The organism is Geodermatophilus sp. URMC 61 (assembly GCF_052931555.1).
The window spans coordinates 3,766,641-3,881,983 of record NZ_JBRFHZ010000002.1 but is presented as its reverse complement, the minus strand read 5'-3'; the positions used below and the strand labels follow the sequence as shown (position 1 = coordinate 3,881,983).

Sequence of the window (115,343 nt, the reverse complement as noted above, 5' to 3'; positions counted from 1 at the left end):
CGGGACGTGACCTGATCGTGTCATGGCCGACCAGGGAGAACGCACCCGATCGACCGGTCGTGCAGCCCGGAGGCGGAAGAGCGGGTGACGAGAATCGAACTCGCACTGTCAGCTTGGGAAGCTGATGTTCTGCCATTGAACTACACCCGCGGAGTGCGGCCCCGAGCTTACCGGAGCGCCCCGTCGGAGGGGAGCGGGGGGCCGCCGACGCGGATGACGACGGTGGTGCCGGCGGGGCTGGGCGTCGCGGTGATCTCCCCGACGGCGCTCATCAGCATCGAGCCGCGGCCACGGTCCATGCTCGGCACCCGCTCCCGCCACCGGCCGTAGTCACGGACCGCGACCTCCACCCGGCCGCCCACGACCTCGGCGCCGACGTCGATGACCCGCTCGGCGGGGTCCTGGGCGTGCTCGATGGCGTTCGTGGCCGCCTCGCAGGCGGCCAGGACCAGGTCGTAGGCGAGGTCCTCGTCCAGGCCGGCCTCGACGAACAGTGCCCGCAGCCGCCGGCGCAGCGCCGGGACGGACCGGGGGTCGGACGGGAAGCGCCAGTGTCGGCGGACGGCGGTGCCCACGGGGGCGACCGGGTCCGGCGTCGCCTGGCCCCCGGTGGACGGCGCGGTCGCGGGCGGGGTCGCCGGCGAGCGCGGGCGGGGCGGCACCACGGGAGCGGCGTCCCCGCCGGCCGCGGCGGTGCCGGGCTGCGGAGCGGGGGGCGCGGGACGGGTGCCCCCGGCCGTGCGCCCGGCGGCGCGCTCCAGGACCGCGCGCAGGCGCCCGAGGAGCTCGGCGGACTCGAACGGCTTGGCCAGGTAGTCGTCCACCCCGGCGTCGAAGCCCTCGACCGCGGCCTCCTGGCCGGCCCGGGCGGTGAGCATGACCACCGGGACGTCCCGCACGGCAGGGTCGGCCCGCAGGGCGCGCAGCAGGTCGAAGCCGTCGAGCCCCGGCATCATCACGTCGGTCACGACGACGTCGGGCCGCGCGGCCGCGATGCTCTCCAGCGCCTCCTGGCCGTTGGTCGCCGTCCGGACCGTCCAGACCGGGGACAACAGCCGGGTCAGGTAGGCGCGCATGTCGGCGTTGTCGTCGACGACCAGCACGCTGGTGCCGGGGGTGGTGGCCGGCGTCCGCGGGCCCGCGGCGTCCGGGACGTCGTCCCACGGTGTGACCACCCCGCCGCGCGAGGACGCCGACGGGACGGCGGGGGCGCCGGTCGGGGCGTCCGGCGCGCCGAAGGGCACCCGCACCGTGAAGGTGCTGCCGGTGCCCGGCTCGCTGGTGGCGCTGACCTCGCCGCCGTGGAGGGTGACCAGCTCGCGGACGAGGGCCAGGCCCAGCCCACTGCCCTCCCGGCTGCGCGCGGCGGTGCTTCCCCCGCGGTGGAACCGCTCGAACAGGTGCGGCACCTCCGCGGCGGGTATGCCCACGCCGGTGTCGGCCACCGTCAGCACCAGGTCGTCGCCGTCGGCCCGCAGGGCGACGTCGATGCCGCCGACGAAGGTGTACTTCAGCGCGTTGGCGACCAGGTTGAGGACGACCTTCTCCCACATCCGCGGGTCGACGTAGGCCGGCCGGTCCAGCGGCGGGCAGTCGACGGTGAGCCGCAGGCCGGCGCGCTCGGCGGCGGCCCGCAGCACCCCGGCCAGCTCGGCGGTGAAGGCGGCGACGTCGGTCTCCACCCGCGCCGCGGAGGCGCGGCCGGCCTCGATGCTGACGAACTCCAGCAGGTCGTTGACCAGCCGCTGCAGGCGCTGGCCGTTGCGCTGCGCCAGGTCCAGCGACTCGCGGACGCCGGAGGGCAGCGCGGGCCCGTGCTCGGCGAGGGTGTCGGCGATCGGGCCGAGCAGCAGGGTCAGCGGGGTGCGCAGTTCGTGGCTGACGTTGGCGAAGAACGCCGTCTTTGCCTGGTCCAGCTCCGCCAGCGCCTCGGCCCGGGCGCGCTCCTCGGCATAGGCGCGGGCGTTGCGGACGGCGGCGGCGAACTGGCCGGCGAGCAGCTCGTGGAAGGAGCGGTGCTCCTCGTCGAGCGCGCGGTTGGGGTTCACGCCGACCACGAGCGCGCCCACGCCGTCGCCGTCCGGGCCGCCGAGCGGGAGGACGACGGCCTCGGTGACGGTGTCCCCGAAGGGCCCGCCGGGAACGCCCAGGCCGACGACGGGCAGGGGGCGCAGCTCGTCGGGCGAGGCGGCGACCTCGGGCAGCTGTCCGGGCGCGCACCCGACGACCGCGGCGCGGCGGAGCCCGGGTGTGCCGGGGGTGGTGAGGTAGACGGCGGCGAACGGCACGTCGAGCGGGTCGCCGGCCAGCGCGGTGGTCATCGCCGCCACCGTCGCGGTCTCGTCGAGCAGTTCACCGGTCGACGTCGCGACGTCGTGCAGCAGCCGCTGCCGACGCTCGGCCAGCACCTGGCGGGTCACCTCGGTGCAGACCGCGTGCATGCCCGCGACGCGGCCGTCGTCGCCGTAGGCGGGCGCGTGGGAGACGGTGAAGTAGGTCTCCTCGCGGTAGCCGGCGCGCTCGAGCAGCAGGAGCAGCTGCGGGAGCCAGGACGCCTCGCGGGCGGCCATCGCGTGCTCCACCGGCTCCTGCAGCGCCGCCCATCCCTCGGCGAGGGTCACCCGCAGGTCGTCGCCGATTGCGCCGGGGTGCTTGGTGCCGATCAGCGTCGCGTAGGCGTCGTTGTAGAACTGCGTGTAGCCCGGCCCCCAGGCCAGGATCATCGGGAACCGCGAGACCAGCACCGTGCGGACGGCGTGCCGCAGGCTGGCCGGCCAGGCCTCGACCGGGCCCACCGGCGTGGTGGACCAGTCGAAGGCGGCCATCAGCCGGCCGTTCTCGCCGCCGTCACCGAAGAGCTCGTCGTCCGCGTGGGCCGGGGACGGACGGGCGACTGTGCTCACGTAGCGGCGCACCTCCCCGTGCTGGTCTTCTGCCCCCGCCGACGCGGCCCGGACACGCGTCGGTCCCGGTCCTCGGCCGAGCCGGGCGCCGGGACCGAACGGTACCCCGCGGTTCAGCGGCGCATCGCCCCGAGGAAGCCGGTCGCCTCCGAGCGCAACCGCTCGGCGAGCTGGGACAACCCGGTGACGTCCTGACCGCCGGGGCCCAGGGACGCCGAGCCGTCGACCGCGGCGGCGATGCCGTCGACCACGCCGTTCATCTCGGTGACCGTCGTCCCCACCCGCGTCATGACCGCGGCGACCTCCTCGCAGGCGGCCCGGATCTGCTCGACCTGGGCGGTGACCCGCTCGGTGGCCCGGCCGGTCTGGTCGGCGAGGTCCTTGACCTCCGAGGCCACGACGGCGAAGCCCTTGCCCGCCTCGCCGGCCCGGGCCGCCTCGATGGTCGCGTTGAGCGCCAGCAGCCGGGTCTGGGCGGCGACGGAGTCGATCAGCGCGATGACCTCCCGGATCTCGGCCGCCGACCGGGTGAGCGCGCTCATCGTCTCCTGCGCCGTGGACGCCTGGGCGCTCGCCGCCGAGGCCGCCTGGGCCAGCCCGGACGCGGACGCGCTCATCTCCGTCGACGCGGTGGCCACCTGCTCCGACGTCGAGAGGACGACGGTCTCGAACTCGTCGGCCAGCCGCAGGCGGGCGCTGGTGGCCTCGGTGACCCGGCCCGCGGTCTCTCGCATCGCGTCCCGGGCGGCATTGATGTCGGTCGCGCCCTTGCGGTAGGCACCGGCCAGGCCGCCGGTGAGCACCGAGCGGTGGAAGCGTCCCGCCGCGGCCGACGTCAGCGCGGCCGAGGACTCCCGCACGAAGGCGTCGGAGACGTCGAGCACGTGGTTCACGGCGTCGTTGAGCGCCTGCAGCTCCGGCACGTCGGCCGCGCCCGCCGTCGGGCGGCTGCGGGCCTCCAGGTCGCCCCGGGCGGCCGCCTGGCAGGTCCGGGTCAGCTGCTGCACGAAGGTGCGGTATGCCGCCAGCTCCTCGGCGTCGCCGAGCCGCCCGCCCTCGGACCGTCTGCGGATGCCCACGTCAGCGCTCCTCTCGCGCGATGACCGACCAGACGAACTCCTCGTACGAGCCGGCCTCCGCCGCGACCAGCTCGTCGAGCAGCCGGGAGGAGGCGGCCACGGCGGCCTTGGCCGTGGGGTGGCGTCGCTCCTCCTCGACCAGCCGCTGGTACAGCGGGGTGATCGTGCGGATCGCGCCGGGTGAGGGACGGCGCCGGTTGGAGTGGTAGCCGACGACCGCGCCGTCGGGGGAGTAGGACGGCGTGACGTGTGCGAGCACCCAGTAGTGCGCGCCGTCGGCAGCCAGGTTGTCGATGTAGGCGAACAGCTCCCGCCCCTCGGAGAGGGTCTGCCACAGCAGCGCGAAGACCGCGCGGGGCATCTCCGGATGACGGATCAGGTTGTGCGGCCGGCCGATCACGTCGTCCAGCTCGTACCGGCTGATCCGCAGGAAGACGTCGTTGGCGTACGTGATCACGCCACGGAGGTCGGTCTTGGAGACGATCAGCTCGTCCGGGGCGAACGTGCGCGCCTCCCCGGTCGGTACGACGCCCCGGCCGGCTCCCCGTGGGGCCGCCCGGTCCTGGATCTCGAGCAAGGGTCCTCCGCGCTTCCCGACGGTCTCGTCCTCCTCTCATCGGCAGGAGGAGAGCGTGGTCCAGTCGGGCGGCACCGGGTCCTGCGTCACCTCCGGCGGCGCCCGCCGGCCGGTTCGCCCGGAGTGGTGAGCGGGCGCGGTCCCTAGACTCCGCCGCATGCTGCTGTCCGACCGCGACATCACGGCCGCGATCTCCGAGGGTCGCCTGGGCATCGAGCCCTACGACAAGGCGCTGGTGCAGCCCTCGAGCATCGACGTCCGGCTGGACCGCTTCTTCCGCGTCTTCAACAACGCGCGCTACACCCACATCGACCCCGCGCAGCAGCAGGACGACCTCACCACGCTGGTCGAGCCCGACGGCGACGAGCCGTTCGTGCTGCACCCGGGTGAGTTCGTCCTCGGCTCGACGCTCGAGGTCGTCACCATCCCCGACGACATGGCAGCGAGGCTGGAGGGGAAATCGAGTCTAGGGCGTCTCGGACTGCTCACCCACTCGACGGCCGGTTTCGTCGACCCGGGCTTCTCCGGGCACATCACGCTCGAGCTGTCCAACGTGGCGAACCTGCCGATCACGCTGTGGCCTGGCATGAAGATCGGCCAGCTGTGCCTGTTCCGGCTGACCACCCCGGCCGAGCACCCGTACGGCTCGGCGATCTACGGCTCCCGCTACCAGGACCAGCGCGGCCCGACGCCCTCGCGGTCGTTCCGCAACTTCACCCGCGCGGAGACGCGGCGTCCGGCTCCCTGACCGCTCCGGCCGCCTCACGGGCGGCCACCTCGTCGTCGACGAAGCGCTGCCGGGTGGCCAGCCAGCCGGTGGCCGTGAGCGCCACGACGCCGGCGAGCGCGACCACGAACATGCCGGCGTAGCTGCCGGTGGCACCGAGCAGGACGCCGACCAACAGCGGTCCGGTCCCGGCGAGCACGTACCCCCACCCCTGGACGACGGTGGACAGGGCCGCGGTGGTCTCCGGCGTGCGGGCGCGCAGGCCGATGAGCGCGAGCACCATCGCGAAGGTGCTCATGCCGATCGCGAGCAGGCTCATCCACAGCCACGGCACGGTCCGCGGGGCCAGCATCAGCCCGAGCCAGCCGGCGACGTAGCAGGTGGCGAAGAGGAGCAGCAGCGGCCGCTGCAGGCGCGAGCGCACCGACAGCGGCGGGACGACGGCGTTGAGCGGCACGACGACCACCGTGTTCACCCCGAGCAGCAGCCCGGCCGTCGCGGCGTCCAGCCCCGAGCCGCGCAGGTACTGCGCGGTCCAGCCGAGGATGACGTAGGCCTGCATCGCCTGGAAGCCGAAGAAGGCCGCGAGTGCGACCGCCGTGGGGCTGCGCACCAGCGAGCGCATCGGCAGCGCCGTGTGCGCCGTCCGCGAGGCACCCGGCCGTGGCCGCACCGCCAGCCACGGCAGCGCCGCCACCAGTGCGGGCACCGCCCAGATCGCGAGGCTCCAGCGCCAGCCGTCGGCCCCGGCGGCCTGCGCGATCGGCGCGGCCGACACCGAGGCCACCGCCCCGCCGGTGGCCATGGCCGTGCTGTAGGCGCCCACGAGCAACCCGGTGCGCGACGGGAAGTGCCGCTTCACCAGGCTGGGCAGCAGCACGTTGCCCAGGGCGCCGCCGACCATCGCGAGCACGGTGCCGGCGACGAAGAGCCAGAACGCCCCGGCCACCGCTCGCAGGACCAGGCCCGCGGCCATCGCCAGCAGCGCGCCGGCCAGCACGTGCCCGTCGCGGAACCGCGCGGCCAGCGGGGGCCCGGCGAAGCCGATGACGGCGAAGCAGATCACCGGCAGGCTGGTCACCAGCCCGGTGAGGCCGCTGGAGATGCCCAGCCCGGACTGGATCTCCTGCAGCACCGGACCGATGCTGTTGACCGCCGTCCGCAGGTTCAGCCCGGTGAGGACGATCGCCGTCCCGACGAGCAGCAGCCCCCGGCGGGGGGAGGCGGGGACGTCGGAGCTGGCCACCCGACGATGGTCCCTCTCCCGTGCGCGCCGGCCGGCCCCGGGGTCGGCCCGCCGGCCGTTGCCCGCCCCCGCGACGACGACGGCGCGTGCCCCCGGGGAGGGGACACGCGCCGTCGTCGACGGGGTCCTCTGCTACTGCGCGCCGTGCTCCGTCGCCGCGGAGCCGGTGCCGGCCACGTCGTCGTCCTTGCGGCCGACGTCCGCGCCGTGCTCGGTGCCCGGCGTGCCGACCGGGGCGAGCGAGCGCAGCAGGATCTGGCTGACGTCGAGGACCTCGACGTGCTCGCCGGCCTCACCGTTCTGCTTCTTGGTCGTCAGCGCGTCGCTGAGCATCGTGATGCAGAACGGGCAGGCGGTGGAGATGACGTCCGGATCGAGGTCGAGCGCCTCCTCGGTGCGCTCCATGTTGATCCGCTTGCCGATCTTCTCCTCCATCCACATGCGGGCACCGCCGGCGCCGCAGCAGAAGCCGCGGTCCTTGCAGCGGTGCATCTCCTGGGTGGAGAGGCCCTGGACGGACTCGAGGATCTCCCGCGGCGGCGTGTAGACCTTGTTGTGCCGGCCGAGGAAGCACGGGTCGTGGTAGGTGACCTTGCGGTCGACCGGCGTGACCGGGGTCAGCCGGCCCTCCTCCACCAACTGGTTGAGCAGCTGGGTGTGGTGGACGACCTCGTACTCACCGCCGACCTGCGGGTACTCCCGGCCCAGCGAGTTGAAGCAGTGCGGGCAGGTGGTGACGATCTTGCGCATGCCCGGCACGCGGCCCTCGAAGACGCCGTTGAGGGTCTCGACGTTCTCCTGGGCCAGCATCTGGAAGACGAACTCGTTGCCCATCCGGCGGGCCGGGTCGCCGGAGCAGGTCTCCCCGGAACCCAGGACGGCGAACTCGACCCCGGCGGTGTGCAGCAGCTCCGCGACGGCCTTGGTGACCTTCTTGGCACGGTCGTCGATGGCGCCGGCGCAGCCGACCCAGAACAGGTACTCGACGTCGAGCGGCAGCGGGCCGTCGGCCTGCCGGACCTCGAAGTCCAGCTCCTTCATCCAGTCCTCGCGGGTGCTGGGGCTGACGCCCCAGGGGTTGCCGCGGTTCTCCAGGTTGCGCAGCATCACGCCGGCCTCGGAGGGGAAGTTGGACTCGATGAGCACCTGGTAGCGGCGCATGTCGTCGATGTGGTCGATGTGCTCGATGTCGACCGGGCACTGCTCGACGCAGGCACCGCAGTTGGTGCAACTCCACAGCACGTCGGGGTCGATGACCCCGCCCTCCTCGAGGGTGCCGACGAGCGGGCGGTGGGCCTGTGCGTCGTTGGTGCCCTCGATGCGGGCGTAACCCGAGGCCCAGACCTGCTCGTCGCTCGGCTTGAGGATGTCGTAGTCGGGTGCGGTCTCCGACGCGGTCTTCTCGCCGAGCAGGTAGGGGGCCTTGGCGTACAGGTGGTCCCGCAGGTCCATGATCACCATCTTGGGGCTGAGCGGCTTGCCCGTGTTCCACGCCGGGCACTGGCTCTGGCACCGCCCGCACTCGGTGCAGGTGGTGAAGTCGAGCATCCCCTTCCAGGTGAAGTCCTCGATCTTGCCGCGGCCGAAGATGGCGTCCTCGTCGGGGTCCTCGAAGTCGATCGGCTCGCCGCCCGAGGTCATCGGCGGCAGCGGGCCCAGGGCGGGGGCGCCGCTCGTGCCCTCGCGCTTGAAGTAGATGTTGAAGAAGGCGCTGAACCGGTGCCACGCGACGCCCATGTTGAGCAGCCGCGAGACCACGACCAGCCAGACCAGCGACGCAACGATCTTGACGAAGGCGATGACGCTGACCAGGTCGGGGTTGGCCGGGAACAGGTTCGACAGCGCGCTCGAGGCCGGGTGCGACCAGGTCGGGGCCTCGACCAGGCCCGCCGAGATCTTGGCCGCGCGGATGCTCAGGATGCAGACGCCGACGATGAGGACGATCGCCTCGACGAAGTAGCCGCGGCCCTCGTTCGAGCCGGCGAAGCGGCTCTTGCGGCCCTGGCGGCGCGGGTGGTCGAGCTGGCGGCGGACGATCAGGTACAGGATGCCCAGCACCGTGCCGGTGCCGATGACGTCGACGAACAGGTTCCACAGCCCCCACTCGCCGATCAGCGGCAGGTGGAAGGCGGGGTTCCACACCTCACCGAAGGCCTCGACGAGGGTGAGGAACAGGCCGTAGAAGCCCAGGAACACGAACCAGTGCGCGACCCCGATCGACGACCACTTCAGCATCCGGGTGTGCCCGAGCGACTCCACGACCAGCGTCTTCAGCCGCGGGCCGACCGGCCGGGTGCGCGTGCTGTCCGGCTGACCGGTCCTGATGATGCGGATCATGGCCCGCACCGCCCGGTAGGCGAACACCACGGACACGATCAGGAAGAGCACGCTGATCGTCCCGAGGACGATCTGCAAGGGGCCCATCGAACATCCCTCCCGGACGCCACGGGGCGTCGGTTGATCCCCCGCCCGCCACGACGGCGGGTGGACTCGCCGCCGTCGCGCGGACCGCGCGTGGGCACCTGTGCCCGCGCGCGTCGGACGATAGCTGTCGGGCGCACAGGCTACTCGTCGGTAACCACCTTGCCGCGGCGCCCGCGCGCCCGCCGTCCGCGGAAGGAGAGGGCGCCCGTCCCCGTCACCGCGGACCCCTCCGTGCGTCTGCCGACCCGCTGCTGCAGCACGAGGACGGCGATCCGACGGGCAGGGCGGCGATGACCTCAGCGGGTGCGCGCGGTCCCGCGTGCCCGCGGGATCGCCGTGAAGGACCGGGACGCTGGTCCGGGTACGGCGAGCGCTGCGCGCAGTCGCCGCTCCATCGTCGGCCAGCGGTCCTGGAGGTCGGGGTCGGCGATCCGGACGACCCGGATGTCGAGCGCACGCAGCTCGTCCTCGCGGCGCTTCTCCCCCACAGCACCTGTTCCGGGGTACGGCCGCGCCAGGAGGTCGCGTACTTCACCTGCCCGTCGAACTCGACGGCGACGGCCGCGTCGTCGAACCATGCGTCGACCACCGCGACCAGGTGCCCCGCCGTCCGGATCTACACCTGCAGCTCCGGTCTCGGGAGGCCAGCGCCCATGATGCGCAACCGGCCGCGGGTCTCCAGCGGCGACTCCGCCCGCCCGTCGGCCAGCTCCACCGCCCGCTGCGCCCGGGGCGCACCGGGCCAGTGGCGGACGGCGTCGACGGCCCGCTGGAGGTCGGCCAGCATCGTCCGCTCGGTCAGCAGTCCGGCGTCCATTGCGACGACGGCGTCCTCGACACTCCCCTCGCGCGCGCAGTCGACCAGGGTGCGCGTCGCCGAGGTCACCGGCACCGGGCCGGCACGCCAGTGGTCGGTCGGCGCGACGGGGGCGCAGGTCATGAGGTAGCCCTGTCCGCGTCGCCACTGGTGTGGATCGGTGAGCCGGACGGTCTGATCCGCCGTCCGAGGTGTCGGCAACTCCCAGAGCCGGGCCGCGGAGCTGTGGCTCACCAGCGCCGTCGGCCGGGCCAGGCTCGCCAGTACGGCGAGGCAGTCGACGTCGAAGCGGCGTCCCGCCCGTTCGCTGGCTGCGAGATCCCCTGCGGTGACCAGCACGCCCCGCCGCAGGCGCACCCACGAGCCCGACCGGCAGAGGGCGGATCTCGCCGTGGTCGTAGCCGGCACGCCGCGCTTCAGCGGTGGTGACTACGCCCAGGCGGGTCTCGGCACGGGCGCGGAGGGTCGGGTGCACGCGACGATGCTGCGGGCCGGGTGGTCACGACGGTCGGCTCGTCGCTGGGGTGGGGACGGTGCCGCTCTTTGTGGATGCCGGCGTCAACGCGTGTCGGCGGACCCGTGTTGGAGCGTGGGACGGCGACCCGGTGCCGAGCTGATCATCAACGACGAGACCGGACACCCGGGAACACTTCCGCCGGGGGTGCCGTTAGGGTGGGCAGGAAAGTTGAGTGGACCCCGCGCAAGGCGGACACCGACTCCCCGCACAGACAAGTACACCCCGGAACACACGGAAGAGAGGCCAGCTCCATGGCTCGAGCGGTCGGTATCGACCTCGGCACCACGAACTCCGTCGTCACCGTCCTCGAGGGCGGCGAGCCGACGGTCATCGCCAACTCCGAGGGCTCACGCACCACGCCGTCGGTCGTCGCGTTCGCCAAGAACGGTGAGGTCCTCGTCGGCCAGTCGGCGAAGAACCAGGCGGTCACCAACGTCGACCGCACCATCCGGTCGGTCAAGCGCCACATGGGCACCGACTGGAAGTCGCCCGAGATCGACGGCAAGCGCTACACCCCGCAGGAGATCAGCGCCCGCATCCTGCAGAAGCTGAAGCGGGACGCCGAGACCTACCTGGGCGAGCCGGTGACCGACGCGGTCATCACCGTCCCCGCCTACTTCGAGGACGCGCAGCGCCAGGCCACCAAGGAGGCCGGCGAGATCGCGGGCCTCAACGTCCTGCGCATCGTCAACGAGCCGACCGCGGCCGCGCTGGCCTACGGCCTGGACAAGGGCGAGACCGAGCAGACGATCCTCGTCTTCGACCTCGGTGGTGGCACCTTCGACGTCTCGCTGCTGGAGATCGGCGAGGGCGTCATCGAGGTGAAGGCCACCGCCGGTGACAACCACCTCGGTGGTGACGACTGGGACGAGCGGGTCGTCAAGCACCTGGTGCAGACGTTCAACGCGCAGAACGGCATCGACCTGTCGAAGGACAAGCTGGCCATGCAGCGGCTCCGCGAGGCCGCCGAGAAGGCCAAGATCGAGCTGTCCGGCGCGCAGTCGACCAACGTCAACCTGCCCTACATCACCGCCGGCGCCGAGGGCCCGCTGCACCTGGACGTCACGATCACCCGTGCCGAGTTCCAGCGGCTGACCCAGGACCTGCTCGACCGCGCCCGCGCGCCGTTCAACCAGGCGATCCGCGACGCCGGCATCTCCGTCGGCCAGATCAACCACGTCGTCCTGGTGGGTGGCTCGACCCGCATGCCGGCCGTCACCGACCTGGTCCGCGAGCTGACCGGCGGCAAGGAGCCGAACAAGGGAGTCAACCCCGACGAGGTCGTCGCCGTCGGTGCCGCGCTGCAGGCCGGCGTCCTGCGCGGTGAGGTCAAGGACGTCCTGCTGCTCGACGTCACCCCGCTGTCCCTCGGCATCGAGACCAAGGGCGGGATCATGACCAAGCTCATCGAGCGCAACACCACGATCCCGACCAAGCGCTCGGAGATCTTCACGACGGCCGACGACAACCAGCCGTCCGTGCAGATCCAGGTCTTCCAGGGCGAGCGCGAGATGGCGGCCTACAACAAGAAGCTCGGCATGTTCGAGCTGACCGGTCTGCCGCCGGCGCCGCGCGGCGTCCCGCAGATCGAGGTGGCCTTCGACATCGATGCGAACGGCATCGTGCACGTGTCCGCCAAGGACCTCGGCACGGGCAAGGAGCAGTCGATGACCATCACCGGTGGCTCGGCCCTCCCCAAGGAGGACATCGAGCGGATGATGAAGGACGCCGAGGCGCACGCCGAGGAGGACAAGCGCCGCCGCGAGGAGGCCGAGACCCGCAACCTCGCCGAGTCGCTGCAGTACCAGACCGAGAAGTTCCTGGCCGAGAACGGTGACAAGATCCCGGCCGACAAGAAGGAGGAGCTCGGCGAGGCCCTCACCGAGCTGCGCTCGGCCCTCGGCGGCTCGGACATCTCGGCGATCAAGTCGGCCCAGGAGAAGGTCGCCCGGGTCTCCCAGGAGGTCGGCGGGGCGCTCTACGCCCAGCAGGCCGAGGCGGGAGCCGGCGCCGCGGGTGCCGGTGCTCCCGGTGACGCCGGCACGCCCGGTGGTGCGACCGGTGCCACCGCGTCGGACGACGACGTGGTCGACGCCGAGATCATCGACGAGGACAACGATCGCCGATGACGGACAGGGAAGAGGAGCCGCAGGTCGTCATCCGCGACAAGCGGCGCATCGACCCGACCAGTGGCACCGTGCGGGTGCCGGCCGGTGAGCAGCCGGCCGGCGCCCGCCCGGGCGTACACCCAGCAGGGGAGCAGATGAGCGAGCACGAGGCCACCGTCGACGGCGGACAGCCGACGGTGGTGGACGACGACCTGTCCCGCCAGCTGGCGGAGCGGACCGAGGACCTCCAGCGGGTCACCGCCGAGTACGCGAACTACCGGCGGCGGGTGGACCGGGACCGTCAGCTCGTGGTGGACCAGGCCGCCGAGCGGTTCGCCACCCAGCTGTTCCCGATCGTCGACGACATCGAGCGGGCCCGGGACCACGGCGACCTGACCGGCGCGTTCAAGGTCGTGGCCGACCGCGTCCTGGGGCTGCTCGACGGCCTGGGCGTGGAGGCCTTCGGCGTGGCCGGTGACCCGTTCGACCCGGCGCTGCACGAGGCGGTCATCCACGACACCTCGGCCGAGGTCGACGTCCCCACCGCGACGACGGTGCTGCGGCAGGGCTTCCGCCGCGGCGACCGCGTGCTGCGGACGGCGATGGTCGCGGTCACCGACCCGGAGAGCCCGCTCGCGGCCGCGCCCGCCGAGGGCGTGACCGACGGGACCGCTCCCGCGCAGCCGGGCGAGGGCCCGGCGGCCGACTGAGCCGGAGAGGGGGCGCCCGATGAGCACCCGGGACTTCATCGAGAAGGACTACTACGCCGCTCTGGGCGTCGCCCAGGACGCCGACGCGGCGGCCATCAAGAAGGCCTACCGCCAGCTGGCCCGTGACCTGCACCCGGACAAGAACCCGGGCAACACGGACGCGGAGGCCCGGTTCAAGGAGGTCTCCGAGGCCTACGACGTCCTCTCCGACCCCAAGCGGCGGGCCGAGTACGACGAGGCCCGCCGGCTGTTCGGGTCCGGAGGAGCGGGCGCCCGGGCCGGCTTCCCCGGCGGGTTCCCCGGTGGGGCGGGCGGCGGCCAGGCGTTCGACCTCGGCGACCTCTTCGGCACCGCCACCGGCGGGCGCGCCGGTGGCGGCGCCGGTGGGCTCGGTGACCTGTTCGGCGGCCTCTTCGGGGGTGGCGGGGCCGGTGCCGGCTCGGCGCGGGCGCGCAGCCAGGCCGCGTCCGGCCCGGCCCGCGGGCAGGACGTCGAGACCGAGGCGACCCTCTCGTTCGAGGAGGCCGTCCTCGGCGTGACGGTGCCGCTGCGGATGCAGAGCCCGGGTACCTGCCCGACCTGCCACGGCAGCGGCGCCCGGCCCGGCACCGCCCCGCACACCTGCCCGGTGTGCCAGGGCGCCGGGGTGACCAGCCGCAGCCAGGGGGCGTTCGCCTTCTCCGAGCCGTGCCGCAACTGCCGCGGCACCGGCCAGGTCGTCGACGACCCCTGCCCGACCTGCGCGGGCAACGGCGTCACCACCCAGACCCGCACGATCACCGTGCGGATCCCGGCCGGCGTCAAGGACGGCCAGCGCATCCGGCTGGCCGGCAAGGGTGCCCCCGGGCGGCGCGGCGGCCCGGCCGGCGACCTGTTCGTCGTCGTCCACGTGTCCGAGCACGAGCTGTTCGGCCGCAAGGGCAACGACCTGACGCTCACCGTGCCGATCACCTTCGCCGAGGCCGCCCTCGGGGCCACGCTGACCGTGCCCACGCTCGACGGCAACGTCACGCTCAAGGTCCCCGCGGGGACGGCGAGCGGCCAGACGCTGCGGGTCCGTGGGCGCGGAGTCCCGGGCAAGGGCCGGTCCGGTGACCTGCTGGTGACCGTCGAGGTGGCGGTGCCCAAGCGGCTCACACCCGCCGCGCAGGACGCCGTCAAGGTGCTCGAGGCCGAGCTCGGCGACCCGCGGCCGCGGATCACCGCCGCGGTGCAGCAGGGAGGCGCGCGGTGAGTCTCCCGACCGACGGCCTCCGCGAGCAGGCCGACTCGGGGCGCGCCGTCGCCGACGACGCGCCGGTCTTCGTCATCTCGGTCGCCGCCGAGCTGGCCGGCATGCACGCCCAGACGCTGCGGCAGTACGACCGGCTGGGGCTGGTCAGCCCCGGCCGGACCCGCGGCGGTGGCCGGCGGTACAGCCCGCGCGACGTCGCGCTGCTCCGCGAGGTGCAGCGGCTCTCCCAGGAGGACGGCGTCAACCTGGCCGGCATCAAGCGGATCATCGACCTGGAGTCGCAGGTCGAGGCGCTGCAGCAGCGGGTGCAGGAGCTCCTCACCGAGCTCGAGCTCGCCGAGAGCCGGGCGGTGGCGGCCGAGTCCGCCGTGCGGGCCGGCTACGGCCGCGACCTGGTGCCGCTGCGCCCCTCCACCTCGGCGCTGGTCGTCTGGCGGCCCCGGGACGCGAGGTGACCGAGCGTGCGAGGACGCCCATGAGCAGAGCACCCCACGGCAGAGAACCGACGAGCGCCGGCGAGGAGGTGCCGTGACGCAGGTGGACACGCACGAGGCCTACGTGCGGGTGGAGCGGGAGATCGGCCTGCTGCTGCGCCGCTCCCGCGCCATCTCCGCCCGCCTGTCCCGGGAGCTGCACCCCGACCTGGACGGCGCCGCCTACGGGCTCCTGGCGCTGCTGCAGGACGCCGGGCCGCTGCGCGCCAGCGACCTGGTGGCGCGGCTGGGGCTCGACAAGAGCACCGTCAGCCGCCAGGTCTCCACGCTGGTCGAGCTGGGCCTGGTCACCCGCGAGGCCGACCCGGCCGACGGCCGCGCCCAGGTGCTGAGCACCTCCCCGGAGGGTGCGGCCCGGCTCTCCCGCATCCGTGACGCCCGGCGGGCCCGCTGGGAGGCCGACCTCGCGGACTGGCCGGCCGAGGACGTCGCCATGCTGGGTGAGCTCCTGGCCCGGTTCAACCGGCTCGGCGAGGCACGCGAGGCCGAGACGGACCGCTGAGAAAGGACCCCCTGCCCCCCGCCACTCGCGCGCTCGCGGCGGGACCCTGCAGGGGAGCCGCCGTTCTCCCCGCGCCGTACACGGCAGCGCCCCCGTACCCGGCCGGGTACGGGGGCGCTGCCGTGTCAGCGGGTCAGGTCACGGTCCCGGGACCATCCAACTGAGCACCGGGGAGGCCTGCAGGACCACGATCAGGCACATGAGCAGCAGGAGCAGCATGCTCCAGCCGAAGACCTTCCGGAACAGCTCGCCCTCCCGGCCGGCCATGCCCACCGCCGCGGCCGCGATGGCCAGGTTCTGCGGGCTGACCATCTTGCCCATGACGCCGCCGGAGGAGTTGGCCGCGGCCAGCAGCACCGGGTCGAGACCGGCGTTGGTCGCCGCCTGCACCTGCAGCGCGCCGAACAGCGCGTTGGCAGAGGTGTCCGAGCCGGTCACCGCGACGCCGATCCAGCCCAGGATGGGGGAGAGGAAGGCGAAGAAGGCGCCGGTCTCGGCCAGCAGCCGACCCATGTGGCTGGTCATGCCGGACTGGTTGAGCACGTAGGCCAGCGCGAGCACCGCCATGACGGTGACGATGGCCCACTTGAGCTCGCGGTAGGTGTCGACGTAGGCCTTCAGCGCCCGGCCCGGCGAGATGCGCAGCACCAGCATGGTGAGGATGCCGGCGAAGATCATCAGGGTGCCGGCGGCGGGCAGCCAGTTGAACGAGAACGTCGTCGAGGACAGCTCGGTGTCCGAGCCCGCCGCGAACACGTTCAGCCCCGGCCAGGCGAAGGACGTCGTCCACGGCGCCTGGCCCAGCGCCGACTTGACCGGGCCGAGGTTGGCCAGCGCGAAGATCACGATGATGATCCCGTACGGCGCGTAGGCCTTGACGACCTCGGCCCGGCTGTCCTCCACCACGGGCCGGTCGCCGCCGACGGCCGGGGCGTGCGGGTCCCGCGCGTCCTGCCGGCCGGGGGCGTCGCCGAGCTCCTCACCGGCGGTGGCGCCGACGCCGCCCCGCTCGCGCCCGCCGGGCCCGGAGGCCACGGTGCCCGCACCGCCGCCGGCAAGGGTCGCCGCGGTCACCGGCTCGTAGGTGGTCTTGCGCATCCGGACGACGGCCACGACGGCGGCCGCGGCCACGAGCGCGGCGATGATGTCGGTCAGCGGCACCGAGATGTAGTTCGCGGCGACGAACTGGGCGATCCCGAATGCGAAACCGGCGACCAGGGCCTCGAACCAGGTGTCCTTCAGGCCGCGCTTGCCGTCGACGACCAGCACGAGCACCAGCGGCACGAAAGCGGCCAGGATCGGCGTCTGACGGCCGGCCATCGCACCCAGGGTGTCGACGGTGAGCCGGGCGTCGTCGCTCACGCCCGAGGTCACCGTGGCGAGCGTGACGATCGGCGTGGCCAGCGCACCGAAGGCGACCGGGGCGGTGTTGGCGATCAGCGCCACCGCGGCGGCCTTCATCGGCTGGAAGCCCAGCGCCATGAGCATGACGACGCTGATGGCGACCGGCGTCCCGAAGCCGGCCAGCGCCTCGAGGAGGGCGCCGAAGCAGAAGGCGATGATGATCGCCTGGATCCGCTGGTCGGGGCTGACCTTCTCGAACGAGCGTCGCAGCACGTCGAAGTGCCCGGTGGCGACCGTGAGGTTGTAGACCCAGATCGCGTTGATGACGATCCACAGGATCGGGAAGAAGCCGAACGCGGCACCCTCGGTCGCCGACAGGACGGCCTGTCCGACCGGCATCCGGAACGCCAGGATGGCCAGGACGATCGCGACGGCCAGCGAGATCAGCCCGGCCATCCACGCCTTGACCTTCAGCGCACCCAGGAGCACGAACAGCGTGAGCAGCGGTATGGCTGCCACCAGGGCGCTCAGTGCGAGTGACCCACCGACGGGGTCGACGACCTGCTCGAACAACGGGGCTCCTTCCCTCGGCGGTGAGGGGCGCGTGGTTGTGTGGAGATGGTGCGGTCGTGCGGTGGTTCGGGGAAGGGGTGGCAGGTCAGGCAGGCCCCCTGTGGGGTCCCGCCGGGGGCGAGCCCCCGGCGGGACCCCACAGGGGGCCCTGTCTCACCGATCCGCGCCGGCGGGCCGGGCCAGGGCGGTGCCGGGGCCGTTGAGCGCCCGGTCGAGCAGGTCCTCGACGTGCACCCCGCGGATCGAGGCGTCCAGCACCTGGACCGTGTGCGCGACCGGCATCCGCTTGCCCATGCGGGCCAGCGTCGTCGCGACCTGCATCCAGCAGCCGGGGTTCGCGGTCACCATCAGGTCCGCCCCGGTGGCGAGGACGGCGGCCGCCTTGCGCTCGCCGAGTTCCCGTGCCGGTTCGGGCTGCAGCATGTTGTAGGTGCCGGCGCTGCCGCAGCACAGCTCCGCCTCGGTGAGCTGCTTGAGCTCGATGCCCGGGATCCCGCGCAGCAGCTTCCGCGGCTCCTCGCGGATGCCCTGCGCGTGGGCCAGGTGGCAGGCGTCCTGGTAGGCCACGGTCATCGGCAGCGGGTGCCGCTCGGCGACCGGTCCCATCTCGACGATGAACTCGCTGATGTCCCGGGACCTCCTGGCCAGCGCCTCGGCGCGCTCCGCCCACTCCGGCTCGTCGCGCAGCTGGTGCCCGTACTCCTTGATGTTCGAGCCGCAGCCCGCCGCGTTCACGACGACGTAGTCGACCCCGGCCTGCTCGAACGTCTCGATGGTCCGCTTGGCGAAGCCGAGGGCCTGCTCCTCCCGGCCACCGTGTCCGGGCAGCGCCCCGCAGCAGCCCTGGCTCCGCGGCACGATGACGTCGCAGCCCTCGGCGGCCAGGACGCGCACGGTCGCGGCGTTCACGTCGGGGAAGAAGGTCCCCTGCACGCAGCCGGCCAGCAGCCCGACGACCGCCCGCCGCTGGCCCACGGCCGGCGTCCGCTCGGGGACGCGCTCCACCGGGCCGAGCTTCGGCGCGAGCGACTCCATGGCCTGCAGCGGTGCCGGGAGCTTGCCCATGAGTCCCGCGCGGGTCAGCAGGCTGCCGAGCCGACTGGCCTGGTAGGCGCGCAGCGGCCCGCGCAGCGCACGCAGCCGCCGCGGGTAGGGGAACAGGTTGTAGATCAGGTCGCGGTAGAGCTTCTCCGACCGAGGCCGCCGGTACCGCCGCTCGATCTGCGGGCGGGTGGCCTCGATCAGCTTGTCGTACTGGACGCCGGACGGACAGGCCGTCACGCAGGCCATGCAGCCGAGGCACTGGTCGAAGTGGCGGACCATCGAGTCGTCGAGCGGCTCGCCCTCCAGCGCCTCCTTCATGAGGTAGACGCGTCCCCGGGGGCTGTCCATCTCCTCGCCCCAGAGCACGTACGTCGGGCAGGTCGGTAGGCAGAACCCGCAGTGCACGCAGTCACCGATGAGCGCGGGGTCCGGCGGGTGGTGGTCGTCGAAGGCCGGCTGGACGGCCTGCCGCGTCGTGGGCAGGCCGAGCAGGGCCGGGGTGCCCACGGTGGCGGCGCCGGTGCCGGCCGGCAGGTCGATGTCCTGACCGATGTCGAGCGGGCGGCGCGCCCCGACGACCGCGGAGGGGGCCTCGTCGGTCGCCCGGACGGCGCCGGTGGGTGAGCCGGGCGGCAGGTCGGCGACCGTGTCCCGCACGGGACCGACGTTCGGGGAGGCGCCGGGGGACCCGGTCGGGGGCGAGTCGCCCCGGTCTCGACTGCCCGGCGTGATCTCCGTCATCTACAACCCTCCGACGAACCGGCCCGGCGACATCCGCCGCTCGGGGTCGAACCTCTCCTTGACCCGCCGCATCAGGTCCAGCGAGTCGCCGATCGGACCCCAGTGGTCCAGTCGCCCGCGGACGGCGTCGGGCGCACGCAGGACCACCGCGGTCCCGTCGTGCGGTGCGAGCGCGGCACGCAGCCGGGGCAGCACCTCGACGGCCTCCCCGGCCGCGACGGCCGCGTAGGACACCCCCGTCGCGGCGTGCGCGGCCACCGCCGTCCCGGCGGGGAGCGCGCCCAGCACCGCCGAGAGGGACGCCGGTGCGTAGGCCAGCCGCAGCAGCACGTCGTCCGCACCACCGGGCCGACGGCCGAAGTCCTCCGGGAGGTCCTCGGACTCCTCGCCGCCCCCGAGCAGGGCGACGGCGGCTCGGGCCTGCCCCTCCACCGACTCCGCGATCGACTCGAACAGCACGACCAGCCGCGCGCTGCCGTCCGTCCTGCCGATCAGCTCCACGGCCGAGGGGGTGAGCGTCGAGCGGGCCAGCGCGATCGACAGGGGACCGGCAGCCGCGGCGTCCGGCAGCTCGAGCGTGACCACCCGCCGCGCCGGCGGCACGGGGTGCAGCCGCCAGGTGGTGGAGACGACGACGCCGAGCGTCCCGTGGGCGCCGGCGAACACCTTGCCGAGGTCGTACCCGGCGACGTTCTTGACGACCTTGCCGCCCGCGTGCGCCACGGTGCCGTCGGCGAGGACGACGGCGATGCCGATGAGCAGGTCGCGGGTGGTGCCGTACCGCAGCCGGCGTGGCCCCGACGCGTTCGCGCTCACCACGCCGCCCAGCGTGGCGCCGTCCTCGGGCGGGTCCAGGGCGAGCAGCTGCCCCGCCCGGCCCACCTGCGCCTGCAGGTCGGCCAGGCGTACCCCCGCCTCGGCCACGACCGTGAGGTCGCCCGCCACGTGCTCGACGATCCGGTCGAGGCCGGTGAGGTCCAGCAGGAGGTCGCAGGACTCCGGCGGCGGAGCCCAGGTCAGCTTGCTGCGGCCGCCGACGGGCACGACGGTGCGCCCGTCGGCCGCCGCGGCCCGCAGGACGTCGGCGACCTGGTCGACCGTGGTCGGCCGGACCACCTCGCGCGGGACCACGCCACCGACCGCGTCGTCGGCGCCGCCGGCCCGTCGGGTGTCGGTGACCGTGCTCATCAGCGGGCCCTGCCCATCAGAAGACCTCGCCCAGGCCGGCGGCCTGCACCGGGTGCTCGCCCTTCCGGACACCGGGCCGCTCGCCGCACAACCGCGGGGTCGGGAAGACCTTGCCCGGGTTGGCGATGCCCTCGGGATCGAAGGCGCACCGCAGCAGCTGCATGGTGTCGAGGTCCTCGGCGGTGAACTGCTTGGCCATCTTCATGCGCTTCTCGCTGCCCACCCCGTGCTCGCCGGTGATGGAGCCACCGGAGGTGACGCAGAGCTCGAGGATGTCGCCGGCCAGCTCCTCGGCCTCGTGCGCCTGGCCCTCGACCGCGTCGTCGAACAGCACGAGCGGGTGCAGGTTGCCGTCGCCGGCGTGGAACACGTTGGCCACGCGCAGGCCCCGCTCGTCGGCCATGCGCTCGATCTCGGCGAGCACCTCGGGCAGCTTCGTGCGCGGGATGACGCCGTCCTGCACGAAGTAGCTCGGGCTGATCCGGCCGACCGCCGCGAACGCCGACTTGCGGCCCTTCCACATCAGCGCCCGTTCCGCGTCGTCCGCCGCGATGCGGGTCTCGAAGGCGTTGCGGGCCCGGGCGATCTCCTCGACCTGCTTGAACTGGGCCTCGACCTCGACCCTCGGACCGTCGAGCTCGATGACCAGCACCGCCACCGCGCCCTCGGGGTAGCCGCAGCTCACCGCGGCCTCGGCGGCCTCGATGGCCAGCGCGTCCATCATCTCGACGGCGGCCGGCACGATCCCGGCCGCGATGATGTCGCTGACCGTGCCGGCCGCGTCCTCGACCGAGTGGTAGCCGACCAGCATGGTCTGCACCGCCTCCGGCACCCGGACCAACCGCAGCGTGAGCTCGGTGGCCACACCGAGGGTGCCCTCGCTGCCGATGAACGCGCCCAGCAGGTCGTAGCCGGGGTGCTCGGGGGCGCGCCCGCCGAGGTGCACGACCTCGCCGTCCGGCAGCACCACCTCGGCGCCGAGGACGTGGTTGACCGTGAAGCCGTACTTCAGGCAGTGGGCGCCACCGGCGTTCTCGGCCACGTTGCCGCCGATCGAGCAGACCAGCTGGGAGGACGGGTCGGGGGCGTAGGCCAGGTCGTGGGGCGCCGCGTCGCGGGTGACCCACAGGTTGATGACCCCGGGCTCGACGGTGACCTGGCGGTTGTCCGCGTCCACGGGGGACAGCCGGCGCAGCCGGGACAGCACGAGCAGGACGCCGTCGGCACTGGGGAGCGCGCCACCGGACAGGCCGGTGCCCGAGCCGCGCGCCACGAACGGGACGCCCGCCTCGGAGCACAGCCGGACCGTGTCGACGACGTGCTGCCGGCTCTCGGCCAGCACCACGATCGCCGGGGTGACCTTGAAGTTGGCCAACCCGTCGCACTCGTACGTGCGCACCTGCGTGCGGTCGGTGAGCACCCGCTCGGTGCCGACCGCGGCCCGCAGCCGATCGGCCAGCGCGGCGGTGCGGTCGGAGACGACGGGCTCGGCGGTGGCGGTCATGGCGTCCTCACGGCATGCGCTCGTAGGCCGGCAGGGTCAGGAAGTCGCTGTACTCGTCGGAGACCGCCATCTCCAGGAACAGCGCCCGGGCGTCGTCCCAGCGGCCGGAGGCGAAGGAGTCGCCGCGGGCCTCGCCGATGGCCTTCATCTCCTCGTCGGTGATGCGCTCGACCAGCTCCCGGGTGACCGTCTCGCCGTTCGAGAGCTGCACCCCGTTGTGCAGCCACTGCCAGACCTGGCTGCGGGAGATCTCGGCGGTGGCCGCGTCCTCCATGAGGTTGTTGATGCCGACCGCGCCGGAGCCCCGCAGCCACGACTCGATGTACTGGATGCCGACGCTGATGTTGCTGCGCAGCCCCGCCTCGGTGATCTCCCCGGGGGTGGACCTGACGTCGAGCAGCTGCTCGGCCGTGACGTGCACGTCCTCGCGCTTCTTGTCCAGCTGGTTCGGGCGGTCCCCGAGGACGGCGGTGAAGACCTCCTTGCAGAGCTCCACCATGCCCGGGTGGGCCACCCAGGAGCCGTCGAAGCCGTCGTTGGCCTCACGCTCCTTGTCGGCCCGGACCTTGGCGAAGGCCTGCTCGTTGACCGCCGGGTCCTTCGACGGGATGAAGGCCGCCATGCCGCCGATGGCGTGCGCGCCGCGCTTGTGGCAGGTGCGCACCAGCAGCTCGGTGTAGGCCCGCATGAACGGCACGGTCATCGTGACGGAGTTGCGGTCGGGGAGGAGGAAGTCCTCGCCCCGGGTCCGGAACGTCTTGACGACGCTGAACATGTAGTCCCAGCGGCCCGCGTTGAGGCCGGCGGAGTGGTCGCGGAGCTCGTAGAGGATCTCCTCCATCTCGAACGCCGCGGGGTAGGTCTCGATGAGCACGGTCGCGCGGATGGTGCCCCGCGGGATCCCCAGGTGGTCCTGCGCCAGGTTGAAGGCGTCGTTCCAGAGCCGCGCCTCGAGGTGGCTCTCCATCTTGGGCAGGTAGAAGTACGGGCCCTGGCCGCGGTCGACCTGCTTCTGGCCACAGCTGGCCAGGTACAGCGCGAAGTCGACCAGGCTGCCGGAGGTCTGCTCGCCGTCGACGGTGATGTGCTTCTCGGGGAGGTGCCAGCCGCGCGGGCGCACGATGATCGTGGGCAGCTCCACGTCGTCGCGGACGCGGTACTCCTTGCCCTCCGGGCTGGTGAACTCCAGCTTCCCGTCGATGGAGTCCATCAGGTTCAGCGGGCCGTTGACCACGTTGGTCCACAGCGGGGAGTTCGCGTCCTCCTGGTCGGCCAGCCAGCACTTCGCGCCGGAGTTCAGCGCGTTGATCGTCATCTTCCGGTCCGTGGGTCCGGTCATCTCGACGCGGCGGTCGATCAGGCCGGGCGCGGGCGGGGCCACCTGCCAGGAGTCGTCCTCGCGGATCGACCGGGTCTCCTCGAGGAAGCCCAGGCTGGCGCCGTCGGCCAGCGCGCGGACCCGCTCCTTCCGGGCGGCGAGCAGCTCGAGCCGGCGACCGTTGAGCTCGCGGTGGAGGAGGGCGACGAGCTCGAGCGCCCGGGGGGTGAGGATCTCGTCGAACCGGTCCTCCATGGGGCCGGTGACCTCGACGCCGTCCACGCCGGTGGTGCTGCTCATGGTTCTCCCTGGGAGTCGCTGGGATGGGACGCCGGCCGGCTCCCGCTGAGCGGCCAGCGGCGCTATCGTTCTTTCCGTATCGCGGAAGTCGAAGTCTGGGTACTGGAAAAGTAGTGTTCGCCATCACCTCGGTCAACCTGAGGGACCCTGGAGCGACCGGACACGTTTCGCTTTGGGGAAGAGCCTGGTGGGGTCCGGCGTGGTAGCGCAAGCGGGAGGGTGGCGATGGCTGCGGGAGTGGTGGCCCCGGGGGGGACGGCCGATGGCGTCCAGTCGCTCGAGCGGGCGTTCCTGCTTCTCGAGTTGATGGCCGACGCGGGGGGCGAGGTCGCGATCAGCCGGCTCGCCGCCGAGAGCGGACTGCCGGTCTCGACCATCCACCGGCTGGTGCGCACGCTCATGGCCCGTGGCTACGTGCGCCAGCTGCCCTCCCGGCGCTACGTCCTCGGCCCCCGGCTGATCCACCTCGGGGAGTTCGCGTCGCGCATGCTGGCCACGTGGGCCCAGCCCCACCTCACCTGGCTGGTCGACACGATCGGGGAGACGGCGAACCTGGCCATGCTCGACGGCGACCGGGTCGTCTACGCCGCGCAGGTCCCCTCGCGGCACTCCATGCGGATGTTCACCGAGGTCGGCCGGCGGGTGCACCTGCACTGCACCGGCGTCGGGAAGGTGCTGCTGGCGCAGCTGTCCCCCGAGACCGCCCGCGAGCTGCTGGTCCGGGGCGGCATGCCCGCCCGCACGGACCTCACCGTCACCGACCCCGACGAGCTGATGACCCAGCTGCCCGCGATCGCCGCCCAGGGCTACGCGGTCGACGACGGCGAGCAGGAGGCCGGGGTGCGCTGCGTGGCCGTCCCGGTGCCCGGGGGCCCCTCGGCCGGGGCCATCTCGGTGTCGGGCCCCGCGGGACGGCTGACCATGGACGCCGTCCCGCGGGTGGTCCCCCTGCTGCAGTCGGCCGCCGCCGCCCTGGCCGCGGAGCTGCGGGAGGACGGCGCCGCGTCGATCAGCGCCCCGTCCAGCTGACCGGCTCCCGGGCCACGAAGGCGGCGACGCCGGCGCGGAAGTCCTCGCTGCCGTAGACGGTGCGCAGCAGGTCGGCGTCGTCGGGGAGGCCGGCGCGGCGCAGCCGGGTCACCGCGCGCTTGGCCGCCCACATGCTCAGCGGGGCGTGGCCGAGCAACGTCGTGGTCAGCTCCTGCAGCGCGGCGTCCAGCTCGCCGTCGGCGCAGAGCTCTCCCACGAAGCCGGCCGCGGAGGCCTCCTCCGCACTCAGGAGCCGCGCCCGCAGCAGCAGGTCCAGCGTCCGCCCGGGGCCCAGGTGGTGCACCAGCAGGGACACGCTGTTCACCGACAGGCAGTTGCCCAGCGTGCGGGCCACCGGTACCCCGAACCGCGAGGACGCGGTGGCCACCCGCAGGTCGCAGGCGGCCGCGAGCGCGAGCCCGCCGCCGACGCAGGCACCCTCGATGGCCGCGACCGTGGGCACCGCGACGTCCTCGAGCCGGTTGACCACCCGCTCGATCGTCTGCTCGTAGGCGATGCCGTCGTCCCCGCCGGTGAACTCCAGGAACTGGGCGATGTCGGTGCCGGCGACGAACGCCCGGCCGCCGGCACCGCGCAGCACGAGCACGCGTACCGAGTCGTCGGCGTCGGCCCGTTCGCAGGCCTGCTCCAGACCCTCGTACATCGCGAAGGTCATCGCGTTGCGCTGCCCGGGCCGGTCGAACAGGACGGTCAGGACCGCGCCGTCCTGGCTGACCGTCAGGTCGCCGGTCACGCTCCCTCCCCCGGGGCGACGGGAGCCGGAGCCGGCACCTGCACGGGACCGGCGACCGCGTCGACGACGTCGGCCGGCACCCCGGCCCGGGTCAGCACCGCCCGGGTGTCGGCGCCGAGCGGTGGCCCGGCGTGGTCGCGGACGGTGGGGCTGGCCGACAGCCGCATGGGCGAGCCGAGCTGCCGCTGCGGCGGCAACGACGGGTGCGGCGCGTCCCAGAAGAAGTCGCGGGCGTGCAGGTGCTCGTCGGTGAAGACCTGGCCGTAGTCGGAGATCGGGGCGCAGGGCACTCCGGCTGCACCGAGGGCGGCGACCAGGTCGGCCGTCGTCCGGGCGGCGGTGCGGACCTCGACGGTCCGCGCCAGCTCGTCGCGGTGGGCGTGGCGGCGGGAGGCGTCGGCGTAGCGCTCGTCGGCCAGCTCGGCCGTCATCCCCAGCGTCCGGCACAGCCCGGTCCAGGTGTTGGGGGTGTTCGCCCCGATCGTGATCCAGCCGTCGGCCGTGCGGAACGCCTGGTACGGCGCCTGGCTCTGGTGTGCCGAGCCGAGCGGCCCGCCGACCTCGCCGGTGGCGAAGTACTTGCCGGCCTCCCAGACGGCGAGACTCACGCCGGCCTCGAACAACGAGACGTCGATGGACTGGCCCACGCCGGAGCGGTCCCGCTCGCGCAGCGCCGCGGTGACGGCGAGGGCGAGGTAGAGGCCGCAGACGAGGTCGCACACCGGGACGCCGACCTTGACCGGCTCGCCCCCGGGGGTGCCGGTGATGCTCATGATCCCGCTGCGGGCCTGCGCCATGATGTCGAGCCCCGGCAGCGGGGCGAGCGGCCCGTCCTGCCCCCAGCCCGAGCCGGAGGCGTACACCACCCGGGGGTTGACCGCCTGCACGCTCGCCGCGTCGAGGCCGAGCCGCGCCATGGCGCCGGGTCGGAGGTTCTCGATCACGACGTCGGCGGTCTCGACCAGCGCGAGGAAGGCCCGCTTGCCGGCCTCGGACTTCAGGTCCAGCGCGATCGCCTCCTTGTTGCGGTTGAGCCGCAGGTACGGCGAGCTCTCGCCGTCGACGAAGGGCCCACTGGCCCGGACGGGGTCGCCCGAGCGCGGGTCCTCCACCTTGACGACCCGGGCGCCCAGGTCGGCCAGTTGCATGGCGGCGTAGGGCGCGGCCATGAAGACGCCGACCTCCAGCACCGTGATCCCGCTGAGGGGCGGCTGGGGGGTCGGTGGGGTCGGTCCGGTCGCGGTCACGTCTGCCTCCGCGTGCTGGGTCGGTTCGTCGGGTGGTCGGCCGGGGGGCGGGCTCATCCTGGCCCGCACGCGGCTGCGCCCCGGCGGCGGGTGCCGGCCGGGGCGCAGTCGGGGAGAGCGGTCAGTGCGGCGGTGGCGTCACAGCCAGCCGGGGACGACGAGGACCAGCCAGGTGACCGGCGGGATGAGGGCCACCATCGAGAAGCCCCAGATCATCAGGGTGCGGAAGACCCGGTCCCGGTCCTCGGGGTTGGAGTTGGCGACGACGAGGGCCCCGCTGGTCGAGAAGGGGCTCGAGTCGACGATGGACGACGACAGGGCGAGGGCGGTGATCAGGCCGACCGCGCCGATGGCGTCGCTGCCGAGCAGGAACGGCACCGCCAGCGGGATGAGCGCGCCCAGGATGCCGGTCGTCGACGCGAAGGCGGAGACGACGGCACCGATGTAGCAGATCAGCAGGGCGGCGATCATCGGGACGCCCAGGGAGGCGACGTTGTCACCGAGCCAGCCGGGGGTGTCCAGCTCCTGCAGCAGGCCGACGTAGGTGACGATCCCGCAGATCAGCAGCACGGTGGGCCAGGCGACCTGACCCACGGCGCCCTTGGCGCCGGCCGGGGCGACCAGGGAGAGCACCGCGGCGATGGTCAGGGCCATCAGGCCGATCTCGAGCTGGAAGACCAGCGCCCCGACCACCAGGAGCACCAGCCCGATCAGGGTCAGCGTGCGGTCGCGGTCCAGGGTGGTGACCGGGGCCTCGCGCTCGGGGGTCTTCAGCGCGGTGGTCTGCACGGAGGTCCTGTCGGCGCGCTCCCCCGCGGTGGACCCGCCGTGCGCCGCGGCGACGCCACCGGGGCCCGTGCCGCCGGGGCCGGCCGTGCCCGCGGTCCCGGAGCTGCCGACGGGGACCGGCTCCGCACTCCCACCGTCGCGGCCGTCCAGGTCGACGCGGGTGGCGTTGCCCAGCAGCTTGCGCCCGCCGAAGAGGAAGAAGACGACGACGCTGAGCAGCACGTTGGCGACGATCGAGGCGGCCCAGAGGAACGCCGGGCTCCCGGGCAGGCCGTTGTCCGCCACGACGGTGTTGGTGATGACGCCGAAGATGGACAGCGGGGAGAAACCCCCGGCCGTGGCCCCGTTGATGATGAACAGACCCATCAGCAGCGGGTTGATCTGGTAGCGGCGGGCGAAGGCCATGCCGACCGGGGCGATGATCGCCACGCAGGCCGGCACGACACCGCCGATGGCGGTCAGCACCCCGGTGACGGTGAACATGACCCACGGGATGGCCCACAGGCGCCCGCCGGAGGCCTTCACCGACGCGCTGACCAGCCAGTCCACCGTGCCGTTGTTCTTGGCGATGGCGAACAGGAACGTGACGCCGACCAGGACGATGAACAGCTCGCCCGGGAAGAAGCCGTAGATGGTGTCGGCGTACTCCTCGGTCCCGAAGATGAAGTAGCCGGCCACGAAGGTGGCGACGAACGCCAGTACGCCCATGTGGACGGGCAGCACCGTGGAGATCAGGAAGATCGCCAACAGCACGAGGATCGACAACAACTGCACGGACATCGATGTCCCCTGACGGTCGGGACGGGACGCCGTCGGCGCCGTCCGGGTCTTCCACGATGCGGGATCGGTGTCCCGCGCTTCGGGCATTCAAGGTTCCCGAGGCGGGCGTGTCAAGCATCACAGGGGAGGCGGGCCTGCTCGACACGAGTCCGGGATGCGGTAGTAGCGTCCCGCATCGTGGAGCACGGGCAGGTTGCCCGGTTCATCGGCGAGAGGGCGATGCAGTGCCAACGACGACGACGGGTACGGGTGGACGTCACTTCCTGCAGATCCCGGGACCCACCAACGTGCCCGACCGGGTGCTGCGGGCCATGGACATGCCGACGATCGACCACCGCGGCCCGGAGTTCGCCGCCCTCGGCACCGAGGTGCTGGAGGCGGTCAAGGCGCCGTTCGGCACCACCAACCCCGTGGTGATCTACCCGGCGTCCGGCACCGGCGCGTGGGAGGCGGCGCTGACCAACACGCTGTCCCCGGGCGACCGCGTGCTCTGCTTCGAGACCGGCCACTTCGCCACCCTGTGGCAGGAGATGGCCCGCCGGCTCGCCCTGGAGGTCGAGTTCGTCCCCGGTGACTGGCGGCACGGCGTGCCGCCCGAGGCGGTGCACGAGCGGCTGGCGGCCGACACCGGTCACGAGATCAAGGCCGTCATGGTGGTGCACAACGAGACCTCGACGGGCGTCACCAGCCGGGTCGGGGAGATCCGCGCGGCCATCGACGCCGCGCAGCACCCGGCGCTCTACCTCGTCGACACCATCTCCTCGCTCGGCAGCATCGACTACCGGCACGACGAGTGGGGGGTCGACGTCACGATCTCCGGCTCGCAGAAGGGGCTCATGCTCCCGCCGGGCATCAGCTTCAACGCCGTCAGCGACAAGGCGCTGGAGGCCTCGCGGACGGCGCGGCTGCCGCGCAGCTACTGGGACTGGGAGCCGATCCTGGCCGCCAACGAGCGCGGGTTCTGGCCCTACACCCCCGCCACGAACATCCTCTACGGCCTGCGCGAGGCGCTGCGGATGCTCGAGGAGGAGGGGCTGCCGAACGTCTACGCCCGCCACCAGCGGCACGCCGCCGCCACCCGCGCCGCGGTGCGCGGGTGGGGCCTGGAGGTGCTGGCCCTCGACGAGCGGGAGTACTCCGGCTCGCTCACCGCGATCCTCCTGGCGGACGAGTACGACGCCGACGAGGTCCGCCGGGTGATCCTCGCGAACTACGACATGTCCCTCGGCGCGGGTCTGGGCAAGCTGGCCGGCAAGGTGTTCCGGATCGGCCACCTCGGCCACTTCAACGACCTGATGCTCGCGGGCACGCTCGCCGGCGTGCAGATGGGCCTGGTCCGCAGCGGGGTCAAGGTCAACACCGACGGCCTGCAGGCGGCTCTCGACCTGCTCGCCCAGCCGTGACCGCCGCACCACCCCGGCCGTCCACGGCTGGAGTCGCCTCCGACCTCGCCGCGGAGCTGACGCGCGCGCTGGACGGCGAGGTCGCTTTCGACGACTACTCGCGACACCTGTTCAGCCAGGACGCGAGCATGTACGCGATGACGCCGGCCGGCGTCGTCTACCCGCGGCACGCGGACGACGTCATCGCGACCGTGCGGCTCGCCGGGGAGGCCGGGCTGCCGGTGCTCGCCCGCGGTGCCGGCACGAGCCTGGTCGGCCAGACGATCACCCCGGGCATCGTCATGGACCTGTCCCGGCACATGTACGAGATCTCCGAGCTCGACCCGGGGACGCGGACGGCGCGGGTCCAGCCCGGTGTCGTGCAGGACGACCTCAACCGGGCGGCGGCGAAGCACGGGCTGATGTTCGGCCCCGACACCTCCACGTCGAACCGGGCGACGATCGGCGGGATGATCGGCAACAACTCGGCCGGCAGCGGCTCGCTGCGGTTCGGGATGACGATCGACCACGTCCTCGAGATGGACCTCGTGCTCGGCGACGCCTCCACCACCCGGTGGGGCGTGCTCGACGAGGCCGAGCGTGCCCGCCGGGCGCAGGGCGACTCGCTCGAGGCGCGCATCCTGCGCGGCCTGCCCGACATCCTGCGGGACAACGCCGACGCCATCGCCGGCGGTTTCCCCGAGTACTGGCGGCGGGCCGGCGGCTACCGGCTCGACCGGCTGGCCGGGGCGCCACCGTACGACCTGGCCAAGTTCCTGGTCGGCTCCGAGGGCACGCTCGCGGTCGCCACCTCGGCGCTGGTCGGCCTGGTGCCCAAGCCGGCGAAGCAGGTGTTCGCGGTCGGCCACTTCCGGTCGGTGATCGAGGCCACGGCGGCCACCGAGGACGCGCTGTCGCTGGACCCGGCCGGCGTCGAGATGATCGACAAGACCATCCTCGACCTGTCCCGCCAGAAGATCGAGTACGCCGGCCTGGGGCGGATCCTGGAGGGCGACCCCGCGGCGCTGGTCTTCGTCTCCTTCACCGGTGACGACGAGGCCGGGCTGGTCGACTCGCTCGACAAGCTCGCCGCCCTGTGGGCGGGGAACGGCCACGGCTACGCCACCCTGCGCGCGGTCACGCCGGCCCAGCAGGCGGACCTCCTCAAGGTGCGCAAGTCGGCGCTCGGCCTGCTCATGGCCGCCTCCGAGGGCGCCCGCCGGCCGCTGGCCTTCGTCGAGGACACCGCCGTCCCGCCGCAGCACCTCGCGGAGTACACAGCACGGTTCCGCGACGTGCTGCAGCGGCACGGCCTGGAGGCCGGCTTCTACGGGCACTGCTCGGTCGGCTGCCTGCACATCCGTCCGTTCGTCGACCTGACCAAGCCCGGCCAGGTCGAGACCATGCGGACCGTCGCCGAGGAGATCAAGGACCTCGTCAAGGAGTACGGCGGCGCCAACTCCAGCGAGCACGGTGACGGCCTGGCCCGCAGCGAGTTCAACCGCGAGCTGTTCGGCGACGAGCTGTACGAGGCGATGCGCCAGGTCAAGCAGCTGTTCGACCCGTCGGACGTGCTCAATCCGGGCAAGATCGTCGACGCCCCGAAGATGACCGAGCACCTGCGCGACGCGAACCCGCCACAGCCGGGCCCGTTGCGCACCCGGCTGACCTTCGACGTCGTCGGCGGCATGTTCGGTGCGGCCGACCGGTGCATGAACATCGGCCTGTGCCGCAAGTCCACCACCGGCACGATGTGCCCGAGCTACATCGCCACCCGCATGGAGGAGCACTCCACCCGGGGTCGGGCCGGCGCGCTGGTCAAGGCGCTGTCCGAGGGCGACCCGCACGAGGCGCTGTCCGACGACCGGCTGCACGAGGCGCTCGACCTCTGCCTGTCGTGCAAGGCGTGCAAGGCCGAGTGCCCGCTGGGCGTCGACATGGCCTCGCTCAAGGCCGAGGCGCTGGCCGCCAAGTACGACAAGACCGGGGTGCCGTTGCGCTCCCGGGTCTTCGGGGCCATCCGCACGCTCAACCGGCTCGGCTCGGCCACCGCGCCGCTGTCGAACATCCCGGGCCGGATCAAGCCGTTGCGCTCGTTCATGGACCGCCGGATGGGCATCGCCCGGCAGCGGCCCCTGCCCCGCTTCGAGCGTGAGAACCTGCCCCGCTGGTTCAAGCGGCACCGGCCGGTCGGCACGCCGACGCAGGGCCGGGTCACGATGCTGGCCGACTCGTTCACCAGCTTCAGCGAGCCGGGCATCGGCAAGGCCGTCGTCCAGCTGCTCGAGCGGGCCGGGTACGACGTCCGGCTGGAGAGCAAGGGCTGCTGCGGCCGGCCGGCCATCTCCAAGGGCCTGCTGGACGACGCCCGGAAGAAGGCCGAGCACCTCGCCGCCTCGCTGTGCGCGAGCGGCGCGGCCGACGGGCCCATCGTCGGCTGCGAGCCGTCCTGCATCCTCACGCTGCGCGCCGAGCACGTGTCGCTGCTGCCCGACGACCCGAACGTGCGCGCGGTCGCCGAGCGGGTTCGGTTGCCCGAGGAGCTGCTGGTCGAGGCCATCGACGCCGGACGCCTGGAGCTGCGTGAGGACAGCTGGCTGGCCGGGCGCACGGTCGTCTTCCACGGCCACTGCCACCAGAAGGCCGAGGCCGGGACGGCGGCCACCGTCGCGCTGCTCAAGCGCATCCCCGGGGTCACGGTGCAGGAACTCGACGCCGGGTGCTGCGGCATGGCCGGGTCCTTCGGCTACGAGACCGAGCACTACGACATCTCCCTGCGCGTGGGGGAGGACCGGCTGTTCCCGGCTGTCCGCGCGGCCGCGCCGGACGCCGTGATCGCGGCGACCGGGACCTCGTGCCGGGAGCAGATCCACCACGGCACGCATCGCACCGCCCGGCACCCGATCGAGCTCCTGCTGGAGGCGCTCGCCTGAAGAAGGACCCCGTCCTCCCCCCCTCGCGCAGCGGGGCGGGGGTCCGGGACGGGTCGGCGGCCGCGTCGCCCCCACAGGGGGCGGCGCGGCCGCGGTCGTTCCCGGGCGCAGGGGCGAGGCTGGTTGCCTGCAGCAACCAAATAGCGGTATGGTTGCAGTACGCAAGCAACCTCTGCCGAGGACGGCGACGTGCCCATCACCCCCGAGACCCGTGACCGGCTGACCTCCGGCCTGGCCCGTGTCATCCGCAGCGGACGCCACCTGAGCGTCCGTGCCGCGGACGCCCTCTACGGCGACCTGCCCTCGTTCGGCTGGGCGCTGCTCGTGCCCCTCGAACAGGACGGCGAGCAGCGCTGCAGCGCCCTGGCGGCGCGGGCCGGCGTCGACGTCTCCGTCGCGAGCCGCCAGCTGGCCGCCCTCGAGCGGTCCGGCTACGTCGAGCGCCGACCCGACCCGCGCGACGGGCGGGCCAGCCTCATGCACCTCACCGACGCGGGCGCCCGTGCCCTGGCCGTCACCCGCGCGCTGCGCGCCCAGTGGGCCGGCACCGCGCTGGCCGACTGGGACGAGGACGACGCGCGGCTGCTGTCCGGGCTGCTGGAGCGGCTCGCGACCGATCTCGACCGGGCGTCCACCGCCGTCGCGTGACCCGCGGCTCCTCGCACCGCCTCCCGCCCCGCACCCGCCAGACCAGGAGAACCGTGGCCACCACCACCCGCGACGACCGCACCGCGGCCGTCCCCACCTCGGCGCCTGCCGACAGCCTCCCCGCAGACACCGCCCCTGCCGAGCAGCAGGGGCGGATGACCCACCGGCAGATCCTCTCGGCACTGTCGGGGATGTTGCTGGCGATGTTCGTGGCGTTCCTGTCCTCGACCGTCGTCTCCAACGCCCTGCCGACGATCATCACCGAGCTGCGCGGCACCCAGGGCCAGTACACCTGGGTGGTCACCGCGACGCTGCTGGCCTCGACCGCCTCGACCCCGATCTGGGGCAAGCTCTCCGACCTCTACAGCAAGAAGCTGCTGATCCAGGTCTCGATCGTGGTGTTCATCGTCGGCTCGATGCTGGCCGGCCTGGCCCAGTCGGTCGAGACGCTGATCGCCTGGCGGGTGCTGCAGGGCCTCGGCCTCGGCGGCGTCCAGGCGCTCATGCAGATCGCGATGGCCGCGATGATCAGCCCGCGTGAGCGCGGCCGGTACTCCGGTCTCATCGGTGCGGTCATGGCGGTGGCCACGGTCGGCGGCCCGCTCATCGGCGGCCTGCTCGTCGACACCAGCTGGCTGGGCTGGCGCTGGTGCTTCTACGTCGGTGTGCCCTTCGCCGTCGTCGCCCTGGTGCTGCTGCAGCGCACGCTGCACCTGCCGGTGACCAAGCGGGACGTCCGCATCGACTACCTCGGTGCGGCCTTCCTCACCGCCGGCGTCTCCGCGCTGCTCATCTGGGTCACCCTGGCCGGTGACACCTTCGCCTGGGCGTCCCTCGAGACGGCGCTGCTCGTCGGTGGCGGGCTGCTGGCCGGGGCCGCGTTCGTCGTCACCGAGCTGCGCGCCGCCGAGCCGATCGTCCCGCTGCGGCTGTTCGGCGACCGGACGACGACGCTGTCGATCCTGGCCAGCATCGCGATCGGTGTGGCGATGTTCGGCTCGTCGGTCTTCCTCGGCCAGTACCTGCAGATCTCCCGCGGCTACTCGCCGACCGCGGCCGGCCTGCTGACGCTCCCGATGGTCGGCGGGCTCCTGCTCTCCTCCACGGTGTCGGGCATCCTCATCACCCGCTCCGGGCGGTGGAAGGGCTACCTGGTCGCCGGCTCGCTGCTCGTCGTCCTCGGCTTCGCGCTGCTCGGCACGATCGACCACGAGACCGACATGGTGCTGCTCGGCGCCTTCCTGTTCGTCCTCGGCGTCGGCATCGGCATGACGATGCAGAACCTGGTCCTCGCCGTGCAGAACACCGTCGCCGCCCGCGACCTGGGTGCGGCGAGCTCGGCGGTCGCCTTCTTCCGCAGCCTCGGCGGCACCATCGGCGTCGCCGTCCTCGGCGCCGTGCTCGACTCCCGTGTCAGCGAGCTGATCGCGCGGGCCCTGGCCGGCGTGCCCGGCGCCGCGCAGGGCGCCGACGGGGCGGGGCTGGCCGACCTGGCGGACGCGCCGCCGGCCGTCCGGGCGATGATCGCAACCGCCTACGGCGACGCGACCGGGCGCGTCTTCGCCGTCTCCGCCGCGGTGGCGGTGGTCGCGGTGGTGGCCGTCCTCTTCATCCGCGAGGTGGCCCTGCGGACCGAGACCGGCGACGAGCGGCTGCGCACGGAGTCCGTCGGCTGAGAGAGGACCCCGTCCTCCTCGCCCTGCGCGGGCTCGGGCGCCGAGGGGAGGGCCGGGCTACGGTGCGGCGGTGAGCGGGACGCCTCGACTGCTGCTGCTGGCCAACCGGGCCGCGGGCACGGCGGAGGACGACGCGGTCGAGGCCGTGGTGCGGACGCTGCGCGCCGGGGCCGACACCGAGGTGGTCGCGACCGGGTCGGCGGCCGAGCTGGACGCCGCGGTCGCCGCCCGGGACGGCCGCCGGGTCGTGGTGCTCGGCGGGGACGGGTCGGTGCACGCGGTCGCCAGAGCGCTGGACCGGGCGGGCGCCCTCGACCCGGCCGAGCCGGTCGGCATCGTCGCGCGGGGCACCGGCAACGACCTCGCCCGGACCCTGGGCCTGCCGCTGGAGCCGGAGGCGGGGGCGGCCGCCGTCCTCGCCGGGCGGCCCCGGCCGCTGGACCTGCTCGACGACGACGCCGGTGGCCTGGTGGTCAACGCGGTGCACGCGGGCGTCGGGGCGCGGGCCGGCGCGCAGGCCGACCGGCTGAAGGAGCGGATCGGCGTGGCCGCCTACCCGGTGGGCGCGGCCCTGGCCGGCGTGAGCAGCCCCGGCTGGCCGCTCCGGGTCGAGGTCGACGGGCGGGTCGCGACGCACCCGGGCGAGGGGTGGGCGGCCGACGGCACCCGCGAGCTGCTGATGCTGGGCGTCTGCACGGGCCGCTCGATCGGCGGCGGGACGCTGCTGGCGCCGTCCGCCGAGCCCGACGACGGACTGGTCGACGTCGTGGTCTCGATCGCGACCGGACCGGTCGCCCGGGCCGCCTTCGCCACGGCCCTGACCAGCGGCGACCACGTCGACCGGCCCGACGTGCTGGTGCTGCGGGGGCGCCGGGTGGCGGTCACGGGGGGCCCGGTCGACCTCGACGCGGACGGCGAGGTGGAGGAGGACGTCCCGGCCCGGACCTGGCGGGTGCGACGACACGGCTGGTCGGTGCTGGTGCCGTCGCGGTGACCCCGGCGCGACGGCGGCGGCCCGCCACCTCCGCCGGAGGCGACGGGCCGCCGCCGGAGCCCGGCGAGGTGCCGGAACGGCCACCCTCCAGGGGTCCGCTGCTCCCGCCCCTGGCCCCGTCCCGACGCTCGCGCCGAACCTGCGAGGCGTGAGGAGGACGGGTCCTCCTGCTGAGCCTGCGAGGGGGACGGCGTCCTCCCACGAGGCGCGGGGGAGGGTGGTCCTCCTACTCCAGAGCGGCGTCCAGGCTGATCTCGTCGACGCCGGCCAGTGCCTTGCTCACCGGGCAGCCGGCCTTGGCCGCCTGGGCGGCCTGCTCGAACCCCGCGGCATCGAGCCCGTCGACCTCGCCGCGGACGGTGATCTTGATCTTCGTGATGTGCGGACCGCCGTCCTTCTGGCCGAGCGTGACGTCCGCCTGGACCTCGAGGGACTGCGGGGTGCCGCCGGCCTTGCCGATCTCGTTGGACAGCGCCATCGCGAAGCAGGACGAGTGCGCCGCCGCGATGAGCTCCTCGGGGCTGGTCGTGCCGTCGGCCTCCTCGGCCGCGCGCTTGGGGAACGACACCTCGTAGGTGCCGACCTTCGAGCTGGACAGCTCGACCTGGCCCGAACCCTCCTGCAGGGTGCCGTTCCAGGCGGTGCGAGCGGTACGGGTGGGCATGGGGCCTCCTCTTCGAACGGGATGTCGCGGCTGCGCTACCCCGGTCCGTCGCGGGCAACCCGTCGCCGGGTCAGTTGGTGGTGACCCGCTCGGTGACCAGGTTGAGCTTGGCCTTCAGGTCGGCGAACTCCTCCCGGTCGAGGTCGAGCGCGCAGATGATCTCGCCGGAGATCGCGTGCGCCCTGTCCTGCAGCGCCCGGCCGGCGTCCGTCAGCGCGATGGAGACCGAGCGCTCGTCCTCGACGCGGCGGTGGCGGGTGACCAGGCCGGCGGTGGTGAGCCGCTTCAGCAGCGGGGAGAGCGTGCCGCTGTCCAGGGAGAGGCGGGCGCCCAGCTGGCCGACCGTCTGGTTGTCCTGCTCCCACAGCAGCATCATCACGAGGTACTGGGGATAGGTGAGGCCGATGGCGTCGAGCAGCGGGCGGTAGCGCGCAGTCATCGCCCGGGAGGCGGCGTAGAGCGCGAAGCACAGCTGGTCCTCGAGGACCGCGCTCGGTGCCGGGAGACGCGTCATCCTCCAAGTCTAGGGCCCGGGTCACCCGCGGTACCCGGGGTCGCTTGCCCTGGCGGTGCCCCTCGGTGGTCACGCGGCGCGTCCCTGCGGGAAGGGACGCAGCGAGGTTGAGTGGAACAGACTCAACCCCTGCGTCGTTGGACTCCTCGACAGCACCTGGCCGGCGCACCCGGCCCCACCCGAGAGGACCGATCCCCCAGACCATGCAGAGCAAGCTGACCACCCGTTCGCAGGAGGCGATCACCGCCGCCCAGCGGCTCGCGGTCGACCGCGGCCAGGCCGCGCTCGAGCCCCTGCACCTGCTCGCCGGGCTGCTCGAGCAGACCGACGGCATCGCCGGCCCGCTGCTCAAGGCCGTGGGAGCCGACGTCGCCGACGTCCGGGCCAAGACCGACGCCGCCATCCGGCGGATGCCCAGCGTCAGCGGCGCGACCGTGCCGGCTCCCTCGCCGTCCCGCGAGCTGCTCCGGGTGCTCAACGCCGCCGGCGAGCAGGCCAGCGCCCTGGGTGACGAGTACGTCTCCACCGAGCACCTCCTGGTCGGTCTGGCCGACGTCGGCGGGGAGGCCGCCACCGTGCTGACGAGCGCCGGGGCCACCCGCGACGCGCTCCTGGCCGCCTTCCGCAGCGTGCGCGGCAACCGCAAGGTGACCACCGCCGACCCGGAGAGCACCTTCCAGGCGCTGGAGAAGTACGCCGTCGACCTCACCGAGCGCGCCCGCGAGGGGAAGATCGACCCGGTCGTCGGCCGGGACACCGAGATCCGCCGCGTCGTGCAGGTGCTCTCCCGCCGCACCAAGAACAACCCGGTGCTCATCGGCGAGCCCGGCGTCGGCAAGACGGCGATCGTCGAGGGCCTGGCCCAGCGGATCGTGGCCGGCGACGTCCCCGAGAGCCTCAAGGGCAAGCGGCTCATGGCGCTCGACCTGGCCTCGATGGTGGCCGGCGCGAAGTACCGCGGTGAGTTCGAGGAACGCCTCAAGGCGGTGCTGCAGGAGATCGCCGAGTCCGAGGGTGAGGTCATCACCTTCATCGACGAGCTGCACACCATCGTCGGCGCCGGTGCCACCGGCGACTCGGCCATGGACGCCGGCAACATGATCAAGCCGATGCTGGCCCGCGGTGAGCTGCGCATGGTCGGCGCGACCACGCTGGACGAGTACCGCGAGCACATCGAGAAGGACCCGGCGCTGGAGCGCCGCTTCCAGCAGGTCTTCGTGGGCGAGCCCTCGGTCGAGGACACGATCGGCATCCTGCGCGGCCTCAAGGAGCGCTACGAGGTCCACCACGGAGTCCGGATCACCGACGCGGCCATCGTCGCCGCCGCCACCCTGTCGGACCGCTACGTCACCGCCCGGTTCCTGCCGGACAAGGCGATCGACCTGGTCGACGAGGCGGCCAGCCGGCTGCGGATGGAGATCGACAGCCGGCCGGTCGAGGTCGACGAGGTCGAGCGCGCCGTCCGCCGGCTGGAGATCGAGGAGATGGCGCTGTCCAAGGAGGACGACCCGTCGTCGGTCGAGCGGCTGGCCGCGCTGCGCGCCGACCTGGCCGACAAGCGCCAGCAGCTCGACGAGCTGACCGCCCGCTGGCAGCAGGACAAGGGCGCGATCGTCCGCATCCAGCAGATCAAGGAGGAGCTGGAGCGGGCCCGCCTGGAGGCGGAGCGCGCCGAGCGGGACGGCGAGCTGGCCAAGGTCGCCGAGCTCCGCTACGGCCGGCTGCCCCAGCTGGAGAAGGCGCTGGCCGACGCCGAGGCCTCGGTCGCGAGCACCGACTCCATGCTCAAGGAGGAGGTCGGCCCCGACGACATCGCCGAGGTCGTGCAGGCCTGGACCGGCATCCCCGCCGGGCGGCTGCTCGAGGGGGAGACCCAGAAGCTGCTGCGGATGGAGGAGGAGCTCGGTCGGCGCGTCGTCGGCCAGCCCGACGCCGTCCGTGCGGTCTCCGACGCCGTCCGCCGGGCGCGCTCCGGCGTCGCCGACCCGAACCGGCCCACCGGGTCCTTCCTGTTCCTGGGCCCCACCGGTGTCGGCAAGACCGAGCTGGCCAAGGCGCTGGCGGAGTTCCTGTTCGACGACGAGCGGGCGATGGTCCGCATCGACATGAGCGAGTACTCCGAGAAGCACTCGGTGGCCCGGCTGGTCGGCGCCCCGCCCGGCTACGTCGGCTACGAGTCCGGCGGCCAGCTCACCGAGGCGGTGCGGCGGCGGCCCTACACCGTCGTGCTGTTCGACGAGGTCGAGAAGGCCCACCAGGACGTCTTCGACATCCTGCTCCAGGTGCTCGACGACGGCCGGCTGACCGACGGCCAGGGCCGCACGGTGGACTTCCGGAACACCATCCTGATCCTGACGTCGAACCTCGGCTCGCACCTGATCGCCGACCAGTCGATCGACGAGGAACGGCGCCGGTCGGCGGTCATGGACGTGGTCCGGCAGCACTTCAAGCCGGAGTTCCTCAACCGGCTGGACGACGTCGTCGTGTTCCACGCCCTCGGCAGCGAGGAGCTGGCCGGCATCGTCGACATCCAGGTGGGCGTCCTCGCCCACCGGCTGGCGGCCCGCCGGCTCACGCTGCAGGTCACCGAGGCCGCGCGCGAGTGGCTGGCGCTCAACGGGTTCGACCCGGTCTACGGCGCCCGCCCGCTGCGCCGGCTGGTGCAGTCGGCGATCGGCGACCAGCTGGCCAAGGCGCTGCTGGCGGGTGACATCCGGGACGGCGACGTGGTCGTCGTCGACGCCCCGGAGGACCTCGCCGAGGAGGGCCTGACCGTCCGCCGCGGCTGATGGAAGGACCCCGTCCCTCGGGGACCGCAGGGCCCGTCATCCCACCCGGGACGGTGGGCCCTCGCGCGTCTGCGGTCGCCGAGACGTGCGTCGTGGCGGTCACCGCGGTGTCCGGAACAGCCGCCGGCCGCCGCTGGGCAACGCGAGCCGGGGACGGCCTGGCCGGGGTGGACCGGTCGCGGGGCCCGGAGGGTCTCCCGACCGGGACGCGGGCAGCGGCTCGGCGTGGCCGGGGACGGCGGACGGCACCTGGCCGCGGTGCGGTCCGGAGGACCGGTGTCATCGATCCGGTCTCGATCGCCCATCGGCACTGGCCGCGCACGGGAGGGCTCCGTGATCATCGGCGGAGACAGCCGGAGGACGACCAGGGAGCGAGCGATGACGTCAGGGCAGGGCGGACAGGACCCCCAGCAGGGGCAGCCGCCGCAGGGCCAGCCCGGCTGGCAGGCGCCGCCGGGACAGGGCTGGCAGAACCCGCCGCCTCCGCAGGGTGGCTGGCAGAACCCGCCGCCTCCGCAGCAGGGGTGGCAGAACCCGCAGCAGGGTGGCTGGCAGAACCCACCGCAGGGCTGGCAGGACCCGCAGCAGAACTGGCAGGGGCTGCCCTACGGCTACGCCGCCGCTCCGTCGGCGCCCGGCTACCAGCTCCCGCAGGAGGCGCCTGAGCGGCCGACGACCGTTCGCGTGGGGATCGTGGCCTTCCTGGCCACGCTCATCCTCGGGCTCATCGCGTCGCTGGTGCAGTTCTCCGACATCGACAGCCTGGTCGCGCAGGCCACGGCGGTCGCCGACGACCCCGTGGTCACCGAGGACGTCGTCCGGGCCGGGATCGTCGTCGGTGCGGTGATCGGTCTGCTGCTGACCGCCCTCCAGGCGCTGTTCATCTGGTTCGCCTGGAAGGGGCGCAACTGGGCCCGCATCGTGCTCCTGGTGCTCGGCGGCATCAGCGCGGTCTTCGGCCTGAGCGCCCTGGCCGGTGCCGGCGGGGGCGTCGCGGGCTCCGGGTTCCTCGACGCGCTGTCGGTCTTCTCGCTGCTCCTGACGATCGTCGGGGTCGTCGCGCTGGCGCTGCGACCGTCCACCGAGTGGTACCGGGCGATGACCGCCCGCCGGCAGGCCGGACTGCGCTGACGGCTCGTCACGGAACCGTGAACCGGCAGGGCGGTTGGTCCCGGAGACCTGTGGTGACCACCACCGAACAGGCCCGGCCGCGGCGAGCGTGCCGGACGTGTCGCCCCTCGGGCGCCGTCCGCCGGCCGCCGTGGCCGGGCTGCTGTCCGCCGGGGTCGCGCCGTTCGACGACCAGGAGATGGACGTGAAGCGCACCCTCACCCGCACCGCCCTGCTGGCCGGTGTCGCGGCCCTCGTGTGGGGCACGGCCGCCTGCGGCGCCGAGGGCACCGCGTCCGACAGCGGGAGCAGTGCGGTCAGCAGCACCGGCGGGGACGCCGTGGGCGGTGTCGGCTCGTCGGTCTCCAGCGACAACGGCACGTCGTCCGAGGAGCCGTTCGGTGAGGACTGCGCCGCCGTACCGGCGAACGGCGAGGGCTCCTCCACCGGCATGACCGACGACCCGGTCGCGACCGCCGCCGGCAACACCCCGGCGCTGTCGACGCTGGTCCGGGCCGTCCTGCAGGCCAACCTGGTGGACACCCTCAACAGCGCCCAGGACGTCACCGTGCTGGCCCCGGCGAACCCGGCCTTCGAGGCCGTCCCGCCGGACGCGCTGCAGGCGGTGCTCGCCGACGACGCCCAGCTCGCCGCGCTCCTGAGCCACCACGTCATCGAGGGCCGCCTGGCCCCCGACGAGCTGGCCGGCACGCATCCCACCCTGGGCGGCGACCAGGTCACCATCGAGGGCGCCGGCGAGGTCTTCACCGTCGCTGGGACCATGACCGGTACCCCGGCCTCGGTCGTCTGCGGCAACGTCCAGACGTCGAACGCGACCGTCTACGTCGTCGACCAGGTGCTCACACCGGCCCGGGGCTGAGTCGGCCGCGTCCCAGGAGGGCCCGCGCGCGATCGCACACCGGACCGCTGTCGTGCCGTTACCCGCTGTGGCGCTCCGCGCCGGGGATGATGGCGGCGCACCCGACGAAGGAGCCCCACCCCGTGACGCGCACCCCGACCCGCCGCGCCCTGTTCGCCGCCGCGACCGTGCTGGCGCTGCCGCTGGCCGGCTGCGGCTCCGACGGGCCGGCGGACGACGTCGCCGCGGCGAGCAGTGCTCCCACGGCGACGTCCGCAGCGCAGCCCGCCCCGCCCGCGCCGACCGGCCACTTCGGCCCCGGCTGTGCCGCACTCCCGCCCGAGGGCCCCGGCAGCCCGGCCGCCCTCGCCGCCGCCCCGGCCGCGACCGCGATGTCGACCGTCCCCGGGCTCACCAGGACGATGGACACCGTGCACGCGGCCGCGCTCGCCGCGTCCCTCGACGCCACCCAGGACCTCACCGTGCTGGCCCCCGTCAACGAGGCCTTCGCCGCCGTCCCGCCCGCCACGCTCGACCCGCTGCTGGCCGACACCCCGCGGCTGACCGCCCTGGTCACCCACCACGTCATCGCCGGCCGGCTGGAGCCCGGCGAGCTGGCCGGCACGCACACCACCCTCGACGGCGGTCAGGTCACCGTCGACGGCACCGACGAGGTCTTCACGATCAGCGCCGACCAGACCCTGCTGGGCGCCGCCGACGCGACCGTCATCTGCGGCAACCTGCCCACCCTGAACGCCACGGTGTACGTCCTCGACCAGGTGCTGACCCCGCCGGCCTAGGGCCCGCTCCCAGGTCCCGCCCCGGGCCTGCGACGGTGCGGCGGAGCGGGCGGCTCCTCTGCAGGGTCCTCTCCCGGTGGGGGGCAGAGGGGTCCTAATAGGGTCGGCGGCATGAGACAGGACCCCCTCCCTCCCCACCCCTCGTCCCTCGGGGCGGGGCCCTGGGACGGGGCCGCGCGCCCCGACCGTGACCGGCTGCTCGAGCTGGTCGTCGACCTCGCCGTCGTCCACGGGCGGGTGACGCTGTCCTCCGGGCAGGAGGCCGACTGGTACATCGACATGCGCCGCCTGACGCTGCACCACGAGGGCGCTCCCCTGGTCGGCCGGGTCATGCGCCAGCTCACCCGCGATCTGCGCTACGACGTCGTCGGCGGGCTGACCCTGGGCGCCGACCCGGTGGCGACGGCGATGCTGCACGCCGCGGCGGCCGGGGAGGGCTTCCTCGACGCGTGCGTCGTCCGCAAGACCGGCAAGGCGCACGGGCTGCAGCGGCGGATCGAGGGACCCGACGTCGCCGGCCGCGCCGTCCTCGTGGTCGAGGACGTCTCCACCACCGGTTCGAGCCCCCTGACCGCTGTCGAGGCGTTGCGCGAGGCCGGCGCGGAGCCGGTCGCGGTGGCGGTCGTCGTGGACCGCGGCGGGCGGGCTGCGGTGGAGGCGGCGGGCCTGGAGTACCGGGCCGTGTTCACCCTCGCCGACCTCGGCCTGGCGTGATGAGGGACCCCGTCCCCCCCACCCCTCGCAGGCTCGGCAGAAGGACCCTCCTGCCCCCCGCCCCTCGCAGGCTCGCGGCGGGCCCCTGCAGGAGGGCCTCCGGACGGGGCCGGCGGGACCCTGCAGGAGGCCATGTCAGGGGCGCGATCGCCGATCTCGCCGGGGAGAGGCGTGGTGGTGCGGCGGGGTGACACTGACCCCATGAGCTCAGCGCGCCTGCTCGTCGTCGGAGGGGACGCCGCCGGCATGTCCGCGGCCGCGGTGGCCCGTCGGCTGCGGCCGGTCGAGGACCTCGCCATCACCGTCCTCGAGCAGGGCCCGGAGGTCTCCTACTCCGCCTGCGGCATCCCCTACTGGGTGGGTGACCTCGTCGAGGGCCGCGACCGGCTGATCGCCCGCACGCCGCGGGATCTCGCCGCCCGCGACATCGAGGTGCGCACCGGCACCCGCGCCGAGGAACTCGACCTGGACGCCGGCACGGTCCGCACCAGCACCGGCGAGACCCTCGGCTTCGACCGGCTGGTGGTCGCCACCGGGGGCCGTCCACTGCGCCCGGACGTCCCCGGCCTGGACGCGCCCGGCGTCCACGGGGTGCAGCGGCTGGCCGACGGCGCCGACATCCGCGCCGCGGTCGCCGCCGGTGCCCGCCGGGCGGTCGTGCTGGGCGGGGGCTACATCGGCCTGGAGATGGCCGAGGCGCTGCAGGCCCGCGGGCTCGAGGTGACCGTCGTGCTCGCCGACGACCTGCCGATGTCGCTGCTCGACCCGGACATGGGCGAGCGGGTCTGCAAGGCGATGGGCGACATGGGCATCGACGTGCAGCCGGGGCAGCCGGTGCGCGCGGTCGAGACCGGTGCGGACGGCGCGGCGCGGGCGGTCACCACCGACGCCGGCAGCTACCCCTGCGACCTCGTCGTCCTCGGGCTGGGCATGGGCCCCGAGGTCGAGCTGGCCCGCGCCGCCGGCCTGTGGATCGGCGAGACCGGGGCCGTCGAGGTCGACCGCACCCAGCGCAGCCGCTCGCACGAGGCGGTCTACGCCGCCGGCGACTGCAGCCAGACCTTCCACCGGCTGACCGGCGAGGCGGTGCACGTCGCGCTGGGCACGCACGCCAACAAGCAGGGCCGGGTGGCCGGGGCGGTGATCGGCGGGCAGGCGGCTCGCTTCGCCGGTGTCCTGGGCACCGCGCTGACCAGGGTGGGCGACCTGGAGATCGGGCGCACCGGGCTGTGCAGCGGGCAGGCGGAGGCCGCCGGGTACGACTTCCGCGCCGAGACCATCGAGGGGACGACGCGGGCCGGCTACTTCCCGGGCGCGGCGCAGATCACGGTCAAGCTGGTCAGCGAGAGCGGCTCCGGCCGGCTGCTCGGCGGGCAGGTCGTCGGCGGGCCGGGCTCCGGCAAGCGGATCGACGTCCTGGCGACCGCCATCTGGGCGGGGCTGACCGCCGAGGAGTTCGCCGGCTCGGACCTCTCCTACGCGCCGCCGTTCTCGCCGGTGTACGACCCCGTGGTGGTCGCCGCACGGGTGGCCAGCCGCGTCCAGCAGGGGTGAGCACCGCAGCTGGGGGCGGAGCCGACGTCCGCGACGAGGACTGGTACGGCGACGACCTCTCCGGGCAGGAGCACACCGGGGTCACCTTCAGCCGGGTGGACCTGTCCGAGACCACGGACGACGGCGCGGTCTTCACCGACTGCGTCTTCCGGGACTGCCGGTTCACCCTCAGCCGGCACACCCACGCCGCCTTCCTGAACTGCACCTTCACCGGTTGCTCGTTCGCCCAGGCCGTCTTCACCGACTGCAAGCTGGTCGGCAGCACCTTCGACCGCTGCACGTTCGAGCTGGCCACCGTCGAGGGCGGCGACTGGTCCTTCGTCGTCCTCCGCCGCGCGGACCTGTCGCGGACGAGGTTCACCGGTGCGCGGATGCGCGAGGCGGACCTCACGGAGGTGCGGGCGGCCGGGGCGACGCTGCGGGACCTGGACCTCTCGGCCGCGCTGCTGTCCGGTGCCGACCTCTCCGGTACCGACCTGCGCGGCAGCGACCTGAGCGCGCTGGACCCGCGGGAGGTCGAGCTGACCGGTGCCCGGGTCGACGGTGGGCAGGCCGTGGTGCTCGTGACCGCTCTGGGCCTGCAGGTCGGACCGGACGACGACCGGTAGCGACCGGTAGCGGGGTGTCGCAGCCGTCGGGCCGGGCGCGATACTGACCGCCGGACCAGCGCCGCCATCGACGCAAGGAGTGCCCCGCATGCCCATCGCGACCCCTGAGGTCTACGCCGACATGATCAACCGGGCCAAGGAGGGCGGCTTCGCCTACCCGGCGATCAACTGCACCTCGTCGGAGACGATCAACGCCGCGCTGCGTGGTTTCGCCGACGCCGGCAGCGACGGGATCATCCAGTTCTCCACCGGCGGCGCCGAGTTCGGCTCGGGCACCCGCGTGAAGGACATGGTCACCGGTGCCGTCGCGCTGGCCGAGTTCGCGCACGTCGTCGCCGAGAAGTACCCGGTCAACGTCGCGCTGCACACCGACCACTGCCCCAAGGACAAGCTCGACGCCTACGTCCGCCCGCTGATCGCCGTGTCGCAGGACCGGGTCGACGCCGGTCAGGCGCCGCTGTTCCAGTCGCACATGTGGGACGGCTCGGCCATCGACCTCGCCGAGAACCTGCAGATCGCCGCGGAGCTCATCGAGAAGTGCGCCGCCGCCAAGATCGTGCTCGAGGTGGAGATCGGCGTCGTCGGCGGCGAGGAGGACGGCGTCTCGCACGACATCAACGAGAAGCTCTACACCGCCCCCGGCGACTTCGTGGCCACCGCGAAGGCCCTGGGCCTGGGCGAGAAGGGCGTGTACCTGCTCGCGGCGACGTTCGGCAACGTGCACGGCGTCTACAAGCCCGGCAACGTCAAGCTGCGCCCCGAGGTCCTCAGGGAGGGCCAGGACGTCGTCGCCAAGGAGTTCGGCCTCGGGGACGGCGCCAAGCCGTTCAACCTCGTGTTCCACGGCGGCTCGGGCTCGGCGCAGGAGGAGATCCGCGAGGCGCTCTCCTACGGCGTCGTGAAGATGAACGTCGACACCGACACGCAGTACGCCTTCACCCGGCCGATCGTCGGTCACATGTTCACCAACTACGACGGCGTGCTGAAGGTCGACGGCGAGGTCGGCAACAAGAAGGCCTACGACCCGCGCACCTACATGAAGCTCGCCGAGACCAACATGGCCGCGCGCATCGTCGAGGCGTGCGAGGACCTGCTGTCGGCCGGCCAGTCGCCGAGCGCTTGAGTGACCGAGCTCGCGAGGTCACCGATGAGCACAGCGGGGTGCGTCACCGTGTCGACGAGCGCCAGCGAGGAGGACGCGTGACGCACCCGCACCACAACCTGCTCGGTGAGCCGCCGGCCACGCTGCTGCCCGGCAACCCGGAGGCCGACGCCGAGCTCGCGGCCGGGAACCCGCCGGCGGAGGTCGCAGCGCACCACCCCACGGTCAGCGCGGCGTGGGCGGCGCTGGCCGAGGGGGCGCTCGACCGTCCCGAGCGGGGGCTCACCGACACGATCGAGGCCTACGCGTACGCCCGCACCGGCTACCACCGCGGCCTCGACGCGCTGCGCCGCAACGGCTGGAAGGGCTACGGCCCGGTGCCGTGGTCGCACGAGCCCAACCGCGGTTTCCTCCGCTGCGTGACGGTGCTGGCCCGCGCCGCGGAGGCGATCGGCGAGACCGACGAGCAGGAGCGCTGCACCCAGCTGCTGCGCGACTGCGACCCCACCCTCGCGCCCTGAGCACCCCACTGCGGGCGTTGCTCGCGGATCGTCGGCGCTGCAGCGCCCGCGATCGGCGGGGGACGCCCGCAGTGCGTTGCCGGGTGCGGTGAGCACCGACCTGCACACTCTCCCCGTGGAGCACTCACCTGCTGCCCTGACGGCGCGCCTGCGTCCGCTGCTGCTCGCCGTCCACGCGGCGCTGTCGGCCGGCGTCGCAGTCAGCGCGGCGATCCACGCCCGGCACGGCTGGAACCCGACCGCCGACCGGCACCTGGACCACCAGCTGGTCCGTCGGGAGGCGATGGAGCGGCTGCGGCCGTGGGGTGCCGGGCCGGACGAGCTCTCCGACCCGCTGCAGGCCCGCCAGCTGGAGTTCCTCGACACCAGCACCGACAACCTGGGCCTGCCGATGAGCGGGCTGATCCTGCGCACCCCCACGGACGTGCTGCGGGTGTGGCGCTCCGACGACGGCGAGCTGCCCGCCGCGGCCACCGACGGCCTGCGTGCCTTCTACCGCCAGGACCCGAGCCGCCAGCTCCAGCTCGCCCTCGACCCCGACGGGCCGCGGTCCACCCCGGGTCACCTCGCCCTGTTGTGGTCCGACTCCGGTGCCGTCCTCACCCGCTTCGACCTGGTCCGGCCGTGCGGGCACGTCGGCCGGCGGGTGCAGGTGGACTGGCACGTCGACCTGCACGAGCGGCTGGGACGCCCCGCAGCCTGACATCACTCTGGGTGATGGGACGACAGAGAAGGGGCGGGAACGGTCGGAGATCGTTTACTCTCCGTACCCAGCGTCCGGTCCGGACGCCCGCTCCCGGAGGTGCCGCATGGCAACGCTTCTCTGGATCCTCGCCGTCGTCCTCGTCGTCGCCGGCATCGTCGCGATCATCCGCAGGCAGCTGCTGTGGGGGATCGTGCTGATCATCGTGGGCCTGCTCGTGGGGCCGGGCGGGGTCAGCATCTTCACCTGATCCCCGACGGCCCGTCTGCAGGCAGAAGGGCCTCTCCACCCACCGGGGAGGCCCGTCCCCCCACCTCTCGCGCGCTCGGGGTGAGCCCCGGGACGGGGCCGCGGCGGTGCCCGGGAGGAGCCGGGGGTAGGGGGTCCTCGATCAGGGCTGCAGCCGCCAGCGCACCCGGTCGTCGGCGTACCACGTCCAGCGGTCGACCGACCGCGGGTACGGGACGCCGTCCCGGACGACCCGGGCCGGGTCGCTGGCGATCTGCACCGCCCGTCCGCGGGTGCGACGGCCGGGCCGCAACGGCAACGTCATGACGGTCACGTCGAGGGTGTCCACGACCCGCCAGTCGGGCCGGACGTCGATCCGGGTGATCTGCCCGTCGGCGATCTTGACCGCGTCGTGGTGCGCCTGCGCGCCCAGCCGCCGCGCCAGCGGACGGCGCCGGTCGTCCCCGGCCGCCTCCAGGCGGCCGTGGTGCAGCAGCACGCCGCCGTGGTCGTCGCGCACCAGGCCGAGCTGCCGCTCGCTGCCGGTGCCGATGCCGAGCGCGCGGGCCAGGGCGGTCGAGTCGCCGCCGCCGGCGGGTTCCCACGAGACGGGGACGTCGGCGGTCCGCCCGGCCTTCCACAGCGTGGTGAGCACCGCGGCGAGCGCCGGCACCGGTCCCCTCACCAGCAGAGCGTCGGCCTGCGCCGCGGGGGCGACGTCCTCGCGCGCCGGGGCGGAACCGGGCTCGAGACCGCGCAGGTCGAACTCGACGAGGGGCATGCCGATACCCTGCCACCTGCCAGCCGGTCGACCGCCGGTGACGAGTCCGAGGGGGACGACAGCGAGATGCCGGCAGTCGTGCTGATCGGCGCCCAGTGGGGCGACGAGGGCAAGGGCAAGGCCACCGACCTGCTCGGGGGGCGCGTGCCGTACGTCGTGCGCTACCAGGGCGGCAACAACGCCGGGCACACGGTGATCACGCCGGACGGCGAGAAGTACGCGCTGCACCTGATCCCGTCCGGGATCCTCACGCCGGGCTGCACGCCGGTCATCGGCAACGGCGTGGTCATCGACCCCGAGGTGCTCATCGGCGAGCTCGCCGGACTCGAGGAGCGCGGCGTCGACACCTCGCGGCTGGTCATCTCGGCCGACGCGCACCTGATCATGCCGCACCACCGGGCGCTGGACCGGGTCACCGAGCGCTTCCTCGGCAAGCGCCGGATCGGCACCACCGGCCGCGGTATCGGCCCGGCGTACGGGGACAAGGTCGCCCGCACCGGCATCCGGGTGCAGGACCTGCTCGACCTGTCGATCCTGCGGCAGAAGCTCGAGGGGACGCTGCAGGAGAAGAACCAGGTCCTGGTCAAGGTCTACAACCGCAAGGCGATCGACGTCGACGAGGTCGTCGAGGAGTACGCCGGCTACGCCGCGCAGCTCCGGCACCGCATCGCCGACACCCGGCTGCTGCTGGCCAACGCCCTCGACGCCGGCGAGTGGGTGCTCCTGGAGGGCTCGCAGGGCACCCTGCTCGACGTCGACCACGGCACCTACCCGTTCGTCACGTCGTCCTCCCCGACCGCCGGTGGCGCGGCGGCGGGCTCGGGCATCGGCCCCACCCGCATCGAGCGGGTGGTCGGCATCCTCAAGGCCTACACGACCCGCGTCGGCTCCGGGCCGTTCCCGACCGAGCTGCACGACCAGTGGGGCGACTACCTGCGCAAGCAGGGCGGCGAGGTCGGCGTGACCACCGGCCGCGACCGCCGCTGCGGCTGGTTCGACGCCGTCGTGGCCCGCTACGCCAGCCGGGTCAACGGCATCACCGACTACTTCCTCACCAAGCTCGACGTCCTGTCCGGGCTGGAGACGGTGCCGATCTGCGTGGCCTACGAGATCGACGGCGTCCGGCACGACGAGATGCCGATGACGCAGACCGACTTCCACCACGCCAAGCCGGTCTACGAGGAGATGCCGGGCTGGTTCGAGGACATCCGGAACTACCGGACCTTCGACGAGCTGCCGGCCAACGCGCAGGCCTACGTGCGCCGGCTCGAGGAGCTCTCCGGCGCGCGGATCAGCGTGATCGGCGTCGGCCCCGGCCGCGACGAGAACGTCGTCCTCCACGACCTGATCGGGTGAGGGCGACGATCAGCTGAGCTGATCGAACACGGTCCTGGCTCACCACTGGCGGGGAGCCAGGACCGTGGACGACCAGGTCACCTGATCACCGGGGACGCCGTCAGCGCAGGTCGGGCACGGCTCCCAGCGGTGGTGCGGCCGGGTGGGACCGCGGTGTCATCGGATCGCTCCTACGCGGCGGCGACCTCGAGCTCCTGCCGTGCTGCGACGGCGATCTCGGGGGCGTCGGTGATCAACCCGTCGACGCCGAGGGCCAGCAGCAGCCGGGCCTCGGTCTGCATGTCGCCGGTGCCGCTGGCGGCCTCGCCGCGGCGCAGGTGGCGCGGCAGGAAGGCGTTCTCCGGGCGCAGCGTCCACGGGACGACGACCAGCCCGGCGCGGTGGGCCTGGGCGATCAGGTCCGAGACGCCGGTCAGCGCCTGGTCCGCGTCGCGCAGCAGGATCCGGTGCCGGCTCGGGGCGATGCCCTGCGCGTACGTGCTGACCTCGCGCAGGCCGGCCGGGGTGACCAGGTGGTCGTCGGTGCCGGCGTCGTCGATCAGCTGCAGCATCGTCGGCCCGCGGTCCCCGAGGTCGGCCCGCAGCTGCCGCAGCGCGGCGGCGTCGAAGGACTGCACGACCACGGTCCCGTCGGGACGGGCCGCGTCGAGGCGGCGCAGCTCGGCGGCGACGAGCTCGGGGACCGGGACGCCCGCCTCGTGGTCGAACCAGCTGGGCTTCTTCAGCTCGGCCAGCACGCGAACCTGCCGGGAGACGGTCGACCGCCGGCGGGCGATCGCCACGACCTCGGCCAGGGTGAGGATCCCGGCCTGTCCGTCGTAGGTGGTGTTCAGCGGGCGCAGCGCCGGCATCCGCTCGACGGCGCGCAGCGTCCGCAGCTCGGCGAGGGTGAAGTCCTCGGTGAACCACCCGGTGCGCTCGCGGTCGTCGACGACACGGGTGGTGCGCCGGTCGGCGAACTCGGGTCGCTCGGCGACGTCGGTGGAGTGGGAGAGCTCGTTCTCGTGCCGGACGACGAGCGCGCCGTCCCGGCTGACGACGACGTCGGGCTCGATGAGGTCGGCGCCGAGGTCGATGGCGAGCTCGAAGCTGGCCGCGGTGTGCTCGGGCCGGTAGGCGCAGGCCCCCCGGTGACCGACGACGACAGGACGGGCTGGGCGGCTCGCCGGGACCGTGGCCGGCGACGCGAGCGCGTGCATGTCCCCTACAACACCCGAGGGATCTGAACATGACGCGAACGCCATCCGGTGGTTCGTGGACAATTCGGAGGACGCCGCCCTGACCTGGGCGGGACCATGCCGACGTGACCGATCTCTCACTCCTGGGCTGGACGCCGGCGTTCGACGCCGCGTTGCCCCCGGACGCGCGACCCGGCCGGGTCGCCCGGGTCGACCGCGGCCGGCTGACCGTGCTGACCACTGACGGCGAGCTGCGGGCGCACCCGGCCGCGGCGCTGCTCGAGGGCACCGGGCCGGCGGTCGGCGACTGGGTGGCGCTGCGCGGTGAGCTCGCCGTCGCGGTGCTGCCCCGCCGGACGGCGTTCACCCGCGTCGTCGCCGGGCGGACGTCGGCCGAGCAGGTGGTCGCGGCCAACCTCGACCTGGTGCTCGTCGTCGACGCGCTGACCACGGCCCCGCGGCTGCGCCGGGTGGAGCGCTACCTCGCCGTCGCCTGGGGCAGCGGCGCCACGCCGGTCGTCGTCCTCACCAAGGCCGACCTGTGCGACGACGTCCCCGGCGCGCTGCTGGCGGTCGCGGAGGACACCGTGGGCGTCGACGTCCTGCCGGTCAGCTCGGTGACGGGGGAGGGGCTGCCCGCCGTCCGGGCACTGCTGGGCCCCGGGCGGACGGCGGCGATGGTCGGCCCGTCCGGCGTGGGCAAGTCCAGCCTGGCCAACGCGCTGGCCGGGACGGTGGTGGCGACCACCCGCGGGATCCGGGAGGCCGACGGCCGCGGGCGGCACACCACGACCGCGCGCGAGCTGCACCTGCTGCCCGGCGGCGGCCTGCTCGTGGACACCCCGGGGATGCGCGAGCTCGGGCTGGTCGACGACGCCGGGGTCGACACCGCCTACGCCGACGTCACCGAGCTCGCCGCCGAGTGCAGGTTCCGGGACTGCGCGCACCGCACCGAGCCCGGGTGCGCCGTGGCGGCCGCGATCGAGGACGGCCGGCTGGATCCGGCCCGCTACACCGCCTGGCGGAAGCTGCAGGCCGAGGCGCACCGCCAGGCACTGCGTTCCGACGCCCGCGCCCGGGCCGCCGAGCACGCCCGCGTCCGGGCCCTGCACCGGTCGTACCGGTCGCAGCCGAACCGGTTGCGGTAGGCCCCGTCCAGGGCACCGCCCCGAGCCCTGACGGCCCCGTGCAGGGTCCCGCCGCGAGCTTGCGCGTGGCGGGGAGCAGGGGGTCCTTCCCGGGAGGGGACGGGGTCCTTCGACGGTAGGGTCGCCGTCCGTGCGCGTGCTCGTGATCGGCTCCGGTGCCCGGGAGCACGCCCTGTGCGTCGCTCTGTCCTCCGACCCCGCGGTGACCGCGCTGTCCTGCGCGCCGGGCAACGCCGGCACGCGCACGATCGCCGAGCCCGCCGCGGTCGACGTCGCCGACCCGGTCGCGGTCGCCGCGCTGGCCACCGGCTGGGGCGCCGACCTCGTCGTCATCGGGCCGGAGGTGCCGCTGGTCGCCGGCGCCGCCGACGCGGTCCGCGACGCCGGCATCGCCTGCTTCGGCCCGTCGGAGCAGGCCGCGCAGATCGAGGGCAGCAAGTCCTTCGCCAAGCACGTCATGGCTGCCGCCGGCGTCCCGACCGCCCGGTCCTGGCCGGTCGGCGGTCCGGCGGAGCTCGAGACGGCGCTGGACGAGGCCGGTGCGGCGGGTGGGGGGCCGTACGTGGTGAAGGACGACGGGCTGGCCGCCGGCAAGGGCGTCGTCGTCACGACCGACCGGGCTGCCGCCGTGTCGCACGGGCACCGCGTGCTCGACGCCGGCGGCGCGGTGCTCGTCGAGGAGTACCTCGACGGCCCCGAGGTGTCGCTGTTCGCCGTCACCGACGGGACGACGGTGCTGCCGCTGCTGCCCGCCCAGGACGCCAAGCGCCGCGACGACGGCGACGCCGGGCCCAACACCGGCGGGATGGGGGCCTACGCGCCCCTGCCGTGGGCGCCGCCGGGCCTGGTCGACGAGGTGCTGGCCACCGTGCTGCAGCCGACGGTCGACGAGATGCGCCGCCGCGGCGAGCCGTTCTCCGGGCTGCTCTACGCCGGGCTGGCGCTGACCTCGCGTGGGGTGCGGGTCGTGGAGTTCAACGCCCGCTTCGGCGACCCGGAGACCCAGGTCGTGCTGCCGCTGCTGGAGACGCCGCTGGGTGGCCTGCTGTACGCGGCCGCCACCGGCACGCTCGCCGACCACCCGCCGCTGCGCTGGCGCGACGGGGCCGCGGTCACCGTCGTCGTCGCGGCACCGGGCTACCCCGAGCGGCCGCGCACCGGCGACCCGGTCACCGGCGCCGACGCCGAGGGGGTGCTGCACGCGGGCACCACCGTGGACGCCGAGGGGACGGTCCGCTCCGCCGGTGGGCGGGTGCTCGCCGTGACCGCAGTCGGCCCGGACCTCGCCGCGGCCCGGCAGCGGGCCTACGAGCGGGTCGCCGGCGTGCGGCTGGCCGACGCGCACTGGCGCACCGACATCGCGCTGGCCGCGGTCGAGGGCCGGATCACCGTGCGCTGAGCGGCCAGGAGGTCGCATCCGACCCCGTCCGGCCCCGTCCAGAGGCTCGCCGCGGCCCCGTCCCGGGTCCCGCCGGCCCCTGCAGGGTCCCGCCGCGAGCTTGCGGGTGGCGGGGAGCAGGGGGTTCTTCTCCGAAGGGTGGGGAGGACGGGGTCCTCCTGCTACTGCGCCGTGACCGCAGGCCGGGCGCGCTCCCGGCGCGGCTCGGGCGGGCGCGGCCCGTCGTAGCGCCGGGACAGGTAGGTGCCGGCCACGTTCGCGCACGCCACGGTGGGCACGGCGATGAGCGCGCCGAAGATGCCGGCCACCAGCAACCCCGCGGCGATCGCGAGGACGACGGCGAGCGGGTGCACCCGCACCGCCCGGCCCAGCAGCAGCGGCTGCAGGACGTGCCCCTCCAGCTGCATCACCAGCACGACGACGGCGAGCGCGATCAGCGCCGTGATCGGCCCCTTCGAGACCAGGGCGACCAGCACCGCGACGGTGCCGGCCAGGAACGACCCGATGATCGGGATGAACGCGCCCAGGAAGACCAGCGCGGCCAGCGGGATGACCAGCGGGACGCCGAGGACCGCCAGGCCGATGCCGATGCCGATGGCGTCGGCCATCGCCACGGCGACCGTGGCGCGCACGTAGGAGATGAGCGTGCGCCACGAGCGGCGGGCGGCCTCGTCGACGTACGCGCGCGAGTCCCGCGGGAACAGGCCGACCAGCCACAGCCAGATCGAGCGGCCGTCCTTGAGGAAGAAGAAGAGCGTGAACAGCGCCAGCAGGGTGCCGGTGGTGACCTCCCCGACCGTCACGGCGGTCGTGAGCGCGCCCGAGGCGAGCGTGTCCTCGTTGGCGACCAGCGTCTGCTGCAGCTGGGTGACCAGGTTCTCCAGCTGCGTCCGGGTGACGGGGAAGGTGCGCACGATCAGGTCGCGCACCTGGTCGACGCCCTGGCCGACCTGGTCGGCGAGGTCGCCGAAGCCGGTGGTGACCTGCTGGACGACGAGCGTGACGATCCCCGCCACCGTGCCGAGCCCGAGCACCAGCATCGTGAGGGCGGCCAGGGTCCGTGGCCAGCCGGTGCGGACCAGCGCCGAGGCGCCCGGTTGCAGGAGGGCCGCCAGCAGCAGCGCGACGATGACGGGGACGACGACCACGGCCACGTAGGCGGCCGCCCAGAGCAGCAGGTAGAGCCCGGCGACGACGACGATGAGCCGCCACGACCAGGCGGCCGCCACCCGCAGCGCCCGGGGCACCTCCTCCTCGGCCGCGCCCGGTCGCCGCGGGGGACGCCGGTCACGGGGCACGGGCCGCTGCTCCCCTCCGGCGGGTGGCCCGCTCACCCCGCCGGGCCCGATCGGGCCGTCGAGGTCCGGTGCCCCGGGCTCGGGGCTGCCGAGGGGTGGCCGGTCGGCCCGATCGGCGTCGTCCGCCCCGTCGTGGTACCCGGAGTCGTCGTCCGGGTGGTGCGGCCAGGCGTGCGGGTCGTGCTCACGGGCCGCGCGGATGCGGTCGCGGGCCCGCGTCAACAGGTGGGTGCCCCGTCGCAGCATCGGGTCCTCCGGGGAGCTCGAGGGGCCGTCGCTGACAGCATCGACCCTGCGGGAGACTGGGGCACGTGGTGCGACGAACCGATGGGCGGGCCGACACGTGATCGAGCGGTACACCCTGCCCGAGATGGGGCGGGTCTGGAGCGACCAGCACAAGTACGAGCTGTGGTGCCGGGTCGAGACCCTCGTCCTCGAGGCGCACGCCGCGGCCGGGCGGGTGCCCGCCGAGGTGGTGCGACCCGTCCGGGAGGCGCCGCCGCCCACGCCCGAGCGGGTCGCGGAGATCGAGGAGACGACGCAGCACGACGTCATCGCCTTCCTCACCGCGTGGGCCGACAACACCGAGCCACGGTCGGCCGCCGCCTACGTGCACCACGGCATGACGTCGTCGGACCTGCTCGACACCGCGCTCGCCGTCCAGCTGACCGAGGCCACCGACCTGCTGCTGGCCCGGCTCGACCGGCTGGTCGCGGTGCTGCGCGACCACGCGCTGGCCCACCGCGACACCATCAAGGTCGGCCGCACCCACGGTGTGCACGCCGAGCCCGACGTCTGGGGCCACCGGGTCGCCGACATCGCCTTCGCCGCCGCCCGGTCGCGGGACCGGCTGCGGGCCGCGCGCGAGCGGGTCGGGGTCGTCGCCATCTCCGGCGCCGTCGGCACCTACTCGCTGATCGACCCGTCGGTCGAGGTCGCCGTCGCCGAGGCGCTGGGGCTGCGGCCCGCCGACGCCTCCACCCAGGTGGTGCTGCGCGACTCGATCAGCGAGTGGGTCGCCTGCCTGGCGATCGTCGCGACCGTCTGCGAGACGGTGGCCCTGGAGGTCCGGCACGGCCAGCGCACCGAGGTCCGCGAACTCTCCGAGGCGTTCGGCTCGGGCCAGAAGGGCTCGAGCGCGATGCCGCACAAGAAGAACCCGATCCGCTCCGAGCGCATCGCCGGCCTGGCCCGCGTCGTCCGCGCCGCCGTCGTCCCGGTGATGGAGGGCATCCCGCTCTGGCACGAGCGCGACATCTCGCACTCGTCGACCGAGCGGGTGTTCCTGCCCGACGCCGCGATCACCACCGACTACCTGCTGCACCTGACCACCGGGCTGGTCGAGAACCTGGTGGTCGACGCCGACCGGATGCGGGCCAACCTCGAGTCGACCGGCGGGCTGATCTACACCTCGTCGGTGCTGCTCGAGCTGGTCGAGGGCGGGGCCTCGCGCGAGGACGCCTACGCGCTGGTGCAGTCGGCGGCCATGGAGACCTGGAACAGCGGGACGCCGTTCCGCGAGACGCTGCGCAAGCGCGCGGCGGACGCGGGCGTGGCGCTGGACGAGGTGCGGCTCGACGAGATCTGCCGGCCCGAGCGGTACGTGGCCAACCTCGGGCCGCTGTTCGACCGGCTGGCCGCGCTGTCGTGACCCTGGATCTCCCGCTCGTCGCCCGCGGCAAGGTGCGCGAGGTCTACGACGCCGGCGGGGACCGCCTCCTGCTGGTCGCCTCCGACCGGATCTCCGCCTACGACCACGTGCTGCCCACGCCCATCCCCGACAAGGGACGGGTGCTCACCCAGCTGTCGGTGTGGTGGTTCGACCAGCTGACGCCGGTGCTGTCGTCGTTCGGGGCGAGCCACCACCTGATCTCGGCGACCGACGTCCCGGCGGAGGTCGCCGGGCGCGCGATGCTGGTGCGCCGGCTGGAGATGCTGCCGGTCGAGTGCGTGGCGCGCGGCTACCTGTCCGGCTCCGGCACGGTCGAGTACCAGCGCACCGGCTCCATCCGCGACGTCCCGCTGCCGGCCGGCCTGGTCGAGGGCTCGCGGCTGCCCGAGCCGGTGTTCACGCCGTCCACCAAGGCCGAGCAGGGCCGGCACGACGAGGCGATCGACTTCGCCGCCGTCGTGGCCGCGGTCGGTGCGGAGCAGGCCGAGGAGCTGCGCGAGCTGACCCTGGCGCTGTACCGGCGCGGTGCGGCGATCGCCCTCGACGCCGGCATCGTGCTGGCCGACACCAAGTTCGAGTTCGGTCTCGGTGCGGACGGTGGCACGGTGCTGGGCGACGAGGTGCTCACGCCGGACTCCTCGCGCTTCTGGCCGGCCACGCTCTGGTCGCCGGGTGGCGCGCAGCCCTCGTTCGACAAGCAGTACGTCCGGGACTGGCTCACGTCGTCCGGCTGGGACCGCGTCTCCCCGCCGCCGGAGCTGCCCGCCGACGTGGTCGAGGCCACCCGCGAGCGCTACGTCACCGCCTACGAGCGGCTCACCGGCACCACCTTCCGCTGACGTGGCAGGAACGCGCTCGGGCATCGCCTACCGCTCCGGCGGCTCGGGCGACCACCTGCTCCTGCTGCTCCACGGGCTGGGCGCCACCGGCGCGGTGTGGGACCGGCTGCTGCCGCTGGTCGAGGCGTCGTGGCCCGGCCCCTGGGCCGTGCCCGACCTGCGCGGGCACGGCCGGTCGCCCGCCGAGCCGCCGTACGGCTACGCGGTGCACGCCGCGGACGTGGCGGTGCTCGCGGCGGGGTCGGGCGCGGCGCGGGTCACCGTGCTCGGGCACTCGTTCGGCGGCGTCGTCGGCGCGGTGCTCGGCGGCGGCTGGTACGGGGTGGAGGTCGCGCGCGTCGTGGCGGTCGGCGTCAAGATCGACTGGACGGACGACGAGGTGACCCGCGCCCGGTCGCTGGCAGCCCGCCCGTCCCGGGTGTTCGCGACCGCCGCCGAGGCCGCCGACCGGCACCTGCGGCTGGCCGGGCTGACCGGGCTCGTGGCCCCGGACGACCCGGTGGCGCTCGCCGGCGTCCGGGAGGTCGACGGCGGCTGGACGCCGGCGCTCGACCCGCGGGCGTTCGGCGCCGTCGGGCCGTCGGTCGAGGAGGTGCTGCGCCGCTCGGTCGCGCCGCTGCGGCTGGCGGCGGGGGCGTCCGACCGGATGGTGGGCCTCGACGCGATGCGCCGGGTGGACCCGACCGCAGTGCTCGTCGAGGGCGCCGGGCACAACGCCCACTGGGAGGCACCCGAGGCGGTGTGGTCCCTGCTGGACGCCGGGGCCTGACCGTCGCGAGATCTGCACACCGGCGGGCATCAGCGCCGCGAAGGGCACCACTGTGCGGATCTCGCGAGTTGGCTGTGGACAGCGCGAGCGAGGGAGATCGCCGCCGGGTGGACGGTGCTGCGGTTCACGTCCGCCGACGTCCTCGGCCGACCGCAGGACGTGGTCGAGGAGATCCGCCGGGCCCTGGCTCGGTGAGATCTGCACAGTGGCGACCTTCACGGCGCTGATGGCGACCACTGTGCAGATCTCGCAGGGTCGCCACGACGAAGCGCGAGCGAGACCAGCGTCACCCGCGGTCCGGCCGGTGGTCCGCGCCACCCCGGTACCCTCGTCGGCGTGCCTCGGGTGGTCGTCGACGTCGTGCTGAAGCCGGAGATCTCCGACCCCCAGGGTCAGGCGGTGCTGGGAGCGCTGGGCCGGCTCGGCCACGAAGGCGTCCGCAGCGTCCGCCAGGGCAAGCACTTCGTCCTCGAGGTCGAGGGCACCCCCGACCGGGCCGAATTGCAGCAGATCGCCGAGACGCTGCTGGCCAACCCGGTCATCGAGGACGTCGAGCTTCACCTCCCGACCGACTGAGGAGAACCCCCTCCGTGCGCATCGGTGTCATCACCTTCCCGGGCTCCCTGGACGACGTCGACGCCGCCCGCGCGGTGCGCCTGGCCGGTGCCGAGCCCGTCGCCCTCTGGCACGCCGAGCACGACCTGAAGGACGTCGACGCCGTGGTCCTGCCCGGCGGCTTCTCCTACGGCGACTACCTGCGGGCCGGCGCGATCGCCGCTCGGGCGCCCATGATGCAGGACGTCGTCGACCGCGCCCGCCAGGGCATGCCGGTGCTCGGCATCTGCAACGGCTTCCAGGTGCTCTGCGAGGCCGGCCTGCTGCCCGGCGCGCTCACCCGCAACGGCCACCTGCACTTCCGCAACCGCGACCAGGTGCTGCGCATCGAGCGCGCCGACACCGCGTGGACGCAGGACTACGAGCCAGGCCAGCGGATCGTCGTCCCGGTGAAGAACGGTGAGGGCCGATACGTGGCCGCGCCGGCCGACCTCGACCGGATCGAGGGCGAGGGCCGGGTCGCCGTCCGCTACGTCGAGGGAAACCCGAACGGGTCGATGCGGGACATCGCCGGGGTGGCCAGCGCGGACGGCCGCGTCGTCGGGCTGATGCCGCACCCCGAGCACGCCGTGGAGGACCTCACCGGCCCGAGCACCGACGGCCTGGGCTTCTTCACCAGCGTCCTGAAGGCGATGGTGGCCGCGTGACGACGGGCGAGCGAGCATCGCAGGCAGCGCCAGCGACCGAGGAGCGGAACGAGTCCGGAGTCGCGGAAGGGCAAGGCGTGAGCCAGGACAGCGCGACGCAGGGACTCAGCGAGCTCGACACCGGGCCCGGCCCGCTGTCGCACCAGCTCGACACCGTCGAGCTCGCCGGGCGGACGCCGGACCTCGAGCAGCCCTACAGCGAGCTGGGCCTGAAGTCCGACGAGTACGCCCGGATCCGCGACATCCTCGGCCGCCGGCCTACCACCGCCGAGCTGGCCATGTACTCGGTCATGTGGAGCGAGCACTGCTCCTACAAGAGCTCGAAGGTGCACCTGCGCCGCTTCGGCGACCTGCCGCGCAGCGAGGCGCTGCTGGTCGGCATCGGCGAGAACGCCGGCGTGGTGGACGTCGGTGACGGCTACGCGGTGACCTTCAAGGTCGAGTCGCACAACCACCCGAGCTACGTCGAGCCGTACCAGGGCGCGGCCACCGGGGTCGGCGGCATCGTGCGCGACATCCTCACCATGGGCGCCCGCCCGGTCGCCGTCATGGACAGCCTGCGCTTCGGCCCGGCCGACGCCCCCGACACCGCCCGCGTGCTGCCCGGCGTCGTGGCCGGCGTCGGCGGCTACGGCAACTGCCTGGGCCTGCCGAACATCGGCGGCGAGCTGCTCTTCGACGCCTGCTACGCCGGCAACCCGCTGGTCAACGCGCTCTGCGTGGGCGTGATGAAGCACGAGGACGTCCGGCTGGCCAAGGCCGAGGGCATCGGCAACAAGGTGGTGCTGTTCGGCGCCCGCACCGGCGGCGACGGCATCGGCGGGGTGTCGGTGCTGGCGAGCGAGACCTTCGACGAGGAGGGGCCGGCCAAGCGCCCGAGCGTGCAGGTGGGCGACCCGTTCACCGAGAAGCTGCTCATCGAGGCCTGCCTGGAGATCTTCCGCGAGGACCTCGTCACCGGCATCCAGGACCTCGGCGGCGCCGGCCTGTCCTGCGCGACGAGCGAGCTGGCCAGCGCCGGCACCGGCGGCATGCACGTCGACCTCGACGCCGTCCCGCTGCGCGACAGCACCCTGACACCCGCCGAGATCCTCATGAGCGAGTCGCAGGAGCGCATGTGCGCCATCGTCGAGCCGGACGAGGTCGAGGCCTTCCTCGCCGTCTGCCGCAAGTGGGACGTGCTCGCCACCGTCATCGGTGAGGTCACCGACGGCGACCGGCTGACCGTCGACTGGCACGGCGAGCGCATCGTCGACGTCCCGCCGCGGACCGTCGCCCACGAGGGCCCGGTCTACGACCGGCCGATGCAGCGCCCGGGCGACCTCGACGAGCTGCAGGCCGACGACCCGGCCGCGCTGCCCCGCCCGCAGACCCCGGAGGAGCTGGCCGCCCACTGGCTGGCTGTCGTCGCCAGCCCGGACGGCGCGGACAAGACCTGGGTCACCGAGCAGTACGACCGCTACGTGCGCGGCAACACGGTGCTGGCCCAGCCCGACGACGCGGGCGTGCTCCGCATCGACGAGGAGACCCACCGCGGCATCGCGCTGGCCCTCGACGGCAACGGCCGCTACGCCCGCCTCGACCCGTACACCGGTGCGCAGCTCAACCTCGCCGAGGCCTACCGGAACGTGGCGGTGAGCGGCGCCCGCCCGCTGGCGGTCACCAACTGCCTGAACTTCGGCTCCCCGGAGGAGCCCGAGGTGATGTGGCAGTTCGCCGAGGCCGTCCGCGGCCTGGCCGACGCCTGCCGCGACCTGGGCCTGCCGGTCACCGGCGGCAACGTCAGCCTCTACAACCAGACCGGCGACGTGGCGATCAACCCGACGCCGGTCATCGGCGTCCTGGGCGTGCACGAGGACGTCCGGACCCGCGTGCCCACCGGCTGGCGGACGGCGGGGGAGACCGTGCTGCTGCTCGGCGAGACCCGGCCGGAGTTCGGCGGGTCGGCATGGGCGTCCGTCGTCCACGGCCACCTCGGCGGCCGCCCGCCGGCGGTCGACCTCGAGACCGAGCGGTCGCTGGCCGAGCTGCTCGCCGCGCTGGGCCGCGAGGGCCTGATCACCTCCGCGCACGACCTGGCCGACGGCGGCCTGGCGCAGGCGCTGGCCGAGTCGGCGCTGCGGTACGGCACCGGCGCGGCGCTGCGGCTGGGTGACCCCACACCGGCCCTGGACCCGTTCACCGCGTTGTTCAGCGAGTCCACCGCGCGCGTCGTGGTGACCACGACCGACCCGGAGGCCGTGCGCGCCACCGCCGAGTGGGCCGGCGTGGCGGTCACCGAGCTGGGGACGACGGGCGGCGACGTGCTCGTCGTCGAGGGCGTCGCCGAGCTGCCGCTGGTCGAGCTGCGCGCCGCCTGGAGCGCGACGCTGCCGGCCCTGTTCGGCACGCCCGAGGCCACCGTGGGCAGCGTCCCGGCGGGGACCGTCCCGACCAGCTGATGCCGGCCCAGCCGATCCCGGCCGACGAGCTGCGGGCCGCGGTCGACCCGGTGCGGGCCTGGCTGGCGGGGGAGGCCGAGCAGCCCGCGCGGTCCGTGCTGGGGGCCGCGGTCAAGACGACGGCCCGCTGGCTGGCCCAGCAGGTGCCGGGCCGCTCGGTGGAGCTGCGGGTGCCGCCGCACGTCGCCGTCCAACTGGTGCCGGGGCCGCGGCACACGCGCGGGACCCCGCCCAACGTCGTGGAGACCGACGCCGCCACCTGGCTGCGGCTGGCCACGGGGGAACTCACCTGGGACCGGGCGGTCGCCGGCGGGTGGGTCAGCGCCAGCGGCAACCGCGCCGACCTGAGCGCCCACCTCCCGTTGCCCCCCTTGCGGGGCTGACCCCGCATCCCGCCGTGGTCATCGGCGGGTGGCTGCGTGATGCGCCGACAGCGGCGGCCGGGCGCCGATGACCACGGCCGGGACGACACCGCGCCCCGGCCGCTACGAGAGCGACCGGGGCGCGGTGTGGGTGGGTGGTGCGGGGCTCAGCCGCCGAACAGGGCGCTGGCGGCCTTGACCGTCTGGTAGAGCCCGTAGGCGAGCGGCACGCCCACCAGGGTCCAGGCGAAGGCGATCAGCCCCGCCGGGGTGTGGACGGGCTTCCGGTCGTCGGTGACGGGGTGGCTCATCGGACGGCGCTCCGTTCGGTGTCGGCACGGGCAGTGGCGGGGGAGGTGGCCTTCGGCTCGTGCCACTTGCCGGCCACCGGGCGGACCAGCAGGTTGGCGATGAAGCCGATGACCAGCAGACCGACCATGATGAACAGCGCCGGGCGGTAGTTGGCCGCGACCAGCTGGCCGGGGGTGCCCTGGGTGTCCAGGACGCCGTTGATGATCAGCGGCCCGGCGACACCGGCGGCCGACCAGGCGGTCAGCAGCCGGCCGTGGATGGCGCCGACCTGGTAGGTGCCGAAGAGGTCACGCAGGTAGGCCGGGACCGTGGCGAACCCACCGCCGTAGAACGAGATGATCACCGCGGCGAGCAGCACGAACAGCCAGGTGGCGGTGCTGCCGATGGTCGCCAGCCCGATGTAGAGGACGGCGCCGACGCCCAGGTAGACCATGTAGATCGGCTTGCGGCCGATGAAGTCCGAGGTCGATGACCACACGAACCGGCCGCCCATGTTGAACAGCGACAGCAGGCCGACGAAACCGGCGGCCGTGGCCGCGGCGACGGTCGAGGTCTCCCCGTTGCGGAAGAAGTCCTGGATCATCGGCGCAGCCTGCTCGAGGATGCCGATGCCCGCGGTGACGTTGCAGAAGAGCACCGTCCACAGCAGCCAGAACTGCGGGGTCTTGATGGCGTTGTTGGCCGAGACGCTCTCGGTGGTGACCAGGGCCTTCTTCTTGACCGAGGACGGGTCGAAGCCGTCGGGCCGCCAGTCGTCGGCCGGCACCCGGATGATGAAGGCGCCGAACATCATGAAGACGAGGTAGACCGCGGCCAGCGTGAAGAACAGCGCCGCGACGGCCTCCCCGTTGGGCACGGTGCCGGCGGTGCCGTCGTACGCGGGGTCGTAGTAGTTCATCAGCTGGCGGGACAGCGGCGAGGCGATGAGCGCGCCACCACCGAAGCCCATGATCGCCATGCCGGTCGCCAGACCGGGACGGTCCGGGAACCACTTGATCAGCGTGGAGACCGGGGAGATGTAGCCGATGCCCAGGCCGATGCCGCCGAGGACGCCGTAGCCGAGGTAGAGCAGCCACAGCTGGCCGGTCTCGATGCCCAGGCCGCCGACCAGGAAGCCGGAGACCCAGAAGACGGCGGAGGTGAACATCGCCGCCCGGGGACCGTTGCGGTCCACCCAGGTGCCGAACAGGGCGGCGGAGACGCCGAGCATGACGATGGCGATCGAGAAGATGATGCCGATCGCGGTCAGGCTCGTGTCGAAGTGCTCGACGAGCGCGGTCTTGTAGACGCTCGTCGCGTAGGCCTGGCCGATGCACAGGTGCACAGCGAGCGCCGCCGGCGGGATCAACCAGCGGTTGAAGCCGGGACGGGCCACGATGCGATCTCGGGCCAGGAAACTGGGTACTGCCACGGGACGGACCTCCGGAGGACATCGGTCGGGGGATCCCCCGCCGGAAAAGGTCTGTGCCACACGTCACGGACCAGCGGGAACGCTACGTCTCCCCTGCACGTACCGCGAAACGGAGCGGTCGGTCCCGGTCAGTTGCAACCAGATCGTTGCGCAGTCAACCAGCTCCCGGACGACCCAACCGCCCCCCGGAGCGGGCATAGGCTCCCGCCATGGCCTACGAGGTGAAGGGCGTCGTCGCCCGCAGCAAGGGAGCCCCCGTCACGGTGGAGACGGTGATCGTCCCCGACCCCGGCCCCGGCGAGGCCGTGGTCGACGTCCAGGCCTGCGGGGTGTGCCACACCGACCTGCACTACCGCGAGGGCGGCATCAACGACGAGTTCCCGTTCCTGCTCGGCCACGAGGCCGCCGGCACCGTGGCCGCGGTCGGCGCGGGGGTCACCAACGTCGCGGTCGGGGACTACGTGATCCTCAACTGGCGGGCGGTGTGCGGGCAGTGCCGGGCGTGTGCCAGGGGGGAGCTGCAGTACTGCTTCGCCACGCACAACGCCGCGCAGAAGATGACCCTGGCCGACGGCACCGAGCTGAGCCCGGCGCTGGGCATCGGCGCGTTCGTGGAGAAGACGCTGGTGCACTCCGGGCAGTGCACCAAGGTCGATCCGGCCGCGCCGGCCACCGCCGCCGGGCTGCTGGGCTGCGGGGTGATGGCCGGGGTGGGCGCGGCGATCAACACCGGCGGGGTGCGCCGTGGCGAGTCGGTGGCGGTGTTCGGCTGCGGCGGGGTGGGCGACGCCGCGATCGCCGGGGCGACGCTGGCCGGGGCGACCACGATCATCGCCGTGGACATCGACGACCGGAAGCTGCAGTGGGCCCGCCGGTTCGGCGCCACCCACACCGTCAACTCCCGCGAGACCGACGCGGTGGCGGCGATCAAGGGCGCCACGCACGGCTTCGGGGTGGACGTGGCGATCGACGCGGTGGGGCATCCGGCGGTGTTCGAGCAGGCCTTCTACGCCCGTGACCTGGCCGGGCGGGTGGTGCTGGTGGGCGTCCCGACCCCCGACATGCAGATCACGCTGCCGCTGCTCGAGGTCTTCGGCCGGGGCGGGGCGATCAAGTCCTCCTGGTACGGCGACTGCCTGCCCTCCCGGGACTTCCCGATGCTGGTCGACCTGTACCGGCAGGGCCGCTTCCCGCTGGACGACTTCGTCAGCGAGACCATCGGCATCGAGGACGTCGAGGAGGCCTTCGAGAAGATGCACCACGGCGACGTCCTGCGTTCGGTCGTGGTCTTCAAGTGACGGCGCGGGTCGACAAGGCCGTCGTCTCCGGCGTCTTCAGCCTCGACGGGCAGGACTTCGACGTCGACAACAACGTCTGGCTGGTCGGCGACGACGACGAGGTGCTCGTCATCGACGCCCCGCACGACGCGGCCCCGATCCTCGAGGCCATCGGCGGGCGTCGGGTGACCGCCATCGTGCTGACCCACGGGCACAACGACCACATCACCGCCGCCGTGGCGCTGCGCGAGGCCACCGGGGCGCCGATCTGGTTCAACCCCGCCGACCGGATGCTGTGGGACGTCGTCCACCCCGACACCGCCCCCGACCACGACCTGGTCGAGGGCACCCGCTTCACCGTCGCCGGGACGACGCTGACGGCGCTGCACACCCCCGGCCACTCGCCGGGCAGCACCTGCCTGCACGCCCCAGACCTGGCCACCGTCTTCACCGGCGACACGCTGTTCCACGGCGGACCCGGCGCGACGGGGCGCTCCTACAGCGACAAGCCCACGATCCTGAACTCCATCCGGTCGCGGCTGCTCAGCCTGCACGGCGACACCGTCGTCAAGACCGGCCACGGCGACGACACGACCATCTCGGCCGAGATCTCGAACGTGCGCTGACGGAGGACCCCCTCCTCCCGACCCCTCCCGAGCTCCGGGCGGTTCCCTGGAGGGGCCGCAGTTCCGGCTGGGCGGGGTGGCCAGGGCCACCCCGCCCAGCCGGAACCCGTCGGCCTCCGCCGGTACCCTCGATGAGTGCCTCGCGGTGACGGACGGCTGACGCACGACCTCGACCCCCATTCCCCCGGACCCCAGGACGCGTGTGGCGTCTTCGGCGTCTGGGCGCCGGGGGAGGAGGTCGCCAAGCTGACCTACTTCGGTCTCTACGCCCTGCAGCACCGTGGCCAGGAGGCGGCGGGCATCGCCGTCTCCGACGGCGCCTCGGTCGTCGTCTACAAGGACCTGGGGCTGGTCAGCCAGGTCTTCGACGAGGCGACCCTGGGCAGCCTGCGCGGCCACCTCGCCGTCGGGCACACCCGCTACTCGACGACGGGCGCCTCCACGTGGGAGAACGCCCAGCCGACCTTCCGGACGACGGACTCCGGCACCGGGCTGGCGCTGTGTCACAACGGGAACCTGGTCAACACCGCCGAGCTGGCCAGCCGGGCCGCCGACGCCGGTGTGCCGGGCGCCTTCACCTCCACGACCGACTCCGACCTGGTCACCGCGCTGATCGCCGCCCGCCAGGACCTCTCGGTCGAGGCCGCCGCGATGGAGGTGCTGCGCCAGCTGCGCGGCGCCTTCAGCTTCACCTTCATGGACGAGAACACCCTCTACGCCGCCCGTGACCCGCAGGGTGTGCGGCCGCTGGTGCTCGGCCGGCTGGAGCGCGGCTGGGTGGTCGCCAGCGAGACGGCGGCCCTGGACATCGTGGGTGCCTCGATCGTCCGGGAGATCGAGCCGGGCGAGCTGATCGCCATCGACGAGAACGGCCTGCGCAGCCAGCACTTCGCGCACAGCGAGCCGAAGGGCTGCGTCTTCGAGTACGTCTACCTGGCACGGCCGGACACGACGATCGGCGGTCGCGGGGTGCACGCCGCCCGCGTCGAGATCGGCCGCCGGCTGGCCAAGGAACACCCCGCCGACGCCGACCTGGTCATCCCCGTGCCGGAGTCGGGCACCCCGGCCGCGGTCGGCTACGCCGAGGCCTCGGGCATCCCCTACGGCATCGGCCTGGTGAAGAACTCCTACGTCGGGCGGACCTTCATCCAGCCCAGCCAGACCATCCGGCAGCTGGGCATCCGGCTCAAGCTCAACCCGCTGCGCGACGTCATCCGCGGCAAGCGGCTGGTCGTCGTCGACGACTCGATCGTGCGCGGCAACACCCAGCGGGCGCTGATCCGGATGCTGCGCGAGGCCGGTGCGGTCGAGGTGCACGTGCGGATCTCCTCGCCGCCGGTGAAGTGGCCGTGCTTCTACGGCATCGACTTTGCCAGCCGGGCGGAGCTGATCGCCAACGGTCTCGACGTCGACGGCGTGCGGGCCTCGATCAACGCCGACTCGCTGGGCTACGTCTCGGAGCAGGGGCTCATCGCGGCCACCGAGCAGCCGGTGAACCGGCTGTGCACCGCCTGCTTCACCGGGGAGTACCCGATCCCGCTGGCGGAGAGCGAGCTGCTCGGCAAGCACCTGCTCGAGGGGATCGAGCGGCGCGCCGTCACCGGCTGGACCGGCCAGCAGGCCGGCAGCGCCACCGTGCCGGGCGGTGCGGACGACGCGCTGACCCGCCCGTGACGCAGCCCCGCCCCCGCGGAGGTGACGCCCGAGCGGGCATCGCAGGGAGCGCCGGCGACCGAGGAGCGGAACGAGGGCGCAACCGAGCAGTGAGCGACGAGTTCACCTACGCCGCCTCCGGCGTCGACATCGACGCCGGCGAGCGGGCCGTCACCCTCATGCGGACGGCGGTGGAGGGCACCAACCGCCCGGAGGTCGTCGGCGGCCTGGGCGGCTTCGCCGGGCTGTTCGCGCTGGACACGGCGAGGTACCGCAAGCCGCTGCTGGCCTCCTCGACCGACGGCGTCGGCACGAAGATCGCTCTCGCGCGGCAGCTGGACCGGCACGACACCGTCGGCATCGACCTGGTCGCGATGGTCGTCGACGACCTGGTCGCCTGCGGCGCCGAGCCGCTCTTCCTGCAGGACTACGTCGCCTGCGGGCGGGTCGTGCCGGAGCGGATCGCCGCGATCGTCACCGGCATCGCGACCGGCTGCCGGCTGGCCGGGGCCGCGCTGGTCGGTGGGGAGACCGCCGAGCACGGTGACCTGATGGCCCCCGACGACTACGACCTGGCCGCCACCGCCGTGGGGGTCGTGGAGGCCGACGCGGTGCTGGGGCCGGAACGGGTCCGGGACGGCGACGCGGTCGTCGCGATGGGGTCGTCCGGCTTCCACTCCAACGGCTACTCGCTGGTGCGCCGGGTGGTCGCCGCCGCCGGGCTCGACCTGGCCGCCACGCCCGCCGGGCTGGACCGCCCGCTGGGCGAGGTGCTGCTCGAGCCCACCCGCATCTACGCGCTGGACTGTCTGGCGCTGCTGCAGCGCTTCGGCGTCGAGGGCGTGCACGCCTACGCGCACGTCACCGGCGGCGGACTGGCCGGCAACACCGCCCGGGTGGTCCCGGACGGGCTGGAGGCCGTGCTGGACCGCGGCACCTGGGCCCTGCCGGCCGCGGTCTGGCTGCTGGAGGAGCACGGCGTGCCGCGGGCGGAGTCCGAGCGGGCGTTCAACTGCGGCATCGGCATGGTCGCCGCGGTCGCGTCGGACGTCGCCGACGACGTGGTCGCCGCGTTGGCCGAGCGCGGGGTGCCCGCGTGGGTCGCCGGCACCGTCGGTGCCCGGACGGGCGACACCGGCGCGCACCTGGTCGGCAGCTACCGCTGAGAGAGGACCCCTCCTCACGCCTCGGAGGAGGACCCCCTGCCCCCCACCACTCGCAGGCTCGCGGCGGGACCCTGCAGGGGGCCGGCCAGCCTCTGGACGGGGCCCGACGGGCGACGGCGTGCGACGACACCGCAGCTCCCCGGAGGGAGCAGCGGTGTCGTCGGGTCAGCCCGCGCCGGTCAGGCGGAGGTCAACGACTGGCGGCCCAGTCGTCGTCCGTGTCGTCGTCCGCCGCCCAGCGGTCGGTGTACTCGTCGTCATCGTCGTCGTCCGTGCTCGCCCGGGACGGGGTGTACGGAGACGGTGACCCGGCCAGCTCCCGCTGAAGAGCGGAGAGGTCGGTGTTCGGTGAGCTGTACTTGAGCTCACGGGCCACGCGTGTCTGCTTGGCCTTCGCTCGGCCGCGCCCCATCGGCTCGACCCCCTCGTTACGGAGTACGGGAGCCCAGCTCCGGGCTGGACGGCCCGCGTGGCGACCCCGACTGAGTGTCTCTGTCTCGACCGAGCTTACGACACGGATCGACGACCGGCACGGGTCTCCCCCCGGCTGTCCCCCGACCGGGGCCTCCCGCCGGGTCCACCCCGCGCCGCACGACGGTGGGTGTCACGGGATCACCGTCTCCGGCTCCTGGTCGGTGCCGGCTCGGGGCGCGGGGACGGCCGTGCCGGACGCCGTCAGACCGAGCTGGTCCGCGAGGTCCATCCGGTCGTAGTAGAAGCGGTGCGACACGGCCCTGCCGTCCCGGACCGTGATGACGTCGCACTCCCGCAGCCGGAGGGACCTGCCGGTGGGCGGCAGGTCGCCCTCCGGGGAGCTGAGCGTCCCGGTGTGGGTGCCCACGAGCAGGCCCTCGTCCAACGCGCTGTCGGCGTTCTCGAAGGTGGCCCTGGCCTCCCACGACAGGTCGGGGAAGGCCTGGCGGAATGAGATCAGGTACTCGACGATCGCGTCCCCGCCGTCGAGTCGGTCCGCGTCAGGTGCCTCGCCGACGGCGTCGTCCGCGTACTCCCGCCGGAGGGCGTCGCGGTCTCCCGCCAGGATGGCCTCGGTGATGCGGTCCATGGTCTCGCGCGCCTGCCCCATGACGACCTCCTCGACCGTTCGTCCGACACCACAGCGTCGGGCCCTCCCGCCCCCGGGGACGAGAGGCGAACGGCCCCGTGGCCCTCAGCGCAGGAGGCGGATCGTGGCCAGCCGGCCGACCGACGCCATGCGCTCCTCGGCGAGGCGGTCGGCGGCCACGGCGGGGGAGACGCCGTCCGCGTCGGCCGTCCGGAACACCCGCAGCGCGACGTCGAAGATGCCCGCGCGGGCCTCGGCGCGGCGAAGGAGAACCCGTGCACTTGGTCCTCCACCGGCTGAACATGCACAGCGAGTTCCGGGCGCCGGTCGAGCTGCTAGGTCATGTCGGTGTAGGGGCGCTCACGGTGGTGACCGCCTCCGCTGCGTCGGACAGCGGGCCTGTTCCGGGAAGCCCCGTGGTCATCGACTGGGCCTCTATGTCTAGTGCCGCCGGAGTTCTACGTTGAGGGCTGCGGTGGGCGTGGGAGTCAGGCTGAGGCGAAGAGCGGGAGAGGGACTGGAAGTCCTGCCACGCAGCCGGCTGAGGCCGTAGAGCCGTGTCCCATGTGCCGGCCTCACGTCCACCGCCCGTCAGGCCGCGACGGGGATCGGAATGGGCGCGTCGGCCACCTGGTCGGCGCGCAGGGTCCGGTAGACGACGTCGGAGAGCCGGCGCTTGAGGCAGCGCAGCGCCTCGCGGCTGGTCTTGCCCTCGGCGCGTTTGCGCTCGTAGTAGACGCGGCCCTCGGTGTCGGCACGGATCTCGGTGATCGCGATCGTGTAGAGCGCCCGATTGAGCTGCCGGTTGCCGCCACGGTTGAGCCGATGCCGCACGGTCCGCCCGGAGGAGGCCGGAATCGGCGCGGAGCCATTCGCGGCGGCGAAGGTGTGCCGGGTCGGATAGCGACCGACGTCGACGACCTCGGCCAGGATCCGCGCGGCGACGAACACGCCGACGCCATAGATGCCGGTCAGGGTCGTGCCAGACTGCTCCACCAACTCGGCGATCTGGGCGCGCAGGCCGGCCAGCTCGGCGTTGATCTCTACCATCCGCTGCAGCCGCCTGCGGGTCACCGCCGCCCGGATGCTGGAGTCGTTCTGCAGTAGCGCCAGCGCCGCCTGCAGATGCGCCGGCTGGGTGAGCCGCGGCAGCCGGCGCTGATAGCCCGGGTGCAGCCAGCCCAGGTCGGCGTGGATCCGGTTGGCCAGGGCGGTGCGCTCGTCGATGAGCTGCTCGCGGAAGTCCATCAGCACCCGCAGGTCGGCCGGCAGCCCGTCCATCGGGCGCACCGGCGGCAGGAACGTCTCGCGGGCGGTGATCCGGGCGATGGCGACCGCGTCGACCGGATCGGTCTTGCCCTGCCCCGGTCGGGACTGCCGCTCCCGGGAGGTCATCAGCGGCGGCACCTCCACCACGGTTACGCCGGTCTCGACCAGGTGCATCGCGGCGGCCCAGCCGAAGTTGGCCGAGCCCTCGATGCCGACCCGCACGACCGCGTGCTCGGCAACCAGGTCAGCCAGGACGGTGAACCCGGCCGGTTCGTTGGCCACCTGCCGGACGGTGACCACCCGCCCGGCGGCGTCGATCACCGCGACCGCGAGCGTGTCCTTGTGGCTGTCGATTCCTGCGAACACTCGAGCCTCCGCTCCCGATGTCGACCGCGGCCGGGCAGAGCGCGAGCACCTCAAGGGACCACGAGCCGCGTCCCCACGCCTCTATCGAGCGTCAGCTGCCCGGACTGGAACCGCCGCCGGGAGGCACCCACTCAACAGAGCCTCAGCCCGAGAGCCGGGCAGCAAAAGGTAGAGCCTTCCCGACGGCGGCGCGGACCCCGTCGATACCGGGGCGAGGCCCATCCAACCTGAGGTGCTAGAGGTGTCGCGCCAGGATTCGACCGAGCGGTTCGCGGGCGAGACGGCCCCACTGGCCGCTGTTTAACCGGCGGAACCTCGGCCGCCGGAGGGAACGGCGCCTGCCCCGGTGACCTACCTCGCACAGTAGTCCCAGGCACCCCGGTTCACACCACTCCACCGCCGCCCGGACGCCGAAGGGGGACCCGGACGGGCCTCGGGTCAGCATGTTGGCGTTCGCCGGGATTCCCTCGACCTGTGCCGGCAGCGTCGAAGGCGGGCTTCGCTCGCCGTGCCGGATCAGCGGTCGAGGGGGCCTTTGAGCAGGGAGGAGACGCGCTGGCGGGTGACGCCGAACAGCCGGGCGATCACGTCCATGGTCAGACCCTCATTGTGCAGGGCACGGGCCTCGGCGCGCCGCCAGCGGCTCCCGGCGTCGGCGAGCTGGGACAGGGTGTCGCTGATCAACTCCACGATCAACGGGCGCGGCTCGGCCGGCACGATCTCCCGGTAGGAGGCGCCGACTGCTCGCTGATCCCGGATGAAGGCCGCGCGCTCGAGGATCTGCTCGCCATTGGTGATCATCTGGCGCGCGGTGGCGCACACCTCCTCCAGCGCCGTCATCGCCGGATCCTCCGAGGAGTCTGGCCGCCGCACTGTGTCTCCTATCGATGCGAGGCGACGCCGCTGCTCGGTGCTCGCGGCCGGTGCTCGGTGCTTGGTGCTTGGTGCTTGGTGCTCGGTGCTCGGTGCTCGGTGCTCGGTGCCAGGTGCTCGGTGCCAGGTTACCTCGCGCGCAAGCCCCGTTGCAGCAAAGACCATTGCCGCAACAGCCAGTGCCGCAAGACCTATTGCGATCCGGAGGGTCGCGTGTCACCGTCGGCTCATCGCCAGTGGAAGCGGGGGCCTCGGAGGTGTCCCATGGTCCATATCGCCCAGGTCATGTGCGATGTCGCCGCCCAGCTGCGCACCGAGCGGCATCCGCCGGTGCAGACGACGCTGGAGGCGATCACCGTCGCCGCCGTGGACGCCGTGCCCGCCGCCGAGGACGCCGGCATCAGCTTCGTGGGCGACCGCTCCCAGATCCAGGCCCGAGCGCCCACCGGGGAGCGACCCAGGGCCCTGGACACGCTGCAGGACCAGCTCGGCGAGGGCCCGTGCTACTCGGCGATCCGCGAGCACGAGACGGTGCACGCCCCGGACGTGGCCACTGAGGACCGCTGGCCCCGCTTCGCCGCCGTCGCCAGCGAGCGTGGAGTGGGCAGCATGCTCACCGTGCGGCTTCACCACACCGCGGATTCGACGCTCGGCGCGCTGAATCTCTACGCCAGCACACCGCACGCCTTCGACGCCGACTCCGAGGCCATCGCGCGGATCTTCGCCGTTCACGCCGCGGTTGCGTTGGCTGCCGCCGAACGCGAAGAGCACCTGGAGGCGGCGCTGCGCAGCCGCGACCGGATCGGTCAGGCCAAGGGCATCCTCATGGAGCGGTACAAGCTCACGCCCGAGCAGGCCTTCGCCGTCCTCGCCAGCATCTCCACGGGCACCAACCGCAAGCTCAGGGACATCGCCGACGAGATCGCCACCACCGGCGCCATCTCCGCAGATCCCCGAGACCACCGCCGGAGCGGGCAGCGTCCTGACACCGCACTCACCGCCCTCGACCGGCCCCCACAGTCACGCCGGTGACCGCCGAGTCCGGGACTGGAGATCGCTGCCGTCCGGCCTGACCTCGATGGCGCTTGGGTCAACTGTCCCCAGTGGGTCAGAGTCCTGTGACGTGGCCCTGAGGGTCAGCGTCACCACGCTGTTCTCCGGTCGAAGGCGACCGCGAGTGGAGCGGCGTGAGCGCCCGCGGGATGTCTGTGCCGAGGCGCCCGCTCACCAGTCACGCGACAGTCGGATGACCCGGAGCCGGCCGACGTCGGCCATCCGCTCCTCGGCCATCCGGTCGGCGGCCACCGCAGGGGAGACGCCTTGCTCCTCGGGTACCTGAAGCACCCGCAGGGTGGTGTCGAAGATGCGCTCCGTCTTCTCCTTGGCGCGCTCGAAGCTGAGGCCGGGCTTGCCACTCAGGGGCAGTACCCCAGACAAGCCGTGCGGGTCCAGTTCGGCCGGCGCAGGTGGACACCTGTCGGTCGTACGCGGACACCTCGGGTTCGCCTCGCACATCCACGTCACGAGGGCCCGGTCACGTCAGGAGAGGCGAGCGCAGCCGTCAGTCCCATGTGGTCGTCACGGATCACGGGGGCACGGAACCGGGAGGTGCGGGTCGTGGTCACCCTCCCCCGTGGTGCCGGCCCCGGTGACCCCGGCGTCGTCATCCGGTGCGTCGCCCGTCCCCCCTGTTGTCGGGAACGCCCTCAGCCATCCGCCTCCTTCCCTGTCAGCGCCCCTTCCCCGGCCCCGTCCGACGGTTCCTCTCCCACACATCGAGATCGGCCGTCCAGCGAGTTCGGGGTCGGCACACCGCCAACGGCGGGTTGCCGGTGGCACCCTCGGTTGCACGTCCCGCCGTCCGGCGGGGTCCTGCGCTGGGTCGGGGAGCGGAGGTGCGGGGGCGTGTTCTCGCTGGGGCGGTGCGGAGGACCGGGCAGCAGCGGGAGTGGGGGTTGTTCCCCGCAGAACGCGCGCGGGGCTCGGTGACGAGGGCGGCGGTGATGTGGGGTCGTGTGACTGCGTCGGTGGCGGCGGTGTTCGTGGGGGCGGCGGCGATGACTCCTGCCCCGGATGGGGCCGCGGTGCGGGCCGTGCCGGTGGACGTGCACTGGATCGTGGAGTGCGACCAGGTGGGCACGGCGCACATCGACCCGATCCTGGATCCGGGCGGGTCGTGGCCTCATCTGCACACGTTCGGGGGGAACCCGGCGGTGCACGCGTCGTCGACGGCCGGCCAGTTGTTCGCCGAGGGCTCGGGGTGCAAGGACTCGGCGGACCGGTCGGCGTACTGGCAGCCGACGTTGGTGGATGAGGCCGGTCAGCCGGTGGTGCCGGTGTCGTTCCGCGCTTACTACCGGGCGGGTGAGGTGGACCCGCAGCTGATCGAGCCGGCGCCGTTCGGTCTGCGTCTGCTGGCGGGGGATCCGATGGCGACGTCGCGGCAACCGCTGGACATCGACTACCTGTGCTTGGGGACGTCGGATGGGGTGGTGGACTCCGTCCACGACACCGCGGTGGACTGTGGGCCGGGGGAGTTCCTGCGGTCGGACGTCGAGTTCCCGCAGTGCTGGGACGGGGTGAACCTGTGGCTGGAGAGGGTGGCGCACATGGCGTATCCGCGGGGCGGTGAGTGCCCGGCGTCGCATCCGGTGGCGATTCCGCAGCTGTCTCTGGAGTCCTCGTACGCGGAGGGGTCGACGTACGAGGGGATGGGGTTCGAGGGCGGGCTGTCGCCGTACGGGCTGCACGCGGACGCGATCCTGGCGTGGGACCCGGGGGAGATGACGACGTTGGTGGAGGGGTGTCTGAACGCGAGTCGGGTGTGCGGGGACGTGACCGATGAGGTGCGGCCGTTCTCGGGCGGGGATGCACGGGGGACGTTGCCGCTGCCGACGGTGCCCGACGTGCCGGCGGCCGGGTCGGCATCGCACGGGCACGGGTAGCACGCGACCACCTGGCCCGCGGTCGGGACAGGTGGCCAGCGCTCATGGTCGGGGCCTCGACCGGCACCAGAGCCCTGTCCGGTGGTCATGCACCGGACGGGCCGCTCTCGTCGGGGGCCGCTTTCGCCCCGCGCGGGCAACAGGATCATCGACTCGGGCAGCCGGTGGAGCCGCTTCACCAGCCGCGCCGGAGCCGCAGGGTCGCCAGGCGGCCGACGCTCGCCATGCGTTCCTCGGCCATCCGGTCGGCCATCACGGCGGGGGACACCTGAGCCTCCTCGGCGGCCCGGAGCACGCGCAGGGTGGTGTCGAAGATTGTTTCGGCCTTGGCCTTGGCCCGGTCGAACGAGAACCCGGCGTGGGCCCCGGGGATCAGTGGCAGTCTCCCTGGCAAACCGTGCCGCTCGTCCTCGACCTGGATCACGCCGCCGGCGTTCACCAGGTAGTCCGGGGCGTAGAGGATCCCGCGGCGCATGAGCTCGGCGGCGATCCCCTCGTGCGCCAGCTGGTTGTTGGCCCCACCGCAGACGATCTCGGCCTCGAGCACCGCGACGGTCTCGTCGTCCAGGGCGCGGCCGAGCGCGCAGGGGGCGTAGACGTCGGTCGGCGTCCGCACCAGGGTCGCGGTGTCGGCCACGGCGTCGACGGCGGGGTGGCGGGCCAGCACCCGCTCGACCGCCCCCGCGTCGACGTCGGTGACGACGACGTCGGCGCCGTCCTCCACCAGCCGGTCGACCAGCCAGCTGCCGACCTTGCCGACGCCGGCCACCCCGACGGTGCGCCCGGCCAGTGACGGTTTGCCCCAGCGGTGCTGGGCGGCCGCCCGCATCCCCTGGAACACGCCGTAGGCGGTCAGCACCGAGGAGTCCCCGCAGCCGCCGTAGGCCACCGACCGGCCGTGCGCGAAACGGGTCTCCCGGGCGACGACGTCGAGGTCGGCGTTGTAGGTGCCGACGTCGCACGCGGTGAGGTAGCGCCCGCCCAGGGACTCGACGAACCGGCCGTAGGCGCGCAGCAGCGCCTCGGTCTTGTCGGTGTGCGGGTCGCCGATGATGACGGCCTTGCCGCCGCCGAGGTCCAGGCCGGCCAGGCTGTTCTTGTACGACATCGCCCGCGACAGCGCGAGGGCGTCGGCGACGGCGGCGTCCTCGCTGGCGTACGGGTAGAAGCGGGTCCCGCCGAGCGCCGGCCCGAGCGCGGTCGAGTGGATAGCGATCACCGCCCGCAGCCCGGAGGCCGGGTCGGAGCAGAAGACGACCTGTTCGTGACCGGAGCCAAGTACGTCCACGGCAGCGAGCCTAGGACGGCGCGGCTCGCCCGACCGGGTGCCCGGCACGGGCGACCGCGGCCGCGGCGCGGGTGTGGCCTTCGTCACCTCCGACCCGCACCCCGCCCACTCGGGTGGAACCGCTCGCCCCTCCTCGGCCCCGGTCACGACCTCGGCGGATCACTGAACGACGAGGTCAGCACGGCGGGGGCGACCCGGCCGACGGCCGGCGGTGCCGAGCTCGAGGAGGTCACGCCCCCCGGCTCGAGCGGCCGCGGGGACCAGAAAGGTCGCGCCCAGCCCTCAAGCTCACCCGTCCGGGTGACGAGAACAGATGTGACAGGAGTGGGGCGGGTGTCCCGTGGGCCCGGTGTGACGGCCGTGCCGCGTGGTGACTTCCGGGACCGGCGTGACGCTGTCACGCTGCGGCCGCCCCCCGACGCACCCCACTTCCCCAGGGAGCGACATGCCGCAGAGCCGTCCTCGCCGGCGCACGTCCGGGACCGCCGCGGCCCCGGCGCACCGCTCGCCCGCCGGGATCGTGCGCAGCCTGCTGGTCGGCGTGGTGGCCGGCACGGTCGTGCTGACCGGGGCCACCCCCGCCGGCGCCGCCCCCACGCCGCCGCCGCCCAACCCCACCGACGAGCAGATCGGGCAGGCGCAGTCGGCGCAGGACGCGGCCGCCGCCGAGGTCGGCCGGATCGGCGCGCTGGTCGCCCAGGCCCAGTCCCAGCTCGAGGGGTACGCCGTCCAGGCGGAGGCCGCCGGTGCCGCCTACCTCGCTGCCGAGGAGGCGCTCCTGCAGGCGCAGGCCGAGGCCGAGCGCACGGCAGCGGAGCTGCAGGTCGCCGCCGAGGCCGTCGATGCCGCCATGGGCCGCATCGCCGGGTTCTCCCGTGACAGCTACATGAGCGGCAACACCCTCTCCTCCGCCGCGGCCCTGCTGGACGCCGAGGGACCCGCCGACCTGATCGAGCGGGCCGCGATGCTCGACTACGTCTCCGCCAACCACCTCGACGTCCTCGGCCAGCTCGAGGTCGCCCGCGTGCAACAGGCCAACGCCGACTCCGCGGCCCGCGCCGCCCGCGACCGGACGGCCCAGGCCGAGGCCGCCGCGGCCGCCGCGAAGGCCACCGCCGACCAGCAGCTGGCCGCCCAGCGCGCCGCCTACGACGAGATCTCCGCGCAGAAGGCCGCCTACGAGCAGCAACTGCAGGCCGCCGAGGTCGAGCTGCTGCGCCTGCAGGGCGCCCGCGACGCCTTCCAGGCCTGGCAGGAGCAGAAGGCCGCCGAGGAGGCCGCCGCCGCCGCGGCCGCCCGCCGTGCCGAGGAGGAGGCCGCGGCCGCGGCCGCCGCGGCCCGCGATGCCGCCCGCGACCAGGACTCCGGGTCCGGGACCACCACCACAGGCAGCTCGGGCGGTTCCGGCCCCTACGTCAAGCCGACCTCCGGCCGCACCACCAGCTGCTACGGCTGGCGCTGGGGCGCCCTGCACGGCGGCGTGGACATCGCCGCGCCCATCGGGACGCCGATCTACGCGGCCCACTCCGGCGTCGTCGCGCGGGCCGGGACGGCCACCGGCTTCGGCTACGCCGTCTACATCCGCGGCAACGACGGCGCGGTCACCGTGTACGGCCACGTCAACGAGTACTTCGTCCGCGCCGGCGAGCGGGTCGTCGCCGGCGAGCTGATCGCGGAGGTGGGCAACCGCGGCCAGTCCACCGGCCCGCACCTGCACTTCGAGGCGCACCCCTCCGGTGCCATGTACGGCGGTCAGGTCGACCCGGTGCCATGGCTGCGCGGTCGCGGCGTGTCCATCAGCGGCTGCTAGTGGGGCGTCAGCCCGCGGCATAGGAGGCAATACCTACGCATCGAGCGCTCGAGACGAAGGTATTGCCTCCTATGCCTCAGCTCGGGGGCGACGGCGGGGTCAGGCCGCAGTGGGCGACGACGTAGTCGGTGAGCGCCGTCTCCGCCGGGCCGAGCTCCTGGCCGATCTGGGTCGACGCGTCGGCGTAGGCCTGCTGCCCCTCGGGGGTGCCCAGGTCCAGCGTGCCGGCGGTGTCGGAGAGCCGGCGCAACCCGTCGAGCAGGGCGGTCCAGTCGCCGGCGATCTCGGCGGGGGCCTGGACCTGCGACAGCCGGTCGACGGCCTCCGGCAGCCGGCCCGCGACCTCCTCCGGGGTGGCCGCCCCGAGGCTGCCCTGCACCTCGGCGAAGGCGCTGGTCATCTGTCCGCAGAACTCCTCGGCGGCCGGGTCGGGTGCCGCCGTCCCGCCGGCGGGGGCGGACGACGAGGTCGCCGGGGCCGCGGTGCTCGACGCGGCGGCCGGCTCGGCGTCCCCGGACCCGCCACACGCGGTGAGCAGGACGACGGCGGCGCCACCGGCGAGGGCCGAGCGGAGCAGCGGTGCGGGGGAGCGCATGCGCCCGACGGTATCCGCCGGCGGCGCCCGGCTACCGTGCCCGACGTGAGAACCCCGGTCGACCCCCGAACCTCCTGGGACCTCCCCGCCCCGGGGGCGATGCCGCGGACGGCGGACCTCGAGCCGCTGGTCACCCGGGTGCTCGCGCCCAACCCCTCTCCGATGACGCTGGACGGCACCAACACCTACCTGGTCGGTGCCCCGGGCAGGGGGCAGGCCGTGCTGGTCGACCCGGGGCCCGACGACCCGGCGCACCTGGCCGCGGTCGAGGCCGCGCTGGCCGCGCGGGACGCCCGTTGTGTCGCCGTCCTGGTCACCCACCACCACGGCGACCACGCGGAGGCGGCGCTGCCGTGGGGAGCGCGGTTCGGCGCTCGGGTGGCGGCCGCCGACGCCCGCGTCGCCGGGCCCGACGGCCGGGTGCTGGAGCCGGGGGAGCGGCTGGCGCTGGCCGGGACGACGCTCGGCGTCGTCCCCACGCCCGGGCACACCGCCGACCACGTGGCCTTCCGGCTGGAGTCCGGCGCGGTCCTCGTGGGCGACCACGTGCTGGGCCGCGGGACCTCGGTGGTGACCCACCCGGAGGGCGACGTGCTGGCCTACCTGGCCTCGCTGCGCCGGGTGCACGACCTCGGCCCGAGCGCGCTGTACTGCGGGCACGGCCCGGAGCTGACCGAGGACCCCGGCGCGGTCCTCGACTTCTACCTGGCCCACCGGCGGTTCCGGGAGCAGCAGCTGCTCGCGGCGATGGTGCGCGGGGCCGGGACGGTCGACGAGCTGGTGGCCGACGTCTACGCCGAGGTGCCGCGGGAGGTGTGGCCTGCGGCAGCCCAGTCGACCCGCGCGACGCTGGCCAAGCTGGCCGCGGAGGGCCACGTGGTGCTCGACGGCGACCGGGTCGCACTGCCGTGAGCGGTTCCGTGACCAGGCCGCCTCCGCCGGGCGGGAGCGGCCCATGGGCACCGTGACCGACGTCGCGGTCGTCCGGGCCGCGGACAGCGAGCGCGACCAGCGGCGCGCCGCGGCGGCGCTGCGGGCGGCCGGACTGGGTCCGGGGGACCGGCTGCTCGTGTCCGCGGGGGCCTCGCCGGCGCTGCTCGCCGTCGTGCTCGGCGCGCTGCGCTCGGGCGTCGTCCCCGTGGTGCTCGATCCCCCGCTGCCCGCGGCCGAGCGGACCGCGCTGGCCGAGGACGCCGACACCGGGCTGGACGTCGGCGCCGAACCCGAGCAGCTGCTGGCGGGGGACGTCGAGGCCGAGCTCGCCGACGTCCCCCTCGCCCGGCCCATGCACTACACCTCCGGGACCACCGGCCGCCGCGAGGGCGTGTGGTCCGGGGTGCTGGCCGAGGACGACGCCCGAGCGCTGGCCGCCGAGGAGATCGACCTCTGGGGCTTCGGCCCGCACGACCGGTATCTGCTGCTCTCCCCGCTGCACCACTCCGCGCCGCTGCGCTTCGCCGTCCACACGCTGCTGGTCGGCGGTGAGGTGCTGCTGCCCGGCCCGTTCGACGCTCCCCGCGCGGCCGAGGTGATCAGCACGTTGCGGCCGACGACGACCTTCTGCGTCCCGACCCACCTGCAGCGGCTGCTGGGTCACCACCGCTCCACCGCCCACCCGATCGACTGGGCGTCCTTCCGCCGGCTGGTGCACGCCGGCGCGCCCTGCCCCGAGCCGCTGAAGCGGGCGGTCCTCGAGGCAGCGCCCGAGGGGAGCGTGTGGGAGTTCTACGGCTCCACCGAGGCGCAGTTCACCGTCTGCTCGCCGGAGGACTGGCTGGCGCACCCGGGCAGCGTCGGCCGGGCTCGCCCGGGACGGCGGCTGGAGGCCGACGAGCGCGGCCAGCTGTGGTGCGCCGTGCCGCGGTGGGCGCGCTTCGAGTACTGGCGGGCGCCGGAGACGACCGCGGCGGCCTGGCGCGGGGACCGGGTCACGGTCGGCGATCTGGGCCGGGTGGACGACGACGGCACGGTCTGGCTCGACGGCCGCCGCGAGGACCTGGTCATCTCCGGCGGCGTGAACGTCTACCCGGCCGAGGTCGAGGCGGTGCTCGACGCGCACCCCGGCGTGGTGGAGAGCGCGGTCGTGGGCGTGCCCGACCCGGAGTGGGGGCAGCGGGTGGTCGCCGCCTACGTGGGCGACGCCGACCCGGTCGAGCTGGCCGGCTGGGCCCGCGCGCGGCTGGCCCCCGCCAAGCGGCCCAAGAGCCTGCACCCGGTGGGCGAGCTGCCGCGCACCTCGACGGGCAAGGTGCGCCGGCTGGACCTCCCGGAGGCGCTCGGGCTGTGACGGGTGGGGGGGAAGCCGTGCTGTGGGACGTCGTCGTGGTGGGGGCCGGCACGTCCGGCGCCCCCCTCGCGGCGCGGCTCGCGGACGCCGGACGGCGGGTGCTGGTGCTGGAGGCCGGCGCGGACCACGTGGAGTTCCCGGCCGACCTGCGGGACGCCGCGCGGATGGCCGCCGCCGTCCCCGGGCACCCGGCCAACTGGGACCTCACCGGGGTGCTCACCGAGGAGGTGACCTTCCCCGTCCCGCGGGGCCGGGTGGTCGGCGGGTCCAGCGCGCTCAACGGCGGCTACTTCGTCCGCGGCACCCGCGCCGACCTCGACGGGTGGGCCGCCGCGGGCAACGACCTGTGGTCCTACGACGCCGTCCTGCCGTCGTTCGTGCGGCTGGAGGCCGACCGCGAGTACGGCGACCGGCCCGGTCACGGCGCCGACGGGCCGGTGCCGGTGCGGCGGGCCTCGGCCGGGCACCCGCTCGCCGACGCGCTCGGGGCGGCGGCCGCCGAACTCGGTGTCCCCGACGAGCCGGACAAGAACGCCGACGGGCCGCCCGGCTGGGGACCCGTCCCGCTCAACGTGGCCGACGGCGTGCGGGTCAACACCGCCATGGCCTACCTCGCGCCGCGCCGCGGGCACCCGGGGCTGACCGTGCGCGGCGGCGTGCCCGTGCGCCGGGTGGTCGTCGAGCGCGGCCGCGCGGTGGGTGTCGAGACGGCGGAGGGCGTGGTCCGGGCCGGCGAGGTGGTGCTGGCGGCCGGCGCCGTCGGGTCGCCGCAGCTGCTGCTGCTCTCCGGCATCGGGCCGGCCGACGACCTGCGGGCGCTGGGCGTCGAGGTCGTGGCCGACGTCCCCGGCGTGGGCGCCGACTACACCGACCACCCCGACGTCTACGTCCCCTGGCGCCCGGCCCGGCGGCTGCCGATGCCCCGCGACCTGCATCCGCTGCACGGCGTCCTCAACGCCACCTCCGACGGCGCGGCGGTGCCCGGGGACCTCGAGGTGCTGCCCTGGCTCAAGCCCTTCAGCCGGGTCGTGGTGCCCCGCACGTCGGCGGGCGTCGCCCGGGTGCTGCGCCGGCCGGGCGCCACGCTGCGGGCGCTGCGCGGGACCTCGCTGCACCGGCTGCTGGACACCGCCCGGCGCCGCGACGACCTGTTCCTCGGCGTCGCGCTGCAACGGGAGGACAGCCGTGGCCGGCTGACCCTGACCAGCACCGACCCGCGCGCGCAGCCGCGGCTGGAGTACCGCTACCTCTCCACCGACTCCGACCGGCGGCGGATGCGGCAGGGCGTGCGGCTGGCGGCCGAGCTGCTGCGGACGGCGGCGATGGCCCCGCTGGTCGCCGAGCGGACCGGGCCGCCCGACGACGTCCTGGCCTCCGACCGCGAGCTGGACCGCTGGATCCGGCGCTCGCTGGCCACCGCCGTCCACCTCGCCGGGACGGCGCGGATGGGCCCGGACTCCGATCCCGGCGCCGTGGTCGACCAGCACCTGCGGGTCCGCGGGGTACAGGGGCTGCGGGTCGTCGACACCTCGGTCATGCCCACGGTGACCTCGCGCGGGCCGGCGGCGACGGCGGTGGCGATCGGCGAGCGAGCCGCGGAGCTGATGACCGAGGGCTGACCCTCACCCGGGCGGCAGCGCCGGGAGCGGGATGCCCGGCGGCGGGAAGAAGACCGGCGCCTCGCCCGACAGGACCGGCAGGAACGCGTCGTGCCAGATCTGGCCGCCGCGGCTGCCGCCGAACCCGCCGACGTCCACGTTCGCCGTCGGGTTGAACAGCATGACGCTGGCGGTGTACCGCGGCGTGGAGCCGACGAACGACACCGACGCGCGGTCCTGGGCGGTGCCGGTCTTGGTGGCGATCTGGTGGCCGGGGATCGCGGCCCGCCGGCCGGTGCCGTACGGCAGGGACGAGCCACCGACCATCATCTGGGTCACCGTCGTGGCGATCTGCGGCGACACCACCTCGGGCGTGCAGGAGGCGCCGGTGCCCAGGGGGCTGCCGTCCTCGCGCGTGAGTGGCCGGCCGTAGCGGTCGAGCACCTCCACGACCGGGACGGGGGTGCAGCGGGTGCCGTTGGCGGCGAGCGTGGAGTACGCGCTGGCCAGCGCGAGCGGGCTGGTCGCCTCCGGGCCGAGGGTGAACGAGCCGCGGTTCTGGGCGATCACCTGGTCGGCGACCGGGTCGAGCGAGGTCAGGCCGAGCCGCTGCGCCACCCGCACCGGCCCCTCCACGCTGCCCAGGTCGTCCTCCAGGGCCACGAAGTAGGTGTTGGAGGAGCGGACCAGTGCCTCGTACATGGTCAGCGTCGGCGGGAACGACCCCTCCTCGACGTTGCTGACCGTGTAGGGGGCGAGCCCGTTGCGGTACACCCGCGAGGTGTAGGGGTCGCTCGTGGTGATCGTGTGCGAGGGCGGGAAGCCGCGCTCCAGGGCCGCGGTGGCCACGAAGACCTTGTACGTGGAGCCGGAGCCCTTGCTGGCGGTCACGTTGAGGTTGACCGAGGACTGCGCCGGGTCGTCGGCGTCGAAGCCGAAGACCCGGTTCGCGCTCATCGCCAGCACCGCGCCGGTGCCGGGCTCGACCGCCGTGAACATGGCCGCCACCGGGTCGCCCATCGGCTGGGTGGCCAGCACGGCGGCGTCGGCGGACCGCTGCAGGTCGGCCCGCATGGTGGTGCGGATCGTCAGCCCGCCGTCCTCGAGCTGCTCCTGGGTCATCCCCAGGGTGCCGGTGAGGTGGTCCTGCAGGAAGTCGCAGAAGAAGCCGCCGAGGACGCCTCCGCCGGCGCAGCCGTTGGGCGGCGCCGGCGCCGGGTCGGTCTCCACCGGCTGTGCCGAGACCTCGGCCAGCTGGGCGTCGCTGATGTGGCCCTGGGTGTGCATCCGCTCGAGCACCACGTTGCGCCGCTGCCGTGCCTTCTCGGGGTCGACCAACGGGCTGTCGGAGGTGGGCGTCTGCACCAGGCCGGCCAGCATCGCCGCCTGCGGGAGGGTGAGGTCGGCGGCGTCGACGCTGAAGTAGGCCTGGGCCGCGGCCTGCACGCCGTACGCGCCCTCCCCGAAGTACACGGTGTTCAGGTACCGGGTGAGGATCTCCTCCTTGGGATAGGTCTCCTCCAGCGCCAGGGCCAGCCGGGCCTCGCGCAGCTTGCGGCCCAGCGTCTGCTCGGTGGCCGCCTGGCGGTCCTCCGGGGTGACGGCGGTCTGCAGCAGCGTCTGCTTGACCAGCTGCTGGGTGATCGTCGAGCCGCCCTCCTCGACGTCGCCGGAGCTCACGTTGCGGGCCAGCGCCCGCAGCGTGCCCTGCACGTCCAGGCCGTGGTGCTCGTAGAAGCGCTCGTCCTCGATGTCGACCAGCGCCTGCTCCATGACGTCGGCGATCTGGTCTGCGCCGACCGGCGTCCGGTTGTTCCGGTAGAAGTAGGTGATCACCGACCCGTCGGCGGCCAGGACGACGGTGTTGCCCGGCGGCGTGGCGTCGGTCAGCGCGACCGGGAGCGGGGAGAGCAGCGTCGCCGAGGTGCTGGCGGCCAACCCGGGCCCGACCACCCAGGGGACCAGCAGCGCGGCGAACAGCGCGCCCGCCAGGGGGAGGACCAGCAGCAGGCTGCCGAGCGCGCGCAGCCGTCGCTGGGAGGAGCCTGACCTGCTCGACGATGCCATGTCGCCTCGCCCCGCTCGTACCCCGGCGTGCGGAGGAGCGCGACGCCGTGCCGGGATCATTGCGCACGGCGACGGTCCGGAACACCCGGACGAGCGCGGGAGGACGGAGCGTCCCGGCGACGCGCTGATTCGCAGCCGCCGGGACGCCGGATCAGGGTGGGTGGAGGGAGCTCAGCGGGCGGTGGGGAGCTCCGAGGTCGCGGGGTTCGCCGGCGCGGACCAGGCGTCGGGGTGCCGGCGGCCGGTGTCGGCGACCCACCCGCCGGAGGGGCGGGTGGCCGGACGGGCGCTCAGGCTCACGATCAGGGCGAGCAGGCCGACGAGTCCGAGGAGGACACCAGCGATCACCAGGAACGTCGTGAGCATGTACTGAACGTAGGCAGACGACGGTGCGGTGTCACGTGGCGGATCTCCACCGGAGTCCGCCGCGACCTCGGACAGGATCTGCCGAGCCGGTCACACCTGGCACACCCGTCCCGGGCGGACCACCACCGGGACGCGGACACGCGGCCCGGGTACGGGGCTGCTGCCCCGCACGCCGGGTAAGGGAGTCCCACCCGACGACAGGAGGACGCCCGTGACCGACCTGCTCCGGATCGCCGGCCGCGCCGTCGCCGTCCCGCTGGGGGCGCTCGCCCGCTGGCGGCGCGGCAAGCCGATGCACCCCCGTGGCGCGGTGCTCGACGCCGTGCTGGAGCGCACCGGCGGACCGGCCGGATGGGGCGTGCCCTGGCTGGCCGGCAGCGGGCAGGAGGCGGTGCTCGTCCGGCTCTCCCGTGGCGCGGGGCTGCCCACGCCACTGCCCGACCTGCTGGGCCTCGCCGTCCGGCTGCCGGGCCCGGACGGCCCGGTGGACCTGCTCCTGTCGACGACCGGACGGGGCCGGCTCACCCGTTGGGTGCCGGTGCCCCGGCGGGACGCCGCGGCGGTCCACTGCTCGATCATGGGTTACCGGACCCCGGCCGGGCCGGTGTTCCTGGCGGCGCTGCCCGAGCCCGGGGCCGCGCCGGTGACCGCGGAACCCGGGCCGGTCGCCGCAGCAGCGCGCAGCGGCCGGCTGGCCTTCACGCTCGTCGCGGCGCGGGGTGCGGGGGAGTGGCAGCCGTTCGCCCGGCTGCGGCTGCTCGCCCCGGTGCCCGAGGTCGACCCCGACCTGCGCTTCGACGCCGTCCGCAACCCGCCGCCGGGCCTGGTCCCGGACGGGCCGATGGCCCGGTTCCGTGCGCCCGCCTACGGGGCCGCACGGGAGGGCCGGGGCGCGTGACGGCGACGGCGGCCCGCAGGAGCTCGCCGGACCTGACGGTGCACCTGCGCCGGGCCCGCGACCACGTCGACCGGCACTTCGCCGACGACCTGGACCTCGACCGACTGGCACGGGTGGCCGGGGTCTCGAAGTACCACTTCGTCCGCTCCTTCGAGGCCGCCTTCGGGGAGACGCCGATCCGCTACCTCACCCGGAGGCGGATCGAGCGGGCCCAGGACCTGCTCCGCTCGGCCAACCTGACCGTGACCGAGGTGTGCACGGCCGTGGGCTACGCCAGCCTCGGCTCCTTCTCCACCCGCTTCCGGGCGCTGACCGGGGAGTCGCCGGTCGCCTACCGGGACCGCTGGGCCGCCCGCGGGGCCGCGCACGTGCCCGGCTGCTTCCTCTTCGTGCGCGGCGTGGTGGACCTCGGCGGGACGACCGGCCCGGGTCGAGCAACCGCGGAGAAGCCCGACACCGGTGGCCGTCCGTAGGGTCGAGGCCATGATCACCAACATCTCGCTGGTCACCGTCTACTGCCTCGACCAGGACCGGGCCAAGGAGTTCTACGTCGACGTCCTCGGCTTCGAGGCCCGCACCGACATCACCATGGGCGAGGGCTTCCGCTGGGTCACCATCGCCCACCCCAGCCAGCCCGAGCTCGAGGTCACCCTGATGACCCCCGGCCCGCCGCTGGACGAGGACGCCGCCGCGTTCGTCCGCGGTCAGCTGGAGAAGGGCTCCATGGGCGGGCTGGGCCTGGCGGTCGACGACTGCCGGAGGACGTACGAGGAGTTGTCGGCCAAGGGCGTCACCTTCCTGCAGGAGCCGGCGGAGCGGCCCTACGGCGTCGAGGCCGTGATGCGTGACGTGTCGGGCAACTGGCTGGTGCTCGTCGAGCGCCGGGAGTTCACACCGGCCGACTTCGCCTGACCCCCGTTCGGGGTACTCCGGGTCACCACTCGGTTCGACGGGGTACCGGCGGGTACTGCGACCGGTACCAGCCCGTCTCGGTCACAGTCTGCGCCCCTGCCCGTCGCAGTGCGCGGCCGCAGGAGGAGAACCACCGCGTGAACGACGCCGACCCCCTGGCAGCCGCCGGGGTCCGGGTGGTGACCGTCCCGTACGCCGACCCCTACGTCGACGCCGTCCTGCCGGCGGGGGTCGTCCGGGTGGGCCCGGAGCAGGGGCCCAGCCCGTGGCTGGACCCGGCGTACCTCGCCGCCCACGCCGACGGCGTCGACGTGGTGCACCTGCACGGCGGCTACGGGCACCTGCCCGAGGACGAGGTGGTCAGCTGGGCGGAGACGGTCCGGCGCACCGGCGTCCCGCTGGTGCTGACCGTGCACGAGCTGCGGGACCCCGAGCAGCCGGCCCGGCGCCGGCACGACGCCCACCTGGCGGCGCTGCTGGCGACGGCCGAGGTGGTGCTCACGCTGACGCCGGGGGCGGCCGACGAGATCGCCGCGCGGTTCGGCCGGACGGCGATCGTCGTGGCCCACCCCTCGATCGCCGAGCCGGTGCCCGGGCTGGGCGCCGAGCGCGGTCTGGTCGGCCTGCCGCTCACGGCGTCGTGCTCCGCCCTGCCCGACCCGGCGATGCTGGTCCGGGCCGCGCTGTCCGGCGCCGTCAACGGCGGTGGGCGGTTGCGGCTGTTCCTCGACGACGGTGTGGAGCCGCCACCCGTCTTCGCCGCCGGGGACAGCCTGGAGGTCCTGCCGCGGGAGGTCGACGCGTGGGCCGCGCAGCTGCAGGAGCTGCACGCCGTCGTCCTGCCCCAGTCCTGCGGCACCCACTCGCGGGAGCTGGAGGTCTGCCGCGACGTCGGCACGCGGGTGGTGGCGCCCGGCTGCGGGTGGTTCGCCGACCAGTGGTCCGACGTCGTGCCCTACGACAACGACGAGGAGCGCGGCGTGGACCCGGTGTCCCTGGACGCCGCCGTCGCCGCGGCGCTCACCCGGCCGGCGCCGCGGCCGGCCGACCGGGAGTGGCGGGCCGAGCAGCGGGCCGCCGTCCGGGCCGTGCACGCGCAGGTGTACGCCCGGGTGGTCGCCGACCGCACCGGCTGAGGCCGGTCAGAGCTGCAACTTGAACCCGACGTGCGAGGCGGTGAACCCGAGCCGCTCGTAGAAGCGGTGCGCCTCCGGGCGGCGGGTGTCGGTGGTGAGCTGGACCAGCCCGCAGCCGCGCCGGCGGGCCTCCGCGACGGCCCAGGTGAGCAGCGCCGCGCCGACGCCCTGCCCGCGCAGGTCGGCCCGCACCCGCACCGCCTCGACCTGCAGTCGCGTCGTGCCGCCGCGGGAGAGGCCGGGGATCTCGGTGAGCTGGGCGGTGCCGACGACGTCCGCGCCGTGCGTCACGGCGAGCAGCAGCTGGGCGGGGTCGGCGTCGACGGCGGCGAACGCCCGGCGGTAGGGCGCGAGGTCGGCGGACTCGCGGTCGCGACCGAGCGGGTCGTCGGTCAGCAGGGCCACGAGAGCCGGGACGTCGTCCGCCGTCGCGCGGCGCAGGCCCACGGTCGTGCTGGGCGTGCTCAACGTGGTGGGGAGCGGGGGCACCGCGGCAGTCTGCCCGGCTCGAGTGGCGGGGCTGCAGGAGGATGGTGTGGGCAGGGGCGGGGTCGAACCGCCGACCTCTCGCTTTTCAGGCGAGCGCTCGTACCGACTGAGCTACCTGCCCCTCCCGGTGTCTCCACCGGAGAGCGACCCTGACGGGACTCGAACCCGCGACCTCCGCCGTGACAGGGCGGCGCGCTAACCAACTGCGCTACAGGGCCTTGCTGGTACTGCCGTGCCCCCAACGGGGTTCGAACCCGTGCTACCGCCTTGAAAGGGCGGCGTCCTGGACCGCTAGACGATGGGGGCTCGTGTTCGCCGGGGGCAGCGAGAACTCTACATGCTCGGCGGGGCTCCTCCGAGGCGGGGGTCCCGTGTCCCTCGCCACGCCCTGCCGGGTGACCCGCCGACGGCCGCTCTACGCCCGCCACGCGGCGATGATCACGGGTCTGTCGCCACCTCGGGCGGCGTGTCGCCGCGTGTCGCCTGCAGCAGCCCCGTGATCAACGCCTGGGCAGCGGTCCGAGGCTGCCGGGGTGCGACACGGCGGACGCGGTCGCGGGCGCAGCGGCTCCCGGCTGTCACCCTCAGCGGGTGATCCGACGCGCCGCCGTCTGCCCGCCCCTCCTCCTCGCCGCCGCGCTGCTGGCCGCCTGCGGCAGCGGGGACCGCGCCACCTCGCCGTCCGCCAGCACGGGGGAGGCGTCCTCCTCGAGCAGCGCGTCCTCGGCACCGACCTCCGCGGCGCCCGGCACGGCTCCGGAGGAGACGGGCGCCGACGTGCCGCCGTTCGAGGGCGACACGCAGCCGGCCACGCGCGAGGCGTCGGCCGACGCCCTGCTCACGGTGTCCGACATCCGCACCGGCCGGCAGGACGGGTACGACCGGGTCGTCCTCGAGATGGGCGGCACCGGCACACCGGGCTGGGACGTCCGCTACGTCGACCGGGCCTACTCGCAGGGCACGGGCGAGCCGGTCGAGGTCGCGGGCGAGGCCGTCCTGCAGGTGACGATCACCGGCGCGGGTTACCCGTTCGACACCGGCGTCGAGGAGTGGGCCGGCCCGGACCCGCTGCCGGGCGACGGCACGCAGACGGTCACCGAGGTCGCCTGGGACGCGACCTTCGAGGGGACCTCGGTGGCCTTCGTCGGGACGACGGGCGAGGCGCCGTTCCGGGTGTACGCCCTCGAGGACCCCACCCGCGTGGTCGTCGAGGTCGCCGACCTCGGCTGAGAGAGGGCGCCGTCCTCACCCGCTCGCGAGCTCGCGGCGAGCCTCTGGACGGGGCCGCAGCGGGACCTCGTAAGGGGCCGTTCGGGCCCGGGCCGACTGCTCAGCCCAGGGAGGCGGTCAGCTCCACCGAGTCGGCCTCGACGGTGGAGCAGGTCAGCGTCAGTGGGCCCGCGCTCACGGTCTCGCCCTGCGCGCACGACACGCTGGCGTCGCCCACGCTGAGGGTGGCCCGGCCGTCCTGGACGCCGCCGAAGGCCAGCGACGTCCCGAGCACCTCGACCTCCGCCCCGTTGCCGGACAGCGTCACCGAGCACTCGCTGCCGCTGCAGGAGAGGTTGTCCGAGCTGAACGAGCAGGCGGTCAGCGGCAGCAGCGTGAGGCCACCGGCGAGGACCCCGGCAGCCAGCCGGGCGGCACGTGACGTCGTCGAGGACATGAGCCGAGGGTAGGTCCGCCGGGTCACCCCGTCGGGGAGGCGGGTGTCGGTGCCGGGGCGGTCGGCGCCGGCGGGGTGCCGTCCCCGTCGGCGCCGTCCCCGACGGTGGGAGTCACCGCGGGGACCACCTGCCGCTGGATGGTCACCTCCGTCTGCCCCAGCCCGCCGAGGGTGATCTCGTCGTAGGCGGTCAGCGCGCCGGTCTGCGGGTCGAGGTAGAGCACCGTGCAGGTCAGCGGCTCGGGGAACTCGCCCTGCAGGGCGCGCAGCCCCGCCCCGCCGGTCGAGCCCTCGACCATGAGCAGGGTGCCCCCGTCGAGCCGGGTGACCTCCCGCTCGTGGGTGTGCCCGGCCAGCACCAGCGGGACGACGCCGTCCAGCGCCGGCGCCTGCTGGGGGTCGTGCACCATCGCGACCGACGGCGGCTCCGGCAGCGTCGCGATGAGCTCAGCGAGGTCCTCGCCGGTCTGCTCCAGCGTCTCCGCGCCGTCGTCGCCGCCCGGGTCGGGGGTGAAGCGGGGGTCCGGCGTCCCGACGACCTCGATCCCGGCGACCGTGACGGCCGAGTCGTCGAGCACGGTCGCGTTCGGCTGAGCGGCGACCAGCTGGGCGGTGACCGTGGAGTCGTGGTTCCCGCGGACGAAGACGTAGGGGACGTCGAGGGTCCCGATGGAGCTGATCAGGCCGTTCTCCGGCTGGGTCCCCCAGTCGGTGATGTCCCCGGTGTCGAGGACGCCGTCCACGCCGAACTGCGTGACCACCTGCTGCACCAGGTCGAAGCCGGCCGGGTTGAGGTGGAGGTCGGAGACGTGCAGCAGCGCGACGTTGTCGGTGGCACCGCCGGGCGGGGCCAGCGAGGACAGCGTCGAGTACAGCGAGCTGACGTTGGACACGAGGTCCTCGAGGGAGGCCCGGTAGGCGTCGAACCTCGCCACGATGTCCTGGGCGCTGCCGATCAGGCTGTTCGCGTTGACCAGCAGGCCGGTGTAGGTCGGCTGGGACAGCGCGTCCGGGCGCCAGGTCGCCGCGGCGATGCCGCCGGTCGCGGCGACGAGTGCCGTGGACAGTCCCAGTGCGATCAGCGGTTCCCGGCGGCGGCGCAGCACGAGCAGGGACGCCGCGGTCCCGCCGCCGACGGCGGCCAGCGCGGTCAGCCACGCCACCCGCTCGACGGCGTCCCGCAGGTCGGCGCTCACCCGGTCGACGACGCCGTCGAGCTGCGCGGGGTCGGTGGCCAGCTGCGTCGCGCGGATCTCGTCGACCCGGCTGAGCTGGATCTCCAGCCGCAGCGGCCCGTCGTACGCGTCGACCTGCAGGGCGCCGAGCGGTGGGATGTCCAGCGCGGCGCCTCCGCCGAACGGGCGGAAGGCCACCGTCGCGTCGAAGGGGCCGATGGGGGCGGACACCCGACCGAGCAGCAGGATGCCGAGCCACGCGCCGGCCAGGACGACGGCCAGCCGGACCGCCCACCGGCCCACCGCGCGGGCGACCGCGCGCAGGCCCGCCCGCCGGGCGGTGGTCGGCTCGGTCACGATCGCCAACGTAGCCGCGGCCGGGGCCGGCGCCGCCCCGGTCGGCCGGGGCGACGCCGGGTTCACACGCACGTCACGCGACGGGGTGACCCCCTCAGGCGGTCCTGGTCGCCCGCGGGCGGAACAGCCAGCGCAGGGCGATGAAGCGCATCAGCCCGACCAGCCCGGTCACCGCGACGACGAGCGCGACCTGGGTGCCGACGCCGGCGTCGGGGACCAGTGAGTTCAGGACGCCGAGCGAGGTGCTGGTGAGCAGCAGGCCGATGACCGTGACGCCGCTGGCCTCGACCTGGGCGGTGAGCCAGTGCACCCGCTCACCGGCGTGGAAGGTCAGTCGCCGGTGCATCTCGTTGGCCAGCAGGGTGGAGACCGCGGTGGCCGCGACGTGCGCCGGAAGGTAGCCCAGCCGCTCCAGGGCGGCGAACAGCAGCGTGTACACCAGCGTGGTGGAGGCGCCGACGAGGACGAACCGGGCGAACTGGCCGAACGTGTCCTCGGCGCGTAGTCGGGCGACGACGCTGTCCACGGCGTCGCCGACCGCCGGGCGGCGGGTCAACAACGACGGGCAGGTCACGATGTCTCCTCTATCGGCACGACTACGTTCTGTACGTTCCACCTGGGGATCGGCTGTACGCCAGTCGTTATTCCCCTGAAGGCGGACAGTTCCGCTGTGGAGTTGATCACCACTCACGGTCACCGCGGCGTGGCGGTGACCGACGGGTAGCTCCTCGTCACCACAGACCGGTGGTGGCATCGCCGCCGGTCGGCGGGGGTAGGACGCCGCCATGAGCCTCATGGGGATCCTCGACCGGGTCGCAGACAAGGCGACCTTCGACAAGGCGATCGGCCCGGCCCAGCGGGCCGTGCAGGCCGCGCTCAAGCCGCAGGCCCTCAAGGACCTGCTGCACGGCACGTGGCTGGGGCACCCGTTGCACCCGGTCCTGGTGCAGGTCCCGGTCGGCAGCTGGACGTCGGCCGGCCTGCTCGACGCGATCCCCCCGCTGCGCCCGGCCGCCACCGTCCTCATCGGCACCGGCGTCGCCGTCGCCGTCCCCGCAGCGATGTCGGGCGCGGCCGACTGGTCGGAGCAGGGCATCGGGGTCCGGCGGCTGGGCCTGCTGCACGCCGCGGGAAACACCGTCGCGCTCGGCCTCTACGTCGGTTCACTGGTCGCCCGCGCCAGGGGCCGCGGCGGGCTGGGCCGGGTGCTGTCCTACGCGGGCCTGGGCATCGCGACCGGGTCGGCGGCCGTCGGCGGGCACATGTCCTACGCCCAGTCCTCGGGCGCCTCGCACGCCGCGACGGCGGCCCGCGCGCTGAGCTCGGACTGGATCGACCTCGGCCCGCTCGACGACCTGCCCGAGGGCCGGCCGACGCTGCGCGCGGGCAAGGGCGGCAGCGTCGACGTCCCGCTGGCCGTCATCCGCCGGGGGACGCGCGTGGACGCCTTCGTCGGGGCGTGCTCGCACCTGTCGGGCCCGCTGTACGAGGGGTCGGTGGAGCAGGTGCGCGGTACGGACTGCCTGGTGTGCCCCTGGCACGGCTCGGCGTTCGACCTCGAGGACGGCCAGCCGCGGCGCGGCCCGGCGGCGAACCCGCAGGACAAGCTCGAGATCCGCATGCAGGCCGGCCGGGTCATGGCCCGGCTGCCCGGCCGCGACCGGTAGGGGTCCCGAACGGCGTCGCCGTCCCTACCCTGCGGGGCGTGCGGTGGACGGCGGTGCTGGCCCTCGCGCTGCTGTGCGCGGGCTGCGCCGGGACGGACGGCGTCGGCGAGGCGGCGGCTCCTCCGGCGTCGGCCTCCGCGGTGCCGGCCCTGCCGCCCGTGCCCGGGATCGAGGCCGAGGTGGTGCGCCAGCGCACCGACGTGCCCGTCCCCGGTCAGGTGCACGTGCGCGTCACCGACACCGGCGACCGGCCGTTCACGGTCACCGCGCTGGCGATCGACGCGCTGGGCTTCGCGCCGCTGCCCCCGACCGGGCTGAGCGCCGCCTTCGAGCCGGGCCGGACGATCGCCCTGCGCACCGCCTACGGCGCGCCCGACTGTGCTGCTCCGGCCGGTCCGCCGGCAGCGCGGCTGACCGTGGTGTGGCCCGATGGCGCCGTGGAGGAGCTGCGGGTGCCGTTGGCCGGGGACGACCTGGACGTCGTCCACCGCGAGGAGTGCGCGGTCGCCGGGGTGCGGGCCGTCGCCGACGTCGGCCTGACCGGCCTGGCCCCGGCGGGCGACGCGGTCACCGGCACCGTCGTCCTGACGCGGGTCGGGGACGACGAGCGCGCCGTCACGGTGCTCGACGCCCGGCGCAGCGTCGTCCTGGGCGTCGCCGTCGAGGGGCTGCCGCTGGAACTGGGGCCGGGGGAGCAGCGGACGAGCGCGCCGGTGGCGTTCACTCCGGCGTCGTGCGAGCCGCACGTGCTGGCCGAGACCAAGCAGCCGTTCATGTTCCCGCTGTCGGTCGCGCTGGGGGAGGCCGAGCCGGTGCCGGTGCCGCTCCCGGTGGACGAGGCGCAGCAGGGGGTGCTCTGGGAGCTGGTGCGGAGGGTCTGCGGTTGAGTGGGTCCGGCCCGGTCACCCCGGGGGGAACGGGGCGACCGGGCCGGGGCCTGGTGCCGGGAGCGTGGGCTCGACGACGGCGGATGTGACGCTACGTAGCGCGTGCCGGAGGAACCCATCCCCCGAGCGGGTGAAACGCCGTGAGGAACCTCACGGACCGTGAGGTCCCGGATCGAGGCGGTCCCGAGGGGCTGGTCTACGGCCGGGCCGAGCCGTCGTCGAGGTCGGTGATCATCCGGCAGTGGGGGCACTGCTGGCCGGCCGGGAGGTCGCGCCAGCACAGGCCGTCGAGGGGGTGGAGGTCCACCGCGTCGACGGCCTCGCACAGCGACGAGCCGTCCCCGTCGATCGCGTGGACCGTGCCCAGGGTGGGCAGTGCACCGTGCAGCGTCCCGGCGCGGAGGGCGCAGGCGGCGGCGTCCGCGGGAGCGGCGGGCGGCGCACCGGCTCGCAGCCGCACGGTGAAGCCCCCGGCGTCGGTGATCAGGCTGGCCTCGACGCCGGTGAGCTGGTGGCTCAGCCACAACCCGAGCCCGGCGCCCGCCGAGCTCTCGGGGACGGGGACGAGACCGGTCAGCGGATCGAGGGGGCCGGGGCCGCTGTCGCGCACCCGCACGACGACCCGGTGCGGCGCGGTCCACACCCTGACCCCGACGGGCGGGCGTCCGTACGACTGCGCGTTGATGACCGCCTCGGACAACGCGAACACCAACTCGTCGAACGCGGCGGTGTCGAGGTGGCCCCGCACGGCCTCGGCGACGCGGCGCCGGGTCTGCTTCAGCGAGGCGTCGCCCAGGCAGACGCTCGGGGCGGTCGCCTCCAGCGGATCCGCGGCCGGCGGCAGGCCCTCGAACTCGGGGACGTCCTGGTAGCGCGTGCTGGTGACGGCGCCGCCGTCGGGGGTAACGAGCCGGCGGTGAGTGCGTTCCACGACGTCGCGCACGTCGTCCGGCACGGTCGTGGCGTCGTACAGGCACCGGCTCCACACCGGGTGGTGCTGCCAGACGACGTTGACGGCGGACTCGTAGCGGTCCCAGCTGGCGAACCGCCCGCCGTTGCCCTCGTGCGGGACGTCCCCGGCGATGCGGATCTGTCCGGCACCGGCTGCGACGAGCCGCTCGAACTGCTGCCGGTACGCCTCGATGGCACGTGCGGGTGAGGCGTACAGGCTCGTGTCGCCGAGGAAGGCGATCCGCTCGGGGCGGGGCAGTGCCGACCGGAGCAGGTCGCACTTGCGCTCGTCGTACCCGATGATGACCGGCTCACCGGCGGCCACCCCCTCGGTCACGAACGGGTGGATCAGGGCCAGGAACTCCGCATCGGAGGAGTAGAAGCCGGCCTCGTGGAAGTTGCCCACGTACCCGCGCGCCGCGCCCGTCCTCATGGCTCCGCTCCCACCTCGGCCAGGTGCAGATCGCGCGTCGCCAGCAGTTCCACCAGCCGGGCCGTGAACGGTGGAGCCGAGCGCAGCGACAGCGCCACCCCGTGAGCCCGGGCGTGGGCGCTGAGCGTCCGCAGCAGTCGGTGGTCGACGTACTCGACGCCGGCCATGTCGACGACGAGGACCCCGTCGTCGACCCCCGCACGGATGCGGGTGAGGAGCCGCCGGAGCACCGGAACGCTGCCCGGGTCGAACTGTCCACCGAGGCCGACGGCGCCGTCCGCGCATCCGGAGACCGTGAAACCCGTTCCTCCGGACGAGCAGGTGCGGTGCAGCGACGCCAGCTCCCTCACGGTGTCGTGCCCGAGGTCGAGCCGGTAGCCGCACAGCGCCGACAGGGGTCGGCCGGCCATGTAGCGGTCGGCCAGGAACTCGTACCGGGTCAGCGCGTCCAGGTGTGCGGGTCTGCGGACCAGCTCCGAGCCGTCCGCGCCGACCCGCAGCCCGCGGAACCCGTCGGTCAGCGCCTGCTCGGTCGCGGCCGCGTAGAGGCCGACCACCCGATCGGGATCGACGGGGAGGGTGTGCCCGTACAGGTCCTGGAGCGACGAGATCCGGACCGAGCCGTCGTCCAGCCGCCGATCGAGGTCGGGCAGGCCGGCGAGATCCGCCCGCGACTGCTCCGCGCCGCCGGGGCCGGCGTACGCCACGCGGCAGCCCGCGCGCAGCCCGTCGGCGAAGAAGGCGACCAGACGTCGGCGGTACTCCTCGACGTCGTCGTACAGGCAGCACGCATGGCCCCGTGCAGGACGGCTCGCAGCGCAGCCGGCGCTACCGCGCGGACCCACGTGCCCCTGGTACCCGCGATCCCGGTGCTCATCCAGCGATCCCCGTCCCTTTCGGGACCTGCGCGGCAACCGGCATCTCCGACTCCGCGCCCCCGGTAGCCGGCCCGACAGGCGTGGGGATGGACGCGGGTCAGGGCGCGTCGTCGAGCAGCGGCGTCGTGCGCCGACGCGGAACCCGGATGGGGATCCGCCGCCGAGGTCACCTCCCCGGTGCAGGGCAGACCGGAGGCCGCGCCGTGGCGAGCGACCAGAACCCCCAACCGGCCAGTGCCGACGAGGCGCCGGAGCGCCTGGGCCGGTCGTCCCTGCGCGAACCGTCGATGGCCAGCCTGCTGCAGACGGTGGCCGAGCAGGAGCCGCCGACGCCCACCTCGCAACCGATCCAGCACCGCTGGGCGCCTGCCAGTACGGAACGAGACGGGGCCTCTGCACGGCGCAACCGTCGCGCGGGACCTCGTGCCGTCGCGGACCCGCGCGCACCGGAACCCGCCTGGCCCCTGGGCACGGGTGCAGGCTGTGGCCCTCTCTGCGTCGCACTCCGGGAGGAGCAGCCATGCCACCCCTGATCGACCTGGACAACGCGGCCACGTCCGCACCGCGGATGCGCGCGTCGGACGCCGACCGGCTGGCCACCGTCGAACTCCTGCAGGACGCGGTGGCCCGCGGCTTGCTCACGCCGGACGAGGGCAGTGAGCGGATGGCCGACGCCTTCGCCGCCGTCCACCTGACCGACCTCGACCCGCTGACCGAGGACCTGCCGCCGGCGCCGCCCGAGCGCACGGCGCCGGGCTGGCGGTCACTCGGGACGCTCACGGTCGAGCAGGTGCGGGCTTCCCTGACCACCGCCACCGGCCGGTTGAGGGGGGCGCGTCTGGCGGTCGTGCTCCTCGCCGCCTCGCTCTTCTTCGTTCTCGCCGGCGCCCTGGGCGGCGTGGCGCTGTCCGACAGCGGTGGCGGTGGGGGCGGTGACGGCGGCTGGTACGAGCACTGGCACGACCACGGGGACGACTGGGACCACGACTGGGACCACGACTGGGACGACGACTGATCTGCTCGGTGACCCCGCCGCCGTCCGGAGATCGGTCGGGAGCACCGGTGCGCGAGGCGGCCCACCCGCTGCTGCTGCGCGACGGCGGGCGGGGCCAACGCCTCGCGTGTCCTCGGTGGCTGCTCAAACGCTGCCGAGGGCTCGGTCGAGGTCCACCGGCGTGATCAGCGCGGGGTGGGTGAACGCATGCGGGAGGATGCCCAGTGCCTCCCCCGAGTGGCCGCTCGCCCCTGTCCGTCTGCGGACACGGAGCCGCGGCCGACCCACGGGCCGTCGCAGGGCCAGGCAGCCCGTCGACTCGGGCCGAGCTGCCGTAGGCTCGCGGTACGGGCGGATCCGACCTCGGCCAGCCACGATGGGTGGGCACCACCGAGGGAGACCCCGAGGACGACACCGACCAGGACACGATCCCCCGGGCCTCTAGCTCAACTGGCAGAGCAGCGGACTTTTAATCCGCGGGTTGTGGGTTCGATCCCCACGGGGCCCACCGCCTTGACCAGCGCGTTTACCGTTCGGCGGAGTGTTGGCTGGCGGCCGCGCCTACACGGCGCCCGCACGCGCCTCCGCGCTGGATAGGCTCCTCGACACACCACGACCTTGCTCCGTCCTTATAGCGAGCCGTCCCGATAACCGTGCCTGAGGTCGCTAATCGGTGCACCAGGCCGATCACTCCCGCCAGTCCGAGCAAGAGCCCGGGACGGTATGGGCCGTCGGGCACCCCCGACCCAGCTCCGGTCCGTTGTCTTCGGGCCAGCGCTTCGGCCTGTTCACCGATCCGGCACGGGCGGCGGCTTGTGGCTGTTGGCCGAGGATGATGAGGCATCCGCTCGCGCCCCCGGCTCTACCTCTCGCAGCTGCATGTCGAATAGGTACATGTCTAGAACCGCGTCGATGCGGGTCCAGCACTCTGCGACAGCGGCGCGGTTGGCCGACGTGTCTTTCTCGTCCTGGCGGAGCCTAGCCTCAGCCAGTTGGGCGCAGGCTCGTGAGAAGTCGACACCGAGTCCGTCACATAGACTGCAACTGTTGATGTTCATGGCTCCAACCTGCGATGAGTGGCTTGATCAGGGCTTCGTCAAGGTGCACAGGGTCGGTCGGCGCACTGCATTGGACGGCGCCGGACCTTCCCGAAGGCGCTCGGACATCTCGGCGCATCGAAGTGACTCGTACAGGTCCCAGGCAGTGATCCCGCCATTGCGGCGAGCGATCTGGGCGGGTCAGGTGCCAAGCGGTGCAGAGGGGGCGGCAAGCCATTCATACCTGGCCGGGCAATCTCCACTCCCTGACCAAGCTTGCGAGCGAAAGAGAGGCCGCTAGCGGTGGCGGTCAGTACGGCCCAGGCCTACGACAGCCACGCACTGATCCCGCTGGTGCAGGCCATTCCCACCATCTACTCCCGCCGCCGGCGCTGACCGGCCAAGCTGCACGCCGACAAGGGCTACGACCACGCGCAGCTGCGCACCTGGCTGCACCGAGGGCCGATCACGCCGCGGAGCGCACGCCGCGGCATCGAAGTCAGCGGGAGGCAGGCTCCTCCGAGGATGGCGGTCGCGACCCCCGCACCACCTCGGAGGAGGCTGCCTCCCGTGCTCAGACGGAGAGACGACATCGACGTGCACGTGTCACGTCGCCGCACCACGAAGCCGAGCGCCGACGTCGCCAACCAAGCCATCGGGGCGGAGCCCGCCTAGGCTTCACCCCGATGGCTTGGTCAGGCGGTCACCTCATAAAAGAGGACGTACTTCGCGCCGGACGTGCTGAAGTCGCGCTTCTGCTCACCGGAGCCGGCCTCCCCGGACGAGAAGTGCTGAACCGGGCCGATCGGCTTGTGCCTCGAGCCGTCCCGTTCCTCCACCGTGACCGCGACGAGTTCACCCTCGCCGAACTCCTCCATGTGGTCGCAGCGCTCCGACTGGCCCTTCGCCATCTTGCGATTGAAGACCTCGACACCGTTGACGGTGACACTGATCTCGTCCTTACCGACCGCCTCCTGCTTGCGCTCGCACACGAGCTTGTTCAGGTCGAGTCGTGGCATGGTGACACTCCTTCTCGTTCTGGGCTTCCTGATGGAGCCCGGTTGGTGTGAGGGCTCTACACTCGGATTTGGGTGTAGCGCGGGAGTAGCGGGAGCGTTGCGCGGCACCGCCTGGGACGGCCGCGATAGGAATAGCCTGAGTGCATGCGGCTGGTTGTTCGCCTGCTGGGCCCGCTGAAGGTGACGTGCGGAGACCGGCCGGTGAGGAGACGACGGCGCTGGGCGCCGTGACGCAGCCTCCTCACGCTGATCTGCCCAACTCAGGTGCTCGGCTCACGACTTTGCCCCGGCCCTGAGGGTCGCAGGGCACCCGCAGTAGCCCGGACCAGCAACGCCGACTCGCCCCGTCACAGGACGGCGATCCCTGGTGAGAGAACCCCGTCCGTATCAGGAGACGGGGGAGCGGTGGAGGTATTAGGGGTAGCTGGCTGGGCCTCTGAAGGTCAGGGAAAGCGGTGTCGCCGTCGGTGCCGTCGGCTGCGACCGCTGCGGGCGGCGGCATCGTCGTCACATCACCTCGCGACGTGTCTGGGTTCAGGAGGGTGTGGTATGACGACCCTCGCCGAGAACGACGTTGCCCCAGGGCAGCCGCGGACCAAGCCAGCGCCCCTGCCCTTGGCCCAGGTCGACGAGCCCACGGTGTCGGTGCGGCTGGTGGTTCACCTGCTGGGTCCGCTGGAGGTGGCGTGCGGGGACCGACCGGTGAGGATCGGGGCGGCGAAGGAACGCCTGCTCCTGGTGCTGCTCGCTCTGAACGCCGGGCGGGTGGTCACCGCCGAGCGGCTGGTCGACGCGCTGTGGGGTGAGGAGCCCCCGGAGTCGGCGGGGGTGTCGCTGCGGGTGCTGATGTCCCGGCTGCGCAAGAGCCTGGCCGCGGCCGGCTGCGACGCGGCGATCCGCGCCCGGCCTCCGGGGTATGTGCTGGCCGGCGAGGGCGTGGACGTCGACGTGGACCGCTTTCAGGCGCTGGCCGCCCGGGGTAGCGCGCAGCTGTCGGCCGGATCGGCCCGCGCCGCGGCGGCGACCCTGCGCGCCGCGCTGGCGCTGTGGCGCGGTGACCGGCTGGCCGAGTCGTCGGAGACGCGGCTGGGCGGAGAGGCGGCCCGGCTGGCCGAGGCGCGGCTGGCGGCGGTGGAGGCGCGCGTGGAGGCCGATCTGGCCTGCGGCCGGCACGCCGAGCTGGTCGGCGAGCTGGAGGAGCTGTGCCGCGCCCACCCACTGCGGGAGCGGCTGTGGGCCCAACGGATGCTGGCGCTGTACCGGTGCGGCCGGCAGGCCGACGCGCTGGCCGCCGGCCAGCAGTTGCGCACCATCCTCGCCGAGGAACTCGGCCTGGACCCGGGCAGCGAGCTGCGCCGGCTGGAGACCGCGATCCTGGCCCAGGACCCGGCGCTCGGCCCGCCGCCGGCCGCCCGGCAGCCGCGGGTGTGGAGCGCGCCGGCCCGCAATCCGCACTTCACCGGCCGGGCCGGCCTGCTCGAGCAGCTGCACCAGCGGTTGGCCGCGGGCGAACCGACGCTGGTGGTGCAGGCGCTGCACGGGCTGGGCGGGGTGGGCAAGACCCAGCTGGCGATCGAGTACGCGCACCGCTTCGCCGCCGACTACGACCTGGTCTGGTGGATCGACGCCGAACAACCAGTCCTGATCCCCGGCCAGCTGGCCGCCCTCGCCGCCCGGCTCGACCTCCCCCCCGGGCCGACGGTCGCCGACACCGTCGACCGGCTGCTCGCGGAGCTGCGCGGCCGGGTCCGCTGGTTGCTGATCTTCGACAACGCCGAACGCCCGGCCGACATCGCCGACTACCGGCCCGGCGGGGCCGGGCACGTGCTGATCACCTCCCGCTCCCCCGGCTGGGGGGCGCTGGGCGGGCGGCTGGAGGTCGACGTGCTGCCCCGGGCGGAGACGATCGCGCTGCTGCGGGCCCGGATCCCGGGCATGAGCGAGGAGCTGGCCGACAAGCTCGCCGCCGAACTCGGCGACCTGCCGCTGGCCGCCGCGCAGGCCGCCGGCTATCTGGAGCAGACCGCCCTGCCGCCCGCGGACTATCTGCGCCGCTTCCGCACCCGCCGCGCCGGCCTGCTCGCCCGCGGCGACGTGGTCGGCTACTCGGGGCGGGTCGACACCACCTGGGCGCTGTCCCTGGAGCGGCTGCGCGACCAGGACCCGGCCGCGGTGCAGCTGCTGCAGCTGGCCGCCTTCCTCGCCCCCGAACCCATTCCGCTGTCCCTGTTCGGCGAGCACGCCGAGCTGCTGGAGGAGCCGCTGCGGACCACCGCCGCCGACCCCGACGCCCTGGCCGACACCGTCGGCGCGCTGGTCGGCTACTCCCTGGCCCGCCGCTCCCCCGGCGGCTTCCAGATCCACCGGCTGGTGGCCGCGGTGATCCGCCACCGGCTACCTCCCGCCCGGCAGCAGGCCACCGAACAGTGGGTGGTGGCGCTGCTGGCCGCCGCCTCCCCCGGCGCCCCGGACGATCCCGCCAGCTGGGACGCCTACGCCGAGCTCGCGCCGCACGTGCTCGCCACCGCCCCACAGGGGGACCCCTCTCCCGCCGGTCGTCGACTGGTCCTGGACACCGCCCGCTATCTGCACGCCCATGGCGACAGCTCCGGCAGCCGGGCCGTCTGCGAACAGCTGCTCGACCGCTGGGGCGCACTCCTCGACCCCGACCATCCCGACACCCTGGCCGCCGCCAGCACCCTGATCCTCGCCCTGTTCTCGGTCGGCGAGGTGGAGCCGGCCCGCGCCCTGGGCCAGGACATCCTGCAGCGCTGCCGCCGGATCCTCGGCCCCGACCACGCCACCACCCTGTGGATGGCGGCCAACCTGACCGTCACCCGAACCTTGATGGGCGCCTCGGCCGGCGACATGGAGCCGGCCCGGGCCCTGGGCGAGGAGACCCTGCAGCGCTGCCACCGGGTCCTCGGCCCCGACCACACCACCACCCTGATGACGGCGGCCGCCTTGACCGGTGCCCGGGCCTTGGTGGGCGAGCCGGAGCCGGCCCGGGCCCTGGGCGAGGACACCCTGCAGCGCTGCCACCGCATGTTCGGCCCAGACAAGGCGGCCGCCCTGGTGGCGGCGATCAACCTGACCCTCGCCCTGGTCCGGCTGGGCGAGGCCGAGTCGGCCCGCGCCCTGGGCCAGGACACCCTGCAGCGCTGCCGCCGGATCCTCGGCCCCGACAACCCGCTCACCCTGGCGGCAGCGACCAACCTGACCCTCGCCCTGGTCCGGCTGGGCGAGGCCGAGCCGGCTCGCTCCCTCGGCCAGGACACCCTGCAGCGCTCCCACCGGGTCCTCGGCCCAGACCATGTCTTCACGCAGTACCTGACGCACGCCGCAACCACCTGTCACGTGGTGCTCGGTGATCACACTCCCGCCGACCGCTCGCGCCGGCCACTGTGAACGTTCCATCCCCCGTCTGAACCGCGTCGAGATCGGAACGCTGGATGCAGGGGCCTCCTGCCTGCTCCCGAGGGCGCCGACGCCTGCTGCTCGGGATGGTCGACTCGCGGGTTGACCTTGGACCACGGTCCAAGGTCTAGCGTCCGTCGCATGACCACCACGGCGGCACGGGGACTGCGGGTCGCGGAGCTGGCGACGGCCGCGGGCGTGCGGCCGGACACCATCCGCTACTACGAGCGGGCCGGTCTGCTGCCGGCGCCCGAGCGCACCGCCGCGGGCTACCGCAGCTACGACGCCGGCGCGCTCGACCGGCTGAGGTTCATCCAGGGCGCCCAGCGCCTCGGCCTGCGCCTGGCCGACATCCGCACACTGCTGGCCGTCCGCGACACCGGCACCTGCCCCTGCGAGCCCGCCGAGGACCTGCTGCGCAGGCGCCTCGCCGAGATCGATGCCGAGATCGCCCGACTGACGGCACTGCGCGCCGAGATGACGGCCATGGCCGACGCCCTGCCCACCGCCTCCTGTCCCCCACCGAGCCCCGGCACGTGGTGCCCACCCGCGGAGGGAGGTGACTCCCCATGCTCGAGCTGACGTGTGACTGCGGTTCTGACTGCTGCGACGAGACCTGCGACTGCGAATGCTGACCGCCGCGCCGGACTGACAGACGGCTCCCGGGCCCGGGACCGGGCAGCCGTCGGGACGCCGGTTCGCCGCTGGCGGCCCGCCCTGGGGGGACCGATCTATCGATGGGGTGACTGGGCCTGCTGCTGTTCGGTCACCCAGCGGTCTACGTCCTGGCGCCGGTAGACCACGCGCCGGCCGAGGCGAAAGCCGTCTGGCCCGACGCCGAGGTGCCGCCAGTACCGCAGCGTGGTCACCGGGATGCGAAGGACGGCCGCGGCCTCCTGCACAGTCAGCAGCTCGGCCGCCGCAGTTCGGATGTAGTTGCCTTGCACGGTCAGATGTCTCCGCGTGGATGTGTTGGCCGATTCGATCTACGGCACCGCAGCGATGCTGGCCGCGCTGGCCGCCGCCGGACACCGCGCTGATCAAGCCCTGGCCGCCCCGCTCACTCATCCCGGGCGGGGTCACCGCCGCCGATTTCGTCGTCGACGAGGCCGCCGGCACGCTGACCTGCCCGGCCGGAGGCACCGTGCGGTTCACCCCGGTCAAGCGCGTCGTCCGGTTCGGTGAGCGGTGCACCGGCTGCCCGCTGCGTGCCCGCTGCACACCCGCGCCGCGGCCGCAGCGTTGTGCTGGGCGAGCACGACGCTCTGCAACGCGCGCACCGTGCGCGGGCCGCTCGGCCGGACTTCCAAGCCGCTTACCGCCGGCACCGCCCGATGGTCGAGCGCAGCATCGCCTGGCTGACCCGCGGCGCCCGCCGAGTTCCCTACCGCGGAGTGACGAACAACGACGCCTGGCTTCATCTGCGCGCCGCCGCGATCGATCTCCGCCGCGTGCTCACCCTCGGACTCACCGGCGCCGACCGGCAGTGAGTTCTCGCCAACCACGCGACCCCTTGACCGGTCGCCGGGACCGCAGCACCGTGAACCCGGGCAGGGCGACCTCTCTGTCGCACCTACGGGTGCTGACCTCACTGCAGCGCAGACTGCCGCGAGGCGCCCTGCCCCATATTTAGCAGGCTCCTAGCTGTAGTGACCGGAGACGTTGGTTGTGCGATCCCGCTTGCGATCAGCGGTGAGCGACTGACTGGGTGAGGAGGACCTCCTGGCGGAGGGTGGAGCTACCACGGCAACCGCCCACCGGCCCAGGAGGTCCTCGTGCTCCACGCTAATGCCGCTCTTACTCCGCGCCAGCGTCTGCGCCTGGCCCGGCTGGTGGTCGAGGACGGCTGGCCGGTGGCTTATGCCGCCCGGTTCTTCAGCGTCTCGTGGCCGATCGCTGACCGCTGGGCCCGCCGCTATCGGGCCGAGGGCAAGGCCGGCATGGCCGACCGCTCCAGCCGGCCGCACGCCAGCCCGGGCAAGACCAGCCCGCCGATCACCAAGCGGATCGTGTCGCTACGGCTGCGCAAACGCTGGGGCGCGGTCCGCCTGGCCGCCGAGACCGGGGTGGCGCCTTCCACCGCCGGGGCGGTGCTGCGCCGCTGCCGGATCAGCCGGCTGTCCCGGCTCGAGCGCCGCGACCAGCCGCCGGTCCGCTACGAGCGCCCCGCCCCCGGTGAGCTGCTGCACGCCGATGTGAAGAAGCTGGGCAACATCCCCGCCGGTGGTGGCTGGCGCTTCCTCGGCCACCAGCAGGGCAAGGCCAACCGCACCGCCGATGGCGGGCGAGCCCGCAGCCGCCATCGCAACCCGCTGATGGGACACGCCTTCGTCCACGTCGTGCTCGATGACTACAGCCGGGTGGCCTACGCCGAGATCTGCGACGACGAGACCGGCCCGACCGCCGCCGGCGTGCTGCGCCGGGCGAGCGCCTGGTTCGCCGCCCGCGGCGTGACCGCCCGCCGGGTGCTCACCGACAACGGCGGCTGCTACCGCGGCCGCGACTGGGCCGGCGCCTGCACCGCACTGGGCATCACGCCCAAGCGCACCCGGCCCTACCGGCCGCAGACCAACGGCAAGGCCGAACGCTTCAACCGCACCATGACCAGCGAGTGGGCCTTCGCCCAGCTGTTCACCAGCGAGGCCGACCGCAGGGCCGCTTTTCCTGGTTGGCTACATGCCTACAACCACCATCGGCCCCACACCGGCATCGGCGGCCACCCGCCCATCAGCCGCTTGACCAACCTCCCCGGTCAATACACCTAGCCCACCTGCACACGCACGTTGTAGTGCCCGGTGTTGTCGTCGTAGCTCCGGTCGTTGACGCACAGGAACAGTTCGCCGTCGGCCGGCGCCGTGAGGGAGGCGCTCTCCCCGACTCGAAACGGCTCTGCTCCGCCGATGCGCGCGATCAGGGCACCGGGGGCGGCCTCCTGGGTGACCGGAATCGCGCCGGCCGCCCCCTCGGTCCCGTCCGGTCCCGTGGTGACGCCTTGCGACAGGCTTGCTTCGCCGTCCGCCTCGATCGTCAGCTGCTGGCCCGCCCGGAGCTCGATGCCCGTTCTGGTCCATCCGCTGTCAGCAGCCACCGGGACCGTCGTTGGCGGCCCCGGTTCCGATTCGCCCGAGAGCAGCTGCTGCAGGCCGATCACAGCAGCAACGACGACGGTGCCGACGGCACCGGCCAGCGCGCGCCGGCCGCGTGCCACCGCTCGTAGGCGGCTGACCGGGGGCGTGCTCGGTCTCGGCGCCGGTGTCACGGGGGCGCCGGTGGGAGCTTGCGCCGGAGCGCGAGACCGGTTGCCGACCACCGGGGTGGTCCCGTGCGTGACCCGTTGCGTGGGTGCACCGGGGGGATGAGGAATCGTCCGTCGGTCGGGCACGCGGTCGCCGCGCCTCGTCTCCGGGGGATCCCGACGGTCGTCCGGTGGCCGCTTGCGGGGTTGCAGTCCGGGTTTCGGGAGTTGGGCCTCCTCGGTCCCGGTCGCAGGGACGGGCGCCTTGACATCGAAGATCCGGCCGTCGCGCTGACGGAGGAACAGCACCGGGATGCCCCACTCGAGGCTGTTCGGCCGGGACAGGCAGACCGACAGGCGTGCGTCACGCACGGCGATGTCCACCGGCTCACCCGCGGCGACGGCCTCGTAGAAGGACCGGGTGAACTCGACTGCGGCCGAGTCCGAGATCTCGAACTGCATGGCGAGCACCGCGGGGACGCCGCGCCGCACGAGAGCCGCGGCGGCGCTGGAGAAGAGGTCGTTGTCGCTGCCCGCGGCCGAATCGCAGGAGTTCAGCATGACCAGCCGCAGCGCGTGGTGGGGGCTGAGCAATTGCGCGAGGTGGCTGGCGCGGAGCTGGTAGTTCTCCCCGCCGTCACCCGGGAGGTAGAACACCCCCTCACCGGCGACGGGGTCGAAGCCGCCGTGACCGATGAAGTGGACGACGTGCCAGCTGCCGGTGCTCAGTGTGTGCAGCAGGTCCCGCCAGGTCTCGCCGGGCACCCACCCGAGGTGGACGCCGCCATCTCGGATGAGCGGGGCCAGTGCACGGTGCAGGTGGGCCTTCTCCCCGTCGACGTCGAGGGCGTCGTAGCCGGCGGGCCGGGCGACCATCCCGAGGATGCGCAACGGCCCGGTGACGCGCAGGGGGCGGACGGGCTCGAGGATCTCCGGGTAGCGGACCAGCGGCATGCTCAGCGAGAGGTAGTCGTCACGCCGCGCGTCGTACATGAACTCCCAGGGCAGGACGGCGAGCTCGGGCGGGCGGATCCGGAGCACCAGACGCACGCGCACATCCCGGTGGACCGCCTGCTGCCGGGTCATGTCGAACAGGAGCCGGACGTCACCGGTGAACAACCGGTCGAACAGCTCGGCGCCGAGCCGCTGCACTGGTCGCTCGTCGCGTGCGGGAACCCGTCTGGTCGTGGCGGCGGACCGCAGCAGCGTGAGCCGCAGCCGCTCCAGCTGCCGCTCGACGCCCAGATCCTCGAGCCGGAACTCGACCTCGGACCCGGACTCGCCGCCGATTGTCGACCTGGCCTCCACCCGATAGTTGCCGTCCCGCCCGGTCACCTCGAGCTCCAGCTCGACGTCGTCCGTGTCCATCGGCACCTCCTCCATGTGGCCGCCGTGCCCCCGTGCCGGCGCCGGACGCCGGCACGGGGGCGACTCGAGGGCTACTCGGACCGGCGCAAGCCGGCGCCGCACTGAGAGCAGAAGGCGTCGTCGGGTTCGTGCCGCGTGCCACACGACCGGCAGAACTGTCCGGCCGACCGAGTCACGACCGACCCTGGTGCCAGGTGCAGAGCGGCGGCTGCCGTCTCGCCACGGTTCACGGGTCGACCGTTCGCGGTATCGACCGACGGGACGTCCCACTCCGAGGAGTGCCCGTCCGGGTTCGCGTCGGACTCGCTCCCGACGTCGGCGGCCGCCGGGGCCGGGTCGGCCTCGCTCCCGACGTCGGCGTCCGCCGGGGCCGGGTCGTCGGGTGTCGCCGTGCCGTGGCTCGGCACCAGATCAGGCGCGGGCGAGGCGTTCTCCTGCTCCCGCCGCCTCCGGCGTCGCCGGAGCACGAGGCCGACGGTCGTCAGCCCGAGGACCACGGCGGCAAGCCCTCCTCCGATCGCGATCGTGCTCGCGGAGAACGGCGTCGTGGGCGCCCGCTGTGTCGTGGTGTCGGCCGGCCTCTGCTGGTCGCCGAACTGCTCCCGTCGCTGCGCCGCGTCGACCTTCTTGTCAGCCACCGACGGTAGGTCAGGGACGAGCAGCAGGACCTGTTCGAAGTTGCTGATCGCGTCGCTGTACTGGCCGGCGTAGTAGGCGGTGAGTCCCTGGCGGTACAGCTCGTCCACCCGCCCCGGGGTGTTGTCGATCCGGTCCCCGAAGTTCTCCAGCACCAGGGATGAGGGGACGATGAAGTGGGTGGCCTCCTTCACCACGGTGCTCGACAGGCCGACCACCTGGCCCTGCAGGTTGCTGACCGGCCCGCCGCTCATACCCGGGGACGGTGTGGCGCTGGTTGCGTAGAACTGGTTGGCCGCGCTGTGCTGGCCCTCGGTGTTGACGGACTCGATGATGCCCTGGCGGTTCGTCAGCGCGAGGCCACCGCTCTGGCCGGGGTAGGCGAGGTCGAGGGGGTAGCCGATCGCGACGACCTCCTGCCCGACCTGCACCTCGGCCTCGGGGGCGAGCTCGGCCACTGGGAGGTTCGTTGCCTGGATCTTGATCAGCCCCACGTCGCCCTGGCTGGCCGACTTGACGGCCAGCACGTTGGCCTCTACGCCGCTCGGGGCCGCCGCCGGGTCACTGGTCCACGGTGCTGGACCACCACCGAATGTGACGTAGACCCGACGATCCGGCGGGGAGTCGGGAAGGGAGCCCCTGACCCGCCACTCCCAGGCCCCGGTGACGACCTCGTTCAGGATCTCGGCGCCCTGGGTTTCCGTCAGGACCCCCGCGGCGACGTAGTCTTGGATCAGGTAGTCGACTGCTTCGCGTCTTGCCCCACTCTCGTCCCAGCTGTCGTCCACGCAGTGGCCCGCGGTCACGAGGAGTCCGTCGGAGTCGACCACGACGGCGCTACACCCTGTTGTCCAGGTCACCGGCTCCCATGTCTCGCCGTCGAAGGAGACGTTCGCCGACCAGTCGACCCGGACGAACGCCGTCGCCGGCGCGACGAGATCGGACGCGCGACCTTCCGGGGTGACGCTCGGCAGGGGGTCGGCGGTGGGGCTGGGCGCCGGAGTGGCTTCGTCTGTGGCAGCCGCGGTACTGCCCAGCGTGGCGGTGGCCGCGACGAGGACGGCCGCGGTGACCGCGGCGGCGCGTTGGGCCAGCCGCCGGAGCCGTCGAGGGACCGGATGGTGATGGAGAGGTGGAGTGGTCACGGTGTCTCCTCGCAAGGTGGGTGACGCTGCCTGCGGGACGGCAGCTCGACAGTCCCGAGCGACGGAGAGCGCAGTAAGTACCGGCGACTCGTAAGGGTCTGGTTACATTTGGGTTACGGTCCTTCTCCTGCGGATGCCGTGTCGGCCCTGTACGGGTCGGCCGGACCAGAGGCAGGATGACCGCGGGTGACGACCGGCGACCCGGCGCCATCCCCGCCATCGCCCCGGTACCCGTACGGAGGGCCCGAGTTGGACGCCCACCTGCTCGTGGATCGCAGGCTGAGCCCCGACGACCTGGAGGACATCGAACAGGCGTTCCGCGCCGCGGGCCTGCGTCCCACCGTGTACCGGACCCCGGCGCGACGGGGGCTGGAGGAGCTCAACTGGCTCGTCATCGCGGCCGTACCGTTGTCGTCGTTCCTCACCACCATGGGGACGAAGCTGGCCGAGGACTCCTACAAGGAGCTGCGCCAGCTCGCCCACCGGGTGTTCGGGAGGGCGCCGGCGTCGAAGGCGTCCACCCTCGTCCTGGAGGACCAGGACACGGGCACCCAGGTCGTCCTGGAACCCGACCTCTCCGACAAGGGCTACCAAGCTCTGTTCGAGACCGACTTCGCCCGCTACAGCGGCGACACGGTGCGCTACGACCCCACCCATGAACGGTGGATCCGGTCGAATGGGTGATGAAGAGCAGGCTGCGGCCCCGCTCTCCGCCCGACGCCACCGCTGGCGCGCCTCGGGTCCCTGAGTCAGCAGCAGCCCACATCGGATTGCACGGACGAGCGGCACCACTTCGGCGTGCGTCCAGATGGCGACAGTCCGCCCGTTCCGTGCGCAATGGCGACCGGCTGTGGTGACTCGGCCTCCCTGCAGATGGACAGGCCTGCTTCGGCACACAGCGTCGGGTCATGTGGTCGCAATGTGGTCGCGGACTGCGCGCCACCCGAGGTGAGGCGACAACGCTGGTCAACACCGTTCGCGGCCTGGACCAGCATGGACGGCGTCAGACATCACCTGCCTGCTGACACCTCTGGACCAGGGCTTTGATCCGCGGGCGTGGGTTCGATCCCCACGGGACCACGCTGGACTCATCTGACCGGCACTTTCCTGGGCAGCCGCTGCGGGGCCGATCAGCGCCTGGACTCGCCCAGCTGGTCCAGCTCGCGGCCGGCGGCTGCCAGCACGGCGTCGCGGACGCGGTCGAGCGTGGCGGAGCGCAGCCGCCACTGCTGCCAGTGCAGGACGACGTCCACCGCGCCGGCCGGGTCGAGGGCGACCAGCTCCGCCGTCACTGCGCGCGCCTGGAGGTCGGGCACCATGCCCCAGCCCAGGCCGAGGGTGACGGCGGCGACGAAGTCCGCCGCGGCAGGTACGTAGTGCACCGGTGGGGCGACGTCGCTGCCGGCCCGCGCGTGCAGATAGCGGTGCTGCAGGTCGTCCCTGCGGTCGAAGACGACGACCGGGGCACGGGCGAGCGCCTCGGTGGTGGGGCCGGCGGGGAACCACTGCCGCGCGAAGCCCGGGGTGGCCATCGGCCGGTAGCGCATGCCGCCCAGGCGGGTGGAGCTGCAGCCGGGCACCGGCTCGGCCTGCGCGGTCACCGCCGCCATGACCGTGCCGGCGCGCAGCAGGGTGCTGGTGTGCTCCTGGTCCTCGCGGTACAGGTCGAAGCAGACGTCGCCGGCCAGCGGAGCCAGCGCCGGCAGCACCCAGGTGGCCATCGAGTCGGCGTTCACCGCGATCGGCAGCGTGGGCACGCGCTCGGGCGACGCCTCGCCGCCGAGCTCGCGGGCGATGTCGGCGGTGAGCAGATCGACCTGCCGGGCGAGGCGGAGCACCGCCTGTCCGGACTCGGTGACCTGCACCGGCTTCGTCCGTACCACCAGGATCCGCCCGGTCGCGACCTCCAGCGCGCGCAGCCGCTGACTGATCGCTGACGGGGTGACGTGCAGCGCCCGGGCGGCGGCCTCCAGCGTGCCCTCGCGGACGGTGGCGTCCAGCGCTTGCAGCTGGGCCAGGTCCAGGTCCATGAACAGCAAGGCTAATGGTGCGTCAGAATCATGAGCTGGACTGTCCACGGATCGCTTTCTAGCGTCGGCGGTGTGCTGACCACTCCCGCGCTGCTCGCCGTCGCGTCCGGGCTCGCGCTGGGCCTGGGATTGATCGTCGTGATCGGCGCCCAGAACGCCTTCGTCCTGCGGCAGGGCCTCCGCCTCGAGCACGTGGCCGCGGTGGTGGCGGTGTGCGCCCTGTCCGACGTCGCGCTGATCGTCGCCGGTGTGCTGGGCGCCGGCGCGGCCCTGTCGTGGGTGCCGTGGCTCATCCCGGTGGTGTGCTTCGCCGGGGCGGTGTTCCTGCTCGGCTACGGCGTGCTGGCCGCACGACGGGCGTTGCGTCCCGGCGCGCTGCTCCTCGACGCCGCCGGCCCTCGCACCGGGCTCGCGGTGACCGTCGGCACCTGCCTGGCGCTGACCTGGCTCAACCCGCACGTGTACCTGGACACGGTGGTGCTGCTCGGCTCGATGGCCTCCACCTACGGCGAGCACCGGTGGCAGTTCGCCGCCGGTGCGGGTCTGGGCAGCGTCGTCTGGTTCACCGGTCTGGGCTACGGCGCCCGACTGCTGCGGCCGGTGTTCGCGCGCCCGGGGGCCTGGCGGGTCCTCGACGGCGTCATCGCCGTCGTCATGGCGGCGCTCGCCGTCTCCCTGACCGTCCGGGGCGTCAGCGGGACCTGAGTCCGGCGGCGGCCTGCGTGCCGACGTCCTCACCGACGGGGAGACCCGCCCGGGAGCGCCGATCCCCTCCGTGTGACCGGAACCCGGCCCCATTGCCACACGGTTTCGCAGAGATCTACCGTCCGTGACGGAGGGGATCGGGTTGACCGGTGCCGCGACACGGGACGACCTGCTCGTGCTCAACGGGATCGACGTCGACACGGGCGACTACCTCACGCCGGGGTTGGCACTGGCCGACGTGGCCAGTGCCCTGCGCGGCGACCCGAGCTCCCTCCCGGGGGCGCGCGAGCTGCGACGGCGCCGGCAGGTCGACGAGGACCACCTCGGGGTCGTCTACGGGCGGGATCCGCAGGACCTCTCATCGGTCGGCTGGGGTGTGGTGGCCCCGCCGGATCTCGACCCCGCGGTGCTCGAGGCCCTGGCACCCCTCCTGCGGCTGCGGGAGGAGCAGGCCGGCGACCTGTTCCGGCGCCTCGAACTGCGCCCCGGTGAGGACAAGGACGACTTCCTGGCCCGCCACGGCATGGGGCCCTCGGTCGTCGACCCCCGCAAGGTCCCGTACTACCTGCTGCTCCTGGGATCTCCGGACCAGGTGCCGTTCGACGTCCAGTACCAGCTGGGCGTGTCCTACGCCGTCGGGCGCGTGGACCTCGCGGACCCCGAGGCCTGCGCCGCCTACGCGGCGACCGTCGTGGCCGCCGAGCGGATCCTCGACGTCCCGGCCGAGGCCGGCTCCGAGCCCACAGCCCGCCGGCTCCACCTCTTCGCCACCCGGCACCCCGGGGACGTGCCCACGGCGCTGAGTGCCTCGCGGCTCGTGGAGCCGCTGCACGGGGAGCTGCGGGAGAGCGCGCGCGCCTGGCAGGTCGGCATCGACCTCGGGTCGGGCGCCACGCGTGCTCGGCTGGAGGACCTCCTGACCGGCCCCGAGGCCCCGGACCTGCTCTTCACGGCCAGCCACGGCGTCGGGGGGAGGGGAGCGGGCCGCGACCTCGCCGGCGCGCTGCTCTGCCAGGACTGGCCGGGCCCCCTCGCCGCTCGCGGTCCCGTCGACGAGGCGCAGTACCTGGCCGCGCACCACCTCTCCGCCCGGAGTCCGATCGGACCGAGGGTCGTCTTCGCCTTCGCCTGTTTCGGGGCGGGCACACCGCACGTGTCCGACTACCCGGGTGGTCCGGACGGCGACGGGGAGCTGGCCGCCACGGGGTTCACCGCGCGACTCCCACAGCGGCTGCTGGGGTCGCCCGCCGGCGGGGCCCTGGCCTTCGTCGGCCACGTGGACCGGGCCTGGAGCTGCTCGTTCCTCTGGAAGGGGCTGGCCGCGCAGGTCACGCCGTTCCAGAGCACCCTGCTGGCCCTGATGGACGGCGCCCGCCTGGGCTGGGCCATGGAGAGCCTCACCTCCCGGTACGCGGAGATCGCCACCGAGCTCGCTCTCCGCATGGAGGGGCTGCGGAGGTACGGCAAGCGCATCGACGACGCCGACCTGGTCGGCCTGTGGACGGCGACGCACGACGCCCGCGCCTACGTGGTGCTCGGTGACCCGGCCGTCCGGGTGGCGCCGCGTGGCCGCGCCGGGCTGGTCGCGGGCTGACGCGGACGGAGGACCTCGTGGGAGCCGAGCCGGTGCCGGGGCGCGAGGACCGCTACCACCTGGTGGCGTTCGACGCTGCCGGGAACGAACGGCCCGAGGCCACCGGCCCGTACAGCCGGGTGCTCGCCGCCCAGCTCGCGCGGCAGGCTCCCACGGACGTCTTCGTCCTCAGCCACGGGTGGATGGGCGACGTGCCCGCCGCTCGCCGCCAGTACGGTGCCTGGGTCGCGGCCATGGCCGGGTGCCCGGAGGACCGGGCCGCCGCCGAGGCCCGTCCCGGTGGCTTCCGCCCGGTCGTCGTCGGCGTCCACTGGCCCAGCCGGGCGTGGGGGGACGAGGACCTCGGCTCGGCGTCCTTCGCCGTCCCCATCGGCGACGCCGGTGCCCCGGAGGCCGGGCAGGTCGACGGGGTGGCCCGGATCGTGGACTCCTCGGCCGCCGCCCTCGGCGACACCCCCGCGGTCCGGGACACCATCCGCGTCATCGCGGACTCGGCGCTCGACGACCCCGTCCCGGTCACGTTGCCCGGACCGGTGCGCGAGGCCTACCAGCGGTTGGACGCCGCGCTGGGTCCGGGCGCCGACGGGGAGGGCGCCCCGCCCGGGGACGACCGCGTCCCCTTCGACCCGGAGGCGGTCTACCAGGCCTGCCTGGTGGACGAGTTGGCCTCCTTCGGCGGCACCTCCCTCGGCGGCGTGCTCGCCCCTCTGCGGGTGATCACCTTCTGGCACATGAAGCGACGGGCACGGGACGTCGGCGCCGGCGGTGTGGCCGACCTGCTCACCCGCCTGCAGGAGGCGGCGCCGGGCGCGCGGTTCCACCTCATGGGCCACAGCTTCGGCTGCATCGTCGTCTCCTCGGCCGTGGCCGGCCGAGGACCGGCAGGACGTCGCCCGGTCGCCTCCCTGGCCCTGGTGCAGGGAGCGATGTCGCTGTGGTCCTTCTGCGCGGCCATCCCCGCCGCACCGGAGCGGAGCGGCTACTTCCACCGCGTCCTCGCCGACGAGCTGGTCACGGGGCCCGTGGTGGTCACCACCTCGGTGCACGACCGCGCGGTGCGCTCCTTCTACCCCATCGGCGCGGGGGCACGTGGCCAGGTCGACTACCTGCCCGACCGGCTGCCGACCTACGGTGCCATCGGCGCCTTCGGGGTGCGGGGGCCCGGCATCCAGGTCGTGGACGACGACCTGCGGGCGGTCGACCAGTGCTACGACCTGCAGCCCGGTGTCGTGCACGACCTGCGCGGGGACGACGTCATCCGGGACAGCGCGGGAGTGATGGGGGCGCACAGCGACATCGCCAAACCGCCCGTCGCGCACGCTGTCTGGCAGGCGGTGCTGGCCGTCCGTGCCGGGGGGTGAGCGTCCTACCCGGATCCCGTGTCGCCCGACGTACCGCTCACAGGAGGACGTACAGGTCGTACCCACCACCCGGACGAGGACGACACTCCCAGGGAGCGCGATAGGGGTTGGTGGGTCCCGCGGCCAGG

Annotated in this window: 102 protein-coding genes and 5 tRNA genes (1 of these 107 only partly in view); 60 read left to right on the top strand and 47 right to left on the bottom strand. The window is 73.8% G+C overall.

What is annotated here, in order from left to right; genetic code table 11:
• Window positions 1–79: 79 nt before the first annotated feature.
• The 4 genes from ACU610_RS18120 to ACU610_RS18105 all read right to left on the bottom strand — a co-directional run bounded on the left by ACU610_RS18120 (window position 80) and on the right by ACU610_RS18105 (window position 4,559).
• Window positions 80–150: transfer RNA gene (locus ACU610_RS18120), tRNA-Gly, on the bottom strand.
• Window positions 151–167: 17 nt separating this feature from the next.
• Window positions 168–2,903, bottom strand: coding sequence for an ATP-binding protein (locus ACU610_RS18115; RefSeq protein ID WP_446769085.1), 2,736 nt, complete (start codon window positions 2,901–2,903; stop codon window positions 168–170).
• Window positions 2,904–3,016: 113 nt separating this feature from the next.
• Complete coding sequence (locus ACU610_RS18110; protein WP_446769084.1) at window positions 3,017–3,982, bottom strand: methyl-accepting chemotaxis protein; 966 nt, start codon at window positions 3,980–3,982, stop codon at window positions 3,017–3,019.
• Window position 3,983: 1 nt separating this feature from the next.
• Window positions 3,984–4,559, bottom strand: a complete 576-nt coding sequence (locus ACU610_RS18105) for a PAS domain-containing protein (protein ID WP_446769083.1) — start codon at window positions 4,557–4,559, stop codon at window positions 3,984–3,986.
• 157 nt (window positions 4,560–4,716) lie between these two features.
• On the opposite strand from ACU610_RS18105, the gene dcd reads away from it, so the two are divergent.
• Window positions 4,717–5,307: a dCTP deaminase gene (gene dcd / locus ACU610_RS18100; protein WP_446769082.1), complete on the top strand. Its 591-nt coding sequence runs from the start codon at window positions 4,717–4,719 to the stop codon at window positions 5,305–5,307.
• Here dcd and ACU610_RS18095 read toward each other — a convergent pair.
• From ACU610_RS18095 to ACU610_RS18080, 4 genes are all read right to left on the bottom strand, one after another.
• Complete coding sequence (locus ACU610_RS18095) at window positions 5,273–6,532, bottom strand: MFS transporter (protein WP_446769081.1); 1,260 nt, start codon at window positions 6,530–6,532, stop codon at window positions 5,273–5,275. The genes dcd and ACU610_RS18095 overlap by 35 nt on opposite strands.
• A gap of 132 nt (window positions 6,533–6,664) precedes the next feature.
• Complete coding sequence (locus ACU610_RS18090; protein WP_446769080.1) at window positions 6,665–8,956, bottom strand: (Fe-S)-binding protein; 2,292 nt, start codon at window positions 8,954–8,956, stop codon at window positions 6,665–6,667.
• A gap of 296 nt (window positions 8,957–9,252) precedes the next feature.
• Window positions 9,253–9,444, bottom strand: coding sequence for a hypothetical protein (locus tag ACU610_RS18085; protein ID WP_446769079.1), 192 nt, complete (start codon window positions 9,442–9,444; stop codon window positions 9,253–9,255).
• Window positions 9,445–9,572: 128 nt separating this feature from the next.
• Window positions 9,573–10,130, bottom strand: coding sequence for a hypothetical protein (locus tag ACU610_RS18080; RefSeq protein ID WP_446769078.1), 558 nt, complete (start codon window positions 10,128–10,130; stop codon window positions 9,573–9,575).
• A 411-nt stretch (window positions 10,131–10,541) separates the two neighbouring features.
• Here ACU610_RS18080 and dnaK point away from each other — a divergent pair, with 411 nt between their 5' ends.
• The 5 genes from dnaK (at window position 10,542) to ACU610_RS18055 (ending at window position 15,338) form a co-directional block, all read left to right on the top strand.
• Entirely contained in the window at window positions 10,542–12,419 is a 1,878-nt protein-coding gene (dnaK, locus tag ACU610_RS18075; RefSeq protein ID WP_446769077.1) for a molecular chaperone DnaK, read from the top strand.
• A complete protein-coding gene (gene grpE / locus ACU610_RS18070; RefSeq protein ID WP_446769076.1) occupies window positions 12,416–13,108 on the top strand; it encodes a nucleotide exchange factor GrpE in 693 nt (230 codons plus the stop codon). Before dnaK ends, grpE begins: the two co-directional genes overlap by 4 nt.
• A gap of 19 nt (window positions 13,109–13,127) precedes the next feature.
• Complete coding sequence (dnaJ, locus tag ACU610_RS18065) at window positions 13,128–14,342, top strand: molecular chaperone DnaJ (protein WP_446769075.1); 1,215 nt, start codon at window positions 13,128–13,130, stop codon at window positions 14,340–14,342.
• On the top strand, window positions 14,339–14,797 hold the full coding sequence (locus tag ACU610_RS18060) for a heat shock protein transcriptional repressor HspR (protein ID WP_446769074.1): 459 nt from the start codon (window positions 14,339–14,341) through the stop codon (window positions 14,795–14,797). The genes dnaJ and ACU610_RS18060 overlap by 4 nt, the downstream gene beginning before the upstream one ends.
• Window positions 14,798–14,870: 73 nt before the next feature.
• Window positions 14,871–15,338, top strand: coding sequence for a MarR family winged helix-turn-helix transcriptional regulator (locus ACU610_RS18055; protein WP_446769073.1), 468 nt, complete (start codon window positions 14,871–14,873; stop codon window positions 15,336–15,338).
• A gap of 138 nt (window positions 15,339–15,476) precedes the next feature.
• Here the strand turns inward: ACU610_RS18055 and ACU610_RS18050 are convergent, their stop codons facing one another.
• The 5 genes from ACU610_RS18050 to aceB form a co-directional block, all read right to left on the bottom strand.
• Window positions 15,477–17,255 carry an L-lactate permease gene (locus tag ACU610_RS18050; RefSeq protein WP_446769072.1) on the bottom strand — a complete coding sequence of 593 codons (1,779 nt, stop codon included), beginning with the start codon at window positions 17,253–17,255 and terminating at the stop codon, window positions 15,477–15,479.
• Between the two features lie 153 nt (window positions 17,256–17,408).
• The gene (gene glcF / locus ACU610_RS18045) at window positions 17,409–18,956 is read right to left on the bottom strand and encodes a glycolate oxidase subunit GlcF (protein ID WP_446769071.1); all 1,548 of its coding nucleotides are present in this window, start codon (window positions 18,954–18,956) and stop codon (window positions 17,409–17,411) included.
• A gap of 84 nt (window positions 18,957–19,040) precedes the next feature.
• Window positions 19,041–20,228, bottom strand: coding sequence for an FAD-binding oxidoreductase (locus ACU610_RS18040; RefSeq protein ID WP_446769070.1), 1,188 nt, complete (start codon window positions 20,226–20,228; stop codon window positions 19,041–19,043).
• A gap of 16 nt (window positions 20,229–20,244) precedes the next feature.
• On the bottom strand, window positions 20,245–21,732 hold the full coding sequence (locus ACU610_RS18035) for an FAD-linked oxidase C-terminal domain-containing protein (RefSeq protein ID WP_446769069.1): 1,488 nt from the start codon (window positions 21,730–21,732) through the stop codon (window positions 20,245–20,247).
• A 7-nt stretch (window positions 21,733–21,739) separates the two neighbouring features.
• The gene (gene aceB / locus ACU610_RS18030) at window positions 21,740–23,350 is read right to left on the bottom strand and encodes a malate synthase A (protein ID WP_446769068.1); all 1,611 of its coding nucleotides are present in this window, start codon (window positions 23,348–23,350) and stop codon (window positions 21,740–21,742) included.
• A 225-nt stretch (window positions 23,351–23,575) separates the two neighbouring features.
• Between aceB and ACU610_RS18025 the strand changes: the two genes are divergently transcribed.
• Window positions 23,576–24,379, top strand: a complete 804-nt coding sequence (locus tag ACU610_RS18025) for an IclR family transcriptional regulator (protein ID WP_446769067.1) — start codon at window positions 23,576–23,578, stop codon at window positions 24,377–24,379.
• On the opposite strand, the gene ACU610_RS18020 is transcribed toward ACU610_RS18025, so the two are convergent.
• The 3 genes from ACU610_RS18020 to ACU610_RS18010 all read right to left on the bottom strand — a co-directional run bounded on the left by ACU610_RS18020 (window position 24,360) and on the right by ACU610_RS18010 (window position 27,949).
• Entirely contained in the window at window positions 24,360–25,133 is a 774-nt protein-coding gene (locus ACU610_RS18020) for an enoyl-CoA hydratase (RefSeq protein ID WP_446769066.1), read from the bottom strand. The two genes, ACU610_RS18025 and ACU610_RS18020, sit on opposite strands and share 20 nt — an antisense overlap.
• Window positions 25,130–26,380 (bottom strand): CaiB/BaiF CoA transferase family protein, encoded by a 1,251-nt coding sequence (locus tag ACU610_RS18015; protein ID WP_446769065.1) that lies wholly within the window; start codon window positions 26,378–26,380, stop codon window positions 25,130–25,132. The genes ACU610_RS18020 and ACU610_RS18015 overlap by 4 nt, the downstream gene beginning before the upstream one ends.
• 138 nt (window positions 26,381–26,518) lie before the next feature.
• A complete protein-coding gene (locus ACU610_RS18010) occupies window positions 26,519–27,949 on the bottom strand; it encodes an SLC13 family permease (protein WP_446769064.1) in 1,431 nt (476 codons plus the stop codon).
• A 224-nt stretch (window positions 27,950–28,173) separates the two neighbouring features.
• Here ACU610_RS18010 and ACU610_RS18005 point away from each other — a divergent pair, with 224 nt between their 5' ends.
• From ACU610_RS18005 to ACU610_RS17985, 5 genes are all read left to right on the top strand, one after another.
• Window positions 28,174–29,352, top strand: a complete 1,179-nt coding sequence (locus ACU610_RS18005; RefSeq protein ID WP_446769063.1) for a pyridoxal-phosphate-dependent aminotransferase family protein — start codon at window positions 28,174–28,176, stop codon at window positions 29,350–29,352.
• A complete protein-coding gene (locus tag ACU610_RS18000) occupies window positions 29,349–32,264 on the top strand; it encodes an FAD-binding and (Fe-S)-binding domain-containing protein (protein WP_446769062.1) in 2,916 nt (971 codons plus the stop codon). Before ACU610_RS18005 ends, ACU610_RS18000 begins: the two co-directional genes overlap by 4 nt.
• 189 nt (window positions 32,265–32,453) lie before the next feature.
• Window positions 32,454–32,912, top strand: coding sequence for a MarR family winged helix-turn-helix transcriptional regulator (locus tag ACU610_RS17995; protein ID WP_446769061.1), 459 nt, complete (start codon window positions 32,454–32,456; stop codon window positions 32,910–32,912).
• Window positions 32,913–32,965: 53 nt separating this feature from the next.
• Window positions 32,966–34,588, top strand: coding sequence for an MDR family MFS transporter (locus ACU610_RS17990; protein ID WP_446769060.1), 1,623 nt, complete (start codon window positions 32,966–32,968; stop codon window positions 34,586–34,588).
• A 70-nt stretch (window positions 34,589–34,658) separates the two neighbouring features.
• Window positions 34,659–35,582: a diacylglycerol/lipid kinase family protein gene (locus ACU610_RS17985; RefSeq protein ID WP_446769059.1), complete on the top strand. Its 924-nt coding sequence runs from the start codon at window positions 34,659–34,661 to the stop codon at window positions 35,580–35,582.
• Window positions 35,583–35,808: 226 nt separating this feature from the next.
• On the opposite strand, the gene ACU610_RS17980 is transcribed toward ACU610_RS17985, so the two are convergent.
• Window positions 35,809–36,246: an OsmC family peroxiredoxin gene (locus tag ACU610_RS17980; protein ID WP_446769058.1), complete on the bottom strand. Its 438-nt coding sequence runs from the start codon at window positions 36,244–36,246 to the stop codon at window positions 35,809–35,811.
• A 70-nt stretch (window positions 36,247–36,316) separates the two neighbouring features.
• Window positions 36,317–36,760 carry a MarR family winged helix-turn-helix transcriptional regulator gene (locus ACU610_RS17975; RefSeq protein WP_446769057.1) on the bottom strand — a complete coding sequence of 148 codons (444 nt, stop codon included), beginning with the start codon at window positions 36,758–36,760 and terminating at the stop codon, window positions 36,317–36,319.
• Between the two features lie 203 nt (window positions 36,761–36,963).
• Here ACU610_RS17975 and clpB point away from each other — a divergent pair, with 203 nt between their 5' ends.
• The 11 genes from clpB (at window position 36,964) to ACU610_RS17920 (ending at window position 47,770) form a co-directional block, all read left to right on the top strand.
• Entirely contained in the window at window positions 36,964–39,549 is a 2,586-nt protein-coding gene (clpB, locus tag ACU610_RS17970; protein ID WP_446769056.1) for an ATP-dependent chaperone ClpB, read from the top strand.
• A gap of 378 nt (window positions 39,550–39,927) precedes the next feature.
• Window positions 39,928–40,680 carry a hypothetical protein gene (locus tag ACU610_RS17965; protein ID WP_446769055.1) on the top strand — a complete coding sequence of 251 codons (753 nt, stop codon included), beginning with the start codon at window positions 39,928–39,930 and terminating at the stop codon, window positions 40,678–40,680.
• 97 nt (window positions 40,681–40,777) lie between these two features.
• On the top strand, window positions 40,778–41,539 hold the full coding sequence (locus ACU610_RS17960) for a fasciclin domain-containing protein (RefSeq protein WP_446769054.1): 762 nt from the start codon (window positions 40,778–40,780) through the stop codon (window positions 41,537–41,539).
• A gap of 122 nt (window positions 41,540–41,661) precedes the next feature.
• Entirely contained in the window at window positions 41,662–42,318 is a 657-nt protein-coding gene (locus ACU610_RS17955; protein ID WP_446769053.1) for a fasciclin domain-containing protein, read from the top strand.
• Between the two features lie 111 nt (window positions 42,319–42,429).
• Complete coding sequence (gene pyrE / locus ACU610_RS17950) at window positions 42,430–43,032, top strand: orotate phosphoribosyltransferase (protein ID WP_446769052.1); 603 nt, start codon at window positions 42,430–42,432, stop codon at window positions 43,030–43,032.
• 201 nt (window positions 43,033–43,233) lie between these two features.
• Window positions 43,234–44,586: an FAD-dependent oxidoreductase gene (locus ACU610_RS17945; RefSeq protein WP_446769051.1), complete on the top strand. Its 1,353-nt coding sequence runs from the start codon at window positions 43,234–43,236 to the stop codon at window positions 44,584–44,586.
• Entirely contained in the window at window positions 44,583–45,194 is a 612-nt protein-coding gene (locus tag ACU610_RS17940; RefSeq protein ID WP_446769050.1) for a pentapeptide repeat-containing protein, read from the top strand. Before ACU610_RS17945 ends, ACU610_RS17940 begins: the two co-directional genes overlap by 4 nt.
• Before the next feature lie 88 nt (window positions 45,195–45,282).
• Window positions 45,283–46,317: a class II fructose-bisphosphate aldolase gene (gene fbaA, locus ACU610_RS17935; RefSeq protein WP_446769049.1), complete on the top strand. Its 1,035-nt coding sequence runs from the start codon at window positions 45,283–45,285 to the stop codon at window positions 46,315–46,317.
• Window positions 46,318–46,394: 77 nt separating this feature from the next.
• Complete coding sequence (locus tag ACU610_RS17930) at window positions 46,395–46,817, top strand: DUF3151 domain-containing protein (RefSeq protein ID WP_446769048.1); 423 nt, start codon at window positions 46,395–46,397, stop codon at window positions 46,815–46,817.
• 115 nt (window positions 46,818–46,932) lie between these two features.
• A complete protein-coding gene (locus ACU610_RS17925; RefSeq protein ID WP_446769047.1) occupies window positions 46,933–47,520 on the top strand; it encodes a hypothetical protein in 588 nt (195 codons plus the stop codon).
• Between the two features lie 106 nt (window positions 47,521–47,626).
• Window positions 47,627–47,770 carry a GPGG-motif small membrane protein gene (locus ACU610_RS17920; protein ID WP_446769046.1) on the top strand — a complete coding sequence of 48 codons (144 nt, stop codon included), beginning with the start codon at window positions 47,627–47,629 and terminating at the stop codon, window positions 47,768–47,770.
• Between the two features lie 141 nt (window positions 47,771–47,911).
• On the opposite strand, the gene ACU610_RS17915 is transcribed toward ACU610_RS17920, so the two are convergent.
• On the bottom strand, window positions 47,912–48,529 hold the full coding sequence (locus ACU610_RS17915) for a hypothetical protein (RefSeq protein WP_446769045.1): 618 nt from the start codon (window positions 48,527–48,529) through the stop codon (window positions 47,912–47,914).
• 66 nt (window positions 48,530–48,595) lie between these two features.
• On the opposite strand from ACU610_RS17915, the gene ACU610_RS17910 reads away from it, so the two are divergent.
• Entirely contained in the window at window positions 48,596–49,885 is a 1,290-nt protein-coding gene (locus tag ACU610_RS17910; RefSeq protein WP_446769044.1) for an adenylosuccinate synthase, read from the top strand.
• Window positions 49,886–50,055: 170 nt separating this feature from the next.
• Here the strand turns inward: ACU610_RS17910 and ACU610_RS17905 are convergent, their stop codons facing one another.
• A complete protein-coding gene (locus ACU610_RS17905; protein ID WP_446769043.1) occupies window positions 50,056–51,084 on the bottom strand; it encodes a glycerophosphodiester phosphodiesterase family protein in 1,029 nt (342 codons plus the stop codon).
• A 104-nt stretch (window positions 51,085–51,188) separates the two neighbouring features.
• Here ACU610_RS17905 and rsgA point away from each other — a divergent pair, with 104 nt between their 5' ends.
• Window positions 51,189–52,211 (top strand): ribosome small subunit-dependent GTPase A, encoded by a 1,023-nt coding sequence (gene rsgA, locus ACU610_RS17900; protein WP_446769042.1) that lies wholly within the window; start codon window positions 51,189–51,191, stop codon window positions 52,209–52,211.
• A 130-nt stretch (window positions 52,212–52,341) separates the two neighbouring features.
• The gene (gene purD, locus ACU610_RS17895; protein ID WP_446769041.1) at window positions 52,342–53,610 is read left to right on the top strand and encodes a phosphoribosylamine--glycine ligase; all 1,269 of its coding nucleotides are present in this window, start codon (window positions 52,342–52,344) and stop codon (window positions 53,608–53,610) included.
• Window positions 53,611–53,771: 161 nt separating this feature from the next.
• On the opposite strand, the gene ACU610_RS17890 is transcribed toward purD, so the two are convergent.
• Window positions 53,772–55,154, bottom strand: a complete 1,383-nt coding sequence (locus ACU610_RS17890; RefSeq protein ID WP_446769040.1) for an AI-2E family transporter — start codon at window positions 55,152–55,154, stop codon at window positions 53,772–53,774.
• A gap of 97 nt (window positions 55,155–55,251) precedes the next feature.
• Here ACU610_RS17890 and purB point away from each other — a divergent pair, with 97 nt between their 5' ends.
• The 7 genes from purB (at window position 55,252) to ACU610_RS17855 (ending at window position 62,274) form a co-directional block, all read left to right on the top strand.
• Entirely contained in the window at window positions 55,252–56,559 is a 1,308-nt protein-coding gene (purB, locus tag ACU610_RS17885; RefSeq protein WP_446769039.1) for an adenylosuccinate lyase, read from the top strand.
• On the top strand, window positions 56,556–57,419 hold the full coding sequence (locus ACU610_RS17880; RefSeq protein WP_446769038.1) for a phosphoribosylaminoimidazolesuccinocarboxamide synthase: 864 nt from the start codon (window positions 56,556–56,558) through the stop codon (window positions 57,417–57,419). Before purB ends, ACU610_RS17880 begins: the two co-directional genes overlap by 4 nt.
• A 1-nt stretch (window position 57,420) precedes the next feature.
• Window positions 57,421–58,188 carry an alpha/beta fold hydrolase gene (locus tag ACU610_RS17875; protein WP_446769037.1) on the top strand — a complete coding sequence of 256 codons (768 nt, stop codon included), beginning with the start codon at window positions 57,421–57,423 and terminating at the stop codon, window positions 58,186–58,188.
• Between the two features lie 336 nt (window positions 58,189–58,524).
• Window positions 58,525–58,764, top strand: a complete 240-nt coding sequence (purS, locus tag ACU610_RS17870) for a phosphoribosylformylglycinamidine synthase subunit PurS (protein WP_446769036.1) — start codon at window positions 58,525–58,527, stop codon at window positions 58,762–58,764.
• A 14-nt stretch (window positions 58,765–58,778) separates the two neighbouring features.
• Window positions 58,779–59,450 carry a phosphoribosylformylglycinamidine synthase subunit PurQ gene (purQ, locus tag ACU610_RS17865; RefSeq protein ID WP_446769035.1) on the top strand — a complete coding sequence of 224 codons (672 nt, stop codon included), beginning with the start codon at window positions 58,779–58,781 and terminating at the stop codon, window positions 59,448–59,450.
• Between the two features lie 77 nt (window positions 59,451–59,527).
• Complete coding sequence (gene purL, locus ACU610_RS17860; RefSeq protein WP_446769034.1) at window positions 59,528–61,891, top strand: phosphoribosylformylglycinamidine synthase subunit PurL; 2,364 nt, start codon at window positions 59,528–59,530, stop codon at window positions 61,889–61,891.
• Window positions 61,891–62,274 (top strand): sterol carrier family protein, encoded by a 384-nt coding sequence (locus tag ACU610_RS17855; RefSeq protein ID WP_446769033.1) that lies wholly within the window; start codon window positions 61,891–61,893, stop codon window positions 62,272–62,274. Before purL ends, ACU610_RS17855 begins: the two co-directional genes overlap by 1 nt.
• 146 nt (window positions 62,275–62,420) lie before the next feature.
• Here the strand turns inward: ACU610_RS17855 and ACU610_RS17850 are convergent, their stop codons facing one another.
• Both ACU610_RS17850 and ACU610_RS17845 read right to left on the bottom strand, forming a co-directional pair.
• Entirely contained in the window at window positions 62,421–62,564 is a 144-nt protein-coding gene (locus ACU610_RS17850; RefSeq protein ID WP_446769032.1) for an MFS transporter small subunit, read from the bottom strand.
• Window positions 62,561–63,976, bottom strand: coding sequence for an OFA family MFS transporter (locus tag ACU610_RS17845; RefSeq protein ID WP_446769031.1), 1,416 nt, complete (start codon window positions 63,974–63,976; stop codon window positions 62,561–62,563). Before ACU610_RS17845 ends, ACU610_RS17850 begins: the two co-directional genes overlap by 4 nt.
• 209 nt (window positions 63,977–64,185) lie before the next feature.
• Between ACU610_RS17845 and ACU610_RS17840 the strand changes: the two genes are divergently transcribed.
• The 4 genes from ACU610_RS17840 (at window position 64,186) to purM (ending at window position 68,698) form a co-directional block, all read left to right on the top strand.
• Window positions 64,186–65,274: an S-(hydroxymethyl)mycothiol dehydrogenase gene (locus ACU610_RS17840; protein WP_446769030.1), complete on the top strand. Its 1,089-nt coding sequence runs from the start codon at window positions 64,186–64,188 to the stop codon at window positions 65,272–65,274.
• A complete protein-coding gene (locus ACU610_RS17835; RefSeq protein ID WP_446769029.1) occupies window positions 65,271–65,879 on the top strand; it encodes an MBL fold metallo-hydrolase in 609 nt (202 codons plus the stop codon). The genes ACU610_RS17840 and ACU610_RS17835 overlap by 4 nt, the downstream gene beginning before the upstream one ends.
• 135 nt (window positions 65,880–66,014) lie before the next feature.
• Window positions 66,015–67,553 (top strand): amidophosphoribosyltransferase, encoded by a 1,539-nt coding sequence (purF, locus tag ACU610_RS17830; RefSeq protein ID WP_446769028.1) that lies wholly within the window; start codon window positions 66,015–66,017, stop codon window positions 67,551–67,553.
• Window positions 67,554–67,642: 89 nt separating this feature from the next.
• Window positions 67,643–68,698 carry a phosphoribosylformylglycinamidine cyclo-ligase gene (gene purM, locus ACU610_RS17825; RefSeq protein WP_446769027.1) on the top strand — a complete coding sequence of 352 codons (1,056 nt, stop codon included), beginning with the start codon at window positions 67,643–67,645 and terminating at the stop codon, window positions 68,696–68,698.
• A 190-nt stretch (window positions 68,699–68,888) separates the two neighbouring features.
• Here purM and ACU610_RS17820 read toward each other — a convergent pair whose 3' ends face one another.
• The 4 genes from ACU610_RS17820 to ACU610_RS17805 form a co-directional block, all read right to left on the bottom strand.
• Window positions 68,889–69,110: a DUF3073 domain-containing protein gene (locus tag ACU610_RS17820; protein WP_446769026.1), complete on the bottom strand. Its 222-nt coding sequence runs from the start codon at window positions 69,108–69,110 to the stop codon at window positions 68,889–68,891.
• A gap of 192 nt (window positions 69,111–69,302) precedes the next feature.
• Window positions 69,303–69,782, bottom strand: a complete 480-nt coding sequence (locus ACU610_RS17815) for an ester cyclase (protein WP_446769025.1) — start codon at window positions 69,780–69,782, stop codon at window positions 69,303–69,305.
• Window positions 69,783–70,352: 570 nt separating this feature from the next.
• Window positions 70,353–71,396: an IS110 family transposase gene (locus tag ACU610_RS17810; RefSeq protein ID WP_446765803.1), complete on the bottom strand. Its 1,044-nt coding sequence runs from the start codon at window positions 71,394–71,396 to the stop codon at window positions 70,353–70,355.
• Between the two features lie 516 nt (window positions 71,397–71,912).
• Entirely contained in the window at window positions 71,913–72,236 is a 324-nt protein-coding gene (locus ACU610_RS17805; RefSeq protein WP_446769024.1) for a hypothetical protein, read from the bottom strand.
• A gap of 297 nt (window positions 72,237–72,533) precedes the next feature.
• Here ACU610_RS17805 and ACU610_RS17800 point away from each other — a divergent pair, with 297 nt between their 5' ends.
• Entirely contained in the window at window positions 72,534–73,301 is a 768-nt protein-coding gene (locus ACU610_RS17800; RefSeq protein WP_446769023.1) for a GAF and ANTAR domain-containing protein, read from the top strand.
• Between the two features lie 192 nt (window positions 73,302–73,493).
• Here ACU610_RS17800 and ACU610_RS17795 read toward each other — a convergent pair whose 3' ends face one another.
• Window positions 73,494–73,706, bottom strand: coding sequence for a hypothetical protein (locus tag ACU610_RS17795; RefSeq protein ID WP_446769022.1), 213 nt, complete (start codon window positions 73,704–73,706; stop codon window positions 73,494–73,496).
• Window positions 73,707–74,284: 578 nt separating this feature from the next.
• On the opposite strand from ACU610_RS17795, the gene ACU610_RS17790 reads away from it, so the two are divergent.
• Window positions 74,285–75,214: a DUF1996 domain-containing protein gene (locus tag ACU610_RS17790; RefSeq protein WP_446769021.1), complete on the top strand. Its 930-nt coding sequence runs from the start codon at window positions 74,285–74,287 to the stop codon at window positions 75,212–75,214.
• 175 nt (window positions 75,215–75,389) lie between these two features.
• Here the strand turns inward: ACU610_RS17790 and ACU610_RS17785 are convergent, their stop codons facing one another.
• Complete coding sequence (locus ACU610_RS17785) at window positions 75,390–76,502, bottom strand: Leu/Phe/Val dehydrogenase (RefSeq protein ID WP_446769020.1); 1,113 nt, start codon at window positions 76,500–76,502, stop codon at window positions 75,390–75,392.
• Window positions 76,503–76,947: 445 nt separating this feature from the next.
• Here ACU610_RS17785 and ACU610_RS17780 point away from each other — a divergent pair, with 445 nt between their 5' ends.
• On the top strand, window positions 76,948–78,312 hold the full coding sequence (locus ACU610_RS17780; RefSeq protein ID WP_446769019.1) for a M23 family metallopeptidase: 1,365 nt from the start codon (window positions 76,948–76,950) through the stop codon (window positions 78,310–78,312).
• Window positions 78,313–78,388: 76 nt separating this feature from the next.
• Here the strand turns inward: ACU610_RS17780 and ACU610_RS17775 are convergent, their stop codons facing one another.
• On the bottom strand, window positions 78,389–78,907 hold the full coding sequence (locus ACU610_RS17775) for a hypothetical protein (protein ID WP_446769018.1): 519 nt from the start codon (window positions 78,905–78,907) through the stop codon (window positions 78,389–78,391).
• A 45-nt stretch (window positions 78,908–78,952) separates the two neighbouring features.
• Here ACU610_RS17775 and ACU610_RS17770 point away from each other — a divergent pair, with 45 nt between their 5' ends.
• The 3 genes from ACU610_RS17770 to mftG are packed head-to-tail and all read left to right on the top strand — an operon-like array spanning window position 78,953 to window position 82,813.
• Window positions 78,953–79,819, top strand: coding sequence for an MBL fold metallo-hydrolase (locus ACU610_RS17770; RefSeq protein WP_446769017.1), 867 nt, complete (start codon window positions 78,953–78,955; stop codon window positions 79,817–79,819).
• A gap of 43 nt (window positions 79,820–79,862) precedes the next feature.
• Window positions 79,863–81,194 carry a class I adenylate-forming enzyme family protein gene (locus ACU610_RS17765; protein ID WP_446769016.1) on the top strand — a complete coding sequence of 444 codons (1,332 nt, stop codon included), beginning with the start codon at window positions 79,863–79,865 and terminating at the stop codon, window positions 81,192–81,194.
• A 17-nt stretch (window positions 81,195–81,211) separates the two neighbouring features.
• Window positions 81,212–82,813, top strand: a complete 1,602-nt coding sequence (mftG, locus tag ACU610_RS17760) for a mycofactocin dehydrogenase MftG (protein WP_446769015.1) — start codon at window positions 81,212–81,214, stop codon at window positions 82,811–82,813.
• Window positions 82,814–82,816: 3 nt separating this feature from the next.
• Here mftG and ACU610_RS17755 read toward each other — a convergent pair whose 3' ends face one another.
• The gene (locus ACU610_RS17755; RefSeq protein ID WP_446769014.1) at window positions 82,817–84,859 is read right to left on the bottom strand and encodes a transglycosylase domain-containing protein; all 2,043 of its coding nucleotides are present in this window, start codon (window positions 84,857–84,859) and stop codon (window positions 82,817–82,819) included.
• Between the two features lie 171 nt (window positions 84,860–85,030).
• On the bottom strand, window positions 85,031–85,225 hold the full coding sequence (locus ACU610_RS17750) for a hypothetical protein (protein WP_446769013.1): 195 nt from the start codon (window positions 85,223–85,225) through the stop codon (window positions 85,031–85,033).
• A gap of 211 nt (window positions 85,226–85,436) precedes the next feature.
• Between ACU610_RS17750 and ACU610_RS17745 the strand changes: the two genes are divergently transcribed.
• The 4 genes from ACU610_RS17745 (at window position 85,437) to ACU610_RS17730 (ending at window position 88,171) form a co-directional block, all read left to right on the top strand.
• On the top strand, window positions 85,437–86,123 hold the full coding sequence (locus ACU610_RS17745; protein ID WP_446769012.1) for a phosphodiesterase: 687 nt from the start codon (window positions 85,437–85,439) through the stop codon (window positions 86,121–86,123).
• Entirely contained in the window at window positions 86,120–86,596 is a 477-nt protein-coding gene (locus ACU610_RS17740) for a helix-turn-helix domain-containing protein (protein WP_446769011.1), read from the top strand. Before ACU610_RS17745 ends, ACU610_RS17740 begins: the two co-directional genes overlap by 4 nt.
• Before the next feature lie 10 nt (window positions 86,597–86,606).
• On the top strand, window positions 86,607–87,035 hold the full coding sequence (locus tag ACU610_RS17735) for a VOC family protein (protein WP_091224258.1): 429 nt from the start codon (window positions 86,607–86,609) through the stop codon (window positions 87,033–87,035).
• A 137-nt stretch (window positions 87,036–87,172) separates the two neighbouring features.
• Window positions 87,173–88,171 (top strand): glycosyltransferase, encoded by a 999-nt coding sequence (locus ACU610_RS17730; RefSeq protein WP_446769010.1) that lies wholly within the window; start codon window positions 87,173–87,175, stop codon window positions 88,169–88,171.
• Between the two features lie 6 nt (window positions 88,172–88,177).
• Here ACU610_RS17730 and ACU610_RS17725 read toward each other — a convergent pair whose 3' ends face one another.
• From ACU610_RS17725 to ACU610_RS17710, 4 genes are all read right to left on the bottom strand, one after another.
• Window positions 88,178–88,660 (bottom strand): GNAT family N-acetyltransferase, encoded by a 483-nt coding sequence (locus ACU610_RS17725; RefSeq protein WP_446769009.1) that lies wholly within the window; start codon window positions 88,658–88,660, stop codon window positions 88,178–88,180.
• Between the two features lie 47 nt (window positions 88,661–88,707).
• Window positions 88,708–88,781: transfer RNA gene (locus ACU610_RS17720), tRNA-Phe, on the bottom strand.
• Window positions 88,782–88,804: 23 nt separating this feature from the next.
• Window positions 88,805–88,878: transfer RNA gene (locus ACU610_RS17715), tRNA-Asp, on the bottom strand.
• 15 nt (window positions 88,879–88,893) lie between these two features.
• Window positions 88,894–88,966 (bottom strand) — tRNA-Glu (locus tag ACU610_RS17710).
• A gap of 285 nt (window positions 88,967–89,251) precedes the next feature.
• On the opposite strand from ACU610_RS17710, the gene ACU610_RS17705 reads away from it, so the two are divergent.
• A complete protein-coding gene (locus tag ACU610_RS17705) occupies window positions 89,252–89,890 on the top strand; it encodes an AMIN-like domain-containing (lipo)protein (protein ID WP_446769008.1) in 639 nt (212 codons plus the stop codon).
• 100 nt (window positions 89,891–89,990) lie between these two features.
• Here ACU610_RS17705 and ACU610_RS17700 read toward each other — a convergent pair whose 3' ends face one another.
• The 3 genes from ACU610_RS17700 to ACU610_RS17690 form a co-directional block, all read right to left on the bottom strand.
• The gene (locus ACU610_RS17700; RefSeq protein WP_446769007.1) at window positions 89,991–90,326 is read right to left on the bottom strand and encodes a hypothetical protein; all 336 of its coding nucleotides are present in this window, start codon (window positions 90,324–90,326) and stop codon (window positions 89,991–89,993) included.
• Window positions 90,327–90,349: 23 nt separating this feature from the next.
• A complete protein-coding gene (locus ACU610_RS17695) occupies window positions 90,350–91,858 on the bottom strand; it encodes a metallophosphoesterase family protein (RefSeq protein ID WP_446769006.1) in 1,509 nt (502 codons plus the stop codon).
• Window positions 91,859–91,952: 94 nt separating this feature from the next.
• Window positions 91,953–92,432 (bottom strand): GtrA family protein, encoded by a 480-nt coding sequence (locus tag ACU610_RS17690; protein WP_446769005.1) that lies wholly within the window; start codon window positions 92,430–92,432, stop codon window positions 91,953–91,955.
• Between the two features lie 211 nt (window positions 92,433–92,643).
• On the opposite strand from ACU610_RS17690, the gene ACU610_RS17685 reads away from it, so the two are divergent.
• Window positions 92,644–93,525 carry a Rieske 2Fe-2S domain-containing protein gene (locus ACU610_RS17685; RefSeq protein WP_446769004.1) on the top strand — a complete coding sequence of 294 codons (882 nt, stop codon included), beginning with the start codon at window positions 92,644–92,646 and terminating at the stop codon, window positions 93,523–93,525.
• Window positions 93,526–93,563: 38 nt separating this feature from the next.
• Complete coding sequence (locus ACU610_RS17680) at window positions 93,564–94,412, top strand: hypothetical protein (RefSeq protein ID WP_446769003.1); 849 nt, start codon at window positions 93,564–93,566, stop codon at window positions 94,410–94,412.
• Window positions 94,413–94,608: 196 nt separating this feature from the next.
• Here ACU610_RS17680 and ACU610_RS17675 read toward each other — a convergent pair whose 3' ends face one another.
• Entirely contained in the window at window positions 94,609–95,796 is a 1,188-nt protein-coding gene (locus tag ACU610_RS17675; protein WP_446769002.1) for an anti-sigma factor RsbA family regulatory protein, read from the bottom strand.
• Window positions 95,793–96,641 carry an MEDS domain-containing protein gene (locus ACU610_RS17670; RefSeq protein WP_446769001.1) on the bottom strand — a complete coding sequence of 283 codons (849 nt, stop codon included), beginning with the start codon at window positions 96,639–96,641 and terminating at the stop codon, window positions 95,793–95,795. The genes ACU610_RS17675 and ACU610_RS17670 overlap by 4 nt, the downstream gene beginning before the upstream one ends.
• 553 nt (window positions 96,642–97,194) lie before the next feature.
• Between ACU610_RS17670 and ACU610_RS17665 the strand changes: the two genes are divergently transcribed.
• Window positions 97,195–97,689, top strand: coding sequence for a DUF1707 SHOCT-like domain-containing protein (locus ACU610_RS17665; RefSeq protein ID WP_446769000.1), 495 nt, complete (start codon window positions 97,195–97,197; stop codon window positions 97,687–97,689).
• Window positions 97,690–98,103: 414 nt separating this feature from the next.
• Window positions 98,104–98,176 (top strand) — tRNA-Lys (locus ACU610_RS17660).
• A gap of 1,224 nt (window positions 98,177–99,400) precedes the next feature.
• On the opposite strand, the gene ACU610_RS17655 is transcribed toward ACU610_RS17660, so the two are convergent.
• Window positions 99,401–99,724, bottom strand: coding sequence for a hypothetical protein (locus ACU610_RS17655; RefSeq protein ID WP_446768999.1), 324 nt, complete (start codon window positions 99,722–99,724; stop codon window positions 99,401–99,403).
• A 549-nt stretch (window positions 99,725–100,273) separates the two neighbouring features.
• Here ACU610_RS17655 and fxsT point away from each other — a divergent pair.
• Both fxsT and ACU610_RS17645 read left to right on the top strand, forming a co-directional pair.
• Window positions 100,274–103,132 (top strand): FxSxx-COOH system tetratricopeptide repeat protein, encoded by a 2,859-nt coding sequence (gene fxsT / locus ACU610_RS17650; protein ID WP_446768998.1) that lies wholly within the window; start codon window positions 100,274–100,276, stop codon window positions 103,130–103,132.
• 150 nt (window positions 103,133–103,282) lie between these two features.
• Complete coding sequence (locus ACU610_RS17645; RefSeq protein ID WP_446768997.1) at window positions 103,283–103,723, top strand: heavy metal-responsive transcriptional regulator; 441 nt, start codon at window positions 103,283–103,285, stop codon at window positions 103,721–103,723.
• A 149-nt stretch (window positions 103,724–103,872) separates the two neighbouring features.
• Here ACU610_RS17645 and ACU610_RS17640 read toward each other — a convergent pair whose 3' ends face one another.
• Entirely contained in the window at window positions 103,873–104,088 is a 216-nt protein-coding gene (locus tag ACU610_RS17640; RefSeq protein WP_446768996.1) for a helix-turn-helix domain-containing protein, read from the bottom strand.
• A 234-nt stretch (window positions 104,089–104,322) separates the two neighbouring features.
• On the opposite strand from ACU610_RS17640, the gene ACU610_RS17635 reads away from it, so the two are divergent.
• Together ACU610_RS17635 and ACU610_RS17630 are read left to right on the top strand one after the other, a co-directional pair.
• Window positions 104,323–104,631: a transposase gene (locus ACU610_RS17635; RefSeq protein ID WP_446768995.1), complete on the top strand. Its 309-nt coding sequence runs from the start codon at window positions 104,323–104,325 to the stop codon at window positions 104,629–104,631.
• 285 nt (window positions 104,632–104,916) lie between these two features.
• Complete coding sequence (locus ACU610_RS17630) at window positions 104,917–105,906, top strand: IS481 family transposase (RefSeq protein ID WP_446768994.1); 990 nt, start codon at window positions 104,917–104,919, stop codon at window positions 105,904–105,906.
• On the opposite strand, the gene ACU610_RS17625 is transcribed toward ACU610_RS17630, so the two are convergent.
• Together ACU610_RS17625 and ACU610_RS17620 are read right to left on the bottom strand one after the other, a co-directional pair.
• Window positions 105,903–107,744: a CHAT domain-containing protein gene (locus ACU610_RS17625; protein ID WP_446768993.1), complete on the bottom strand. Its 1,842-nt coding sequence runs from the start codon at window positions 107,742–107,744 to the stop codon at window positions 105,903–105,905. The two genes, ACU610_RS17630 and ACU610_RS17625, sit on opposite strands and share 4 nt — an antisense overlap.
• Before the next feature lie 71 nt (window positions 107,745–107,815).
• Window positions 107,816–109,525, bottom strand: coding sequence for a trypsin-like peptidase domain-containing protein (locus ACU610_RS17620; protein WP_446768992.1), 1,710 nt, complete (start codon window positions 109,523–109,525; stop codon window positions 107,816–107,818).
• A 267-nt stretch (window positions 109,526–109,792) separates the two neighbouring features.
• On the opposite strand from ACU610_RS17620, the gene ACU610_RS17615 reads away from it, so the two are divergent.
• On the top strand, window positions 109,793–110,209 hold the full coding sequence (locus ACU610_RS17615; protein ID WP_446768991.1) for a hypothetical protein: 417 nt from the start codon (window positions 109,793–109,795) through the stop codon (window positions 110,207–110,209).
• A gap of 446 nt (window positions 110,210–110,655) precedes the next feature.
• On the opposite strand, the gene ACU610_RS17610 is transcribed toward ACU610_RS17615, so the two are convergent.
• Window positions 110,656–111,555 carry a LysR family transcriptional regulator ArgP gene (locus ACU610_RS17610; protein ID WP_446768990.1) on the bottom strand — a complete coding sequence of 300 codons (900 nt, stop codon included), beginning with the start codon at window positions 111,553–111,555 and terminating at the stop codon, window positions 110,656–110,658.
• A 72-nt stretch (window positions 111,556–111,627) separates the two neighbouring features.
• Here ACU610_RS17610 and ACU610_RS17605 point away from each other — a divergent pair, with 72 nt between their 5' ends.
• The 3 genes from ACU610_RS17605 to ACU610_RS17595 all read left to right on the top strand — a co-directional run bounded on the left by ACU610_RS17605 (window position 111,628) and on the right by ACU610_RS17595 (window position 115,215).
• Window positions 111,628–112,260: a LysE/ArgO family amino acid transporter gene (locus ACU610_RS17605; protein ID WP_446768989.1), complete on the top strand. Its 633-nt coding sequence runs from the start codon at window positions 111,628–111,630 to the stop codon at window positions 112,258–112,260.
• Window positions 112,261–112,384: 124 nt separating this feature from the next.
• Window positions 112,385–113,854 carry a hypothetical protein gene (locus ACU610_RS17600; protein WP_446768988.1) on the top strand — a complete coding sequence of 490 codons (1,470 nt, stop codon included), beginning with the start codon at window positions 112,385–112,387 and terminating at the stop codon, window positions 113,852–113,854.
• Window positions 113,855–113,871: 17 nt separating this feature from the next.
• On the top strand, window positions 113,872–115,215 hold the full coding sequence (locus ACU610_RS17595) for a hypothetical protein (protein ID WP_446768987.1): 1,344 nt from the start codon (window positions 113,872–113,874) through the stop codon (window positions 115,213–115,215).
• 37 nt (window positions 115,216–115,252) lie between these two features.
• On the opposite strand, the gene ACU610_RS17590 is transcribed toward ACU610_RS17595, so the two are convergent.
• A protein-coding gene (locus ACU610_RS17590; protein WP_446768986.1) for a hypothetical protein crosses the window boundary here: on the bottom strand, window positions 115,253–115,343 show its 3' end. The gene runs 167 nt beyond the window's last position; only the last 91 of its 258 coding nucleotides appear in the window; its start codon lies off the right edge, out of view; it ends in the stop codon at window positions 115,253–115,255.

What these genes read in the sequence shown, in the direction of transcription:
- dcd (WP_446769082.1), top strand. Translation starts at nt 4,717, where the DNA reads ATGCTGCTGTCCGACCGCGACATCACGGCCGCGATCTCCGAGGGTCGC.
- ACU610_RS18090 (WP_446769080.1), bottom strand. Translation starts at nt 8,956, where the DNA reads ATGGGCCCCTTGCAGATCGTCCTCGGGACGATCAGCGTGCTCTTCCTG.
- dnaK (WP_446769077.1), top strand. Translation starts at nt 10,542, where the DNA reads ATGGCTCGAGCGGTCGGTATCGACCTCGGCACCACGAACTCCGTCGTC.
- grpE (WP_446769076.1), top strand. Translation starts at nt 12,416, where the DNA reads ATGACGGACAGGGAAGAGGAGCCGCAGGTCGTCATCCGCGACAAGCGG.
- dnaJ (WP_446769075.1), top strand. Translation starts at nt 13,128, where the DNA reads ATGAGCACCCGGGACTTCATCGAGAAGGACTACTACGCCGCTCTGGGC.
- ACU610_RS18040 (WP_446769070.1), bottom strand. Translation starts at nt 20,228, where the DNA reads ATGAGCACGGTCACCGACACCCGACGGGCCGGCGGCGCCGACGACGCG.
- ACU610_RS18035 (WP_446769069.1), bottom strand. Translation starts at nt 21,732, where the DNA reads ATGACCGCCACCGCCGAGCCCGTCGTCTCCGACCGCACCGCCGCGCTG.
- aceB (WP_446769068.1), bottom strand. Translation starts at nt 23,350, where the DNA reads ATGAGCAGCACCACCGGCGTGGACGGCGTCGAGGTCACCGGCCCCATG.
- ACU610_RS18025 (WP_446769067.1), top strand. Translation starts at nt 23,576, where the DNA reads ATGGCTGCGGGAGTGGTGGCCCCGGGGGGGACGGCCGATGGCGTCCAG.
- ACU610_RS18010 (WP_446769064.1), bottom strand. Translation starts at nt 27,949, where the DNA reads ATGTCCGTGCAGTTGTTGTCGATCCTCGTGCTGTTGGCGATCTTCCTG.
- ACU610_RS17980 (WP_446769058.1), bottom strand. Translation starts at nt 36,246, where the DNA reads ATGCCCACCCGTACCGCTCGCACCGCCTGGAACGGCACCCTGCAGGAG.
- ACU610_RS17975 (WP_446769057.1), bottom strand. Translation starts at nt 36,760, where the DNA reads ATGACGCGTCTCCCGGCACCGAGCGCGGTCCTCGAGGACCAGCTGTGC.
- clpB (WP_446769056.1), top strand. Translation starts at nt 36,964, where the DNA reads ATGCAGAGCAAGCTGACCACCCGTTCGCAGGAGGCGATCACCGCCGCC.
- ACU610_RS17965 (WP_446769055.1), top strand. Translation starts at nt 39,928, where the DNA reads ATGACGTCAGGGCAGGGCGGACAGGACCCCCAGCAGGGGCAGCCGCCG.
- pyrE (WP_446769052.1), top strand. Translation starts at nt 42,430, where the DNA reads ATGAGACAGGACCCCCTCCCTCCCCACCCCTCGTCCCTCGGGGCGGGG.
- ACU610_RS17945 (WP_446769051.1), top strand. Translation starts at nt 43,234, where the DNA reads ATGAGCTCAGCGCGCCTGCTCGTCGTCGGAGGGGACGCCGCCGGCATG.
- fbaA (WP_446769049.1), top strand. Translation starts at nt 45,283, where the DNA reads ATGCCCATCGCGACCCCTGAGGTCTACGCCGACATGATCAACCGGGCC.
- ACU610_RS17920 (WP_446769046.1), top strand. Translation starts at nt 47,627, where the DNA reads ATGGCAACGCTTCTCTGGATCCTCGCCGTCGTCCTCGTCGTCGCCGGC.
- ACU610_RS17915 (WP_446769045.1), bottom strand. Translation starts at nt 48,529, where the DNA reads ATGCCCCTCGTCGAGTTCGACCTGCGCGGTCTCGAGCCCGGTTCCGCC.
- ACU610_RS17910 (WP_446769044.1), top strand. Translation starts at nt 48,596, where the DNA reads ATGCCGGCAGTCGTGCTGATCGGCGCCCAGTGGGGCGACGAGGGCAAG.
- ACU610_RS17905 (WP_446769043.1), bottom strand. Translation starts at nt 51,084, where the DNA reads ATGCACGCGCTCGCGTCGCCGGCCACGGTCCCGGCGAGCCGCCCAGCC.
- ACU610_RS17890 (WP_446769040.1), bottom strand. Translation starts at nt 55,154, where the DNA reads ATGCTGCGACGGGGCACCCACCTGTTGACGCGGGCCCGCGACCGCATC.
- ACU610_RS17855 (WP_446769033.1), top strand. Translation starts at nt 61,891, where the DNA reads ATGCCGGCCCAGCCGATCCCGGCCGACGAGCTGCGGGCCGCGGTCGAC.
- ACU610_RS17850 (WP_446769032.1), bottom strand. Translation starts at nt 62,564, where the DNA reads ATGAGCCACCCCGTCACCGACGACCGGAAGCCCGTCCACACCCCGGCG.
- ACU610_RS17840 (WP_446769030.1), top strand. Translation starts at nt 64,186, where the DNA reads ATGGCCTACGAGGTGAAGGGCGTCGTCGCCCGCAGCAAGGGAGCCCCC.
- ACU610_RS17820 (WP_446769026.1), bottom strand. Translation starts at nt 69,110, where the DNA reads ATGGGGCGCGGCCGAGCGAAGGCCAAGCAGACACGCGTGGCCCGTGAG.
- ACU610_RS17815 (WP_446769025.1), bottom strand. Translation starts at nt 69,782, where the DNA reads ATGGGGCAGGCGCGCGAGACCATGGACCGCATCACCGAGGCCATCCTG.
- ACU610_RS17805 (WP_446769024.1), bottom strand. Translation starts at nt 72,236, where the DNA reads ATGACGGCGCTGGAGGAGGTGTGCGCCACCGCGCGCCAGATGATCACC.
- ACU610_RS17800 (WP_446769023.1), top strand. Translation starts at nt 72,534, where the DNA reads ATGGTCCATATCGCCCAGGTCATGTGCGATGTCGCCGCCCAGCTGCGC.
- ACU610_RS17780 (WP_446769019.1), top strand. Translation starts at nt 76,948, where the DNA reads ATGCCGCAGAGCCGTCCTCGCCGGCGCACGTCCGGGACCGCCGCGGCC.
- ACU610_RS17775 (WP_446769018.1), bottom strand. Translation starts at nt 78,907, where the DNA reads ATGCGCTCCCCCGCACCGCTGCTCCGCTCGGCCCTCGCCGGTGGCGCC.
- ACU610_RS17765 (WP_446769016.1), top strand. Translation starts at nt 79,863, where the DNA reads ATGGGCACCGTGACCGACGTCGCGGTCGTCCGGGCCGCGGACAGCGAG.
- ACU610_RS17755 (WP_446769014.1), bottom strand. Translation starts at nt 84,859, where the DNA reads ATGGCATCGTCGAGCAGGTCAGGCTCCTCCCAGCGACGGCTGCGCGCG.
- ACU610_RS17750 (WP_446769013.1), bottom strand. Translation starts at nt 85,225, where the DNA reads ATGCTCACGACGTTCCTGGTGATCGCTGGTGTCCTCCTCGGACTCGTC.
- ACU610_RS17735 (WP_091224258.1), top strand. Translation starts at nt 86,607, where the DNA reads ATGATCACCAACATCTCGCTGGTCACCGTCTACTGCCTCGACCAGGAC.
- ACU610_RS17700 (WP_446769007.1), bottom strand. Translation starts at nt 90,326, where the DNA reads ATGTCCTCGACGACGTCACGTGCCGCCCGGCTGGCTGCCGGGGTCCTC.
- ACU610_RS17685 (WP_446769004.1), top strand. Translation starts at nt 92,644, where the DNA reads ATGAGCCTCATGGGGATCCTCGACCGGGTCGCAGACAAGGCGACCTTC.
- ACU610_RS17675 (WP_446769002.1), bottom strand. Translation starts at nt 95,796, where the DNA reads ATGAGGACGGGCGCGGCGCGCGGGTACGTGGGCAACTTCCACGAGGCC.
- ACU610_RS17665 (WP_446769000.1), top strand. Translation starts at nt 97,195, where the DNA reads ATGCCACCCCTGATCGACCTGGACAACGCGGCCACGTCCGCACCGCGG.
- ACU610_RS17655 (WP_446768999.1), bottom strand. Translation starts at nt 99,724, where the DNA reads ATGCCACGACTCGACCTGAACAAGCTCGTGTGCGAGCGCAAGCAGGAG.
- fxsT (WP_446768998.1), top strand. Translation starts at nt 100,274, where the DNA reads ATGACGACCCTCGCCGAGAACGACGTTGCCCCAGGGCAGCCGCGGACC.
- ACU610_RS17645 (WP_446768997.1), top strand. Translation starts at nt 103,283, where the DNA reads ATGACCACCACGGCGGCACGGGGACTGCGGGTCGCGGAGCTGGCGACG.
- ACU610_RS17625 (WP_446768993.1), bottom strand. Translation starts at nt 107,744, where the DNA reads ATGGACACGGACGACGTCGAGCTGGAGCTCGAGGTGACCGGGCGGGAC.
- ACU610_RS17610 (WP_446768990.1), bottom strand. Translation starts at nt 111,555, where the DNA reads ATGGACCTGGACCTGGCCCAGCTGCAAGCGCTGGACGCCACCGTCCGC.